Source organism: Alkanindiges hydrocarboniclasticus (genome assembly GCF_001982605.1).
Classification (GTDB): domain Bacteria; phylum Pseudomonadota; class Gammaproteobacteria; order Pseudomonadales; family Moraxellaceae; genus Alkanindiges; species Alkanindiges hydrocarboniclasticus.
In genome coordinates, this window is sequence record NZ_MLCN01000022.1 from 1 (window position 1) to 115343 (window position 115343).

Consider the following 115343-nt stretch of genomic DNA (forward strand, 5'->3'; position numbering starts at 1 on the left):
ACTTTCTAATGCCTCAACTATATCTTTAATAATAAAATACTCATCAAAAACCTTTTCTTTATAATTTTTAAAAACCTGATCTTGATCTTTCTCATCATTAATAATTACCACCACCTTACAATTTCTTTGGTTTTTTAAAAGATTTACTAAACCTAAAATATCTTTAATATCTAATTTATCAGATTTTCTCTCCAAATCATCAATGCAAATTAAGGCATTTGATATTTGGCTAAAACATATAGAAAATAATAAATTACCACCTATATTTAAACCTTTTAGATTTAGATTCTTTGATTCATTAAGTAAGCGTTTAGTAATTTTGAAAAAACCACTTATAGCATTTTCTTTATCAGGAATTTCACCCACTAATTGTTCAACAATTGCAGCTTTTAAATCCCCAAGGGTTTCTATTCCAAACACCGAAACATAGGCATACTCTTGTTTCTGTTTGGATTGCTGTTTGTGTTGTGCCCGATGATATTTTAAATATTCATTCCAGAAATAAGTTTTACCTACCCCCCATTGGCCTGTAATTGCAATGGCAATACCTTCAGGGCCTTCAAGCAGTTTCCACAAGCGCTCTATTCTTTTAGTAGTCATGTATTTATCCTTTAAAATTAAAGGATAAATATAGCATTCGCCTTATTAAAAACGAATGCTAAAAAGCTTAAGTCCTATTATTTTTCAATGACAACCAATCTAGCGTTTGCACCGGTATTCACTGGCAGGTTTGGATCCATAAATGTACCGTCACCCAGTTTTTCAGATGTCCCGCCGACGCTTTCTAACCAGTTACGGAATTGTTCAGCAGCCTTGTCCTGACCAAAGAACACACCTTCGCCCATAATGGCCACCAGACGGCCACCCGCCTTAAGCAAACCATAGGCATGCTGGACATGCTTGGCATCCTGACGGCTACTAAATGGCGGGTTCATGATAATCCGGTCGTAATCCCCATCAGTGACCGCCATGAAATCCTGCCCAACGACGTTGAAACCCTTAAGTTCAAGCAATTCACGGCGTGCCGCTGAAAACTCTACTACATCAGGCTCAATACCTTGCTGCTGAATGAGTTCTGCAATATGGCCCATGCCTGCTGATGGTTCCAGCACGCGCATGCTTTCCTTAAGGTCGGCAATCTGAATCATTTCACGCACAGTACTTTCCGGGGTCGGGAAAAAGTCCAAGCCATCTTTACCAATACCCACCATGGAACGCTCAAGCTGCTTGATCTGGTCTGGTTCCTCAGGCGTGGCCTGTAGTAAAACAAACTCGCGCAGCGCTGAACGTAATTCAGTAGCTGATATCAACTCCATCCCTTGCAGGCGCTTATGGGCCTCTGCAGTGGCTTCAAATGTCCAAGGCAGGGAAATACCGGCACCTTTACGGTTTTTAGCGCCAATCTTTTCCATCAGTTCATACCCTAGCCGGTTGGAAATGGTAATGCGTTCATCAGACCCCTGCCAGATACCTTGCTGGATGGCTTCGGATGGACTCAAAACAATGCGTACCTGTCCTTTACCGACCTGCAGCGGGATTGCCCGGTCATCCAGCTTCGATCTGCTAATTGCCTCAGTAGCCGTTTTCTTGCTGTTAAAGGTTGCATAATCTGCTGTATTGCCAGAGGTCACAAATTTACTGACTTTATCCAGGTTGGCCTTGGCAAATTTTTCATATTCAGCACTGGTGTCATCCACCAGCTTAAACAGTTTCTGGCCAAGTAGCTTTGTCCCTTCTGTGACCATCATTTTACGGGCAAGGGTGGCAAGGTCTGAACGATAGGCGGTGTAACTGGGGAAAGTCACATAATCCACAGTTTCCAGTGATGCCGAGGCTTTTCTCAAGGCTTCCCGCTCATTGTCAGGCAACCCCTGCTTGCTTTGTACCTCATTCCATTTTGCACTGGTGAGTAAACCCGCCAGATATTCCACCTGTACCTTTTGGCGCACCTGGTCTAAAAACTTGGCTTGGCCATTCTTTAAGGCATTGGCCAGATTTAGCATGGTTTGTGCCAGTGCCTTATCCTTATTGGCCTCTAGCTCGCTACTGGCAGCCATACGGGCACGCCGGGCGGTATTGGCCTTACGTGGCCTGTCCAGTGATTCCTGTGCGCGTTCCTGCAATCGTTCAGCCATTAGGGTCAACCGTTCGGCCGCAGATTGGGTTTTATCATCCAAAAATGCATCACGGCTTTCACTGGCTTGAGCTTGTGCATCTGCTGCATCACCGTCTGCCAGTTTTAAAAAGGCATCGGCAGCATCACGGGTTTTAAACTGGAAACCCATAATTGCCCCATTACCTCGGAATGAAGAGTAATAGCCACCCAGTTTTTTAGCACCGGCATTGAGGACGTTATAGCTGTCACGGTCAACCCGGTCAGCCAGTTGCACCACAAACAGGTCATGGCCATGCTTGGTATGGGTCGTTTCAATAATCTGGCCAGTGGTATTCTGGACGGCGGTTTTCACCTCGGCTTTACCGTTTTCCTTGCTGGCCAGTCGCTCATTCCGGCTTTTGGTTGCTGATAGCAAGTCATACTGCTGGCGTTGCTCCGGAGTAAGCTGCATCCTTGCCTCGTTAAGAGTAAGTTTGCCTGCTTCCATTTTGGAACGCAGGACATTTAAGTAATCATCCAGCGTTTGCGGATTTTCCTGCCCCTTTAATCCAGTTCATTGTCAAAATCTTCGTTATAGGCATAGCCCCAATCAATTTTGAGTAAGTCATTGACCATTTGGGCAGCGGCCTGCCGGATCATCATAGAGCGCCGCATCACCTGGCTTGAATAAGTTAGCGATGCTGCACCGTCACCCAAGCCACCTGACAGCATATCAGCCCAGCCCACCATGGATGGGTCCAGACCCACGCCACCCATTAACAGGCGGACACAAATCATGAAAGTTTCAATATTAATGGCGGTACTTCGCTGGCCCTTGATATCGCCAATCGGGTTTAAAATCTGCTTTTCATCCCAAGTCGGCAGAACATGATATTTTGTGGTGTACAGTGCTTCACCACTATCCAATGCATTTCTAACAAATTGTTCATGCTCTTGCAGCATGCCTTCAAGCCCTTGCTTATAGGCTTCGCGCTGTGCCGGTGGCATACCGGCCATATTCATGGTTAAAAACATCTGGTTGACAGCATCAGCAACTTGCTGTGTGGTCATGGCCGCTAAGGCACGAATAACGTAATCAAAGATTTCTTCAATGACAAATAAAAATGAGCCACCTACATGTGCTGGGAAAAGCGGCAAATTGTCTGGGTCATCCTCCTCCATCATTTTGGCAACAAGCACGCCTTCAATAATTTCATGTTGAGGGACGTGATTAATACGCGGCATCTTCATGCGGATCATCTGCCGCATGCTCAATTTTGAACTGGTATTTGTCCAGTTACGGGCGTCCAGCAAATGATAAACCAGCGTTTTATTACCCTGTTCAAAGGGTAAAACCAGCGGTGGATAGGTGTATTCATTACACGTCATATCCACGACACCAGTGCCTTTTTTTCCATATACCCGGGAAAATGAGTCGCCAAAGCCTACGGCATCAAAGCACAGTTTAAGAATGTGCTGATTAATCAGCCGTTCCATGGGCTTAATGCGTTTTTCAAGTTTGGCAAGTTGCGCTTTTAGGACAGGGCTATCGGCTTTTTGCAGGCGTTCTGATGGCTTGATAAACACCTGCTGGCTGGTGTGTTCATCACCACCCAGCGCGGCAGTGACATGGATTCCCATGCCTTCAGCCAAAGGGGCAAACTTGAGCATTTGCTCCCATTTGGTCATGATTTCTTTGCGGGTACGTTTCTTATTATTTTTGGTTTGATGGGTACCCAACGAAAATGGCGCGGCGCTGTCGTACATGTGCGCCATACTTTCCTGAGCAGCCCCAACGATAGGCGATGGTGCTGAAGCTCTAGAGCCTGTACCCAGCAAGATTGCTAAAACATCTGAAACTGCCATTCACGTAGCCAAAATTCACCAATTTAAGGGCTATTTTGGCGGATTGAATTTTGCTTTTTTCTGGCAGGTTCCAGTTATAGGGGAAAGTCAGGGATTGCAATAACAGGGATACCAATGGGTATGCTGATACAGATTTCAGGAAAGGTAATACCCAGCATGCTTAAGGCAGATTGCACAAAATCAGCCAGCTGCTGAATGATGGCTGCCATCATGTTGGCCATATAAATCTGTATGGCCTCGGCCAGTTCAATAGCGGTCGAGCTAAGCCCGGCAAACAGTGGATCAGGCAGGTGAAAACTTCCTAAGCCCGGAAAGTTGATCATGCTAAAAAGTTGATTGATAGATATGCCTTGCTGCAAAACCGCATTGATTGCATCCAGTTCATTGGCAAATTCATCAGCCAGTTTATCCACCAGTTGCCCGGCCATTTGTTTAAGCATTGCCTGTAGCTGGCTTAAATTTGGCAGTACTGATAATACCAGCGTGGCTGATAGTTTTAACTTATTGAGTACCTGGTTAATCAGGCTGGTGCACAGGGTAATCAGGCCATTAATGCAGTAGCTGTAGATTGCTTTAATAATTGCATTGATTTCAAACGAGGGAATATCAAGCCCGGGATACAACGGAATGGGCAGAAAGGCACTAAAGGCGGCCAGTAATGCATCACGGCCTTGCTGATACTGGGCTTTAATAATTGCTTTTAGCTCAGCTGGTGACATGGTCAGCAGGTCAAGCACATTGATATTCAGTACTGGAATTTTAGGCAACAGGCTTTCAAGCATCCCACCAATGACGCCAACCATAGGCTTGATCATGGCCATTAACGTCGTGGTTAGGCTCATGGTTTGCAGATATTGGGCAATTTGTGCCAGTTCCATACTGATATTGCGGATATCATCAAAAATAGGGTCAGCCAGCCCGATTATGCCTGGCACAGTTAAGCCGGTAACAAAAGATTTGATTGCGCTGATTTGGTCTTTAAAACCCTGAATCTGGGCTTTTATCGCTTGGTAAGTTTCAGTGCTCAGTTCATGAATTTTTGCTTCAAGCTGCTGCTCTTTTTGAATGATCAGGGTTTTAGCATTGGTAATCTGATTAGTGACATCGGCAACAATGGCTTGGTATTGTTCCCCCAACTGCTCAGCAATCTGGGTAAAGTCAGGGACCGGCAGTGATACGCAAATACTAAGTGCTGGCATCATGGACCATTGAGGCTAATTACTGGCGCACGTAGTGACACTTTTGTTTCACTTTGCACGTCAACCCCACCTGCTGAAACAATGTTTACCTTAGAAGCACCAGTAATCGTTACTTCCTGCCCAGCCTGAACCAGAACATTGGCGCGTGCAAGAATTTCAATATTTTTCTGCCGGATCCGGCGCACATCCTCAACCGCCCCTTCACCATGACTACTGTAGCTCCAGACAACCGGTAGCCCTTCATCACCATTTTGAAAGAAGATATATACGTCTGCACCGACCAATATTTCGCGCTCGGTATCCAGATCATCATCCCCAACTGGATAAGCAAATGTGGCTTCAAGCCCTTCACTGGCCCCATCAGTCATACCATAGATATGTATCTGGGCTGTCCGGGCTTTCTGGTTGTAGCTCAGGATTTTAGCGCGGGGAAAACCAAACATTTCTATGCACTCTTTTAATTTGAGAACCGCCCGGAGGCGGAATATTAAATAGTTAAGCCTTGTATTCTTGAGGAATACTGAGACCACGTCGGGGCTGTTTGATAAGCACTTAAAGCTGCTGCTGGTACATAAATAGGCACGGGTATTTGCGTGTTAGTGCCATTCACATAAGTTGTAAATGCATCAGTCCCTAACACTGGTGGGGTTGTGGCTAAAACAGTAATGGACTCTAGAGCATCCCAACTTCCAAAAGCATACTCACCGATGCTGGTAACATTTGCTGGAATTACCAAAGTAGTAGCAGTTTCGTTAACAGCAAAAGCATAACGATCAATAGTGGTTAAGCTATTGGGTAATTCCAGACTAACCAAGCTCAAGCGTGATGATATAGACCTGCAAAACAATACTTTCACGGTAAAACAGGGTAAAACGGCAAACTATAAAAAGCCTATTTTCATTCAGGTGGATATGCATCCTGAATTACGCCAAGCCGTTCTATTCTGCATGGAATCACGGTTTACTTTTATTTGCCCTTACCTGTTGCATGCCATGCCGAAAAAATTAACTCAACAAATCCGTGAAAGTAAAAGCCATCACATGGCCATGACCCCGCAATGGCTCACTAACGAGTTTGCAAAGTACCGCGACAAGTCCGGCATATTTGATCATCTAACCCCTGAAGAGAAACCGACACTACACGAAATACGTGCGCTGGGTGAATATCGGGTCATGCAAAGGTATGGCAAGGACTACGCAAAAGCACTGGCCGGCCATGCGACCGAAGCCATGTTTGAGCACTATGTTGGACGGCATAAACCGGATGAACCGGTTAAAATTTCTTATCGTTAAGCCCTTACAAGCCCCTTCCAAGGGGCTTTTTATTGGCCGAAGTGACAAAAAAAAAGAATTGGTTTGCCGGAATCTGGCCGTAAATTCAGGTGGAGTTTTCCTAAAGTTTTCCTAAAATATTCCTAATAAAAAAAGCCACCGAGCATTTTAGGTGCTAAGTGGCTGTATTTCTTACATAATTCTGGTAGACGTAAGCAGACTCGAACTGCTGACCCCCACCATGTCAAGGTGGTGCTCTAACCAACTGAGCTATACGTCTGAAGTGGCCAAATTATTACCGTAATCCAGCACCATAGCAAGATTTTTTTGAACTATTCCTTTCTATTCGGCCAACTGCTAACCAGTTTTTTCATTTGTAGAATGACTTTAGCTTGGGTTGCCTCATCAGTGATAGGTGCATAACGTGCTTTCTGGTAAAGCTGAATAAGCTCCTGCGCAGGTTTTTGATAGGTAGGATACGCAGATAAACGCTGTAGCCAGTTCACCATGCCCTCTGCTTCACCACGGCCCAAATTTTCTTTAGCCAGCTTTCTGGAAAGTCGCTGTAACGGCGCATCTACCGGATGCCATACCTTACGCCTGCGCCACCACATGACGCCGACAATAATAGCCAGCAAGCTGACAAAGATGCCAACCATCCATGCTACCTGCACATACATACTTTTAATGCCAAACAACCGTTGTAGCAGGCCTTGCTGCTGTGACTGGTCAAAACCTACCACATCACGCTGCCATAAGTAGCTGGCATAATCTGCCCAGATGCGGGCCTGTCCCAAAAACCTGAACTGGCTGGAGCGTAGCTGACTCATTACCCCTTCACCAAATACTTGCTGATTTTCCTGCATAAAGTTGTTCATGCCTTTTTCAACACGCTCAGGAGCAACAGCAGCGGTTGGGTCAACCCTTACCCAGCCACGTCCGGCCAGCCAGATTTCCACCCACGCATGCGCATCAAGCTGGCGTACTTCCCAGCTTTGCTGATCTGGGGAAAGCTGCCCCCCCTGATAACCCACTACCACGCGTGCCGGAATACCAGCAGCACGCATTAAAAAGGTATAGGCTGATGAATAATGCTCACAAAAGCCACGACGGCTCTCAAATAAAAACTGATCTATGCGCTGGCCTGAAAGCACTGGAGGCTCCAGCGTATAGACAAAATTTTCCCGTCTAATCCAGTTCAGCCAGTAGTCAGCGTAGCGCTCGGGGTTACGGCCCATCTGATTAAATACCTGTTGGGCCAGCTGACGGCTACGCGGATTGCTATTTGACGGCAAACGCAAATTCACCTGTGCCAGCCAGTCCGGTAATTGGGTATCCCGCTGAAGATTTTTTACCTGTACAGCCTCATAACTAAAGCGACGATACACTTCGCGGGCACTTTTTAAATTGTACTCACGGGTTAAACCAATACCCCGAGTGTTGCTATACGGTACATCCAGTGCAAATAGCCATTGCTGTTGAGTAGGCTCAAGCAATACCTGATACTCAAAACCTCTATTTAGTTTGCCTGCATAAGCCTGCCTAAACCATTCCGGCTGATATTGCATGCCTGACCAGACTGGGTTATCAGCCCGATAATCCTTAAGCTGACTCCAGGTTACTCCATCAAACTGGCTTAATGCCAATCCACGCCAGTACAGTTCTGAACGCGCTGGCAAATTCCGATTCAAATTGTTTTGCGTATCCAGCACCCGAAAAGCCAGTTCGGTGGATTGACTCAGACTGGCAATATTACCAGGTGACATCTGGTCAGACATTCCGGTTTTACCTTGTGATTGGTTAACCGGTACACTCCACAATGGCGGAAGTCTGGGAAAAAATATAAATAAAACTATCAGCAAAGGAATAGCTTGTAAAAAAAGGCGCAATAAAGGCTTCCATAGCCCTGCTGAAGGATTAATTGCTTCGGGTATATTGGTTTTTAGTTGGGCAGAATGGTGATATAGCAGGTCAGGATTAATGTTCTGCTGCAATAATGCATAAAACACAGCCAGAATAGCCAGCACTGCCATAAGGGCATTAAAAATGGACTGCTCAAACAGGAACAGGCTAGCAACAACAAATAACGATAAGGTTAAGGCAATATAACTATCACGGCGTTGCTTTAACTCAAGCAGTTTGCCTAATAGACATAATGCCAAAAAGGCTACGCCTGCATCCACACCGATAATAGTGCGATATGTAACCAATATGATCGCCAAACCCGCAGCTACAATAATATATTGATAATATTTTGGGGGTTGTGGATGAAAAACTTTCTGACGTCGTGCCATCAGCCACAGGCCAGCAAGTGTAATAAAAGTTAATACAGAAAACAAAACCGGCAAGTGAAAAACATGCGGAAAGAAAATAATAAATTGCGCAGCTATGATGCTAACGAACTGTTTATATCGAATCGGTTGCGGTGGAATCAGGGTACTCATCAGGGTTCCTCCGCCAGTAATCGCAAGGCCTGACCAGTATGCTTTTCTCCATGGCCCAGTGGTAGCTGGCCTGTCGGCAGATTCATGCTAAATGCAATATTTTGCTGGCTCAGTATCTGTACCCAGTACGCCATTTGCGATAATTTGGTTTCATGGTCAATGGCCGGCATTTGCTCATAGTCAAGGGCATCCTGCTCGGCACTAAAGTCAATAAACTGCTTGCTGAGCAAACCCTGGCCCTTAGCCAGATGTGACCACGATACGCGGGATAATGACTCCCCTTTCACATAATTTTTTAGTTCCTGAAATTCTTCCTGTCCACTTAAACCATGGGTTTCTTCACCTTCACCACCAATACGGTTTAGTACATTTCGTTCAGCTTCAATAGGTTTTGGCGCTACCCATACCTCCTGATCAAAATAAATATAAGTCCAGGCACGAATCAAACCCAGAGGATAAACACTTTGCAGCATTAAGCGTGGTGGCAAAAAACGACCACGTTGGGGTGTATCAATGTCAAAATGCAGGACCTGTTTGTCTTTAAGCACAGCAATACGCTGATATTGCTGCCATAGCAGTTCAAGCTGACAATAGCATTTGGCCGTGGTTGGGTTTATTTCTATCTGGAAGCGCGCCTGACCTTCAGCCTGACTGTCACTGGCATGCAGAACCTTAATCCTTAAACCGGATAACTGCGCATAGCTATGATGAATACCTATGACCAAAATACTACTGAGTAGAAAAAATACACCCAAAATCAGGTTGTTGGCATAGTTCACACCAGCCAGAAAAGTCACAGCCAGCAATACGGCAAATAAGCCGCCTTCCTTGGTTAAAAATACAAAAATCTGGCGTTGCGACAGGGTTACTTCACGGCAGCGTGGCAAACGTCGCTGCATCCAGCGCTTGATGGGCTGGCGGTTTTCAAACCAGTTGGTGAGGCGCATCAAAAGCTCCCCGGTTAGCTAATAACAGGAACTTGACGCAGGATCTGATGAGCGGGTGAATCTGCACCACCAATGCCTTTTACACCTAGCCGATGATCCGCAACCGCTACAAATACGGCTTGAATATCCTCAGGAATAACAAATGCCCGGCCTTCTACCAACGCATACGCCTGTGCTGCACGCTTTAGGGCCAGTAAACCACGGGTAGACAGTCCAGTGTGCTGGCCAGTACGGGTTTGTTCTACCAGATGCTGCAAATAATCCAGCACAGGCTCAGACAGATGAATGTCATTAACCAGACTGCGATAATCTTTTAAATACTGGGTATTGAGTAGTGATTCCACCGCTTTAAGCATGGTGCGGCGATCCTGCCCGAGCAAAATTTCCCGCTCAGCTTGCGCAGAAGGAAAACCCAAGGATAAGCACATCAAAAAGCGGTCAAGCTGCGATTCTGGCAAGGGATAAGTCCCGGACTGATTAATCGGGTTCTGGGTAGCTATTACAAAGAAAGGCTGTGGCAAGGTACGGGTGACACCATCCTGCGAAACCTGATTTTCTTCCATGGCTTCCAATAGCGCACTCTGGGTTTTAGGGCTGGTTCGATTGATTTCATCGGCCAGCAAAACCTGAGTAAAAATCGGCCCTTCACGAAACTCAAATTCCTGCTTTTCCGGATTAAAAATGGATAAACCCAGAATGTCACTGGGCAGCATGTCACTGGTAAACTGTACGCGGCGATAGCTTAACCCGGATAGTTTGGCAAGGCTTTCTGCCATGGTGGTTTTACCCATACCCGGCAAATCCTGTAGCAATAAATGCCCACCTGCCAGAATACAGCTTAGAGCCAGTTTAGTTTGTTGCGGCTTGTCCAGCACAATCTGGTTAAGCTGATTTAAAAACTGATCCAGTTTTACTTTGGTTTGGGTTACCAGTTGCTCTACTTCCTGCTGGGAACGCCTTATTTTCTCTAGGGCCGCTTGTTCTGGAACAGCTTGTTCTGGGGTAGCATCCTGGAGCATAAACTTCCTTCCTTTATCAAGCAGGCTCATCTGTGTCATCAACACATCTCTAAGTTCTGATTAAATCACACTATTTATAGAGGTGTTAAGTTAAATGACTGAGCAAGATGTGGGCTTATGACTATGTTATACAGGAATTTTATTTTAACTGACCAGACTGTTTTCTTAACAATGGGCAATGATTTTGTATGGTTTTTATAAGATCCAATATTTTATACACAATCTAGCAAGGACATTTCCCCACTTTTCCACCTTGGCTAGGATAACGTGCTTCCAGACAATGGCGATGAAACTGCTTTTCTGTCATGACCTGAAGCTGGGGATGATGCTGTTGCATGTGCTGTACATAGGACTGATAGTCATGTACGCCAACCATCAGGCGAAAACTTTGAGCAAGACGGGTTACCAGCAGCTTAAGCCTGTTTTGCCAGTACAACACTTTGCGATTGCGTAAAGATAGCAGCTTATGGTCAGCAGGCTTGGCATCAACTGGCAAAACCCGGTGAATAGACAAGCGATTCACCGTGCTGTTGGTTATGGCAGGGTTGGTAAAAGGCACCCGTTTAAACTGATGGCTTGACATCGGCACCTGCCTTTTCATTATTGGCTTGCTCATAGACAATTTCAGCTTCATGTACCGTGGGATAACTAGCCTGCAATGCCTTATAAATGACCCGGATTGAAGCCAGCAGCATGACAACAGCAACAATCATAAAAAAAGCACATAACACCGCATTAATCTGATTACTAAATACAATGGTATGCATATCTTCCAGCGTTTTAGCCGGCGCAATAATTGTACCGTGATCAATTGCTGTAGCGTATTTGTTGGACTGGGCTAAAAAACCAATTTTGGGATTTTCGTGAAATATTTTTTGCCAGCCTGCAGTGAGTGAGGTAATCAGTAACCAGACAGTAGGCACAATAGTGACCCACGCATAGCGCTGTTTTTTCATTTTAAATAAAATTACAGTTCCCAAGATCAGTGCCATGCTGGCCAGCATCTGATTGCCAATACCAAATAAAGGCCACAGGGTATTGATACCACCAAGCGGGTCAATTACTCCCTGATAGACAAAAAAGCCCCAGCCTGCCACTGCAACTGTCGTACCCAGAATATTACCAACCCATGAACGGTTATTGGCAATACTGGGAACCACCGTACCTGCCAGATCCTGCACCATAAATCGACAAGCACGCGTACCCGCATCGACAGCAGTTAAAATAAACAATGCTTCAAACAAAATGGCAAAGTGATACCAGAATGCCATCATGGCACGGCTATTAAAAATTTCAGAAATAATATGCGCCATGCCCACCGCAAAGGTTGGTGCGCCGCCTGCCCGTGACAAAATACTTTGCTCACCTACCTCCTTGGCAACAATGGTAAGCATTTCAGGCGTGACCACAAAGCCTAGCTGGTTAATGGCCTGTGATGCAGATTCTACTGTAGTGCCAATCACTGCGGCGGGTGCATTCATGGCAAAGTACACCCCCGGCTCGAGGACAGACGCACAAATGAGCGCCATAATTGCCACAAAGGACTCCATCAGCATAGCGCCATAGCCAATAAAACGGATGTGGCTTTCATTTTCAATCAGTTTGGGTGTGGTGCCACTGGAAACCAGCGCGTGAAAACCTGAAATGGCACCACAGGCAATAGTAATAAACAAAAACGGGAACAGGCTGCCAGCAAAAACTGGCCCGGTACCATCAATAAAGGTGGTTACAGCGGGCATCTTGAGTACTGGCATGGCAAATACAATTCCCACAGCCAAGCCAACAATGACTCCAATCTTTAAAAAAGTGGATAAATAGTCACGCGGTGCCAGCAACAGCCATACAGGTAAAACAGAAGCGACAAAACCATAAATTACCAGCACCCAGGTTAAAGTCGTGCCCGAGAGGGTGAAAAACGGCCCCCAGTAAGGATCAACTGCTACATTGCCACCATAAACTATGGCTAGCATCATCAGCACAAAACCAATAATTGAAACTTCAGCAATTTTTCCCGGCCGGATGTAACGCATATAAATGCCCATCAACAGGGCAATGGGAATAGTGGCTGCGATGGTAAACGTACCCCAGGGGCTATCAGCTAATGCCTTGACCACTACCAATGCCAATGCTGACAGAATAATAATCATCACTCCCAGCGCACCCAGCATCACCACCACACCTGCAAATGAACCCAGCTCCTGCTTGGCCATTTCTCCCAGTGAACGGCCATCACGCCGTGTGGAAATAAACAGCACCAAGAAATCCTGCACGGCACCCGCCACCATGACACCAACCAGAATCCATATCGTTCCGGGCAGGAAGCCCATTTGCGCAGCCAGAATTGGCCCAACCAGCGGCCCAGCGCCTGCAATGGCAGCAAAATGATGGCCAAAAAGCACCCATTTATTGGTAGGCACATAATCCAGCCCATCATTAAGGCGTATCGCTGGGGTGAGACGGCGGCTATCCAGTTCAAAAACCCGTTTGGCGATAAACAGGCTATAAAACCGATAGGCAATGCTATAGCAACTGATTGCTGCAACTACGAGCCATAAGGCATTTACATGCTCGCCCCGGCTTAATGCCAGCATTGCAAATGAGAATGCACCAGCCAGTGCAACGACAAACCAGATGAGTTTGGATTTAAGATTATTCATTCAAGCATCCCTGTTTTATTCTTAATGTTTTCACTGCCTTGCCCAAAGTGCAACCACTTAAAAGTTAAAATATTTTTAAAAATACCCTGTTTGGTTTTTACAGAACAGTAGACTTTGGATTAAATTGACAAATCCGCTACAACAAAGCAGCGTCTATTGGTTTTTTATATCTATTAATCTGAAAAACCCCTCAAGCATAAACCCCTGACAAATGTTGGTTAAAACTTATATTAAAATTCATTAGGTCTTTTAACTATTGAAAGAATCAGGCTTTAATTTCTGCCCACCAATAAGCCGCCCATAGCCTGTTATCTTTTCTTTGACGCAGCATTCGGCAAAATATAAAAATGAATACCTGTTTTTAATAACTTAAAATTAGAGACCGCAAAATGCGAATCATCAATTCCGATGGTATAAAAATAAACAAATACTTATGCGAAATCAAACTGTTCTTTTGCCAAGAATCAATGATAATATAGATACACTTGTTGCATTAAGCGAACAATTATTTGAAAGCCAAGTGCTACCCTATTATCCGAGTGTATGCTGCACGGTAAAGGGGCCGCTCATTTCGATATGAATGAACAAGATGTCATAGCCTTGTACAAGGTGCTAATGTATAAGCCACCGGGCTATTTATTGCCAAAGCTGGTACGTGAAATTGCAGGCAAATGCCACAAGATTCCGTTAAACCGAAATAAGCTTGGTTATATGGAGAATCTTGGTTTTAAGGGAAAATAACATCAATGAATCAGAACATTAGCAATTTGCTTATTAATGATCAGCCAGAAATGACAGTTGCACAGTTAAGTCTTGTGCAAGCCAACAAAAATAGTGTACGGGACTGGCTTGCCAATCTTTCCCTGCTAAACCTTGGTGATACAGCACGCCAGCTTTACACCACTCTGAAAGAATTGTCACAGTTACAGACTGATGAACAAACCCGCTATGAGTTGATTGAACTGCTTCGTCCCTCGGTTCATACCATTATTTCCTCCTTAAGCAAACATTACTTTAGCCAGAATTTCTCCCTGGATCAGCGTGCCCAGCGCATTGTCACTCTGGTTGAAGAAATCCGGGTTTACCTCATCGTGATTTATGACACGATTTCAATGAACTGCTACCAGAAACTACAGTCGCAAAACTTTGGCCTGTTTAACATTAAAAACAAAAAGAATCTGCTGGATCTGATTGCCCTGTCCAGCCATCGGGCCTTAACTGAGATGACTGGCCTACTGTATGAATTACAATCCCTGTATCTAACAGTTCCCAAGGGTTTATGGAAAAAAACCCATACCCTGTATCAGCGTTCTCTGGAATTGCACCTAACCAAAGTTGAAATTGAAGACAAGACCAACCCCATTATTGTGCTGTCCAATATTAAGCGCGCCTATAGCCGCATGATTATTATGGGGGTCAGCAATACCAATAAATTACGCCAGTCTGAAATCAGGGCCGTTTATCAGTCCAGTATCTTATGGGCTGACCTGATTTCACTAGATAGTAACGAAACTCCCTATCACTTATTCAGTATTGATCTGAGTCAGGATCAGCCACCCGTATATGTGACCAAAAAAGCTGGCTCACCTGCCTCTTTACTTTATGTGAATGCACAAAAGCTGCTTCAGCATTTTAAGAACCTGATGAATCAGTATCCGCAATATCTGCATGCCAGCGAGCAAAAGCAGTTTAGTACGTCATTAAAGGCTCATCTGGTCAATAATTTTTCAACCCCATCCGAGCGCATTCATACCCGTCACCCCTATTCTGGCCAAGTGGATATTGCCTTTGGTTTGCTGGGAATTCATTACCACCTGTCAAATGGCAAAACATTTGAAGATATTATCAATGTTCACCGTGACTACTTGCTCACCAGTGACACTGAGGTCAAAAGCCTGTTTGGTCAGGTGGAATATGATGTAGACATTGATTTCCCAGGACAGGGCGCTCATAAAAAAACCGAAGCTGTGGCTGAAATGTCAGAGCTTTATGCCTGCGAGATCGTTAACATTAGTCCCGGCGGTTATTGCCTGCGCTGGCAGGGTGAAAGCCCAACCACTTTGCGTACCGGTGAACTGGTGGTCATTTGTGAACCCTCCGATAAGGTATGGCATATTGGCCTGATTCGCTGGGTAAAACAGATTCCTATCAAAATTATTGAATTTGGTATAGAAATTATCTCTTCTCGCGCCAAGATTTGTGGCATTCGGGCAGCGCATCGCAATGACACTATCGACAGCTTTAAACGGGCTATATTACTGCCTGAAATTCAGAGCCTCAATCGTCCTGCTACCCTGATTACCCAAGCTTTTGCATTTCATAGTAACCAGCGCGTTATTATTCGCTACGGTAATGAAGAAATTCGTGCAGTTTTGAATAAAGAATATCTTATTACGCAAAGTTTTATACAGTTTGAGTATACAATTGAGGAAGATGACTTAAACTCGACGAAAAGCGAGAACCAGTCTACAATTGATACCCATGCACTGGTTAGTCCTGACGATGAAGTCTGGAAGATACTATAAGTTTTTTTAAGGGATTTAAATCTTTATGAATAGTCGTTCTCAACACCTCCAACTTTTGGTTATAGATGATGAGCAGACGACTGCAAATAATCTGGCGCAGCTGCTGGAAAAGCAGCACACCGTAACCCAGTTCCAGCTACTGGATGATCAGGAAGAATTTGAAAAAGCCCTTCGTTCCCCTTGGGATGTAATTTTATTTGGTCATGCCTATGATCTGGACTACCAAAAAGTCCTGAACTTATTAAAAGAAAATAATCTGGAAATTCCAGTTATTGCCATTCCTGATGAAATGGCCGCACCGGCTGACAATGAAGATACCTCAGCCGATCTTGTAGCAGGTTTTAAACTGGGCTTAACAGATGTAATTCCGCGCCATCGCCTAACCCATCTGGCATATGCCGTACAGCGTGAAGCCAAGCATGCCCGCTATGTGAGCCGCAATGCCAAGCTTGGCAATCAGTTTAAGGAAGCCGAACGACGCGCTCAGCTATTGGTTAAAAATTCTAAAAGCGCAGTAGCCTATATTCATGATGGCGTTCATATTTATACCAATGAAACCTATAATGAACTGTTTGGCTATCATTCCCTGGAAGATTTGGTGGGTATGCCGGTCATTGACCTGATTGAAGGCAAGGATGTTAATTCCTTTAAAGAGTTTCTACGCGCGTATAGCCGTGGTGCAACCCAGCAGTCAGAATTCAAGTTTAATGGCATTAAAGCTGATGGCAGTCAGTTTGAAGCATTATTACAACTTGCGCCTGCAAGCTATGATGGCGAAGACTGCATCCAGATTATTATTCAGCCACAATTGCAATCCAGCGCAGCACTGGCCGCACAGCTTGCTGTTATTGAACGTGTAGATAATCTGACCAAACTAAATAACCGGCTAGCTTTTGAAGAAGACCTGACCAAAACGCTGGCTCAACTGCGCATTACGCCTGCCGAGCATGCGGTACTGTACATTAATATTGGGAATATTGGTCATATTCATGCCATTGCTGGCCTGGCAGGTAGTGACACCGCTATTTTGAATATTGCCAAGCTGCTGAAAAAAGAGCTGGCACCCAATGAACTTTATCGCTTCCGTGAATCCAGCTTTACTGTCATTTTAAATGGCCAAGCTATTGAACAGGCTACTGCCACTGCCAAGAATCTGTGCCATCTAGTATCCGAACACATGATTATGGTGGACAAGCGAACTGTTCAGGCCACCATTAGTATCGGTGTGGTACCGATTAACCAAAGCTCACCCGGACAGGCCGAAGTTCTGGATCGTGCTTATCAGTCATCTGAGAAAGTCAGGTTACAAAATCAGGGCAGCGGTAATGGCGTATACGTTTATAACCCTGCTGAAAATGCCAGTAAATCTGATAGCGCCTTGCGTGAAATACTGGAAAATGCATTAAATCGTGGTCAGTTCCAACTGATGTTCCAGCATATTTATGACACCACCGAACAGGATCTGGAGCTGTTTGAAGTTTATGTTCGCCTGCCTTTAGGCGATGGTAAAGTCATGGGGCCGGATGAATTTCTAGCTGTTGCCCAGCAATATCATCTTGAAGGCCGTATTGATCGCTGGGTACTGCTCAATGCTTCAAAATTACTTAAAGCATTTATGGTTCAGCATCCTAAAGCAAGATTACTGATTAATCTGGGTGCAGAATCCATTCAGGATCCTAGCCTGCCTGATGTCATTACCAAATTGCTCGGTGCGCTCAATTCGCCACATAAACCGTTGGTTTTGCAATTCAACGAAGCCAATGTGTCTACCTATCTGCAACTGGCCAAGACTCAGCTGGAGTCTTTAAGAAAAATTGGCGCACAGGTTTCTATTAATGATTTTGGTTCTACGCTCAACAGTAAAAACCTGCTCAACTATTTAAAGCTGGATCTGGTTAAACTGGACAAGGCTTATATGACTAACCTGAACAATGATGATAACTACAATGCTACGCAGGCTTTAGTATCAGAAATACAGGGGTATGAAATTGATATTGTTGGTGGTTATATTGAAGCCCCGCAGGAAGTAGCCAAAGCATGGACATTAGGTGCACGCTACTTACAAGGTTATTACTTCCAGAAACCCATGGACAAACTGGTGTTAAATCAGGAAGAACAAATCTAAGGGGATTTGCCAGTTAATTTATGAATAAAGCACAACAAAAAACGGGCAATTGCCCGTTTTTTGATTTCTAGCACACTGCTATAAGCAATTAGCGCTTGATGCTGCGGCTCATGCCAAAACGCTGCTTGAACTTGTCAATACGACCACCAGTATCTACAGATTTTTGTTTACCAGTGTAGAACGGATGGCAAGCTGAACATACGTCCAGATAAAGTGTATCTTTACCCATTGCAGAACGGGTTTCAATCACGTTGCCACAAGAACAGGTAGCAGTTAAAGTTTCATATTTTGGGTGAATATCGGCACGCATGGCGATCTCCTAAACAAGATTGGCTTATGCTGTCATCGCAATTTACCTCTCCCGAACTATTTTTATTTAAAAAATCATTCGAGGCAGCTTTTAAAACTTATATGCTTTAAAAGCAGGTAAACACCATAACAGACCAGTCTTTTGGCTCACCGAGATTCGTAATCAGGGCCAAGCTCAACAAGGTGGAAGATTTTAGCATAATCCTAAAAGATTTTCATCTTTTGCACTGACTAATTAGCCTATGCTGCTATTGCTCTGTTGTTACCCCATTTTCTGGCCGCTTGGCATACCGTGCGGCCAGAATGCCGCAGACTACCAGCTGAATCTGGTGAAACAGAATCAGTGGCAGAATTAGCATGCCAATCGGATGGCCGACAAACAAAATCTTGGCCATCGGCAAGCCACTTGCCAGAGTTTTCTTGGAGCCACAAAAAACAATGGTAATCTCGTCTTCCTTATTAAATCCAAGCGCACGGCTGGCATAGGTTAAACCCACCATTACAATGGCCAGGATCACACCACAGATAATGGTCAATGCAAACAGTATTGAACCGGAAACCTGTTGCCAGAGTCCTTCATTAATGGCCTCACTAAAAGCAGCATACACTACCAATAAAATTGAACCCTGATCTACTACTTTAACCATGATCGGATAACGCTGGATTAGTGGAAAAACCTTGCTACGACATAGCTGGCCCAGCACAAATGGAACCAGCAGCATAAATACAATACTGAATGCCGCCTGAGTAGAATTGACATCCTGCTGGCTAGCCTGCGAATGAATGAATAGGCCTACCAAAACTGGTGTTAGGAACATACCCAAAATATTGGACAAAGAAGCACTACACATGGCTGCTGCGACATTGCCACGGGCCACCGAGGTAAACGCAATCGAAGACTGCACGGTAGAGGGCAAAACGCAAATATACAGAATGCCTAAATAGAGTGTGGGGGTAAGAAAAGGCTCAAATATAGGTCTGAACATTAGACCCAGTATAGGAAACAGCACAAAAGTTGAAGCAAAAATAAACAGATGAAGCCGCCAGTGGGTAATGCCTTGTATAATGGCTTCTCGTGACAGCTTGGCACCATGCAAAAAGAATAACAATGCAATTGCAATGTCAGTAAAATGGTTAAAGGCAGCTGCTGCTTGCCCCTGTACTGGCCATAAACTGGCCAGCAAAACCATCATAAACAGCAGAATAGTAAAGTTATCAAAAAATGTGCGCAGGGATTTGAAAATGTTCATCTTCACTCCTGCTGGATCAGTTCAACCTTGTAACCATCCGGGTCTTCCACAAAGGCAATCACCTTAGTGCCATGTTTCATTGGTCCTGCTTCACGCACTACCTTACCGCCCAGTGCTTTTATTTTTTCACAGGCTGCATAGGCATCCGCCACACCCAATGCAATATGACCATAGCCATTGCCCAGATCATAGGATGTAATATCCCAGTTATGCGTTAACTCCAGCACGGTATTGGTTTCTTCTGGCCCATAACCTACAAACGCCAGCGTAAAGCGGCCTTCAGGATAATCTTTCTGGCGCAAGAGCTGCATGCCCAGCACTTCGGTATAAAACTGCAATGATTTTTCCAGATTGCCAACACGCAACATGGTATGAAGCATACGCATTACAAACTCTCCTGTTGAGTTAACTTTAAGTGGATGTACTTGAATGTTGAGCAAGCTGACGCTGCACCAGCACAATCAGCAGCAAAACCGGTACGCCAATTAAGGCAGTAAATAAAAAGAAGTTTGGATAACCGGCACTGTCCACAATAGTACCGGAATAGCCCCCAATCACTTTTGGGATAAGCGTCATGAGCGAGCTAAAAATGGCATACTGCACTGCGGTAAATGATACGCTGGTAAGACTGGACAAAAAGGCAATAAATGCTGCACCGGCCAGACCCGAAGCCAGATTATCAGCCACAATGGCAAAATAAAGCCATGGCAGGCTATGCCCGGCATTTGAAAAACCAATAAAAATCAGGTTGGTTGCGCTAGATAAAATTGCGCCCAGCATCAGCACTTTCAACACAGAAAACCGCTGGGACATCAAGCCACCCAAAAATCCGCCAGCCAGACTAAATACCACGCCAAACACCTTGACTGCCGTGGCAATTTCATCTTTGCTAAAGCCCATATCCTGATAAAACACGTTGGAAATTACCCCAGCGACAATGTCAGAAATACGGTACAGCCCGATCAGCAATAACAACAATGTGGCCGTTTTCATGCCATAGCGACTAAAAAAATCCTTCACAGGTGCGACCCATGTTTCTATTGCCATTTGTGCATTGACCAGTCCGGCTTTAACCAGCAAATAACCAACAAGACCAGCAGCGCTAATTGAACATACAATTCTAAATGCTTCGTGACCAAATAATAAAAATGGGTTGGCTTCATCACCAATAACCCATAAACGACCCACAACAATAAAAGTAGCCACAAATACTGATACTGCAATTAAAAATACCACAACCAGCCGCACATAATCTGTGCCCTGATAAGGCCTTGGCGGGCGCTGACGGGCTGGTTCGCGAATGATCAAAGTAGTAAATACTCCAATCAGCATGACAGCAGCCATAATGAGATAGGTCGACTGCCATGCACTATACAAATAGTGCCCTTTTTCAGAACCAAATCCGCTGGCCAGAAACAGTGCCCCAGCACCGGCAACAATCATGGCGATCCGGTAACCTGCATTATAAGTTGCCGCCAGCGCCGACTGCATTTCAGCTTCTGCCAGTTCAATGCGGTAGGCATCAATTACAATATCCTGCGTTGCAGCCGCAAAGCCCAGCAATACAGCACCCATTGCCATTTGTACCAGACTATCCTGCCCTTGCGATGGGTCAGTCATGGCCATAATACCAATACCGGTCATAATCAATAACTGTGCAATTAATAGCCATGCCCGGCGACGGCCCAGCAACCGGGTTAAAAGCGGCAGCGGCAGTTCATCAATTAAGGGTGCCCAGACAAACTTGAATGAATAACCCAGCGCCGCCCAGCTAAAAAAAGTAACAGCCTTTTTTTCAATGCCAGCTTCACCCAGCCATAGTGACAGGCTGGAAAAAATCAGTAAAATCGGGATTCCGGCTGAAAAGCCTAAAAAAAACATAATCACGGCACGTCTGTCAGCAAATACAGACAGCGCCTGTCCCCATCCTGACAGCCATGATATTTTGGATGACTTCATTTTTTTATAAACCAGAAAAATTCTTAAAACAGCCAGATTACCCTGATGTGCCACACAAAGCTATGGTCTAAAAACAACTGTTCAAATAATCTGCAAACCCAGAAGAATGACTTTAAAAAAGCAGAAAAACTTGACGGATTTAACTAAGGAAACAGGCATTTTTCCTGCTACACTCATGCGGTAATACATCTTTTTTAGAGCAATGTTTTAAATAATGACTTCCAGACAAAGTATTCAATTGAATGAGCAAAACGCCATCTCCTCGTCAGCAGAAATTGCTGTAGCGAAGCCATCAAAAAGTCAGGACAAGTCCGTGGAAACCTCATCCGTGAAAAATACCTCAATCATTGCCCAGAGTGAAACCTGCCAAAAAACCAGGCTGCAACCTTTCCAGCTGTCGCGCTTGCCAAACCTGAATAATATTCCAGCGTCTACTCGTCGCATTAAACCTTTAAATGATTTTCTGGGCCAGCAGCGTGCCCGGGCCTCTGTCGAAGCTGCATTATCCCTTCCTTATGATGGCTACAATATTTTTGCTGTAGGCCCAAGTGGACTGGGTAAACGTACCATGCTCAAGCGCTTGCTACTTAAACAGGCGGCGCAAATGCCAACCCCAAGCGACTGGGTATATGTCAATAATTTTACCGATACCCGGCAGCCGATTGCGCTTGAATTACCCGCAGGTCAAGGCCCCAAACTCAAAAAAGCCATGCATCAGCTCTGGCAAACCATGCTGAATACGCTGGAACGCCGCTTTACGACCGATAGCTACCATGCGCGCATTGAAACCATCCGGCAGTCTACGGGCCAGCAGCAACAGGATGCCCTGATTGAACTGACGCAGGAAGGTGAAGCACTGGATTTGCGACTGATATCACGACATGAAGAACACCGCTTCGTCCCGGTGCATCATGTTGTGCCGCAAAGCAATACTGAACAGCCACAAAACAACCTGCCGCCAGAAATGACGGAAGAAGAAATGGCGGCACTGGCTCCCAGTGAGCGTGCCCGTATTGCCCAGAACGTGCGACAAATGGACAAAAAGCTGGAAAAACTCGGCTCCCAGTTAGGCCAGATGGAAGAACAGGCCCGTGCCAAGGTTTCCACCATTAATCGCGAACTGGCCAGTAGTGTGGTTGAACCCAAGATTTTGCAAATTGCCCAGCGCTTTGAGCATGTCGATGGTCTTGAGCAATATTTAAAAGTTTATGCCCAGGATATTATTACCCATGTTGAACATATTCTGGCGCAGGATGAAGAAGACTTTTTGCCCGGTATTTTTGACCGGGTGCCACCGCGCTATCAGGTCAATGTGGTGGTTACGCACAAGCCAAACAGTGGCGCGCCTGTTATTTTTGAAGACCTGCCTACCCACTACAACCTGTTAGGCCATGTTGAACAGCTCACCCAGATGGGTACGATCACAACGGACTTTACCCTAATCCGCTCTGGAGTGCTGCACCATGCCAATGGCGGTTTTTTGATTCTGGAAGCCGACCAATTACTGGAACAACCTTATGCATGGCAAGGTTTAAAACGTGCCTTGCGTTCAGGCCATATCAAATTATCGTCGCTTGAACACATGATCACGCTAACTGGTAGCATTTCCATTGAGCCAGCGCCAATTCCGCTACAGGTCAAGGTTGTACTGCTGGGCGAGCCTTATATTTATTATGAGTTGCTGGAATTTGAACCCGAACTTAATAGCCTGTTCAAGATCCGTGCAGATTTTACCGATACCCTGCCGCGCAATGATGAAAACGAACAGGCTTATATGCGCCTGATTGCCGATTACGTGCAAAAAGAAAAACTACTGCCTTTTGACCGTAGCGCGCTGGCTGCCCTGCTCACCGACTCCAGTCGTCAGGCCGAAGATCAGACTTCCCTGTCCTTGCATGCCGCAACGCTGGGTGATTTACTGCGTGAAGCTGCCCATCTGGCTGCAAGTCAGGAAGCGAGCATGGTTAGCGCCCAGCATATTGCAGATACCCTCGAACAACGCCGTTACCGCTTGGGCTACCTGAGGGAGCTGTACTGGCAGGACTTGTCACGCGGTACCCAACTGATTGAAACCAGTGGCTTGCGTTATGGACAAATCAACGCACTGACTGTGGTGCACTATGCAGACAGCGAGTTTGGCCTGCCTGCCCGTCTGACTGCATCAGTGTATCAGGGCGGTGGCGATATTCTGGATATTGAGCGCAATGTAGAGCTTGGTGGTTCGCTGCATGCTAAAGGCATCCTGATTATGTCGAGCTTCCTGCGGTCTCATTTTGGCCGTTCGCAGCCCCTGCATTTTTCGGCGGCTCTGGCCTTTGAACAAAGCTACGGCGAAATTGACGGTGATAGTGCTACGCTGGCCGAATTAAGTGCACTAATTTCTGCCATTAGCCACATTCCCATTGACCAGTCGTGGTCGATTACCGGCTCCATGAATCAGTTGGGTCAGGTACAGCCTATTGGTGGAATTAATGCAAAAATTGAAGGTTTTTATGATGCCTGCAAACTACAAGGCTTAACTGGAAAACAAGGGGTTATTTTCCCGGTACAAAACATGCAGCACCTTATGCTCCGTCAGGATGTTATTGATGCGGTAGCGCAAGGCACGTTTCATCTGCATGCCATTTATACCATTGAGCAGGCGCTTGAACTTTTAATGGATCGCCCGGCAGGCTATATTGATAGTAAAGGCAAATACACCAAAGGCAGTATTTATGCCGAGGTCATGCGCCAACTGAAGTCCTGGCAGGTGCTAGAAAGCGGTGAACCGGAAAAGGACAAAAAACGAAAGAAAAAGAAATCCAAGGATAAAAAAGTCGCCTTGCAAAAGCTACCTGAGCCTAATGTCGTAGATTCTGGTAGTACTCAATCCACCATAAATGCAGTGTCTGAAACCGACTTGCCTGAAGCTTGTGTAAATTCAGGCCAGACGGATATGCAAGGTAACTAATATGTTATGGCAAGCCATCATTTATCTGGCTTTGGCCATTGCCTGCGAGATTGCCGGAACCATTTTCCTGCGTCTTTCTGATGGCTTTAGCAAATGGCCTTATGTAATTGGTATTACGGTAGGCTACGGTCTGGCTTTCTGGTTTTTGTCATTAAGCCTAAAACTGGGTATGCCGCTTGGTATGGCCTATGCGATCTGGGCAGGACTAGGCACCGCCATTATTGCGCTGGTGGGTTTGATGCTATTTAAAGAGCCACTGGCTTTTATCCAGTGGCTGGGCATAGTCTGCATTATTCTTGGGGTTGTGCTTTTAAATCTGGGTGGAAAAATAAGTCATTAATCTTCATTTCACCTAACGTTATGACTGACTTTTTAATACTGTGTTTTAAGCTATTTTTCTAAAAACATATAAGGCAGCTAATACTGCCTTATATGTTTTTATTTAGGATGCCTTGGTATTGGATAAAGACTGTGGTGCCAGATGGGCAAATACATAACCATCACGCCCTCTGCTCTTGGCTTTATACAGGGCATGGTCAGCACAGTATAAAAAGTCATTCACATCTTCATTCATTTGCGGTACATACGATACCACGCCAATGCTTAAGGTCACATGTTGTGATATTTCACTGGCTGGATGTGGAATGGTTAAATTTTTGATAGATCGCAACAACCGTTCAGCCTGCCGGATTGCATGTTGCTGGGTGGTCATAGGCAGTAAAATCACAAACTCCTCACCCCCATAGCGGGCGACCAGTTCACCACTGCGGGTAGCAATATCAGTAATCGCATGTGCAATCTTGATCAGGCATTGATCCCCGGCCAGATGACCCAGCGAATCGTTATAGGCTTTAAAATAATCAATATCAATCATCATCAGTGATAATGGAGTCTGGTGACGCATTGCGCGATACCATTCTTCTTCCAGCATTTCATCCAGATAACGGCGGTTGGCAATACCTGTTAGCGCATCCTGACGTGACATTACTTCCAGTTGCTGGGTTTGTTGTACCATTTCAATGCGATGCAACTCCAGCAGACAGGATTGTAAATAATTTTCGCGGTGATGACGGTCTGTAACATAAGCCAGAGCCATGCCTAAAAAACTGCTAAAAGTATAAGTGCGATTAAGCAATGTCCATGCAATCTCATCGCTAAAAAACATGCTAACCAAAGTACCCAGCGCTCCACCCAGCCACCCAGCCAGAATAGCCACATAAAAGCGCAAGCCCACAAAACCATAGACAATGACTACGGCATACATAATTGCTGCATGTAGTAGCACACTGCCTTGTTCATCATAAACAAGGTTAACAATGGTAAAAGAAATGGCAATGGCAATGGTTGAACCTATGGTGGCATACCAGTCAAACCACTGGTGCATTTTTTCAAACCAGCTAAATCCCCACGCCACAAACACAATGATGCCAACGCAGCTATATAGCTTTAGCCATAAACCCACTTGCTCGGGTGGCAGTAACTGGTAAATGCCATAACTTAAAAAAAGATAAAGCAACAGGATAATAGGCCCACGATAACGAAACTCATGGGCTGCTTCATTCTGGTATTGGAAACGGTAATCTTTTTCTAGCGTTGCAGGAAACCAGACAAAGTTTAAATCTTTGCCTAATAATTTTTGGATTTCCTTACGTTCCAGCAGGTTGGAACCTTGTAATTTCATTACCGCCGCATCCTTGTGGAAGTGCTAAACATCTCCATGTCCTTATATCAGTCCCGCCGTCGTCCTAACATTGGGAAAAAGTATTTCTATTAGTTTTATATTGTGTAAACTTAGCAGAAGTTTTATCTTTTTTGATAGTTAAGATTACAAAATGTAATAAAAGGCTTACACGTTAGTTTACAAAATAACCATGTCATTATGTACTGGAAATTATTAAGTTAAATAAAGGATGAAAATATAAATTAAAGGTTAGGGAAAAACCATGAACACCTTAAATAGTCATATGGATAGTACAGCTACCGCACCTAAAGAGTCTCAGGATAAAAAAGCATACAGCCATGCGTTGGAAATCACGCCGCATACCGAATGGTCACAGGCATTTTGGGATCAGTTGGTGCCAGCCAAAAACCGGGTCAGCCAGCATCCCCTGTTTCAGGACCTGGCGGCCGGACGATTAAGTCTGGCCTGCTTTAAACATGCACTATTAAATTTTTATCCGCTTGTGGCGCATTTTCCGTCCTATATGGCCATGAGTCTTGCCAAGGCCACTACATTTCAGCTTCCCGGCGTGACCGAAGCACGTAACTGGCTCATCCAGAATATTAAGATAGAAGAACGTCACTTGTACTGGTATCGCGACTGGGCCATGGGTTTTGGCTTAACTGTGGACGAGCTTGATCATGTTTGCCCTCCTGCGGCCATGAATGCGGTTAATCATTATTTATGGAGCATGGCATATCGCGGTACTCTGGCTGAAACCATTGCAGCCACTAATCTGGCAATTGAATGGGCGACTGGCGACTGGACCATTCAGGTCTATAAGGGTATTGAATCCTACTCGCAGCATCCTGACATCCAGATTAGTAGCAGAACTGTGGCATGGTTGCGTGCGCATGCACACTATGATGATTTGCATCCTTATGAAGCAATGGAGCTGATCAAACGCCTGTGCAATCACGATGTCATTATGCAGCAAAAAGCCTTACAGGCTGCCCAGCAGGGACTGGCTTATTATGAGCTGGCGCTCGATGACTGCTACAAGATTCAGCAGCTATCGGCGGGCTAGCTTCGATCTTTTATCTAACCTTTTAAGGTCTGCTTGATTGGAGCTTCTTACTGTATTGATTCTATAAAAAAGAGCCTGATATCAGGCTCTTTTTGCAGGCATTATCATTGCACAGCTTATTGCGCTTCCGGGCTGTTTTGTTCAATCAGCGGCTTAAGCTCACCTTTCTGGAACATTTCCAGCACAATATCACTTCCGCCAATCAATTCGCCACCAACCCATAGCTGTGGAAAAGTTGGCCAGTTGGCAATACGTGGCAATGTGGCACGGATATCCGGGTTTTCCAGAATATTGACATACGCAAAAGGACGGCCAATCTGGCTTAACGCTTCTATGGCACGCGCCGAAAAGCCACACTGTGGAAACTGTGGTGTTCCTTTCATGTATAAAATGACAGGATGCTTGGCAATTTGCTCACGAATTAATGTTTCGGTACTGTTGTCAGCATGAGCTGGATTAGGGTTGGCTGCGTCAGTCATAAAACAAACCTCTTTAAATGTGGCGCTATTATAGCGGCGATTTGTCATAACAGCTATTGCCTTAGATTAGGCTAATAACAGCGAATTTCAATGCTGACCTTTGGTTAAAACTTGAAAAAGCGCCTCACCTCTAGCAAAAAGTTTTGTTAAGATGCTTATCTCCTGTTTTATCTCAACAAAGAGCGCTGAAAATGACCGTGCCCCCAGATTTTAATTCCGCAAATAACCAAGCTACTCAGCAAGCCAGCAGCTTAATGCCAACCTATGCACGTCAACCCATTGCTTTTGTTCGAGGTCAGGGAAGCTATTTATATACTGAAGATGGCACTGCCTACCTGGATGCCTTAACCGGGATTGCGGTATGCGGACTCGGCCATGCGCATCCGGTAGTGGCACAGGCTATTAGTGAGCAGGCTGGCCTATTGGTACACACCAGTAACCTGTTCGAGATTCCATGGCAGGAAGCCGCAGGCCAGTTACTGACAAAAGTTGCAGGCATGCAGCAGGTATTTTTTAGCAATAGTGGTGCGGAAGCCAACGAAGCCGCAATTAAGCTGGCCCGGATTAGTGGTCATAAAAAAGGGTTTGGCAGCCCAAAAATTATTGTCATGGATAAATCATTCCATGGCCGTACTCTGGCAACGTTGTCTGCTACTGGCAATGCCAAGGTACAGGCAGGTTTTGCGCCACTGGTAGAAGGCTTTTTACGCGTTCCCTTTGGTGATGTTGACGCCATCAAGCAACTGGCCAGCCAGCATGATGATATTGTGGCTATTCTGGTTGAACCCATTCAGGGTGAAGGTGGCATCAATACAGCGCCGCAGGGCTTTGAATACCTAAACCAGCTACGCGAGTTGTGTGACCAGCATGACTGGCTGCTCATGCTGGATGAAATCCAGACGGGTAACGGCCGTACCGGTAAATATTTTGCCTTCCAGCATACCCCTATTACCCCAGATGTCCTCACGACGGCCAAAGGATTGGGCAATGGTTTTCCAGTGGGTGCCTGTCTGGTACAAGGCAAGGCAGTTAACCTGTTTGCGGCTGGTAACCATGGTTCAACCTATGGGGGTACGCCATTGGCCTGCCGAACCGTCTATACCGTAATTGACTGTCTGGAAAAAGAAGGCGCTGTTGAAAACGCAGCCAAAATGGGTAATTATCTGGTTGAACAATTCCAGCAAAAACTCACTCAGTATCAGGTAACTGTACGTGGTTTTGGCTTGATGATTGGTATTGAGTTGCCAATTGCCTGTGGTGAACTGGTGGCACGTGCGCGTGATGAAAAACAACTGATTATCAATGTTACTGCCGACAAAGTCGTACGTTTGCTGCCAGCCCTGAATATTTCACAGGCCGATGCTGATGAAATTATCGCTCGACTGGTACCGCTCATTAGTGATTTTATTCAAAGCAAAACCTAAACTGGCTAATTGTTAATTTTTTAAAAAATAGTCGTATAAAAAAACCGCCTCAAATTCAGGCGGTTTTTTTTATCAGGAGAGTCAAGCATGCTATTGCTGTGTTGTCTCATCAGTTAAACGGCGCACTGAGCGACCACCCGGTAGCTGGCTAAAATACTGTGACAGTGCATCCAGACAACGATAAATCTTGGTTGGTTGCTGTTCACGCTTTAAAGTCACAGCATACAAAATATAATCCTGCATTTTCCATTGTGGCAGCACTTCTACAAGGTCACCCCGTGCCAGTTCCTTTTGCACATCCAGATATAAAATACGGCCAACCCCATGTCCGGCCAGACACAGTGATTTGGTCACAAAGACATTATTGCTATGAATACGCGCTGGCATAAACACATGTTTTTGCTCGCCTGATGCTGCATTGGTCAGGTAAATGTCCTGTGGATTTTGTACCAGATCAATGGGCAAAAGCTCAAGCTGGGCCAAGTCTTCTGGCGTTTGAACAGGTGCAAACTGCCGCAAATAACTGGGCGATGCACACAATATCTGATCTACCCGCGCCATGGGACGCGCAATTAATGATGAATCTGCCAGTGTGGGACTCATGCGAATGGCAATATCAATTCGTTCTTCAATCAGGTCGATATAGCGGTTATCTGCTTCAAAATACACTTTTAGGCTAGGATGCGCAGACAACCAGCATGATAAAGCAGGTACAACATGCATTGCGCCCAGCTCTGGCGTGGTGGCAATCCGTAAATCCCCTACCAGATCATCACGCAATTCACTAATACGGATACGCCCGCGCTCAGCAGCGGCTACCATTTCCTGACAACTGTGAAAAAATGCCTGACCCGCTTCTGTTAAGCTTAATTTACGAGTAGAACGATGTAACAGCAGCACATCCATTTCTTCTTCTAACGAACGGATCTGCTGGCTTACTGCACTGGTTGTGATGCCCAGATCCCTGGCTGCACCACTAAAAGACCCTCGCTCTACCACGCAGGCAAATACTGCCATACTTCGTAAATTATCAAGCATTGTTTGCGCTCACCTCAAAAAGGATGTTACTGATTTATTTATTTTATGGTTTTCGTTCAACTTATCATAAACCCTAACGGGCAGGCAGCAAGCTGGCTGGATTAATTGGTTTACCATTTAAACGAACCTGAAATTCTAGCATAGTTTGTGTCGTTCCACTGGAACCCATTTCGGCAATTTTCTGTCCTGCCTTTACACGGTCTGTCTCCTTCACGATTATTTTACTATTATGGGCATAGGCAGTGACATAGCCACTAATATGCCGGATTAGCACCAGATTGCCATATTCGGTTAGCCGGTCACTGGCATACACCACCTCACCCTCTGCTGCTGCCCTTACCGGATCACCAGTATTGCCCCCAATGCGGATACCCTTGATATCACGTGCCAGCTCAAACTGCTGCAAAACCGGGCCACTTGCTGGCCATTGCCAGGTCAGGCCAGATGGCAGCGTGGCTGGGGTATTAGGTAGAATGGGTGGTGGCGTAGTCACTGAAGGGACTGTACGTACCGGCGTGCTGGTCTGCGCAGTTGTCCGCACAGGCTGTGTAGGCAAACTTCTGGACTGAATGGCCACTGGCGCAGGTGTTGCAGAGGTTCTAACCTGAATTCGGGGTGCATCCTTACCACCACTGTGTAGTCGTAAGCTCTGGTTGGTATAGATGGTATAACTGGAATCAATATTATTAATGCGGGCAATTTCGCGGTAATCCAGATTATAACGTGCTGCAATCTGGCTTAAAGTGTCACCTGCCTTAACAGTATAATATTGAGGAATAACAATTAAACGGGACTGGCTTGGATTTACAACAGGCTTGGAAGCACAACCTGCCATCAGCAACACCGTAGCACTGCACATGATGACGTTACGGGTGGAAATACTGCATTTACCGGTTGCTATATCTGCCTGCTTTTGTGTAGAAAGCTGCATGGAAAGCCCTGATAAATAGCGAAACCACTTCATAAAACACCCCTGCCCTGAATAACTTTATCTCACTTGAAAATCTGTGTTTGTGCGGTTAGCCTTTTACAAACACCGCCAAAGCATAACAAGAAAAATAGTTTAGAAACGTTTTTTTCACGAACTGATAACGAAAACTCACATTATGCTTTAGAAAAAATCAATAATCGCTCAACGCTAATACTTTTGCTGCACTGCTATAAGTTTTTCTCATGAAAAATCAACAAAAAGCTTCATTAAGCTTGGCCAGATTGGCTTTATGCTAGCCCTGCTTACGATCTGGAATGATACACATGACTAAAACAAACCTGAATTTTACAAATTTTCCGTGGGTTAAAACGCTTGCTATTGCAGTACTGTGCACCACGAGCATTGCTACTGTTAATGCGGCACCAGCCAGCAGCGCAGCCAGCCAGACTGCCAGTAAAGGCGACAAGGTTGAGTTTAAAAGCTCACTACCCGTAACGCAGGAGGAAATTGCTGCTGTAGATATCCTGGGTGAAATTTGCCCCAAGCTCATTGGCAACAGCAAGAAATTTGATAACGGATATGAGCGCTTGCTGAAAGACCTGATGCCCAATATTGATCAGCCGGTCATGGCGTTAAAAGCACTGGCAGATGATGCTGAATATCAGGGTAAACTAAAGGAAGCCCGTGAAGATGCCAACAAGGCCAGCGTGCAGGATAACCGCGCCGTTTGCCAAGATATTGTGAATTATCCGGCAAATAGCAATAAAACTAAAAAATAATTTTTTTGTATTGTCTGGGCAATCATGCTTGGTTGCTCAGGCTGCATGGCTTAGAATCTCCCGCTTACTGTTTATTTTGCTAAAATGGAAATTCTAGCCATGTCTAGCCTACGCGCCTTAACTGTTGCTGCTGTATTTACTGGTTTTACAATTAATGCACATGCTGTGACAGCATTACCTCTTCCACCGACTCTCGACAATAAAGCATACGTACTCGTAGATTATGACACAGGCCAGGTTCTGGCTGGTTCTAATGAAAATGCAGAGTTGCCTCCTGCATCCATGACCAAGATGATGACCAGCTTCATTATTGAGAAGCGCCTGATGTCCGGTCAGCTTAAAGAAACCGACATGGTTCGCATGAATGAATCAGCGTGGTGTCGTGGCAGCAGTTCAGAATCCTGCATGTATGTGCCCTTAAATGGTTCAGCCAGTGTCATTGACATGTTGCGCGGTATTATTATCCAGTCTGGCAACGATGCATCCAAAGCTATGGCTGAGCATATTGCTGGCAATGAAGGCGCATTTGCCGAGATGATGAATCAGGAAGCCAAACATTTAGGCATGAACCATAGTCATTTTATGAATGCAACGGGTATGCCAATGGATGGACATTATTCATCTGCGCTGGACATGGCTATTCTGGCACGCCATATCATTAAGGATAGTTCCAAATATTATCCGATTTATTCTGAAAAAGAATTTACTTATAACGGCATTAAGCAAGGCAACCGTAATGCCTTGCTGTATACCGACCCTAGCGTCGATGGCTTAAAAACTGGTCATACCGAAGCGGCTGGCTATTGTCTGGTGGCCTCCAGCAAACGCGGTCCAATGCGCCTGATTGCAGTGGTGATGGGCACACCAAGTATGGATGAACGGGCCAGCCAGACCCGTGCTATTTTAAACTGGGGCTTTAGCAATTTTGAAAACACCACACTGCGTCCAGCGGGTCAGTCGCTGGCTACGACACCAGTATGGTTTGGCCAAACCGAGGCTGTATCGGTAGGTCTGGCAGAAAATATGGCCGTAACTCTACCACGGGGTCAGGCTGCCAATGTTAAAACCCAACTGGTTATTAATCCTGACCTGAAAGCACCGATTCAAAAAGGTCAGGTTATTGGTAAAGTGGTGGCTAATCTTGATGGTAAAATGCTAAGTGAAAAACCACTGGTGGCACTGGAAGCGGTTGAAGAATCTGGTTTCTTTGCCCGTATGATTGACCATGTGAAAATTTTCTTTAGCAAGTTTTTTGGCTAAATCGCAATTTGGCTTTTCGGCTTTGAAAATGCCCAACGCTGTTTGGGCATTTTTTATACTTGAGCCTTATGGTTGTCGTTTGTATTGGTTTAAGGGTTTGTATCTACAAAGGTATAAATTAAAGATATTAAATCAGGCTGATTATCGCTTTCCCTAACAGCTTTGATTGCCCAAAACTGGCAACTTTCGTATCATACTCACTTTATTGTCTTAGTGTGATTTCACCTATGTCCTGGATACCTCATGTGACGGTTGCCACCATTGTGCAGGATGATCAACAGCGCTTCCTGTTTGTCGAAGAACAAAGTTTGTCGGCAAGTCATTTGGTGATTAATCAGCCTGCCGGTCATGTTGAAGCCCATGAAACACTGATTGAAGCTGCTGTACGTGAAACACTGGAAGAAACCGGCTGGACTGTTGATGTAACTCATTTGCTGGGCATCTATACTTATACCCCGCCAGCTGATCCGGACTGTACTTATTATCGTTTTTGTTTTCTGGCCAAACCGCTATCACATGATGCAGCCCGTCCGCTGGACACCGGGATTGAACAGGCCCTCTGGATGACACTGGAAGCACTTGAGGAAACCGCGCGGGCGCGTAGCCCGCTGGTAATTCGCTGTGTACAGGATGCATTACAGGGCAAGCGCTATCCACTGGATATTATTTTTGAACAACCTTTATTTAATTCTTCACCCGACCTATTAAATGCCTGAACGTGAACACTGCCTACTGAATAAGTCCTGTTCAAATACAGGCTTTAAGTAAATGGGTAACAGATGGCAATGGCCAGACTCAAATTTTAGAAAGGTTTACTGATGAGTAACTATGTAATTGTGGGCATGTCAGGCGGTGTGGATTCGTCGGTATCTGCTGCATTATTGCTGGAACAGGGCTATCAGGTTGAAGGCCTGTTCATGAAAAACTGGGAAGATGACGACGGTACTGAGTACTGTACTGCCATGCGTGATCTGGCCGATGCGCAAAGTGTCTGTGACGGTCTGGGTATTCCCTTGCGTACCGCCAACTTTTCTATGGAATACTGGGATCGGGTATTTGAGCATTTTTTAAAGGAATATTCGGCGGGCCGTACACCAAATCCCGATATTCTGTGCAATAAGGAAATTAAGTTTCGGGCCTTTCTGGATCATGCCTTGACACTGGGCGCGGATTTTATTGCAACGGGTCATTATGCGCGGCGTGGCGCTGTACAAACCAATAGTCTGGGTGAGCCTTATGCACCGCTATTGCGCGGGCTGGATCAAAATAAGGACCAGAGCTATTTTCTGCATGCAGTACATGGCCGCGAGATTGCAAAAACCCTGTTTCCAGTAGGTGAACTTGAAAAACCACAGGTGCGCCAAAAAGCCATTGAACTGGGCTTGAGTACTGCCAGTAAAAAAGACTCCACCGGAATATGCTTTATTGGCGAACGCCGTTTTAAGGATTTTTTAAAGCAATACCTGCCTGCCCAGCCGGGTGAAATTATTACGGATGCTGGTGAAGTGGTTGGCAAGCATGATGGCCTGATGTACTACACCCTGGGCCAGCGGGGCGGTATTGGCATTGGTGGCCTGAAGAATCAGGCTGAAGGTGCATGGTTTGTATTGGCCAAGGACATGCAAAATAACCAGTTAATTATTGGACAAGGCCATGATCATCCGCTGATGCAAAGCAATGTGTTGTGGAGTGACAGCATTGACTGGGTTGCTGGGGTGGCCAATATTCCGGCTCAAGGTTTAATTTGTACTGCAAAAACCCGTTATCGTCAGGCGGATCAGCATTGTACAGTTTATGCCGACAATAGCCTGCAACCGGGCGGTGTACGGGTTGAGTTTCATGAGCCACAGCGTGCTGTGACGCCCGGGCAATCTGTGGTGTTTTATCAGGGTGAAACCTGTCTGGGTGGTGGCGTAATTCATCATACCAACGCAGGAGGAATGGATGCAGTAGGTATAGTAGACAAGGGTAATACGGTAAATGGGGGGTTACTTCATGGCTAAGCAGCACTTTACCCCGGAAATTCAGCAGCACCTTAATGATGCCCTGACCAATTCAGGTATTACCGAACGGCAAAACCGTTTGTTGGCACTGGTTGCCCTATTTCAGGCAGCCCAACTGACCTACTCACTGGCCACCCAAGGCAAGAATACCTTAACCGGTTTGTCGAACCAGAGCTTTTCTGCCTTACTGCAAGCCAGCCTTCAGATTCATGACCAGCAGCCAAACAGCCTGTTTAGTTTTGACCTGTATGGAAATGTTGAAAACCTGCACATTGGCCTGCGCAGTCTGGAAGGTGCCCTGATTCAGCCTTACCAGAATACCCGCTCACGTTTGCCACTGCCACGCCAGTATGGTGAAACCTTGCGCTATGCCATGGCACTCATGCAGCTTGAAAAAAAGGTGTACAAAAAACCTGCTTTTGCCCAGCGCATTACTGGAGAACAGGCCAACATAGAGCAGCGCCTGAACTTTTTTGACCATAATGTGCAGCATCCCGCAATTTTGGCCAGCCTTGCCAGTTTATATATTGATACGGCGGGCCAGCTAACTCCCCGACTGTCAGTACGTGGCAAACCGGAATACCTGAAAAACCAGCCCACTATCGATGCTATTCGGGCCTGCCTGTTTTCAGGTTTACAGGCAGCGCATTTCTGGCGGCAACTGGGCGGCAATCGCTGGCAACTGGTATTTGGCCGTAAAGCCATGCTGGAAGATTTGCGCCAGCTGGCCAAAGTTCGCTATCAGTCCTCACCGGTTTTTTACGAGCCTGAAGCCTGAGTTAGACGGCCTGATAATAGACTGACTGTTGGGTAATTCCTGTATTTAGCAGGCCTGTTGAATGCTAAATATTTAACTATGGTGGAATTAGCTGGGTTTTGACTGATGTTTTGGCATAAAATTTCCGCCAGCCTATAGCCCTGCTGTTTTACCCTTATTTTTTTGTGACACCTTTTATTTCTGGTGTTTAGTTTTTTAAAATTTTTGTTTGTCATTAGGAAGCAATCTCGCATGAACTCTTTAACCGCGCTTTCTCCACTTGATGGCCGTTACGCCAAAAAATGTGATGCACTTCGCCCGTATCTTTCCGAATTTGGCCTGATTGCAGCGCGTGTTACCGTCGAGGTTCGCTGGTTGCAATCTCTGGCCCGCCATGAAGGTATCAATGAAGTCGCACCTTTTTCTGATAGCACCAATGCTGCGCTAGATGCCATTGTGAGTGACTTTAGTGAAGATGACGCATTACGCATCAAGACAATTGAAGCCACCACCAACCACGACGTTAAAGCCGTTGAATATTTCCTCAAGGAAAAAATTGCCGGTATTGATGCTTTAAATAGTGTCGGTGAGTTTATTCACTTTGCCTGTACCTCAGAAGACATCAATAACCTGTCGCATGCCTTAATGCTAAAAAATGGCCGTGAAGTGTTGCTGGATTCTATGCGCCAGCTCTGTGATGCCATTACTGCACTGGCCCTTAAACATGCCGAACAGCCCATGCTATCGCGTACCCATGGCCAAACTGCCAGCCCGACCACACTGGGTAAGGAAATGGCTAATGTGGCCTATCGTCTGGCGCGCCAGATCAAGCAGTTTGAACAGGTAGAGTTGCTGGGCAAGATTAATGGCGCAGTAGGCAATTACAATGCCCATTTGTCTGCATATCCAGAAGTAGACTGGGCCGCGCATGCAGAAAGCTTTGTCAATTCACTGGGTCTGGACTTTAATCCGTACACCACCCAGATTGAGCCACATGATTACATGGCAGAACTATTTGATGCCTTGAAGCGCTTTAATACCATTCTGATTGATTTTAACCGTGATGTATGGGGTTATATTTCTCTGGGTTATTTCAAGCAAAAGCTGAAAGAAGGCGAAGTGGGTTCTTCAACCATGCCACACAAGGTTAACCCGATTGACTTTGAAAACTCTGAAGGCAACCTTGGTATTGCCAATGCCGTACTGGCTCACTTGGGTGAAAAATTGCCTGTATCGCGCTGGCAACGTGACCTGACTGACTCTACTGTATTGCGTAACATGGGTGTTGGTTTTGCGCAAAGCCTGATTGCTTTTGAAGCCTGCCTAAAAGGTATTGGCAAGCTGGAGCTTAATAGCGACCGCCTGCTGGCTGATCTGGATGCCTCACAGGAAGTACTGGCCGAGCCAATCCAAACTGTAATGCGCCGTTATAATGTTGAACAGCCTTACGAAAAACTGAAAAAACTCACCCGGGGACAAGCCATGACCCGCGATGTTATGGTGAGTTTTGTGCAAAGTGATGAACTGGCTGCCGTACCTGAAGCTGACCGCAATCGTCTGGCCGAGATGACCCCTGCCACCTATACAGGTAATGCTGCCGAGCAAGCCAAAAACCTGCCTCAACTTCTTGAAAAGTTGCTCAAAACCACTAACTGATTTGTTTAGGGTTTTTAGTGCTGTACTTGATGTAAGTTGCTAATATGGCAGTTGTAGGGCTAATAAAAAGGGTGAACTGCGTTTGCCCTTTTTATGTTTTACAATTTTAAAAATTACACTAGGATATTAAATTAGCTATTGAGTATGTTAACCGGATTTTATTGTTTCGGTTTATCATTACTTCTCATTTAAACTTAAGAATTTTAAAAACGGATAACCCCATATGAATAACAGAGCACAGGAAGCGTCTTAATGTCTTTTTTTAGTCCTTATCATCAATTTCCCAAAACTGGCCTGATTCACTGGTTATTGCTGGGAATTCTGCTTTTGGCCAGTATCATTGCATCCATTAATCCACTGGATCTTGATTCCTATCTGCTGCACCAGACAGGCACAATACTGGGGGCTGCCTTACTGTTATTTTTGCAATTGCAACGTAATGTCAGCATATCCGGTTTTGTTCAGGTTATTGTTTTTATACTGCTACATATTCTGGGCGCGCATTACCTGTACTCTTTTGTGCCTTATAATGAATGGATCAAAAACTGGTTTGACTTTGACCTGAACCAGCACTTTGGCTGGTCACGTAATATGTATGACCGGCTAATTCACTTTGCTTACGGATTATTGTTATTCAAAATTTGCTGCGATGTGTTTTCAGTATGGCTACCGCAGGTTAAGCCCTTTAAAATTGCTCTACTCGCTATCCAGTTTATTATGGCAACCAGCATGGTCTATGAACTGATTGAATGGTTAATTGCAATTGGCTTATCACCAGAAGCAGCTGAAAACTATAATGGTCAGCAAGGTGACATGTGGGATGCCCAAAAAGATATGGCACTGGCAACACTAGGCGCACTTTGTGCGGCGCTTATTCAACGTTTTTATTCATTGTTTAAATAGGAAGATGCAGTCACATGCAAAATTTACAGGTACTGGGTGGCATTAGTGCAGCCGAATTTTTTGCAGAATATTGGCAAAAAAAACCACTGCTGGTTAAAAATGCTTTACCGGAAGTTAAGGGCTTACTGGTACCTGATGATATTCTGGAGTTGGCTCAGGAAGAAGGCGTCACTGCACGGCTGCTTACCCAGCAGGGTGCACAAAATGAACAATGGCGGGTTAAAAACTCACCATTAACCGCCAAGGATTTTAAAAAACTACCACCATTATGGACGCTGCTGGTACAAGCTCTGGATCATTTTTCGCCAGATATTGCCCAGCTATGGCAGCATTTTGATTTTATTCCTCAATGGCGACGTGATGACATTATGGTGTCTTATGCGCCCAAAGGTGGTTCAGTTGGCCGGCATTTTGATCAATATGACGTATTTCTGGTTCAGGCTTATGGCAAGCGTCGCTGGCAACTGGGCCAATATTGCACACCGGATTGCGAATTAATTCCCAACCAGCCATTGCGCCTGCTGCCAGATATGAATGTGGATTTTGATGAAATCCTTGAACCGGGTGATTTGCTGTATGTGCCACCTACCCTGTCACACTATGGCGTAGCTGAAGACAACTGCCTAACCTTGTCGTTTGGGTTTCGCATGCCGGATCGCACGCAATTGCTGGATGATTTTACTGATCATCTGCTCAGCAAACCCGATACCCAGATTCCAGTACCCGACCTTGCCACTCGGTCTATTCAGGACGCTGGAGAAGTTAGCGCAACCGATCTGGCCATGTTGAAGCAGCAAGTGATGCAGCTACTGCAAAATACCAGTTATTTTGATGAAGCGGCGTTAAGCCTTTTGACTGAAAGCAAATATCCAGACAGCTTGCCAGAAAATGAAGCCCTCAGCACACAGGAGCTTGGCGAGCTACTACAGGAAGGCGCTATTATTCAGCGTGAACCTGCCACACGCCTATTGTATCGCTATGCCGATAATAAGCAGCTCGAATTCTGGGCGCAGGGTGAGAAACTGGAAGTTCCTGCCAAGCTTGCACCCGTGCTCAAACGCCTGACTGATGGCGAAGTTCTTGATTTGCAGTCACTAAATTTACCATCCCCTGAACTGGAAAATACGAGCACAGCAGACGACCACCAGGACCTGCTGGCCATGTTCTGTGATTTGTATGAAGACGCTATTGTACTTATTCAGATTCCGGAATAAGGTTTTAGTACAATTGAGAGCAATAAATCTGGTCCCTTATTGCTACAGTTCATACAGTCGAATTGTACAAACCAGTTGAAATAGCTATCGGGAGACCTGCAATGGATGATGCCAGTTCTACACCGCCTGATCAGATTACTGATGCTGGCGAGCATGATGAAGGAATCGAATATATTCCAGTTCATGTAAAAATTGGGACTGCTTCAGCCAGTGCAGAAAGTCGCCATACACCGGTACAGTCAGTGCCTATGGCTGACGTTCATCCAGATGGTTTTTATAATAAAATTTCTGATGAGGCCATGCCTGATAATGAAGCAGCCACTGCTAGCCAGCAGGCAAATCAGCAGGTAGCTATTTCCGGTAAGGATGTGATTCAGCAAGCGCTGGTTAAACTACTGGGGCTAGCCCGGCGGGAAGTGCTGATTATTATGCCTTATATGCATGAGCTATTTGATGACAAGCGCATTAGTCAGGGTTTGCTGGATTTTATCCGGCACTCTCCCAAACGGGATGTACTGATGTTGCTTAATAGTCTGGCCGACCAGCAGGCCAGCACGCATCAACTGGTTAAACTGGCCCAGCGTATTTCCAGCCGGGTACAGCTTAAACAGGTTAATAGTCTGCTTGAGCCGCCAGTTATGGAATCAGATTATCTGGTGGTTATAGATCGGATGCATATCCTGCGTATTGATGACATTGACACGTATTCCGCATGGTTTGATGTCAACTTTGCCAGTCGTGCACAAAAATATGCGGCCAGCCTGCTACAGCAATGGCCCAAAGCTAAAGAAATTGCCGAGTTTCGCCAGTTTAAACTGTAATGTTAAGCATTGAATTAAGTTAAACATACAGAGAAAAAAGGATATGGCTATTCATGCCCTATCCTTTTTTAGCTTTAAATAATAAGAATTAGCCAGTTAATCAAATTAATCAAAGCGCTAAAAGTTGCTATTGTCATCGGTATTAAAAATCTTGCGTAAATTACCAACTGCAAAATCCACGGCATCTTTGGCTTTGCCTACTGCGCCAGCCAGACCAAAAAATTCATGGGTAACGCCTTCATAACGTCGGGTACTCACCTGCACACCCGCATCTGCCAGCCGCTGTGCATAGGCTTCACCCTCATCACGCAATGGGTCAAGTTCGGCTGTTACCACTGTAGTGGGCGGTAAGCCAGTCAGGTCAGGTGCACGCAGTGGAGAAGCATACGCATGCTCGCCTTCGCTCATGTGATTTAGGTAATGCCCCCAGAACCATTGCATCATGGCTGCATTCAATGGCTTGGCATTGGCTTGCTCGGTATAGGATGGTGAGTTCATCTGGCTGTCTGTAACCGGATAAACCAGCAACTGTGCCACTGGCATCAAGCCGCCTTCATCCTTGGCACGCAAGCAGGATACAGTAGCCAGATTACCCCCGGCACTTTCGCCAGCAACCGCCACTCTTAGCGGATCGCCATTCAAGCTCGAAGCATTTTCCAGCACCCATTGCAGCGCTGCATAAGCATCATCAACTGCGGCAGGAAACTTGTGTTCGGGTGCCTGACGGTAGGCCACTGAAACCACGATACTGTCGGCGGCATTACATAAGCGACGGCAGGAAGGCTCATAGACATCCAGATTGGCAATCACCCAGCCCCCACCATGAAAGTATATAATCACCGGAAATGGCCCATCACCTTCTGGTGTAAACACACTGGCCAGCACTTCACCGTAATCGGTTGGGATTAAAATATGCTCAATACGCGCTACCGGTTCTGGCATGCTGGGCATTACCAGATTCTTGGAACGAATTACTGCACTTTCAGCAGCCATTTCTTCAACTGCATTTTTCAAGGTTGGATTATTGCGTGCATTTTCCGCGGATAATTTTTCCAGGGATGGCGCATTAAATCTGGAAAGTTGATCAAGTATAGCCTGCATCTGTGGATCAGTTTTCAGCATGAGTCAGGTCCGGTTTTGATAAGAATATTGATCCTAAAAGTTTTCTTAGCTGTTCATGTATGAAAAAATTAAGTGATGTGAAAGGGCTATGAAGCCCTGCTTTGGCCCAAATGTCTCGAAGGCCCAATTAAGCTGCTGAAAAAATTAAAAATTAGCTCATCAGAAAACATTCATGCTCTATAGGTATGTAAATATCCTTACCTGATTTAGCTTAACTTTACATCCTGTTGCTTTAGCAGGTCTTTAACATTGCTTTATCAATTATTAAGGACGCTAAATAAAACCAGCCCCAAGGCCTAATATTACTCAAAGCATCCGGTTAAACATTCAAAAGACTCAGCTTGTGACTTCTTCCACATGTCATGATAAAAATTACTGTCTGTTGTATCTTTAAGCAAATCACCCGGCTTTAAAAAGAAATGGATTTGCTCGTAGTTTTTGATTTCAGTGGCCGAATAGCGACGCACCAAATGATGCGCCTTGATATCACAAGGATGACGCAAGCCAGCGGCAGCAATCATTTCTGCCAGTGCATGCAAGGTATTGCGATGATAGCGGTAGACTCGCTCGCCTTTATCCGTCACCACCAGTGCTTTTTGCCGTGACTCACTCTGGGTGGCAACGCCTGTCGGACATTTATTGGTATTGCAGCTTAAAGACTGAATGCAGCCCAGTGCAAACATAAAGCCGCGCCCGGCATTGACCCAGTCGGCGCCCAATGCAAATACCCTTGCAATATCAAAGGCACTCACAATTTTGCCTGCAGCGCCCACCTTGATTTTGTCGCGCAGGTTAACGCCAACCAGCGTGTTATGCACAAACAGCAATCCTTCACGCAAGGGCGCGCCTATATGATTGGTAAATTCCAGTGGGGCCGCGCCAGTCCCACCTTCCGCTCCATCCACCACAATAAAATCTGGCACCACACCAGTTTGCAGCATGGCTTTGACAATCCCCATAAACTCCCATGGCTGGCCAATACAGAGCTTAAAGCCAACGGGCTTGCCATTGCTAAGCTCACGCAAACGCTGAATAAAGGCCATCAGTTCCAGCGGGTTAGAAAAGGTAGAATGTCCGGCTGGAGAAATACAATCTTCAGTCATGGGAATACCGCGCACTGCTGCAATTTGCGGGGTAATTTTTTGCCGTGGCAAAATGCCGCCGTGGCCCGGTTTTGCACCCTGACTGATTTTAATTTCAATCATTTTTACAGATGGCAAGGCGGCCTGTCTGGCAAATTTTTCCGGGTCAAACTGGCCAAAACTGTTACGGCAGCCAAAATAGGCACTGCCTAGCTCCCAAACCAGATCACCCTCATATTCCAGATGGTACGGGCTAATACTGCCCTCACCGGTATCATGTGAAAAATTACCCTTTTTAGCCCCTTTATTTAAGGCACGAATGGCATTGGCACTTAAGCTGCCAAAACTCATGGCCGAGATATTAAAAATTGAGGAAGAATAAGGTTGTTGGCACTGCTCATTGCCAATAACAACCCGAAAGGTATCCGGATCAGCCTGTGGTACTGGCCGAATGGAATGGCTGATAAACTCATAGTTCGTGGCGTATACGTCCAGCAAGGTACCAAACGGTTTTTCTGAGCTTAAATTTTTGGAGCGCTGGTAAATCAGGCTTCGCTGCGCCCGCGAAAAAGGTAAATAATCCTCTTCACCTTCAAACAGGTATTGCCTTAGCTCTGGCCGTAACATCTCAAAAATATAGCGAAAATGACCTATAACAGGATAGGTACGCATTAAGGTATGTTTCTTCTGAAGTACATCATATAGCCCAAGCAAGCTTAACAGGGCACAAATTAGGGTTAGGATATGCTGGCTGCTGGATGAAAAAAACAGCCCAAGGATGTCTCTGCCGTATGGCCAGGTGATCAGGCTTATCAGCGTATACAGAATAACAATGAACCAGACCAGATAGCGCATCAGGAAGGAACCAATAATTATGCTGCTGATTTGCGCCAACAGGCTTCTTCCCAGTCTGCTTCCGGATTTGCTACTCATCAATAACCTCAATTCACTGTTACAAGGGGATTGCCCTTGGAAGAAACTATGGGTTAGTTGCAGGCTGTTTTTAAATTATTGAATTGTAAGAGTAAGCAATAAAACGTTATTGACCTGCCTGTTTGCCATCTAAAATGACAGGCAAACAGGTAGGTTTTTTTAACAAGGAACAAAACAAAATATTTTAACTGATACGGCGTTTTAGGCCAGTGGTTTGCAGGATGCGGGTTGAGATTTCTTCAATCGACATCTCTGACACATTCAGGTAAGGAATGCCTTCAGAAATATAAATCCCCTGAATAGCACGCAGTTCCATCTGGCATTGCTGAAAACTGGCATAGCGGCTATTGGCCTTGCGCTCACTGCGAATAGCTACCAGACGCTCAGGTTCAATCATCAGGCCAAACAGTTTCTTCTTGTGTTCTTTGAGTACCTTGGGCAGGCGGTTATCATCAAGGTCTTCTTCGGTAATGGGATAATTGGCCACCCGGATACCAAATTGCAACGCAAGATAAATGGAGGTTGGCGTCTTGCCAGAGCGTGACACGCCAATCAAAATAAGGTCTGCCATGTCGTAATGACGGGTTTTGGCTCCATCATCGTTATCCAGTGCATAATGCACTGCATCAATACGCGACTTATAATTTTCAGAGTCTACGCTGCTATGCGCATTGCCCACCTGAGGTGAAGCCTTTACATTCAGTTCGGTTTCAATCTTGCTGATCAGGCCTTCAAATACATCCAGATTAATGGCACTGGCGGTATTAATAATATCCCGTACCAACGGGTCGACCAAAGTATCAAAGACTAAAGGAGGGGCACCGTCCCGGATTGCACATTTGTTAATCTCCTGCACCACATCCATCGCCCGCTCTTCACTATCGACATAGGGAATAATATGTATTTCAAAATCAACGGTTGGAAATTGTGCCAAAAGTGAATGACCGAGGGTTTCGGCAGTAATCGCTGTACCATCTGAAACAAAAAATACACTGCGACGCACTGCTGTTTTATCGACCATTTTAACCTCTTTAATATTTGTCTAAAGTAAACATTATCTTTATAGTAACCTGATATTTAGTAGCTGTCGCCTGTCACTATCCTGTAGGCGGTGCATTCTTGTATCATTGCTGCGATCCAGTAATGTTTTTTAAATGGAGTGTCAATTTTGGAAGCGCGCGTAATTGGTTTAGAAAAACTGGGCAAACATGACGTAGAACAAGTTGGCGGCAAAAATGCCTCACTTGGTGAAATGATCAGTCATTTGTCCAATGCGGGTGTAAGTGTGCCGGGTGGCTTTGCAACAACAGCACAGGCCTACCGTGACTTCCTTGAACAAAGTGGCTTAAATGCAAAAATTCAGGCCGAACTTGATTCCCTAAATGTTGATGACGTTCAGGCCCTCACTGAAACCGGTGCAAAAATCCGTCAGTGGGTCATTGACACTCCGCTTATTCCGGAACTTGAAAGTGAAATCCGTGAAGCCTTTGCAGCGCTTGCCGGTGATAATCCGGATATTGCAGTTGCAGTGCGCTCCTCTGCCACCGCTGAAGACTTGCCGGATGCATCATTTGCCGGCCAGCAGGAAACCTTCCTGAATATCCGTAGTATTGACAACGTGCTGGTTGCAGTCAAGGAAGTGTTTGCCTCGCTGTTTAATGACCGCGCGATTGCCTACCGTGTCCATCAGGGTTATGCACATTCCAACGTGGCACTATCCGCCGGTATCCAGCGTATGGTGCGCAGTGAAACTGGTGCGGCAGGCGTAATGTTTACCCTGGATACCGAATCCGGTTTCCGTGATGTGGTATTTATTACTGCATCGTATGGTCTGGGTGAAATGGTTGTGCAAGGCGCAGTCAATCCGGATGAATTCTATATTTCCAAGCCTTTGCTGGAAAACGGCAAACTGGCTGTGGTACGCCGCAATCTGGGCAGCAAGCACCAGAAAATGATTTATGGCGAAAGTGGTGTTACGGGCAAATCTACCGTTATTGTGGATGTTGAAAAACAGGAACGTCACCAGTTTGCCCTAAATGACCATGAGCTAACCGAACTGGCCAAGCAAGCGCTGATTATTGAAAAACACTACGGCGCGCCAATGGATATTGAGTGGGCCAAAGACGGCGATGACGGCAAGCTGTACATTGTTCAGGCACGTCCTGAAACGGTAAAAAGCCGCCAGAATGTTGGCACCATGGAGCGCTACCTGCTTAAGCAAAAAGGCAATGTTCTGTGTGAAGGCCGCTCTATTGGCCAGCGCATTGGTTCCGGTAAGGTACGTATTGTCACTTCCATCAAGGAAATGGACAAGGTTCAACCGGGAGACGTGCTGGTATCTGACATGACTGACCCGGACTGGGAACCTGTCATGAAGCGGGCTTCTGCCATTGTAACCAACCGTGGTGGCCGTACCTGTCATGCCGCTATTATTGCGCGTGAACTGGGTGTACCAGCCATTGTGGGTTGCGGCAATGCCACTGAAGTATTGACCGAAGATCAGGCCGTAACTGTTTCCTGCGCTGAAGGTGATACTGGCTATATTTATGAAGGCGCACTGGACTTTGAAATCCAGCGCAACTCCATAGAGTCCATGCCACCACTACCGTTCAAGATTATGATGAACGTAGGTAACCCTGACCGCGCCTTTGACTTTGCCCAGATTCCCAATCAGGGGATTGGTCTGGCACGTCTTGAGTTCATCATCAACCGCATGATTGGTGTGCATCCCAAGGCCCTGCTAAATATTGAAAGCCTGCCACGTGAAACCCGTGCTGCGGTAATGGCCCGTACTGCTGGCTATGCCTCACCCATTGATTTTTATGTTGAAAAACTGGTGGAAGGTATTTCAACACTGGCTGCCGCATTTGCCGACAAGCCCGTCATTGTGCGCATGTCTGACTTTAAGTCCAATGAATATGCCAACCTGATTGGCGGCAAGCTGTACGAGCCGGAAGAAGAAAATCCAATGCTGGGTTTCCGTGGTGCCAGCCGTTACGTCTCAGACAACTTCCGTGACTGCTTTGAGCTGGAATGCCGTGCGCTGAAAAAAGTACGTGATGAAATGGGCCTGACCAACGTCAAGATCATGATTCCGTTTGTGCGCACTGTGAGTGAAGCTGCCCGTGTCATTGAGCTGTTGGCTGCCAATGGCCTGCGTCGTGGCGAAAATGGTCTGGAAATTGTCATGATGTGCGAATTGCCAACCAATGCGCTATTGGCTGATAAATTCCTTGAGCATTTTGATGGCTTCTCAATTGGTTCCAACGATTTAACCCAGTTAACCTTGGGTCTGGATCGTGATTCCGGTATTGTATCGCACCTGTTTGATGAGCGTGATGAAGCCGTAAAAACATTACTGTCCATGGCCATTGCTGCCTGCAATAAAGCGGGCAAATATATTGGAATCTGTGGTCAGGGCCCATCCGACCATCCGGATCTGGCACTGTGGCTGATGGAACAGGGCATTGATTCTGTGTCGCTGAACCCCGATTCCGTGCTGGAAACATGGTTCTTTCTGGCTGAAGATCAGGCTAAAAAAGGTGCTTAAGCTACCCTGTACCCTGTCGATTCAGCATAAATCTTATATAGAGCTTAATCTGAACTGAGTAAGCGCTATAAATCCCGACAATAGACCCATGCAAATGGGTCTTTTTCATTAAAATAACGCCAAGCAATTTATTAGATTTAAGGTTTAACACAATGCAAATTTATCTGGCACGTAACAATGAACAGGCTGGCCCGTATAGTCTGGAACAGGTCAACCAGATGCTCGCAAGTGGACAAGTGGTTTTGACTGATCTGGCCTGGCATGAAGGCATGAGCGAATGGCAACCCCTGGGTAATCTGACCAATGGCCAGCTGGTTTATCAGCCCAGTGGTTCGCCTTTTCAGAGTCAGCCTGTTCCAACCCAGTCATCTCAAAGCCAGCCAGCGGCTGCAACCACTTCGGTGAACAAGCACAATAAAAATGCATGGGCTAGTCATAACCAGAGTGCACGCAGCACAGTGGCGTTTAAGCTGGCCTCTGTGAACAAGCGCGTTCTGGCCAAAATTATTGATATTCTGCTGTTGTGGCTGCCCAGTTCATTTATTTTCGGACAATTTGTTAGCCCTGAATTTGTGCGCCAGTATCAGACTATTGCTGGCCAATCAGTGATGCCAACCCCTGAGCAACAGGAACAATTGCTAAACCTACTGGGAACTTTGCCCTCCGGTCTATTTTGGGCTGTTGGTATTTATACGTTGCTTTACTTTGTGGTACAGGCTTTTTTCCTGTATAAGAGTGGGCAATCCATTGGCAAAAAAGCCTTGAAAATTAAAATTGTTGATGAGCAAAACGGCCAGATTCCTCCCCTTACCCGCAGCTTTTTGATTCGCTCTATTGTTTTTATCATCATTAATTATTTTGCCTTCTTTTTTATCATCATTGATTTTGCTTTTATTTTTTCAGAGCGTCGCCGTACCCTGCACGACCGTATGGCAAAAACGCTGGTTGTGGATGTCGATTAATTATTCTTAAAAACGGTGCTGCCAACTTTAACGGCATAGTTATTGCTTTTTAAAACATAACGAATAGGGATAAATTCTGCTGCTTTTTATGAGATAGCAAAATTTATCCCTTTTTTACCAGACTGTGTAAACCGAAAGTCTATTGCAGGCAATGCCGCCTTAAAATAAATGATGAATTTGAGCCTGTTTGATTCACCAATGACGCTGAATCGTGCATTTTTAAGCGCTAGCCACCACTTTGGTGCAGCCAGTTGGAGAAATCATGCCGTTACGCATCATCCTGATTGATGACGATACTAGTCGTGCAGCCTTTTTAACCGAAACTCTGGCCGCTGCCAGCTATACCGTGGTGGCGCAGCTGTCTGCACAGGATAATCTGGTAGAGGCGGTTGAGCAGCTGGATGCTGATATTGTGCTGGTGGACATGGATAATCCGGCACGCGACATGCTGGAAAACTGTGCTCACATGACAGCTCGTGCGCCGCGGCCTATCGTGCTGTTTACCAAACAATCTGACCCGCAAACCATTAGTAATGCAGTTCGTGCCGGAGTTACGGCTTACATTGTGGATGGTATTGATGCCCAGCGCCTAAAACCAATTCTGGACGTGGCCATTGCCCAGTTTAAGGAACATCAGAAACTGCTGGCAGATCTGGATGATACCCGCACCCGTCTGGCTGACCGCCGTGATATAGACCGGGCCAAGGCGATTTTAATGCGCCTAAAACAGTTGGATGAAAATGCAGCTTATGCCTTGTTACGCAAAAATGCCATGGCCAAGCGTATTACGCTGGGTGAGGCAGCGCGTACTGTACTGGCGGCAGCCGAGCTGCTGGATCATCAGGGGGAAAAATAATGCAACCAAGCATGCAAGCACTGGAAAAAACCCAAATTACCATTGGCTTTATGCCACTGCTGGATTCTGCCCCGATTATCTGGGCGTGGCACCGCGGCTTTTTTAAACAGTTTGGCCTGGATGTGACGCTAGCCAAGGAAGTGTCGTGGGCCAGCTTGCGCGACCGTCTGGCCTATGGGGCACTGGATGCAGCACAATGCCTTGCCCCGATGATTCTGGCGGCCAATTTAGGCGCTGATCAGGTCGGTGTGCCTTTTGTCAGCGCCCTCACCCTGTCTGAAAACTGGGCAGCGATTAGTATTTCATCGCAGCTAGCCCAGCAGCTTAACATGGACTATCAGCACAATACCCCGCGTGAAAATGCACAGGCGTTGCAACAGGTGGTTCAGCAGGGTAAAACACTGAGGCTGGCCCATGTGTTCCAGTTTTCACTGCATCATTACCTGTTACGTGAATGGTTGTCGCTGGCTGATCTGGATGAAAAATCCATTGAGTTTTATACCGTGCCGCCGTCACAAATGGTCGATCACCTGCAAACAGGCCGTATTGACGGTTTTTGTGTGGGTGAACCCTGGAATACCGCAGCCGTATCTTCAGGTATCGGACAGGTAGTGACCAATGCGCAAGCTATCTGGCCACATGGTGCCGACAAGGTATTAGGCGTGACGCAGGCTTGGGCACAGCGCAATCCCAATACGCATCGGGCGCTGGTGGCGGCACTATTAAAGGCACAATATGAACTGGCCACCCAGACCCACTATGCCGAACTGATTAAAATACTCGAACAATTAAATATACTGGAACTACCGGAAAGCTGGCTGAATGCTGCGCTGGATGGATTTAGTGCCGGTAATCCGGCGCGTTTCCTGACGGGTTTAAACGCACGGCCCAAACCAGCAGATTATGCCTGGGTCAGTTTGCAAATTATTCGCTGGCAACAATGGCAGCAGCCCATTGATCTGGCCAGCCTGTCGCAGCAATCCTGTGATATGGCCTGCTTTGATGCAGCCTATCAGTTTTTGAGCCAGCATGAAAATTTGCCGGAACAGCTAAGCCTGTCCAGCTTGCAAAAACACACCATTGATACGCGGCAGGCAGTGAATTATTTAGTGAGTAAAGGCTGGACTCATCAGGCCGCTGAAAAAATATTGAAGTGATAACATTGAAGTAACAACAAAGAAAGTATTGCCTACTTTCAACTTCACTTGTTTAATTTACTAACATTTAATCTATAAACAGAGTCAATAAATGAAATTATTAAAAACATCACTTGCTCTAATGATGATTGGTATAAGTACATGGGGACAAGCGCTAACCCCCTTAACGCCACAAAACACCAATAATCCGCCTTTGGCCACTAAACAGGTGGCTGGTTTTTATCATATTCCACTGGGTAGTTTCCAGGTTACTGCACTGTATGATGGCTATGTCAACCTGCCAACCACTATTTTTAAAGGGGAAAAACCGGCCACACTGGAAAAGCTGTTACAGTCTGGTTATGTTGACTATAAGAACGGCATTCAGACCTCAGTTAATGCATATCTGGTTAATACAGGTTCGCATCTGGTGCTTATTGATAGTGGGGCTGCCAAGTGTTTTGGCGATGCCTTAGGCTCCATTGAAGAGAATATTCAGGCTGCCGGCTATCGCCCTGACCAGATTGATACCGTATTGCTGACGCACCTACACCCTGATCATGCCTGTGGCATTAGTCCTGTCGAGGGCGAAAAAGCGTTTAAAAATGCCACCATCTATGTCAATAAACTTGAGGCTGACTTTTGGTTAAATCCAGCTAACCTGCAAAAATATCCTGAAGCAAAACAGGCTACGTTTAAGGAAGCCTTTGCAGCAACTGCTCGCGTGCTCAAGCCTTATCAGGACAGCCAGCAATATAAAACCTATCAGGCTGGTGATTTAATTATCGATGGGATTAAAATTATCCCGACCTATGGACATACAGTAGGACATACCAGCTATCTTGTAGAATCTGGGCAGCAACAGTTACTGGTGCTTGGAGATGTGGTACATAATCACAGCTTGCAGTTTCAGCGGCCCGATATTAACCTGGATTTTGACTTCGATGCCAAACAGGCCATTCAAATTCGCCAGCAACAATTCACTGAAGCTGCTAAAACAGGCCGACTGGTTGCGGGTGCACACCTGCCATTTCCGGGTATTGGCCACATTCGCCAGCTGGGCAAAAACCGCTTTGAATGGCTCCCGGTTGACTATAATCCGGTGCTAAAACCTGCCCAGCCTTAACTGTATGACACCACTTAAGGTATATGAATTAGTTTACCTTGAGCCATGTGCAGAATATCTGCCTGTAAAAACTCCAGTTCCTGTGGCTGATGGGTAACGTAAATCATGGGGATCTGGATTTCATCACGGATCCGGGCAAAAAACGGCAGGATTTGCTGTTTCAAACGTGTATCGAGTGCTGACAGCGGTTCGTCCAGTAATAGCAAACGGGGGGAATACAGCAAGGCACGACCCAGCGCTACCCGTTGCGCCTCCCCGCCCGACAACTGGGTTACCCGACGCTCAATTAAGGAACCTATTTCCAGCAGCTCAACAATTTGTGCCAATTCGAAACGGCGCTGGGCTGGCTTTAAATGCCGATAGCCATATAACAGGTTTTGTTGCACGCTTAAATGCGGAAATAACTGGCCATCCTGAAACACCAGTCCAACATGGCGCTGATAACTGGGCATGAATGTACGGGTCTGATTGTCGAAAAAAACCTGTCCGTCAAAATTAATCCGGCCCTGCTGTGGTTTTAGCAAACCGGCCAGCACTTTTAACAGTGTACTTTTTCCTGCTCCTGAGGCCCCCAGAATACCGGTAACCTGATTTTGGCTTTTGGCTTGATCTAACCGCTGATGATGAGGCAGGTTGTGTGTATCCAGCTGAATATTTAACTCAAACTCACCACGGCGATAGCTAAAATTACAACTGAGCACGTGACAGGTATCCTATTTTTTGCTGGTAACGCTGGGTAATCCAGTAGTTGGCCAATAAGGCAGCAAATGCCAGTAACATGGATAGCACCACAAGTCGCGCCGCAGCAGTTTCGCCACCGGGCTGCTGGATAAATGAATAAATAGCTAATGGCATGGTGCGGGTTTCATTGGGAATATTACCGACAAAGGTCATGGTTGCACCAAACTCTCCCAGACTGCGGCTAAAACATAAAATGCTGCCAATCAACACGCCTGAACTGGCTAACGGTAAGCTAATGGTTAAAAATACCTGCCATGGTTTTGCACCTAATGTTGCCGCAGCCTGTTCCAGCCGGTGATCCACCATTTGAAATGCCAGCTTGATGGGCTGCACCATGAGTGGAAAAGCCATAATGATTGATGCCAGCACCGCCCCTTTCCAGTTGAATGCCAGTTGAATGCCAAACCATTGCTGCAAATATTGCCCAATAAAGCCCTGTGTGCCAAACGCCACCAGCAGTAAATACCCCAGCACTACTGGTGGTAATACCATGGGCAGTTGCAGCATCGCCTCAACAATAAACTTGCCACGAAACTGGTAACGCGCCAAAACCCACGCCAGCAACAGGGCAAAAGGCAGGCTCATGAGTGTGGCAACCAGCGCAATTTTGGCAGACAGGTACAGCGCGCTCAATTCCTCAGGCGTTAGCAGGTCAAGACTTGGCATGGCTGATCACAAACATTGCAAGGGTCTTTAGACTATGGCTAACGTAGCTCATGGTTTTACCGAAAACCCGTAGTGTTTAAAGGTGGCCCGTGCTGTTGGGCTGCTTTTTAGATATTGCAGGAATTTCTGCGCATCACGACTGGATTGCCCCTGATTGGTTAACGCCACAGGGTAAACTATTGGTTGGTGCGCATTTTCTGGAAAAACCCCCACAACACTTACTTTTTTACTGATTTTGGCATCGGTGGCATACACAATGCCTGCCGCACACTCGCCTCGCTCGACAAAAGCCAAAGCACCACGTACATCATCCGTTTCTACAATACGGCCTTGCAGGCTATCCAGCCAGTTCAGTTTAATCAGGCTTTGCTTGGCATAAATTCCGGCAGGGACAGATTCTAGCTGTCCGGTACATAAATGCCCCTTAAATGCCCGAGCAAATTTAAATGAAGACTGCGCTTTGAAAGAAAATGTGCGCCCTTTTGGTGCAATTACCACAAGCTGGTTGCTCAATAGACTAACTGGTTGACTAGCAGCCACTTTGTTTTTATCCACCAGATAATTCATCCATTTTTCATCGGCAGAAAAAAACAGATCGGCAGGCGCACCAGCTTCTACCTGTTTGGCCAGCATGGATGATGCACCAAATACTGGCGTCACCGTAATTTTAGGATTGGCTTTTTCAAACTGTTTTGCAATATCCCCAAGCGCATTGGTCAGGCTGGCTGCAGCATAAATCTTGATATTTTCTGCCTGAGCCATACTGGAAAAACTACTGCTCACCATGAGAGTAGCTATAATTAACTGGTTGAACTTATTCATCATTTAGCTCGGAATATAGACTATTGTTTAAAGCTGTGTTTATGGTTTATTTGCAAACAGGACAGATTTCGTCATATCCCCAAAAACATAACGATTTTTTAAAATAGAGATATCCAACTGATTTCACAACTGTTATTTTGCAAAAAATTGATTAGGGTTTTAATAAATCATCCCATTGCTGTTGATAAACCGAGCTTTGTTGCAACAGTTCCTGCTCCATTTTCCTAAATAAATTCAATACCTGTACCCCGGTTGGGGTAAGAACTGCCCCTCCACCCTGACTACCGCCCGTTTGGGTTTCTACCAAGGATGCTGCAAAACAGCTATTCATGGTATCCACCAGTTGCCATGCGCGCCGATAGCTCATGCCCATTTGTTTGGCAGCTTGTGTAATGGAACCAGTTTGGGCAATCGCTTCCAGCAGATCAGCCTTACCCGGCCCCATGGCAATTTTGTCCTGATGCATGAGGCGCAGGCGCAGTGCAATAGGGGAAAATGCCTCAACAGCGCTTGTAGACAGCATAGAATCGGTTGGCATACTGATGTTTTGCTCCTGATTTTCCCGAATACGAATACGTACTGTTCCAGATTGATGCACCAATGTAGTGATTTATAGTCATGCATGCCATTTATAATATCTGAATAATATGATCATTCCTATTCAAGCCAATAGTAAACAATTAAATATTATTTAAATTTCAATAGCTTGAATTGTTGGCACACCCTTTGCTTAGATACTCTCAACATGATCAGCGTTGAGCATGTTAAAGAATTTTTTGCGGTCAACGACGCCCGCACTTCTGTCTGGCTATTTTCAATTTGTATTGAAAGACCATTAAGGTTTTCAGGAGTTGCTATGTCGTCCAAAGCTACCTCAATAAATTTGTTCAATTTCAAAACTCCAGCCATGCGTGCATTTCATTTAAGCTGGCTGGCCTTTTTTGTCTGCTTTTTTGCCTGGTTTGCCTGTGCACCGCTGATGCCGGTAATTAAAGGCGAGTTTGGCTTAACCAAAGACCAGATCGCCAACATCAATATTGCGGCTGTTGCCATTACCATCGTGGTGCGCATTATTGTGGGCCCGCTGTGTGATCGCTATGGCCCGCGTATCACCTACTCTACGCTTTTGATTCTGGGCAGTATTCCGGTTTTTGGTGTGGCGGCTTAGCAAAGCTATGAAAGCTTCCTGTTCTTTCGCCTGTTAATTGGTGCCATTGGTGCCAGCTTTGTGATTACCCAGTATCACACTTCAGTCATGTTTGCTCCAAATGTAGTGGGCACTGCCAACGCAGCCACTGCGGGCTGGGGTAATGCGGGCGGTGGGGCAACACAGGCGCTTATGCCGCTTATTCTGGCCGCCATTGTGATGTTTGGTGTTGAACAGGCCATGGGCTGGCGCATTGCCCTACTGGTTCCCGGTGTGCTGATGCTGATTGTTGGAATCATGTACTGGAAACTCACTCAGGACTGTCCGCAAGGCAACTATAAAGAACTGCGCGAACAAGGTGTTGAAGTGGGTAGCGGTAAAAAAAGTGGCATGGCCGTGCTGTTGACTGCAGCCAAGAACTACCGCGTGTGGATGCTGTTTATTACTTACGGGGCCTGCTTTGGTGTAGAAATCTTCATTCATACCATTGCTGCCAGCTACTACGTTGATCAGTTTGGTTTTAGCCTGAAAGAAGCCGGTATGGCCGCAGGCATCTTTGGTTTGCTGGCACTGTTTGCCCGTGCGCTGGGTGGCTATGTGTCCGACAAGATTGCAGTTAAAAAAGGGCTGGATGGCCGCACACTAATCCTGTTCATCCTGATTCTGCTGGAAGGTTTTGGCCTGCTGCTGTTTTCCAACATGCAAACGCCGATGCTTGCCATTTTGGCCATGACTTTTTTTGGCCTGTTTACCCACATGTCTTGCGGTGCAACTTATGCCCTGGTGCCTTTCATCGACCGCAACTCGCTAGGCGGTGTGGCAGGCATTATTGGTGCGGGTGGCAACGTGGGTGCGGTGGCCGCAGGGTTTTTGCTCAAAGGCATGCTGGACATGCAGTCTACCCTGCACCTGATTGGCATCTTTGTCATGGTGGCTTCGGTATGTGCCATTGCCGTGCGCTTTAGTGTTGCCCACAAACAAAAAGAACAAGCGCTGTTTGATGAAGCCATGCTGGCCAATCAGACAAACAGTGATTTTAACAAACAGCAAGTTGCTTAACTCAAGCCATACATAGAGGAAAATGACATGAAAATCGTTGTAATTGGTCATGGTATGGTGGGTCATAAACTCATTGAAAGTCTGGTTGATCAGGCTGATGTAGAACTTACCGTCATTGCTGAAGAACCCCGCCCTGCTTACGACCGGGTACACCTGACCGAGTATTTTTCCGGTAAGAGTGCCGATGACCTGCTGCTGGCGCGCCATGATTTTGCGGATGCATACGGCATTGCCCTGCACCTTAACACCAAAGCCACCAGTATTGACATTGCCAATAAAACAGTCACTACCGCAGATGGTCGCCAGATTGACTATGATAAGCTGGTACTGGCCACGGGTTCTTATCCATTTGTGCCACCATTACCGGGCAAGGATCGTGACAACTGCTTTGTGTACCGTACCATTGAAGACATGGATGCCATGCGCAATGCCAGTTTGTCGGCCAAAACCGGTGTAGTGATTGGTGGTGGCCTGCTGGGACTGGAAGCTGCCAAGGCGTTAAAAGACCTGGGGCTACAAACCCATGTGGTGGAATTTGCTCCACGCCTGATGGCTGTGCAAATTGATGATGGCGGCGGCAAGGTACTGCGCAAGAAAATCGAACAACTGGGTGTTGGCGTACACACCCAGAAAGCCACTACCGAAATTGTGGATGGCGACAATGCCTTCCACAAAATGAACTTCGCTGATGGCTCATGTTTAGAGACCGACATGATCGTGTTTTCTGCCGGGATTCGCCCGCGTGATGAGCTGGCACGTCAGGCTGGACTTGCCTTGGGTGAGCGTGGCGGTATTGTGATTAATGATTACTGCCAGACCTCTGACCACGACGTGTATGCCATTGGTGAGTGTGCGCTATGGCAAAACAAGATCTTTGGTCTGGTTGCACCAGGCTATGACATGGCACGTGTGGCGGCTGACCATATTCTGGAACAGCCCAGCAAGACGTTTGCCGGTGCCGACATGAGCACCAAACTAAAACTAATGGGTGTTGACGTTGCTTCCATTGGTGATGCACACGCCATGACACCGGATAGTTTGTCCTATCAGTTTTGTGATGAAACCAGACAGGTTTATAAAAAGCTGGTAGTCAACAAGGATAAAACCCGCCTGCTGGGTGCGGTGCTGGTGGGTGATGCGGCTGAATACGGCGACCTGCTGCAAATGATGCTCAACGGCATGGATTTGCCAGAACAGCCCGAAGCGCTGATTTTGCCTGCAACCGGTAATGCACCCAAAGCAAGTGGTGGCGCGGGCGTGGACTTGCTGCCAGATTCAGCGGTAATGTGCTCGTGTAACAATGTAACCAAGGCTGATTTATGCAGTGCGATTGGTGCGGGTAACACCACGCTGGCCAGTTTGAAAAAATGTACCAAAGCAGCCAGCTCGTGTGGCGGCTGTGCGCCTTTAGTCACTCAGGTTTTAAAATCCGAGCTGAAACGTCAGGGCGTGACCGTTAACAATCATCTTTGCGAGCACTTCCCCTATTCACGTCAGGAAATTTACCATCTGGTGCGTGTGGGCAAAATCCAAACCTTTGAAGAATTGCTGCACAAGCATGGCAGCGGTCTGGGCTGTGACATTTGCAAGCCAACCGCCTCCAATATTCTGGCCTCTTGCTGGAATGATTTTATCCTCAAGCCGCAGCATGCTGGCCTGCAAGACAGTAATGACTACTTTATGGGCAACATCCAGAAAGATGGCAGTTACTCTATTGTACCGCGCATTGCTGGTGGCGAGATTACCCCTGAAGGCCTGATTGTGATTGGCCAGATTGCCAAGGATTATGGCCTGTATACCAAAATCACCGGTGGCCAGCGCATTGACCTGTTTGGTGCCCAAGTGCATCAATTGCCTGAAATCTGGGAAAGACTGATTGATGCTGGCTTTGAATCCGGCCATGCCTATGGCAAGTCGCTACGTACCGTGAAGTCCTGTGTGGGCAGTACTTGGTGCCGTTATGGTGTGGGTGATTCGGTCAAGCTGGCAATTGACCTAGAAAACCGCTACAAGGGCCTGCGCTCTCCACACAAACTGAAAATGGCAGTATCCGGCTGTACCCGTGAATGTGCCGAAGCGCAAGGCAAGGATGTGGGCGTGATTGCCACTGAAAATGGCTGGAACCTGTACGTGTGTGGTAATGGCGGCATGAAACCACGCCATGCCGAACTGCTGGCTGGCGACCTCAGTACCGAAGATCTGATCAAATATATTGACCGCTTCTTTATGTTCTATATCCGCACTGCCGATCGCCTGCAACGTACCAGCGTCTGGCGCGACAATCTGGAAGGTGGCCTTGATTACCTAAAAGACGTGATTATTCATGATTCCTTAAATCTGGGTGCCGAGCTTGAAGCGGAAATGGCCATCATTATTGCCACTTATGAAGATGAATGGAAAAACGCCGTAACCAATCCGGAAGTTCGCCAGCGTTTCCGTACTTTTGTAAATAGTGCAAAAGCGGATGAGCATATTGAATTTGTTGCTGAGCGCGGACAGATTCGCCCGATTAACAACGACGAGCGTAATGCACGTAAGCGCATTCCTGTGGTTGCAGAAGTTTAACAGTTTAATAAACCTCGCCTAACTTCCTGAAAAAGCAGTAAGGGAGATTTTCTTCCTTTATTAAGGCAAGGTTAGGTGAGGTTAAACAAGAGATACTAAAATGAATCAAATGGTTAACACATGGATTGAGGTTTGCGCCTTAACAGAAATTGCCCCGGATACTGGTGCCTGTGCCCTGATCAATGGCCAGCAGGTTGCGGTTTTCCGCATGCGTGAAGATAACCGGATTTATGCCATTGGCAACCATGACCCAGCAAGCGGTGCCAATGTGTTGTCTCGTGGCATTGTAGGCGACTTGCAGGGCGAGCGTGTGGTGGCCTCACCCATTTACAAGCAGCATTATAGTCTGGCCACTGGCCGCTGTATTGAAGATGCACAATATCAGGTGCCGGCCTATCCGGTTCAGGTGGTGGATGGCACTATCTTTGTGGGCAGTGTGCCGCAAAAAACCTACATCACCACACCACAGGCACGTGAAGAAAAAATGCGGCTGGTGATGGTGGGCAATGGTCTGGCTGGCATGCGCATGCTGGAAGAACTGCTGGAAATTGCTCCCGACCTGTATGAGATTGAAGTTTTTGGTGCCGAGCCACATGGCAACTACAACCGCATCATGCTATCGCCTGTATTGTCTGGTGAAAAAAAACTCGATGACATCATGCTGCATCCGCATAGCTGGTATGCCGAGCGCGGGATTACTTTTAATGCCGGTGATGAAGTGGTGAAAATTGACCGCAAGCGCCGTTTAGTGGTTGGCAAATCCGGTTATACCACTTCGTATGACCGGCTGGTCATTGCCACTGGTTCCTCGCCTGTGGTGCTACCACTGCCCGGCCGTGAGCTGGATGGGGTTACCACATTCCGTGACATTTATGACATCAACAAAATGATTGATGCTTCAGAAAATTACCAGCATGCCGTGGTCATTGGCGGTGGTCTGCTCGGTCTTGAAGCCGCGCATGGCTTAAACAAGCGCGGCATGAAAGTGACTGTCATTCACCTGATGGATCGCTTGATGGAACGCCAGCTGGATCATGTGGCCGCTGACATGCTGAAAACCACACTGGAACAACGTGGCATGCGCATTGAACTCAGTGCGCAAACTGACAAAATTCTGGGCAACGAACGCGTTACTGGCATTTTGCTGAAAGATGGCCGTGAAATTCCGGCTGATCTGGTGGTGATGGCAGTTGGCATTCGTCCCAATATCGAACTGGCCAAATCTGCTGGTCTGCACTGTGAACGTGGCGTGGTGGTGAATGACATCATGCAAACCTTTGACCCGCGTGTGTATGCTGTGGGTGAGTGTGTGCAGCATCGCGGTATTGCTTATGGTCTGGTTGAACCGCTGTGGGGACAGGCATTTGTCTGTGCTACCCAGTTGGCCGAACGCGGCAGTATTCAGTATCGTGGCACGCAGCTTGCTACCCAATTAAAGGTAAGCGGTGTTGAAGTGTTTTCTGCCGGCAATCTGGAAAGCGATGAAAGCTGTGAAGACCTGGTAATTCGTGATCCCAAGCGTGGCATTTATAAGCGCCTGATTCTAAATAATAATCATGTGCAGGGTGCGGTGCTGTATGGCGATGCGCGTGATGGTTCATGGTATGCCGAACTCATTAGTGAACAAACCGACATCAGCTCTATCCGAAACCGCCTGTTGTTTGGCCGCGACTTTGCCATGAAACAGGCCAGTTGAAACCGTTATCCAGTTAAGCAATAGATAATGAAAGACAGGGATGTAGTTATTGGTATTAATGTAGCCATGGATGGCGAGTTTGCCACTAACAAAGAGTTTTGGTTACTTTTGCTCTCAAAAGTAACGCTTGGCGCAGTGTCATCGCGTCTAAATTGTTTTGCTGCCAAGACAACTCAACTGAGAGAGTTAAGGAATATCCATGAATAGCATCGTATCCAAACCAATTACAGTATATCAAACATTGGATACTGCTCAAAGCACGCATACCACCTGCCCGTATTGCGGTGTTGGCTGCGGCGTGGAAGTCAGAAAAACCAAAAATAGCCTGACCCACGACCATCAGGTCAATGGCATTGACACCCATCCAGCCAATCAGGGACGTTTGTGTGTCAAAGGCAGCAGTCTGGCTGAAACCATTGGCACACAAAGCCGTTTGCTGTTTCCACAGTGTCAGGCCAATGGACAAACTGAGCAGGTATTATGGTCGCAAGCACTGGATAAAATTGCCAACACCTTTAAAGCCACCATTGAGCAGCATGGTGCAGATAGCGTGGCCTTTTACGTATCGGGCCAGTTGCTAACTGAAGACTATTATGTGGCCAACAAGTTTGTAAAAGGCTTTCTGGGCACCGCCAATATTGATACCAACTCGCGTCTGTGCATGTCCTCAGCCGTTGCTGGCCACAAGCGGGCTTTTGGTGAAGATATTGTGCCCGGCTGCTACGAGGACTTTGAACTGGCCGACCTGATCGTGCTGGTTGGTTCCAACACGGCATGGTGTCATCCGGTGCTATTCCAGCGCATCACCAAAGCCAAAGAAAGCAACCCGAATTTATGCGTGGTGGTCATTGACCCGCGCCATACTGCCACCTGCGATATTGCGGATATTCACTTGCCGCTTCTTTCCGGTACCGACGTTGCCCTATTTAATGGATTATTGCACTGGCTTCATCAACATGAAGCACAGGATCACCAGTTTGTAACTGCACATACACAAGGCCTGTCCGACGCTCTTAAGCAAGCTGGCGAGCATCGCGATACCAAAGCGCTGGCAGAGCTTTGTGGTGTGCAATTACAAAGCCTTGAGGCTTTTTTTGACAAATTTGCTAAAACTGAAAAAGTCATTACCCTGTTTTCCATGGGGGTTAACCAATCCAGTCAGGGTACTGACAAAGTCAACAGTATTATCAACTGTCACCTTTATACCGGACGCATTGGCAAACCCGGCATGGGGCCTTTTTCCATGACTGGCCAGCCCAATGCCATGGGCGGCCGTGAAGTGGGCGGTTTGGCCAACATGCTGGCAGCCCATATGGAACTTAGTAACCCTGTCCAGCGTGACCGGGTGCAGCGTTTCTGGCAAAGTCCCCTAATTGCCTCTGAAAATGGCCTTAAAGCCGTTGAGCTGTTTGAAGCCGTTGAAGCAGGCCGCATTAAAGCCATCTGGATTATGGCCACTAATCCGGTGGTCAGCCTGCCCAATGCTGACCAGGTAAAGCGTGCCCTGTCCAACTGTGATTTTGTGGTGGTGTCCGATATTACCGCCAAAACTGACACCACGGCGTATGCAGATGTGCTATTACCCGCACTGGGTTGGGGCGAAAAAGATGGCACTGTCACCAATTCAGAGCGCTGCATTTCACGCCAGCGCGCATTTTTAAATTCTCCCGGCGAAGCCATGCCCGACTGGTGGGCCATTAGTCAGGTTGCCAAACGTATGGGATTTGGGGCCGCATTTGATTATCATCATCCCTCAGAAATTTTTGATGAACATGCCCGGCTTTCAGCATTTGAAAATGCCAGTAGTGAGAATAGTGTGTCTGCACCCGAAGCAGCCTCATATGACTGGCGCTACTTTAATCTCAAGGGCTTATGTGGCTTAAGCAAGCCCGCTTATGATGCCCTGCCACCGTTACAATGGCCCGTATTGACGCCTTATCAGGGCACTAGCCGGGTATTGACCAACAATCGTTTTTCCCATCCGGATGGCAAGGCGCGCTTTATTAGCGTTAAATATGAACCACCGCGCAATAAGGCCAGCCGTGATTACCCGCTGGCACTCAATTCCGGGCGTATCCGTGACCAGTGGCATACCATGACGCGCACGGGTCTGGCACCAACGCTGGGCTCACATATTCCAGAACCTTTTATTGACATGCACCCCAACGATGCCCTGCTGTTTGGCATCAAGCAAAATGAACTGGCACGCCTGCACTCGCAATGGGGAACACTGGTGGCACGGGTGCAATGCTCTGGCAATATGCGACGTGGGCAGGTGTTTGTGCCTATTCACTGGACGGCGCAAACAGCCTCGGATGCGCGAGTCGGTGCACTGGTTAATCCGGTAGTTGATCCTGTGTCTGGTGAACCGGAATTCAAGCATACACCAGTCCGCATTGAGCCGTTTTATGTGCAATGGCAAGGTGTGGCTTATAGCCGTTATGCGCTGAATCTGGAACAGGCCGCATGGTGGACACAGATTCAAACACAGGCCGCATCGCGTTATGAACTGGCTGGCCGGCAAAAAATCAATATGGTATCCGAACATGGCAAAGCACTACTGCTGAGCCATCCCGCACTGGCTGAGATGCTGGACAACAATCAGGCCGACTGGCTGGAATATAGCGATCACAGCAGTGGCATTTATCATGCAGCCATTATGGTAGACAGCCAGATTCAGGCCTGCATTTACATTGCACCGCGTGAGCTGTTGCCTAACCGCGAATGGATTGCCAGCCTGTTTGTCAAATCACGCCTCAGCAGCCGTGACCGCATGGCAATTCTGGCCGGTGCACCGTTAGGCAGTGCCAATGATGCCGGGCCGCTGGTTTGCTCCTGCTTTAAAGTGGGCAAAAACACCATTTTAAATGCGATACGGGAAAAGGGCCTAACCACGCCCAAAGAAGTAACCGCCTGTGTTAAAGCGGGCGGTAATTGTGGCTCCTGTGTGCCTGAGATTCGCACCCTGATTGCCACCTGTCTGGTAGAATCCTGAGTGATAATTTAGCAATATATGGTCAATTCATCCATGGCACCTACATGGTAAATCAGTACATTACAGGCAGCAAAAGTGACACTACACATTGTTGGTGATGGATTTATTAAACCCGACTTTAAAGTTAGTATTGTCATACTGGCTGGTGGTCGTGCCACACGGATGAACGGACAGGATAAAGGCTTGGTACTATTAAAGGATCAGCCGCTGGCAATGCATCTTTACCGGCAAATTGAGTCCTTAAGTGATGATATTTTAATCAATGCCAACCGTAATCATGCGATCTACCAGCAATTGCTGCCAGCTTGCCAAATCATTAGTGACCAATGGCCGGACTTTAAAGGCCCGCTGGCTGGTATACACAGTGCGTTACTGCATGCCAAACATGACTATGTGCTGATCATACCCTGTGATTTACTGATATTGCCCAAAGACTGCATTAGCCAGTTGTGGCAAGCCATGCAGAAACAACATAGCAAAGTTGCTTACGCCAGCTTTAACCGGCAGGCACTCTATCCCCTTTGCCTGCTCCATTGCAGTTTGCGTGATAGTCTGGAACAGGTACTTGCCAGTGGTCGCCATGCGGTGCGGCACTGGCTGTTTGAGCAACAGGCAGCAGTGGCCGAATTTGCAGTTGATAACATTTTGCCGCTGAATTTAAACACGCCAGATGATGTGGCACTGGCCGAGCAGTGCTATGCTAGCGAAATATCTAATTTTTCAAACCATTTTGATTCAGGAGTAAAACAATGACTGCTTTAGTCACCACTGTTCACCCTGAATCCTTAAAAGAACTTTTACCCCATAACTCAGCGTCATCACTTGTAGACCAGTTTGGTCGGCATAAGCACAAGCTACGTATTTCCCTCACCGATCGTTGCAATTTTCGCTGTAGCTATTGCATGCCGGATCAGCCCGAATGGCTGGCTAAAAAAGACATCCTAAATTTTGAAGAACTATTAAAATTTGCCACTGTGATGGTGAGTATGGGTATTCGTCATATTCGTTTGACTGGCGGCGAACCCTTGATGCGTCAGGGCGTTGTCCATTTCATCCAGAGCCTGAGTGCTTTGAAAAAAAGCGGCCTGCAACGCATTTCTATGACAACCAATGCCTATTATCTCAAAAAATATGCACATGACCTTAAGCTGGCTGGACTTGATGACCTCAATATCAGTATGGACAGTATCAATCCGGCGACTTTCCTAAAAATGACTCAGCGGCCACTTAAACCGGTGCTGGATGGCATTCAAGCCGCTGTTGACGCAAGCATTCCGGTTAAGCTCAACTGCGTGATTGTGGCAGGCCAAAACGAGCATGAAATTGTAGAGCTTACGCAATGGGCGTATCAAAAAAACCTTCCCCTGCGCTTTATTGAATATATGCCACTGGATGCACCCACTCACTGGCAGGCTAGCAAGGTCATTACTGAAGACCAGATTATTGCCACACTTGCCTCGCATTTTCATATTGAAAAGCAGCATCGCCTCAATGATCCGGCCACAATTTATCAGCTTAGTCCTGTTTCCGATCATCCATTAAATTCTGTAAATCGCCCATTTGAACTGGGCATTATTTCTACCATCAGCAAGCCGTTTTGCCAGACCTGCGACCGCTTACGTATTACCGCTACTGGTGAGCTATTTACCTGCCTGTTTGCCAATAGCGGCACAGTCATTCGGCCACTGCTGCAACAGGATAATACGCCCCTACTGCAACAGATGATCCTACAAGCGGTGTGGCATAAAAAAGCCGGGTTTATCGCGCAACAGCAGGCACCTGTACGAAAAATCAGCATGCACGCGATGGGTGGTTAGCTTTGTGATTAATTCAAAAGATCATCCAGTTGAATGGGCTTTATTGATCTACAAACTGGAAGATGCCAAAGAGCATTTAAAAAACTTAATTAAGCAACTTACTGCTAAAACCGGTATGGATGAGATAGCGTTTAAAACTCAGCTTTTTCATGTTTATGAACACTTAAATCGTGCATGGCATAGCAGAAATACCATTGGTGGAATTTCTAGCACTCAATGGCATGCTAATAGTCAACTTCCAGTCAGCCTTAAATTTTTTGAAGATTAAAAAGCAGGTAAATACTTTATGTCCCAAATTATTTTTGAATTTTATGGTCGTCTTGGCAAACTGGCCAATGAATCAGAACTAAGCCTGCCCATTGAAACGCCCATTGTACTGGAGCAGGCGCTTCAGCAACTGGCTGAGCTTAAGCCGGACTTAAGCGAAAACCTTGAGCGTTGTGCCTGTGCCATTGGTGATGAACTGGTATCCCGCTCCATGTTAGTTGAAGCCAATACTCGGGTGGCATTATTACCCCCTGTTGCTGGAGGTTAAAGCATGAATAACCTCGCACATACGCCAACAGTAAATGAAAGACTTGAACGCATTCAGGATCATGATATTGACCTGAACAATCTGCTGGCAATGCAATATTTTCCTGAATGTGGTGGGTTAGCCCTGTTTGCCGGAACGGTACGCAACCATCAACATGGTAAAGATGTACAAAGCCTCAAATACACGGCTTACAAACCACTGGCCGAAAAAATGATCCGCCAGATCGAGCAGGAAATTGAACAAAAACATGGTGTGTCCTATGTACGCGTGGTGCATCGCATCGGACATTTAAATATTGGCGAAGTAGCTATTTATGCCGTGGCCCGTAGCGACCATCGCCGTGAAGCGTTTGCAGCCTGCGAAGAAGCGGTTGAGCGCGTTAAGCATGAAGTGCCAGTATGGAAAGAAGAATTTTATACCGATGGCAGCAGTGTGTTTGTTGAGGGCTGCTGCATTCGCACTGACTTTGCTGCGGTCTCCGGGAAACAGTCTGGGCAGCAGGCTATACAGGCTAATACTCAACAAGCGATTCAGCAAACATCTGAGCAACCGCCAGCTCAGTTGCATAGCCACTCGTCAGAGTGTCAGCACGAGCACCACCATCAGGGCCACTCACATTAATAACGATAAACGCCTTAACTCAAACCAGCAGTAACCATAACCTAAATGCAGCTTCAGGCACGTTATGATAAAACCGGTTCTATTCAACAGTGAGGCTTAACAGGTATGACCGCGCATACTTCTGCTGATAACACGCTAAGTTCACAGACCAAAGTTTATATCATTCACGGTTATGGTGCCGGGCCGCAATCACACTGGTTTCCATGGCTGAAACAGCAAATGGAATCACGAGGGATGAGCGTTTTTGTGCCTGCCTTGCCTGATCCTGAACACCCTATTAAAGAACAGTGGGATGAATGCTTAAAGCAGACTATTGGTGTGCCGGATGAATACAGCTACTTTGTAGCGCACAGTTTAGGCTGTATTGCCCTACTGGATTATTTTCGCCAGCTTGAGCCGCGTCCGGCAATTGGCGGTATGATTCTGGTGTCGGGTTTTTCTACGCCTATCTCAGGGTACTCCCTGATTAATCCGTTTGTAGGCAATGCGTTCCATCCAGAGCATTTCATTGCCATGACAAGCCAGCGCGTGGTTATTGCAGCCAAGGATGATCCCATTGTCCCCTTCGGGCAAACTGAACAACTGGCCCATGATCTTGAAGCCCGCTTTATTGCGGTTGAGCATGGGGGGCATTTCCTCGATACTGAAGGGTTTACCCAGTTACCCTTAGTGCATGAACACCTTATTGCCATGATGAATCATTAACATACCTTATGCTGGGTATATGCAGGGCTTAAGGATAGTATTTTGCTAATACATTCAACATGTTTACTTAATTCGTCATTGAACTGACTATTTTAATTTTTGCAAAACCTGAGAACCCACAATGAAAAACGTTGGCATGAAACCCGACAGTTACCGCAAAGCCACCGCTACTGCCGAGCTTTTAGCCCCTGCCCATTGCATTGACCTGCTGCGTACCGGTCAAACCGAAAAAGGTGATGCCCTCAAAACGGCCCGCATTGCTGGCATTCTGGCCGCCAAGCGTACCGATGAGCTCATTCCGTTGTGCCATCCATTGCCTATTTATCGTGCCGATGTGGACTTTGAACTGCTCGAAGACCGGGTAATTGCCAGTGCCGAGGTAGAAACCATAGGCCCAACCGGGGTAGAAATGGAAGCACTAACTGCGGCCAGTCTTGCAGTACTTACCATTTATGACATGCTTAAACCACACTGCGAACCGCATGAGCTGATTATTCGTGAATGCAAGCTGCAAGAGAAAAAAGGGGGCAAGTCGCATTATAGGCGTGAGTTACGTCAGGCCGTTTCAGCCGCAGTCATTGTCCTGTCCGATACAGTTGCCGCAGGCCGCAAACCGGATACCGCTGGTAAAGCCGTCGTAAACACACTGGAACAGGCCGGTTTTAGCCCGATTCATTATCAGGTTTTGCCCGATGAATCTGATCAGCTACACGATCTAGTTGTTAAGCTGGTGGCGGAGTATGCGTGTGTCATTACTGTCGGTGGCACAGGCATTGGCAAACGTGACATTACTGTAGATACCCTTAAGCCACTCATTGAGCGTGAACTGCCAGGCCTGATGGAAGCAGCACGCGCTTTTGGTCAGCAGCGTACGCCCTATGCTGCGATGTCGCGTGGAGTTGCCGGATTTATAGACCGTTCACTTTTAATTACCTTGCCGGGCAGTCGTGGCGGTGCAACCGAATCCATGGCCGCAATTTTGCCCGCACTGGTGCATATATTTGATGTCTGCCGCGACTTGCCACATCCCGGGGGCTATGAATGAGTGACTCCCATCCATTAGACACTTTAGTGCCCGCCACCGTTTCCAGCCCTGCCTGCAACCATGAGGGCCTGATTAGCCTCGATGAAGCACTCGCCAGCTACAGTACCGTAGTGCCACTGCCCGTGATTAGCCTGCCACTCATTAAGGCACATCAGCATATACTGGCTGAAGATGTATTATCTCCTGTAGAACTACCCCTGTTCACGCAAAGTGCCGTTGATGGCTATGCCATTCAATCTACCGATAGCCAGCTAGCCGATGCAACCTTAAGGCTTGCTGGAGAAATTCGGGCTGGTATTGAACAGCAACTGGTCCTTGAGCCGGGTCAGGCTATCCGGATATTTACTGGTGGCAAAATTCCAGCCGGTGCTGATGCTGTTGCCCGTCAGGAAATTGTCAGACGCGGGCAGGATACAGTTCAACTTATGCAGCGTGTGAGTGCCGGCACTGATATTCGCTATCAGGGTGAAGAACTTGCCAAGGGCACTAAACTGGCAAATCAGGGACAGTATCTCAACAGTGGCGTGATTGCTGCATTAAGTATGGCAGGCATGCAACAGGTTAAAGTCCACCGCCAGTCTAAAATTGCCGTACTCATTACCGGCGATGAAGTCAAAAACAGTAAAACGGGTTCACAATTCAGTGGTTCACCAGATATAAATGAAACTGCGTTCCCTAATGGACAACTGGATCATGACGCTCAGGTATTTGATGCCAATGGCCCATTAATCGCAAGCTGGCTAAAACAACAGGGTTATCATTCATTTGAGCTAAAATATGTCAGTGATGACCAAAGTGAATTACAGCAAGCCCTGCATCAGGCCCTGAACCATTTTGATCTGGTGGTTACCACAGGTGGCGTTTCGGTAGGCGATTATGACCTGATCCGTCCGGTTTCCATGCAACTGGGTGCGCACCAAATCTTCTGGCAAGTGGCACAAAAGCCCGGCAAGCCGCTTTATTTTGCCAGCTTTCAAAACCTGCAATCAGGGCATCAAAGCTACTTACTTGGTTTGCCCGGTAATCCGGCAGCAGTAGTCATTGGCCTGCAACTGCATCTGCAAACCCTGCTTTTTTATTTGCAAGGCAAAGACAAACCGCAACCACAATGGCACACCGGGTTATTTAATGGCCATTTAAAGCCGGATAGCCGTGAGCGCTTGTTGCGTATGCAAATGAATATAGACAATCTGGGGCAGGTGGTTTTATCACCATTGCCTAAACAACAGTCACATATGCTTAGTAATCTGGCAAATGCCAATGTACTGGTGCGTATTCCAGCCAATCAGCACTTTGAGAAGCAGACCTTTTTAAGCTTTATAGCCATAAACTAAATATTGAAATATTATGCAATCCTTTTGTCATTACAATAGCATTGCATAATGCAAATTTATTTCAATTAAATATTTTAATTCATTGTCTTTAAATTTTTCTAAAATAAATTTTTAAAATAGTTTAAAACTTAAATCAAACTTAAATTTCCATAAAACTGCCGGGTTTAAATTAAAAAATAAGGGCTTAGCGGACATGTTCTTTTCAATTCCCTATAATTTATAGGGATTTACAACATCGTACTAAATTACAGGTACTTAAAATTCATCATTAAGCATGCAAGGTCATTAATTGTTATAGCTTCGTGTCATTAGTTAGGGCTATAATGCGCCGCAAAGTAGCAGTGCTGTGCCTTTTGGTGCAACGCATGTCAGTTTGATTTTTACCTGTTTTTTGACCTGTACAATGGCAAGCTGGATTCACGCAAGCACTCTAATAGCAAACCCATTTTTCGCTGTAATGGGACTCTTAACCGAGGTTGTAAAATGAGACAAACCTTTTTAGCCGTATTGTCTTTATGCGCTATGGCGGTCTTACTGACCGGCTGTGGCGGAGACATCGTCATCTTTAACTCAAAGGGACAAATCGGAATTGAGCAGCGCGACCTAATCATCATTTCTTTTGTTTTGATGCTTCTGGTTGTGATTCCTGCCATTTTCATGACTTTTTATTTTGGCTGGAAATATCGCCAGGGTAATGGTTCTGCTGAGTATTTACCGCAATGGGCACACTCGACCAAAATTGAAATTGTGGTCTGGGGTGTACCTATTTTAATTATTTGTGCGCTTGCCTATTTAGCAGGTACCACATCATACAGTCTTGATCCGTACAGACCAATCAGTGCTGAAAAAATTGCCCAGTCGGTTGAAAACAACCCTGATCAGGCAGTGGCAAATCAGGCCAAAAAAGAGCCTGTTACCATTCAGGTGGTTGCTGAGCAATGGAAATGGGTATTTATTTATCCAGAGCAGAACATTGCAACGGTCAATGAGATTGTTTTACCGGTAAATACCCCCATTAATTTCCGTATAACCTCCAATTCTGTTATGAACTCGTTCTTTATCCCTCAACTGGGTGGACAGGTTTATGCCATGGCAGGTATGCAGACCCAGCTTCACCTGATTGCTGACGAACTGAGTGATCGTGACGGGAAGCCTGGTATCGGCCCGGATGATGGTTACCGTGGTATTTCAGCCAACTATAGTGGCTACGGTTTCTCCAATATGCGCTTTAGAGCTCATTCTGTAACTGATGCAGAGTTTGATGCCTGGGTTAATCAGGTTAAGACTTCACCTCAAGCACTGGATATGGCCAAGCTTCGTGCTTTAAGAGACGACCCAAAAAATCGTCCTCACCACCCACATCCGGTGACATACTTCTCTTCTGTAGAGCCTAACCTATTCAAAGTCGTTATTGATCAGTATATGGCCGCACAGCACAATCATACAGCATCTCAAGCAAGCCATGCGAATGGCCATGCTGCTGGTGAAGGCAGTCATACTGCTGTTGTAGAGGAATAAAATATGTTGTTAGGAAGGTTAAATATAGAGGCAATACCTTACGATCCAATCGTGCAGGTTACTATTGCCGGTATGATACTTGGCGGGCTATTGCTGCTCGCGGCCATTACCTACTTTAAAAAGTGGAAGTATCTGTGGACTGAATGGTTTACCACAGTAGACCATAAAAAGATCGGTATCATGTACGTCATCGTATCCATGGTGATGTTACTGCGCGGTTTCTCCGATGCGATCATGATGCGCTTACAGCAGGTACTCGCCACCAACGGTTCCGAAGGCTATCTGCATCCAGAACATTACGACCAGATTTTTACTGCCCACGGCGTGATCATGATTTTCTTCGTGGCCATGGGTCTGGTAGTTGGCCTGATGAACATCGTGGTGCCTTTGCAGATTGGCGCACGTGACGTTGCATTCCCGCTCTTGAACTCAGTCAGCTTCTGGCTGTTTGCCGTGAGTGCTGGTCTGGTGATGATGTCACTGGTACTGGGTGAATTTGCGGCAACTGGCTGGCTGGCCTATCCGCCACTTTCCGGCATTGAGTATAGTCCGGGTGTCGGGGTAGATTACTATATCTGGTCATTGCAGATTTCAGGTCTGGGTACCTTGCTGACCGGTGTGAACTTCTTCGTTACCATCATTAAAATGCGTGCACCTGGCATGACTTTAATGAAAATGCCGATTTTCACCTGGACTGCACTGATTACTGTAATTCTGATTATTGCCGTGTTCCCGATTTTAACCGGTACGCTGGCGATGCTGACTGCTGACCGCCTGTTTGGTATGCACTTCTTTACCAATGAGGCTGGCGGTAGCCCAATGCTGTATGTCAACCTGATCTGGACCTGGGGCCATCCTGAAGTATACATTCTGGTATTGCCTGCGTTTGGTGCCTTCTCAGAAATCGTTGCAACATTCAGCCGCAAATACCTGTTTGGCTATGCAACCATGGTCTACGCAACTGTAGCCATTGGCTTGTTATCCTATGTTGTCTGGGTTCACCACTTCTTTACCATGGGTGCCGGTGCAAACGTTAACGCGTTCTTCGGTATCATGACCATGGTGATTGCAATTCCAACTGGCGTGAAAATTTTCAGCTGGTTGTTCACCATGTACAAAGGCCGTATTCGTTTTACCACGCCAATGCTGTGGACCATGGGCTTTCTGGTGACCTTCTCTATTGGTGGTATGACTGGTGTTCTGCTTGCAATTCCACCAGCAGACTTTGTGGTTCACAACTCCCTGTTCCTGATTGCTCACTTCCATAACGTTATTATTGGTGGTGTGGTATTCGGTATGTTTGCTGGCCTGACCTACTGGTTCCCAAAAATGTTTGGTTTTACACTAAACGAATACTGGGGCCGTCTGTCATTCTGGTTCTGGGTAATTGGTTTCTATCTGGCCTTTATGCCATTGTACGTACTGGGCTTCATGGGCATGACCCGTCGCCTGAATACTTATGACAATCCAGACTGGGAACCGTACCTGTACGTGGCTTTCGTTGGTGCAGTCTTCATTCTGATTGGTATTATCTGTCAGTTAATCCAGATTGCTGTCAGCTTCCGTGACCGCAAGCAAAATGTTGACCTGACTGGCGACGTTTGGGATGGCCGTACACTGGAATGGAGTACAACCTCTCCTGCACCATTTTATAACTTTGCTCATATTCCACATGCTAATGAAATTGATTCATTCTGGGTGGCCAAAGAAAAAGGTGTTGCTTACCAGCGTCCTGCCAAGTACGAAGATATCCATATGCCAACCAACCGGGCTGCTGGTGTTCTAATCGGTGGACTACTGTTTGTATTTGGCTTTGCCATGACATGGTATATCTGGTGGCTTGCAATTGCTTCACTGGTTGGTTCAATCATCGTGTTCATTGCAAGTTCATTTACCAAGAAAGTGGACTACTATGTACCCGCTGCTGAAGTTGAGCGTATCGAAAATGAACGCTTCCATAAACTTGAGCAGTTTCAAAAGCAGGGCTAAGACATGTCTGAAGTAATTCATCATCAAGACGAGCACGGTCACGATCATCACCATCATGATGATACCGATATGACGGTGTTCGGTTTCTGGACCTATATCATGAGTGACTTGATTTTATTCTCAAGTCTATTCGTGGCATATGCTGTATTACATAATAACTTTGCAGATGGGCCTACCTCACAGCAAGTTTTTGGTGAAACCTTAAGCTTTGTACTGGTTGAAACTTTTTTGCTGTTGATCAGTAGCTTTACCTTTGGTATGGCTGTTCTGGCTCGTTACAAGGAAAAAGTCAGTCAGGTTTTAGGCTGGTTGGCGGTTACCTTCGTTTTTGGTGCTGGCTTTATTGGCATGGAAATCTATGAGTTTTATCATTTGATTTCCATTGGCCATGGCCCTGATGTAAGTGCATTCCTGAGCTCCTACTTTAGTCTGGTAGCTACTCACGGGATTCACGTTACCTGTGGCTTGATCTGGATGATTGTATTAATGATCCAGATTGCTAAAGAAGGTCTTACCCTGCCAAATACCCGCCGTCTGGCTTGCTTAAGCCTGTTCTGGCACTTTCTGGACATTGTCTGGATTTGCGTATTTAGTGTGGTTTACTTGTTAGGAGCCATATAATGGGTCATCACGCACATACCGATGCAACTGGCGCAAGCCATGGCAGTACCAAGCAGTATGTCATTGGTCTGATTATTTCAATTGTTCTCACTATCATTCCATTCTGGATGGTAATGCAGAATGTTGAGCAGCCTGGCAGTTTTGAACGTGGCCCTCTGGTTTGGACCATTGTTGTGACGGCCATTGCACAGGTTCTGGTACAGTTGGTGTTCTTCCTGCACTTGAACTCATCTTCAGAGCAGCGCTGGAACCTGATTGCATTTGTTTATACAGTTCTGACTATTGCAATTTTGATCATTGGCTCAATTTGGGTCATGGATTATCTGCACTACTTTATGATGTCCTGATTGGCTTGATTAATGATTAAGAAGTTTATTTACTTAACCAAGCCCGGAATTATTTTTGGTAATTTCATTTCGGTCATGGGAGGCTTTTTTCTGGCCTCCCAAGGCAACATTGATTTGTGGCTTCTACTGGTTACCTTGCTTGGAACCTCACTCGTTGTTGCCTCAGGTTGTGTAGTAAACAATATCATTGATCAGGATATTGACGTCAAAATGGAGCGAACCCGAAACCGGGCACTTGTAAAAAAGTCGGTTTCAAATACAGCGGCATTTATTTATGCCGCCGTATTGGGAGTTTTCGGGTTTGCTCTGCTTTATTTCTTTACTAACTTGCTAGCGGTTGCATTTGCTGCCTTTGGCTTTTTTGTCTATGTTGTTTTATACAGCCTGTATCTCAAGCGCCATTCTATTCATCAAACCCTTGTAGGTAGCCTGTCAGGTGCCTGTCCACCCGTAATTGGCTATTGTGCTGTTGCCAATCAGTTTGATGTTGGTGCCCTTATTCTGTTTATCCTGTTTTGCATCTGGCAAATGCCGCACTCCTTTGCTATCGCCATTTTCCGCTTAAATGACTATGTGTCTGCCCGAATTCCGGTATTACCAGCCAAAAAAGGCATTTATATTACCAAGCTGCAATCTGCAGTTTATGTCCTGCTGTTCATGCTGACTGGAAGCTTACTGTATGTATTTCATTATGTTGGCCTAATTTACCTGATTATATTTGCTGGGCTATGTGCCTATTGGCTCTATTTAGCTGTTAGTGGTTTTAAAGCGATTGATGATCGCGTCTGGGCACGCCGCTTCTTTTTATTTTCAGTGATTTTGATTACTGTGTTCAGTATCGTGATTTCTATTGATTATCAGCTACAACCCAGTTATGGTTTCATTTTTAAATTATAAAATAATGCCTTAATTTTTCTCACCCTGATTCTATTAATTTCAGCAGCTTCGTATTACCAGAGATAAATTTTTCATTATTTTATAAAACAATAAGAGATAATGAAATGACAAGATTTTTTACAGCCTGCCTGCGCTTTAGCCATGCAGTGTTACTCAGTATATTTATTTTGCTCCCTATTTATAGTCATGCCAGTTTTGATACCTACTGTACCCCAACATGGTCTGTTGAACTGCAATCCTATAACCGGTGCAGCAATTTACCCATTTTAAGCCCTGCCAATGACAACCAGACCAATATGCGCTTATTACTGGCTGATAGACATTTGGTAAAAATTACCAGCCCCAAACAACCTGCTGTTAACTGGGCAGATAACTATGGCGCTGTCCCATTTGCTGCTGAAGATTTTAAAGAAACAATAAGCAATGCGACCCCTTCCAAAAGAAAATTATTATCTTCCGGACAAACAATAAATGTCACCTATAGTGCTGAAGAACGCTGCCAGAGTAATAGCTCCGGCATGCAAGCCTTTATACAGCAGGTCAGTGCTGATCACAGGTTAAAGCCAGCCGAAAAACAATTACTGATACAACAGCGGCAATCTATTTCCCCCTCCTGTGATAAAGCACTTGAATACATCAAGGTACGTCCAGAATGGAGTTCTCTGGTACGCCAGCATATTTCCTACATCAATGGCTCAATTGCCTTTTATAATGGTGATTACCCTATTGCACAAAAAATCTATACTGCGCTCAGTACCATTTCCTCACCCTGGCTTAGCGAAACCGCTTCTTATATGCTGGTCAGAACCGCTGTCAATCAGGCTTATCGAAGTGGCCTCGATGAATACAGTGTTTTATCCATAAATAAAATAGATCAGCAACTAATTGCAACGGCATTTACCACAATTGGCCAATATTTTAAAACTTATCCTGCGGGTCAATATGCAGCCTCAGCACGTGGTTTGTTACGTCGCTTGTACTGGATGAGTGGCCAGCAAGCCAAATTAATTGATGAGTTTAACTGGCAGTTTAGTCATCTGGACAGCTTACAATTTAATCTGGAAATGCAGCAGGTGCCTGAAGAAATTGACAATAAAATCTTTAAAAGTAATGAATTTAATCCGGCCAACCTTAAAGACCCATTTTTTTTAGCCACTTATGATCTGATGCACATGCGTGCAAGCAGCGCACAAAAATACACGCCTTTGAGCTGGAGTACTTTGCAGGCGCAACAGGACTATTTTAAGACCACGCCGGCGTTATATCAGTATTTACAGGCAGTGCATCTGTTTTTACTCCAGAAAAAACCGCAGCAGGCACTGGACTATTTACCCAAAGGTAATCCGCCTGCTCATTTAAGCTATTTGCAACTTAGCCAGTTTGTATTAAAAGGCCAGATTCTTGAGCAAACCCATAAACTTGATGATGCAAATACTCTCTGGACAGTATTGCTGGATTCTACAAAAGCACCGTATCAGCGCCAGATGGTAGAGCTGGCGCTGGCCTTAAACCTGCAAAACCGCAAAGATTTCGTGGCCTTTTTTAAAACGGATGGTTTAATAAAATCCCCTGCTATTCGTGCCGTGATTATTAAACAGGCTGCTAACGCCGAGTTACTTGATTCAATTATTAACGCTCCAGCTACTTCTGCACAGGAAAAACTTAACGCCCGTTTTACCCTACTGCATAAAAGTTTGAATCACCAACAATATACTCTCTTTATTGATGCGCTAAAATATTTGCCCAAAGATGCAAACAGCTATCAAGGCTATGAAAGTAGCAACAAGACCTTAACGGATCAGCCAGCGTTCAATGTATTTTTATGGAAAGGCCATAAAATTAATGATGCTTTAAGTTGCCCCTCTTTAATTGATATTGGCAAAACCTTGGCAACACAGCCGCAGGATGAAATGGCCCTGCTTTGTTTCGGTGAATTTATACGTTTAAGCAATTTTAAACATCATGAATATACCCTTGAGCCTGAAATGCCTGCCCAGAATAGATCAAGTCGATTTAACTGGTCTTTAGGTAACGGACAAATCCCTTTTACTACGGCGACTTTTTCGCGCGGCGAAGTGTATAAAAATATTATTCAGACCAGTTCAAATGACGAGTTAAAAGCATATGCCCTATATCGGGCCATCAATTGTTATGCACCGGGCGGCCTTAATGATTGTCAGGGAAAGAATGTGGAAAAATCTGTACGGAAAAGCTGGTTTGATCAGTTAAAACAGAACTATCCAGACAGCCAATGGACTAAGGCATTAACCTATTATTGGTAAGCATATGCAAAGACTAAAGCAATGGGTTGCTGGCCAGATAGTGCTACTGTTGAGCTTGGCTATTACAGCCTGTCAGCCAGAAACAGGAAGGCCCGAAGCAGCACAACCGCAAGTGGTAAATGCCCATCATTATAATCGCTTCTGGTTATGGGGGAATATCAGTCCAGCGCCCTATTTGCGTAATAACATCCATAAACCTAACAGCACAGACTGGCATAGCACTACAGAATTATATGTATTACAAGGAGAAATAGGATTTTCCAGAATACTGCAAAAACCGGGCCTTACACCACAAGGCATGGGGCTTACCACCATTAAACCGGCAAAAATATGGCTGGTCTACCGCACCACGACTTTACAGTGGACACCGGCGTTCATGCAGCAGATTGTGGGACGCCTTCAAAGCTGGAAAAATTATAATAATCAGGTGGTGGGCCTGCAAATTGATTTTGACTCAGCAACTGGCCAGTTAAAGCCATATACCGAATTTTTGCAGCGTATCCGGCAGCAACTGCCAACTGACTATCAACTAAGCGCTACCGGCCTGCTGGACTGGATTAATGCAGATAAAACCAGTCTGGCCTCACTGCATAATACTGTAGATGAAGTGGTTATCCAGACTTATCAGGGCCGGCATACCATTACTAATTATCAGGCCTATCTGCCTGCCCTTAGCCATCTTAAAATGCCATTTAAAATCGGGCTGGTTCAGCATGGCCAGTGGCTTGCGAATTCCGCCATCGAAAAAAACCCGTACTTTAAAGGCTATGTAGTTTTTTTACTAAGGCAATAAAGCAATATTTCCTTGTATTTTTTTAGGTTTTCTATACAATAGCGGGCTGCTTTATAGCACGCGAAAATACTCTTTTTTCGTGTTACTCCTTGCCATTGATGTTGGAATCAGTGGCTGTCTAAACCGTAAGGAGCTTAATATGCGTCATTACGAAATTGTGCTTTTGGTTCATCCAGACCAAAGCGACCAGGTTGTTGGGATGGTTGAACGCTATCTCACTCAAATTAAAGAAGCTGGCGGCCAGATTCACCGTCTTGAAGATTGGGGCCGTCGTCAACTGGCTTACCCAATCAACAAAATCCATAAAGCGCACTACATTCTGATGAACGTTGAATGTGGCCAAGCGACTCTGGATGAGCTGGAAGAATTGTTCCGTTATAACGATGCGATCATCCGTAACCTGATCATCCGTCGTGAAAAGGCAATTACTGAAGAATCATTGCTGGCCAAAAGCGCTGAAGAAAAACGCGCTCGTAAAGCTCAGCGTAATGATGATGGTCAGTCTAACGACCAAGATCACAACCAAGCTGCTGAAGCATAAGGAGAACCAACATGGCACGTTTCTATCGTCGTCGCAAGTTCTGCCGCTTCACTGCTGAGAACGTTGCATATATCGACTACAAAGATATCGATACTTTAAAACAGTACGTGACTGAAAACGGCAAGATTGTTCCTAGCCGTATCACAGGTACTAAGGCTCGTTATCAACGTCAGCTGGCGCTTGCAATTAAGCAGTCTCGCTATCTGGCCTTGATCCCTTACACTGACAATCATAAGTGAGGTGATCTGTGGACGTTATTCTGTTACAACGCATTAAAAACCTGGGCAAGCTAGGCGACAAAGTATCTGTAAAAGCAGGTTATGGTCGTAACTTCTTAATCCCTCAAGGTAAAGCTGTTTCTGCTACCGAAGCCAACACCTCTGCGTTTGAAGCGCGTCGTGCTGAGCTGGAGAAGCAGGAAGCTGAAGTATTAAACTCTGCACAAAGCCGTGCTGACAAACTGAACGAAGTCAATGTTGTCATTACCGCTAAAGCGGGTGATGAAGGCAAACTGTTCGGTTCTATCGGTACTCGCGATATTGCTGATGCTTTGACTGCTTCTGGCATTGAAGTTGACCGCGCTGAAGTACGCCTGCCTAACGGTGCGCTGCGTCACACTGGTGAGTTCAATGTTGCAGTACAACTGCACCATGATGTAACTGCTGAAGTTCTGGTAACGATTGTTTCTGAATAATCGTTTCTGAATTTTTAGCATACTGAATAATTCTGCATAGAATCATTTGGTTAAGAGCATGCTTTCGGGCATGCTTTTTTTATATTAAAAAAAATGTCTTTATTTTTCAGCACCTCGTTCTGATATTCAATCAACTGTCTTTTAAAACAGCACACCACCTGCCCAATTTTTGCTTTAATAAGCACACGGATTTGGGTTTAACTATTTGGGATATTCACTATGACTTTGTCCTCTGCTCTTGACGCTACGGCGACGAACAAACCAAGCGACGGCAACATTGTGCATATGCTTCCCAATGGCCGCGAAGTACGTGTTCCCCCGCATAACCTGTCAATGGAGCAAGCTGTTCTTGCAGCGTTGATGACCATTTCCGAATCCTGGGACAGTATTAGTGATTTACTGCATGAAAACGATTTTTACGCAGTACGTCATCGCCTGATCTTCCGGGCAATTAGCCATCTCGCAGGCACCAACATGCCTTACGATGCTGTACTGGTGAATGACTGGCTGAGCAAAAACCACCAGCTTGAAGAAAGCGGCGGTGAAGCCTACCTGATGCAACTACTGGCAGAAAGCCCGGCCAGTTTGTATAACCTAACGGCCTATGCTGAAAAAGTTAAAGAATTATCTGCCTTGCGTGAGCTGATTAAAGCCGGTAATGACCTGCTGCAAACTGCCTATGACTCCAAGGGCAAATCCGTTACCGATATTCTGGACAGTACCGAAAGCCGCATTTTTGCCATTAGTGAGCAACACAATAACCGTAACCGCGAAACCGGGCCGCAACCGCTGGTGGGCGTACTTAAAAATGTACTGCACAAGGTTGAGGAGTTGCAAAAAAATGACAGCCCGATTACGGGTGTATCCACTGGATTCATTGAGCTTGATAACAAGACTTTTGGCATGCAACCCGGTGACCTGATTATTGTGGCCGCGCGTCCCAGTATGGGTAAAACCACCTTTGCCATGAACCTGATTGAAAGCGTCCTGTTTAATGCTGATTTGCCCGCACTGGTGTTTTCCATGGAGATGCCAGCAGATTCTATTGCAACGCGTTTGATTTCATCATTTGGCCGTATTCATCAGGGCCGTTTGCGTTCAGGTCGGCTTGAAGAAGGCGATTGGGTTAAGTTTTCCAGCACACTCATGCAGTTGCAAAGCAAGTACTTATATATTGATGATTCCTCTGCACTGCCACCCAATGAACTGCGTTCACGTGCGCGCCGGGTTGCCAAAAACCATGGCGGTAAACTGGGCGCGATTATGGTGGATTATTTGCAGTTGATGAAAGTTCCCGGCATGGGCGACAACCGTGTGGGTGAAATTTCGGAAATTTCCCGCAGCTTGAAGGCCTTGGCCAAGGAAATGAACTGTCCTGTCATTGCCTTGTCGCAGCTTAACCGAAGCCTTGAGAACCGGCCAAATAAACGCCCGATTATGTCTGACTTGCGGGAATCTGGAGCAATTGAGCAGGATGCTGACCTGATCATGTTTATTTATCGGGATGATGTCTATAATAAGGAATCCAAGGAAGCCGGAACAGCCGAAATTATTATTGGCAAACAGCGTAATGGCCCGATTGGTACTGTGCGCTTGGCTTTTGAAGGTCAATTCACCAAGTTTGAAAACTTAAGCCCTGAATATTACCGCAACGCTGATGACGACGAATAATCGCTTTTCTGACATTACGATGACTGCTGTGACAAAACGCCAACCAAGGATAGAACTTAGCACTTCTGCCCTGCAACACAACTTCAAGCGTGTGCGTAAGGTTGCACCGCACAGCAAAGTGGTATGCATGGTCAAGGCAGATGCTTATGGTCATGGCATTGAATTTGCCCTAAATGCGTTACAAGATACGGATGCCTTTGGTGTGGCATGCATTTCCGAGGCACGGCAAATCCGGCAACTGGGTTATAAGCAGCCTGTTACCTTAATTGAAGGGGTTTTTAGCCCTGCCGAGTGGATTGAAGCCAGTCAACAGCAATTTGAATGTGTGGTGCATCAGCAGCAGCAGGTTCAATGGGCATTGGCGCATCCTCATACTTATCAAAAAAATAACCTCAAAATCTGGCTTAAATTAAATAGTGGGATGAACCGCTTGGGGTTACAACCGGATGAACTCCTGACAGCAGCATTAAAACTGCGTGCGGCAGGATTTGAATTAGTGTTGACCATGCATTTTGCCAATGCCGATGTACCAGATCATCCCTTAAACCAGCAGCAAATCCAGACTTTTTTACATTTAAAACAGCAACTGGAACCTATTGAAGCGTCGTGCTGTAACTCGGCTGCTATTTTTAACTGGCCAGAACTGCATTTTAATTATGTCCGGCCCGGCATTATGCTATATGGTGCCTCACCCTACGATAATATCATTGCAAACAAGCTGGATTTACGGCCAGTGATGCATCTTAAAAGCAACCTGATTGCCATCCAGCATGTGAATGTTGAACAAGTAATTGGCTATGGCTCACGCTTTACCACAACGCGTCCTACCCGCTTAGGAATTGTTGCCATAGGTTATGGTGACGGTTATCCAAGGGCTTTAACGCATGGCGCTTACGTGAGCATTCAAGGCCATGAAGCGCCGCTGCTGGGCCGCGTGAGTATGGACTTGCTGGCTGTGGATTTAACCGATTTGCCAACAAGTATTCATATTGGCGATGAAGTCACATTGTGGGGCGATAACCCATCTGTTGACCTGATTGCAAAGCATAACAATACCATTGGCTATGAGTTGTTATGTCGTTTGACACAACGAGTTAAGCGTATTTCATTAAATGCTGAAGGCAATATATTAATAAAGTCTAATTAATTTAATAATTAATATAGCAGTGTTCAACCAATAGTGTTGTGGGATGAATCATGGTTTTCCCCTCAAATTTAAATGAAAAACTTTTATAAAAATTAATTGCCTCTGTGTTTTTTTCTAATACCCAAAGCATCTGCATGCCGTATCCGTGTGATTGCAAATATTCAATTGCTTTTGTCAACAACAAAGTCCCGATGCCCTTTCGTAAGTAGCAAGGCTTTAAATATATTGCAGTAATTTCACCGACTTTTGCAGAAAGAAGCAGTTCACGGCTTGGACAACAATGGACAAATCCAGCAATTACATTATGCTCAATTGCGATAAATACCCATGAATTTGACTCAGCTATAATGTTTTCCCATGATTTTGTACGTGCTTCGATATCAAGCCGATTCAAGATATCCTGATGCATTAAATTTTTATAGGCAAATTGCCAGGATTCAATGTGAACACTGGCAATATTTCTGGCATCCTGCAACGTTGCTTGTCGAATCAACAATTTTTAACGCCAATAATCATCCGGTGGCTGCGGCAAATTGGTCATGGTACTACGCAAGCCATCTGACCATTGCTGACGAATCATGGAAAAATACGGGTCGGTATCATATAGGCGACGGCCTTCGGGTAAATTAAACTGGTTTGCCCGATAGACAATAAGATCCAGCGGCGTGCCAACCGATACGTTGGAGCGAATGGTAGAGTCAAAAGAAATCAGGGCACAACGCAAGGCTTTGTCCAGGGGGGTGTGATAATTGAGTGCACGATCCAGAATCGGCTTGCCATATTTGCTTTCACCAATCTGGAAATATGGGGTATCAATAGTTGCTGCAATAAAATTACCTTGCGGATAAATGCTGTAAAGCTCTGGAGGTTCACCCTTGATTTGACCACCAATTAAAATTGAACTGGAAAAATCATATTCATTGCTTTGGGCAAGCCCAGTCACATGCTGAATCTCATGCGCCATGCACTCTCCAACAATTTCAGCGGCTTCAAATAGCGTCGCGACATTATGCAGGTTGCGTTCGGCATTGGACTGAATTTGATGCTGTAACCGTGTAATTACGGCTTGCGAGGTAGCAAGATTACCAGCCGTTTGCAACACAATGATTCGTTCACCCCTGACCCCAAAACGGTGCAGCTTGCGAAATATTGCAATATGGTCTACCCCGGCATTAGTACGTGAATCACTGACAAATACCAGCCCTTCCTCAAGTCGCATCGCTACACAATAGGTCATAACTCTTCCTGTATACATTTGAGGAGTAAACTAACAAATTACTCCCTACTTTTCCAGTTGAACAGAAATCCCTCCTTAACTGGCCAGAACTTGTACCAGTGCCCGCATGGATTCCTGTCCGCCTCCCTGTCGTGTGCCCCGCACTGGTGCAGCATCAAAATAATCACGGCCTACAGCTAAATATACATGATGATCCAGTGAGAAAAGTTGGTTAGACGTATCAAAACAGTACCACAAGCCATTAAGGTAAACCTCAGCCCACGCATGGGTAGATAAATGCGTGCTGTCGCTGCTGTGCAAATAACCTGATACATAGCGTGCAGGTAGCTTTAAGTAGCGTGCACAGGCCAGAAATACATGGGTATGATCCTGACAGACACCCTGCTCCAGATCAAATGCTTCGGCAGCGGTGGTCATTACATTGGTGGACATGGGTGTATAAGGCATGCGTTCCAGAATAGCCGCTGATAAATCAATGAGCGCAGAACGATCAGTCCCTTTGCCATATTTCGCCACAAAGTCCAGCAATGGTTCATGACAGGACGTTGTTTCAGTAGCGTGGGTAAAAAACATCGGTGACAAATGGTTATCTTCAATCCCTTCAGTTGGATTAATTTCAACCTCGCCCTGCGCCATGATCAGTAGTTCCTGATGAGGCTGGTTAACGGTCAGGCTGGTCCAGATATTGCCAAAACCATCCTGCTGGGTGCATTTGATACCCGGTGCCGCCAGTTGCCATGCATGTACAATCTGATGTCCAAAAGTCTGTGGTGTTAATCGAATATATTGATTGCTTCTTTTTACTGCACTTTCATATTCGTAGTGCGTTTGATGATTAATCACCAGCTTCATGGGCCCTCCTCAAATAGTGCCTGCATTTGATCGCAGAAACTATAGAGTGCAGTAATGTCCTTTTTTTGCTGTAGTTCTACCCAGGGTGCTTCCAGTGCTGTCCAGCCAATCGGAGACAGCATTTCTACCACAGTGCGCAAGTCCTGAATCGCCATCTCAGGTGAGCGTTTAAGCCGCAAGGCATTGTCAATTTGCTCAATACATTGACCCAGCTGCCAGAACAGGCGCACATTTTCATCTTCATCCAGTACCGCTTCGCAGCAACCAGAAATCAGCTCACACACCTTGTTTTTAAATTTTTGCTTGGGATTGGTTAAAATATTCAGGGACTCAAACACCTCCTGACTGATTACGCCGCGCACACACTGCATGTTTTCACGCACAGCACTCAGGTTGGCAATAATGGAAGCAGGCTGGTTAGGGTCTTGCAACAGGGCATTTAAGGTTTTGGCATCCCATGCGGATAGGGAAAACGCATGGGAGAACTGCAAGGCTTCCTGATCATCAGTAAATGGCAACAAACGGCACAAGCCATCAATACGAATCATATAACGACCCAGCCAGTACAGGTTTGAAGCCGTTGATAGCAATAAAATCATGCGATGCCTCCTGCCGCATCATGGGTCATAACCGACAGGGTTGTCTCCTGCTCAAGTTCAATAATCCAGGTGTCTTTAGTACCGCCGCCCTGAGAGGAATTCACTACCAGTGAACCTTCCGTTAAGGCAACACGGGTTAGCCCACCGGGGGTAATTTTTACCTGTCCGGGACTACTCAGTACAAAGGGACGCAAGTCAATATGGCGTGGTGCAATGCCTTGTTCTACCAGCGTTGGGCAAACCGACAAGGCCAGTGTTGGCTGCGCAATATACGCACTGGGGTCATTGGTTAAACGGCGGCGAAATTCATCGAGTTCACTTTGTGATGCAGTAGGGCCAATCAACATGCCATAACCGCCAGAGCCTTGTGCTTCTTTAACCACCAGTTCAGGCAAGTGAGCCAGTACATAACTCAAGTCTTCTTTTTTGCGGCACTGCCATGTAGGGACATTGTGCAAGATGGGTTTCTCGCCCAGATAAAACTCAATCATGTCGCCAACATACGGATAGATGGATTTATCATCGGCCACGCCAGTACCGGGTGCATTGGCAATCATGACTTTTCCAGCCCGGTAAGCAGCCATCAGGCCGGGAACTCCCAGCATGCTGTCAGGTCTAAACGCTAAGGGGTCAAGAAACGGGTCATCCAGACGGCGATAGATCATATCTACCCTGACCTTGCCACGGACTGACTTCAAAAATACTTCATTGCCTTCTACAAACAAATCATAGCCATTGACTAGTGGTACGCCCATTTCACGGGCCAAAAACGCATGCTCATAATAGGCACTATTAAAACGTCCCGGTGTCAGCACAACTATTGTCGGATTTTCAACCAGTGAATTGGCGATTAAAGTTTGTTTGAGTAAAGCGGGATAATCATGAACAGGTGCAATTTTATGGCTGGTAAAGATTTCTGGCATTAATTTCTGGCTGATGGAACGCCCTTCAAGCATATAGGACACCCCGGACGGCGTTCGCAGGTTATCCTCCAGCACATAATACTGGCCGTCACCATGGCGGATCAGGTCAATGCCACTGATTTGTGCATAGACCTTGCCCGGCAAGTCAACATTCAGCATCCAGGGCTGAAAGCTGTCATGGGCGATTACCTGTTCAGCCGGTACAATACCTGCCCGGATAATATCCTGATGGTGATAAACATCATGCAAAAAGGCATTTAAGGCACGGATGCGCTGGTCACAGCCCGCCTCAAGAATTTTCCATTCTTTTTGTTCAATAATGCGCGGAATAATGTCAAATGGAATGACCCGCTCGGTGCCATCTGCATCACTATACACAGTAAAGGTAATGCCTTTTTTATAGAAGTGCGAGGTAGCCTGTCCGTTGAGCTTGTTGAGTTGCTCAATGCTTTGCTGGTTTAACCAGTGATAAAAATTCTGGTAATTTTGTCTAATATCACCGGTATCAAGCGACATTTCATTAAAGAAAAGCGGTAACAAGCTTTGGGCAATATTGCAGGCTAAAGCACTACCAGATAATGTATCGCTAGACAAATTGATTGATGTTTCAGAAATCTCACGGGAGATTGCAGTCATGATCGAGCCCTTCTCAAACTTGTAAATCATGTTATGCAAGGCGAATACCAAGTCTGTAAGAAAGCATTTGAAAAATACAAACCACAGTGGATTGCACAAAAAACATGCAGCGCCTAAAGCTTATAAATAAACACGATTCCCTTGTGCTGCTATCATGCCCAAAGCGTTTAACCACAGTCATTAGCGTTATTTAGAGCGAATTGTTTTTAGTGTAACAGCGCGTAGTTTTTGCAACAAATTTAGCGATTTGCTGTAAGTGCTTTTACTGAATAATTACATGCCATTTGCGGATTGCACTAAAAATGAACAAGCCTGCCTGATTAAATAGCAAGCCCATTCAAAAAGTCTGCTGCTCAGTGTCATTGTTCAGATAAAAAAATAATTTCGTGCGACTGGCTAATAAATCCTGCTATTTTTTGCTATGGTTTAGCTGGTTTAATGAATCGGGTTAGAACAATGAAAACGCAGGATGGAGATACCGGGGAATGAGTCTGCCAAAAAAAGCCCAAGCGACAAAAAAAGCTTCCAAGTCGGCTGGGCCAGCTTCCAATGAAAAGGAAACGGTAAACAGTTTATATCGCCAATGGCAGATTTTATCCAAGCTTCCAACCGGCAAATGGATTGGCACACGCCAGCTACAGGAACAGTTGCAGCGTGAAGGTATTGATATCAGCATTCGTACCATTCAGCGTGACCTGAACCAGATTGCCAGCCGTTTTCCAATTGAAAGCAACAAGGAAACCCCGCAAGGCTGGCGCTGGCAGGAAGACGCCCCGATTCAGAGCTTGCCGCACATGAATAGCTCACAGGCAGTAACTTTTATGATGGTGGAAGACCACCTCAAACATTTGCTGCCGCCCAGCCTGCTGGATGAAATGCGTCCGTGGTTTGACTTGGCCCGGCGTAGTTTATCGTCCGAACACAATAATGTGCGCCAGTGGATTAACCGTGTGCGCATTGTACCGGCCACCCAGCCGCTGATTCCTCCGGCGGTGGATGCCAAGGCGCAGCAAAGTATTTATGAAGCGCTATTGCAGGATCGCCAGTTACGGGTGACCTACAAGGCACGTGCCCATCAAGGCGAGGATACGGTTTATACCTTAAATCCGCTGGCGCTGGTGCAGCGTGGTGCCATTATTTACCTGATTTGCACGCGGCATGATAAACCGGACGTACGCCAGTTTGCCCTGCACCGCTTTAGTCATGCCACGGTACTGGAAAGCCGCTCAATGCATCCGGTAAATTTTAATATTGATGAGTATCTGGCGGCAGGTGCACTGGGCTTTACCTCGTACAACCAGCAAAGTGTAGAACCGATTTTTATTGATTTAATGTTTCACGCCAAAGCCGGACAAACCTTTTTTGAGTCACGCTTAAGTGAAGACCAGACTGTTGAAAAACTGGAAAGCGGCGAAGTGCGGGTAACGGCTACTGTGCCTTTTACTGCGCAACTGGTGTGGTGGTTACGGGCTTATGGCCGAATGCTGATTGATATCAAACCGGAGTTTCTGGCAGAACAGGTACATGAAACTGCTTTTTTGCCCAAGGCCGAACCGGTAACTGATGTTTAAACTTAAAATGGATTAGCCCCTGAATTTACGGGCTTCCTGCATGTCGCTAAGACGGTTTTCTATTTTTGCCTGCATGCTATAGTTGTTTTGCGCCAATTTGCTGGCACGCATCAGTGAACGGATGGCGTTATCGACATTGCCATGCCAAAACTGGATTTCTGCCCGAAAGCGCAATACTTGCAGGGTTTTTAACTGGCCTTCCGGCAAACGGCTGGCAGCGGCTTCCATGGCTTGCCATGCCACTAAATCACGCGGATTTTTATTGACCAGTGGCTGTAATAGTTCCAGCGCAGCCTGCCCTTGACCAAGCGCGCTATAAGCTCGTGCGGTATAAATTGCCAACGCACGGTTTTCTGGCATAATCCGATTTTTGGCTAAAATAATATTCAATGCCTGCCGGGGCTGGTTTGCCATCAGTTCAATTTCGGTCTGGGTAATGGCGGCAATTACAGCGTCTGGCTGCTGCTGGGCAAACTGGCTGGCCAGCGCCCGGGCCTGTTGATACTTGCCAGCCTTGGCATAAAACAGGGCCAATGCCGGTATAGCAGCCGGATCGCGCTCGGCAGCAATTACCAGACGATTTTCATTCACCTGATTACTTAAAACCGCCATACGATATTGCATCACATGCAGATTGCTTTCTTCATTCAAGTCCAGCCTTGCAGTATGAACTGGATACTGGGCGGCTCGAAGGCGCGCTTCACTCATGCGCTCGGTAGATAAGGGATGAGTTAGCCAGAAGTCCGGCATAAAGCTGACCGTGCCGGTTTTACGGTTCATGGTTTCAAAAAAGTCAGCCATGGCAAGGGGACTGTAACCCGCAGCGTACATCAATCGCATGCCTACCCGGTCTGCCTCACGCTCCTGATTACGGCTATAGGAGAGTTGACGGTCTATCATGGCTGCCTGTGCCCCAATGGCTACTGCACCTGCTGCATCGGACGACTGCGAAGCCAGCAGAATACTGGCCAGCATACTACCCAGCGTGATGAGTGTCTGGTTTTTAAAGGCTTCCTTACTGCGGCTATAGTGGCGTTGTGATACGTGAGCCACCTCATGCCCCATTACCCCAGCCAGTTCATCAATCGTTTTAACAGACAATACCAGACCGGTATTAAGTGCAAACAAACCACCCGGTACTGCAAAGGCATTAATGGAATTCTCTTCAATAATGACCAGTCCAATAGGTGCTGCTGTAGTGGTAGCATTAACTGAAGCTGAAGCGCTATAAATACGGCTAAAAACCCGGGTCAGTTCATCCTGAGTCCATGGGTCTTCATACAGTGGCATTTCCTTGCCAATCTGGCGTAGCACCATTTCTCCCAGTTGGGCTTCCTGTTGCTGGTCCAGTAAACCTGTTCCAGCACCCAGATCTGGTATTTCCAGACCAAACGCGGCGTCAGTCTGCCGATAACTGGCTTGCGGCCCGTGAAACAGGGTTGTAGCATTTTTTACAGGCTTGGATATTCCATTTTCAGGCGTGCTCTGGGCAATGGCTGCATTGAGATTTATAGCATCGGTTGCCGGAATAGCCGGATTTGATACAAGGCCAAATACTGCCAAAAAGCCATAAACCTTTTTTTTCATGGTTAAGCAAAACCTGTGTTCTACAGCATTGATTTTTAATTATTGTGCAAGGCTTTTGCGGGTTACTCTACATGAATTTTGCAATGCAATCTTCATTGTTCCTACATCCTATACAGGATAAATTTTTATCGTCTTAGTATGCTTTAACAGCCAGAAAACAGGCTGCAAAATAACAAAAAATGCTGTATAAAGCCAAAGTATGCGTCCAGCAATTTATTGCCAGCTTAACCGTTTTTTGTTAAGCAATGGCCTAGCTTCACTGAAGACCAGTCTGAAAAAAATGCTGGTCAGTTTTTTATGTCTATTGCTTACTAATGCAGCAATTGGCTGCTGGCAACATGTCGTTGCACAGCCGCAAGGACAATTTGCGGGCATACAGTCAATCTCCTGCCATCAGGCTGACAATGCAGGTTCTTTGAAGCATGGCTCAGCACCGGACCATGCATTACAAAACAGTCCGTCATTAGCCCCTGATAACAGCCTTGATTCCACTAATCATCACTCCTCTAATGTGAAACACCAGTGTGCCTTAAACTGTTCGCTGTATACGTCACCAGCTAACGTTTCACCACAGGTTGCGCTGACTGGAAATGCATTACTGGCCAGCAAACCGTTTTACCTTATCGCCAATCCGTTACAGGCATGGCTGCGTGATCTGGAGCGTCCCCCGCAATTTCTCAGTTGATGCTGTTTTTAACCATAAGCACGTCAATTTGAGGAATTATCATGTCTTTGTTTCAACCTCGTTTTTCTAAATTTTTGCCTTCACAGCATTCTGTTCCCTCGCGCCGCCAGTTTATTCAGGGTCTGGGTTTAGGCAGCGTATTGGCCAGCAATATCAGTCTTGGTAAAAGCCTGACCGCACCAGACAGTCTATCCTTATCAGCGCAAACCCATGAACTGACAGGCCATATCTTTGACCTGCATGTGGGTTATCAGTCCGTCAATTTTTCTGGTAAAGCCTGTATTGCCACCACCATTAATCAATCCTTGCCCGGTCCATTATTGCGGATGCGCGAAGGCGATACTGTCAATATTCGGGTGCATAACCATTTGCAACAGGACACTTCCATACACTGGCATGGTTTGCTACTGCCCTATCAAATGGATGGCGTACCCGGTATCAGTTTTGAAGGTATCAGGCCGGGTCAGGTATTTACCTACCAATTCAAGCTGCAACAGAGCGGCACTTACTGGTATCACGCGCACTCGACCTTTCAGGAACAAACCGGGCTGCTTGGGGCCATTATTATTGAGCCAAAAGCGGGCGAGCGTCATGCGGCTGACCGTGAGCATGTCTTGCTGCTATCCGACTGGACTGATCTTGATCCGCTTTATTTATTGTCCAAACTGAAAAAACACAGTCATTTTGATAACCGGCATAAGCCCAGCCTGATGAAGCTCATGCAGGATATCAAGCAGCAGGGTTTTGGACAGGCGGTTCAATTGCGCCAAATGTGGAACCAGATGCGCATGAGTCCCACTGATTTTGCCGATTTATCAGCAGGGACTTATACCTTTTTGATGAATGGTCAGGCACCGAATCAGAACTGGACAGGATTATTTAAAAAAGGTGAAAAACTGCGCCTGCGCATTATTAATGGCAGTGCCAATACCTTTTTTGACCTGCGGATTCCCGGCCTGAAAATGACCGTAATTGCCGCCGATGGCCAGGATGTAGAACCTGTGACTGTGGATGAGATGCGGCTAGGTGTGGCAGAAACTTATGACGTGCTGGTACAGCCCGTAGATGATGCTTATACCATTTTTGCACAAAGTATGGATCGTAGCGGTTTTGCCTGCGGCACACTGGCAGTACAGGCGGGACTAAAGGCTAGTTTACCAGCACTTGATCCGGTGGAATGGCTCAGTATGCAGGATATAGGACACGCTATGGCAAGCACTATGCCCATGGCGCATGATAGTCATTCTGGCCATGACCCAAGCCTAAACAACAAAATCCAAGTGCAGCATGCCAGTACCGAAATCAATAATCCAAATGTAGATATGCAGGTGGACCAGCCCCGCAGTAACCTTGATGATCCCGGCGTCAACCTGCGGCAAAGTGCCAAAACCAGACGCGTACTCACTTATGCCGACCTGCATACCATTGGCGGCAGTCTGGACCGCCGGATGCCCACACGGGAAATTGAACTGCACCTGACTGGCAATATGGAACGCTACGTGTGGGGCCTCGATGGACAAACTTTCCATGAGGCTAACCCTGTCCACTTAAAGCCCAATGAACGGGTGCGCATTACGCTGGTCAATGACACCATGATGACCCACCCCATGCATTTACATGGCATGTGGAGTGAGCTGTGTAATCCGGATGCTGTTTCTCAAACGACAAACTCTCAGACAGATTGCTTTCAGGTTCGCAAGCACACCATCAACGTGCAACCTGCGCAGAAAATCAGCTTTGATGTTACCGCGATTGAAGGTCGCTGGGCCTGGCATTGCCATTTGCTGTACCACATGGAAGCAGGCATGTTCCGCGAAGTTGTGGTGGCTTAGGAGCAATACATCATGAATTTTCAAAAATTAAATGGGTTTAATTTACTACCGAATACTGCCTTGCTCACAGTCGCTGCCTTGTTAACAACGGTTGCCAGCTTTTCATCATCCGTGCTTGCCGCCCCGCTTGAAGATAAACAGCCCGTCAGCCAGCATAATCACCATAATATGCATGGGACAACAATGCCCATGTCGATGACAAATAGGGTAATGGATGCAGTATCAATGCAAAACGTGCCCAAGGTAGACAGCTTAGAACACGTGGAGCATCCTGAAGCAGTCGCTCACTTGGCGTTGCCCGATAAAAGTCAGATAACTGCCGGATTACGTAGTCCGGATTATTCTAATGGCTATCGCAACACCGCTTCTCACCACATGATGAGTAGTCCAAATTTCTGGAGTCTTGATGCTGAAAAGCTGGAACTGGCTCGGAACGCTGATGGGCAAAATACAAGTGGCCAGTACGAATTAACACTCTGGTACGGCAATGATTACAACCGGCTTTACCTCAACACCAGTGGTGAGTTTGAACAGGACAACCTAGAACAGGCCAGCACCAGCATAATGTGGTGGCGGCCTTTTTCAACCTACTGGAACACCACGTTTGGCTTAAAGCAGGACTATCAGCAAAATGATGCAGCGCAGGATACTGATCCTAAAGCAGAACAAACCTGGCTAGGTGGTGGCATTCGTGGCCTTGCGCCCTACTGGTTTGAGCTGGAGTCCAGTATTTATGCATCTTTAGGGGGCCATAGCCAACTGGAGCTTAATGCCAGCTATGATCTGAACATCAGCCAGAAGTTGGTATTACAGCCAGAAGTTGAGCTAATGGCCTATGGTAAAACTGATGTGCAGCATGGTTACGGCGCAGGTCTGGCAGAAATCAAAACCGGTCTGCGCCTACGTTATGAACTAACGCCACAGTTTGCACCGTACATTGGTTTTGAACGTGAACGGTTGATGGGTAAAACTGCAAAGCTTTATAAAGACCTTGAAGCTAACAGTAGCAGTCGCAAAATCCTGCTAGGAATCCGCTTCTGGTATTAGCACGCATACTTGCTGATGTTGCTACTACGATCAGCATCTGTGTTTTCAAAGTGCCCACGGCTGGCTTATGGCTGTGGGCATTGTTTTATCCGCTCAACAATGACAATAAATACTTACTAAAACTCAATAGTTTAAGAAAATTTTTAAATTACATTAGAAGCAGACATAAATTCTGGAGAACAACATGTCCATTGTGGTGACTGGGGCAACTGGCAAACTGGGTCAGCTGGTCATTCAGGCCTTACTCAAGCGCACATCGGCCAGCAACATTGTTGCTATTATCCGTAATGCAGACAAGGCAGCACAACTGGCAGCCCTGGGTATTGAAGTACGGCTAGCCAATTATGATGATATCGAAAGCCTATATACCGCACTGGTTGGTGCTGAAAAACTGCTGCTGATTTCATCAAGTGAAGTTGGCAAACGCGCAGTACAGCATTTTAATGTCATTGAAGCAGCCAGACAGGCTGATGTTAAGCATTTTGTGTATACCAGTTTGCTGCATGCAGACCGCTCGCCACTGGCACTGGCTGAAGAACATTGGCTCACTGAACAAGCGTTGTTTAAGTCTGGCCTCACTTACACCATTTTGCGCAATGGCTGGTATACCGAAAATTATACCAGTGGCTTAAAAAGTGCGCTGAGCCAGAATGTGATTATTGGGGCAACCGATGAAGGCCAGATTTCCTCAGCCAGCCGTCAGGACTATGCCGAAGCGGCAGCGATTGTATTAACCACTTTTGCGCATGAAAATAAAGTCTATGAACTGGCTGGCGATAAAGCCTACACCCTGACCGAGCTAGCCTGCGAGGCCAGTCGGCAAACTGGGCAAAATATTGTTTATTTTAATATGACTGAACATGACTACCGTGAAAAGCTGATTAACATGGGCACTGAGCCTGCGGTTGCCAACCTGCTGTCTAATAGTGATGCCGGTGCAGCATCCGGCGCATTATTTGATGACAGTGGTTGCTTGCGTCAATTACTGGGACGTGACACCACACCCTTAAGTGATTGTGTGAGGCAAGGCCTGCTTTAGTTCCTGAACACATCTTTGAGCTTACCGAACCAGTAACAGCCAATTCGGTAAGCTCAGAAACACAACCAAACTTATTAAAAATAGATTTTGCAATCAATTAATTAAATCTAATAAATTGTTTTTGCCAAAATTTTATGACCCCGCCTTCTTCGGATATAACTTATCATCAAACTGATCCAGTGTTGGAAATTCAAGCGGCTGTAACTGATCCAGATTTTGCAAATACTGCTTATAATCTTCCAGAACCTGCTGGCGCGCCTCTGGGCTAATATACGGCACGTGGTAGCCAATAAATGGCGGCAACACGTCCATGCCGGTATAATACAATGTGCCACGCAGCAACGGACGCAGCATGGTTTCTATTTCACCATGAATGGCATCCGCACCAAACATATGCTCGCGCCCACCCAATGTAAAGCTCAGTAGGGCTTTCTTGCCTTTTAGGCCACCTTGGTCATAAAAACGCTTGCCACCATAAGTCAGGCCGGAAACCAGTACCCGGTCAATCCAGCCTTTTAATATCGCAGGCACTGAAAACCAGTATAGCGGAAAGCTAAAGATCACCAGATCAGCAGCCACCAGCTTTTCAATTTCAGCAGCAATATCGGGTGCAATGGTCTGGTTTTCATAATTAATGCGTTGCTCCAGCGCATAAACCAGATAATCGGGGTTCTTGCGACTGCCAAAATCAGCACTCGATGCAACCGGATTAAAATTCATGGCATACAAATCAGACACTTCTACCTGATGACCCGCATTGCTAAGCTCCTGAACCGCCAAGTCCTTCATGGCTGTGGTAAATGATTGTGGTTCTGGATGTGCATGGACAATAAGTACATTCATGGTAAAAGCCCTGTTCCTAAAAAAATCAGTGATGAAAGTTAATAATAAAAGACTAGCGATTTAAAACTTGCTACGCCAATAAAACTGACTAAAACATAGCATTTGCCTGAACAAGATACAATTTTTGCCAAGCCTTGGTGAAGAATTTATAGGCAAGGTTAGCGGTATTAAATACTGGTTTTGTTGCAAAACTGGAACACAGCATCTTAAGCAGCTTGCTGTTTTGGCTGGCAAATTTAGGCTAATCTGATGTTCAGCGACTCAGCCTGCCAGCATATAAATCTGTAAAAGGAATGAATGATGAATAACCCGAGTTCAGGCGATGCTAACATCGAATTTGATAGCGGTTCCGCAATTCCCTTACGTGCGCCCTCACCTGCCGACATTATGCCTGAATTGGAAGATACGGGCATAGTACACATCCCTACCCGGGTTGCCATTGTAGGAGATAACCTTAAAATCCATCGCGCGCTACCCTCAAAGCAAAAACGCTTAATCGGTGCATGGTGCTTTCTGGATCACGCTGGCCCGACCACTTTTAAGGAAGGTGAAGGCTTTAGTGTGGGGCCACATCCACATATTGGCCTGCAAACCTTTACCTGGATGATTGAAGGTGAAATTTATCATCAGGACAGTTTAGGCTATCAGCAAATCATCCGGCCCAATGAAATCAACCTGATGACTGCCGGCCATGGCATTTCGCATATTGAACGCTCGCCGGAAGGCCATTCACCACATTTGCATCTGGCGCAGCTATGGATTGCCCTGCCCAAAGCCCAGTGTGATATGCCACCGTCATTTGAGCATTATGAAAGCCTGCCTGTGATAGAACAGAATAACTGCCGCTTTACCCTGCTGGCGGGCGAGTTTCTGGGCCAGACTTCACCTGTAAAAGTTTACTCTGACATGATGGGCGTTGATATTCATGCCTTGGTCAATACCAGCACTGTTCTGCCGCTCAATCCAAACTACGAATATGGCATTTTATTGCTGCAAGGAGAGTTAAGCGTTGAACAGGACACGCTGGACACCGGCACCTTATTGTATTTTCAGCCCGGCCAGCATCAGCTTCATCTGGAGCTTAAGGCCAACACCCGCCTACTGCTGATTGGTGGCAAGCCGTTTGAAGAAGACATTATTATCTGGTGGAATTTTGTAGGCCGTAGTACCGAAGAAATCCAGCAGGCTGCCCATGACTGGATCAACCAGAGCCGTTTTGGGCAGGTTGCAGGCTTTGAACACGAACGCTTAACCATTCCTGCCATTCCTGACAACCTCAAAGCATCCCGATAGAACACTCTACAGAGCATCCCCATGAAAACCATAGCCACAGCAACCACCCAAACCAGTGATGTACGCTACAAAACTGCAATTAAGACAAGCGATTTTGCTCTGGTTGCCGATGAACCTGTGCATGCTGGCGGGCAAAATGCTGGCCCGGCACCTTATGATTATCTTCTGGCAGGTCTGGGTGCCTGCACGTCTATTACCCTGCAAATGTATGCTGAACACAAGGGCTGGAACCTTGGTGAATTGAGCATTGCACTTCATTTGCAAAAAGATAAGGAAGGTAACACCCACATTGAACGGGTGTTAACGACAACTGAATTGCTGAGCGATGAGCAGCGAGAAAAATTACTGGATATTGCAAGCAAAACGCCAGTGACCAAGACATTGCTACAGGGCGCGACAATTAACACCCAGTACTCAAACCAATAATTGATAAAAGCCGAATAACCCCGAGTAAAAAACCATGACCTTACAAAATATTGTGCCTGTACTTCGCATTTTTAATGTGGACAAAGCCACTAAGTTTTATATTGATTTTTTGGGCTTCAAGCTAGACTGGCAACATCGCTTTGGTGATAACTTTCCGCTGTACCTGCAAGTTGCCAAAGACCAGTGCATCCTGCATCTATCAGAACATCATGGTGATGCCAGCCCCGGCAGCAGTAACCGGATTCACTGTACTGATATACAGCAGTATCACCAGATGCTACACGCCAAAGATTATCAGTTTGCCAAACCTGAGCTTAGTCAAACCCCATGGGATACACAGGAATTTCAGGTTACTGATCCATTTTTTAACCGGCTAATTTTTTGGCAGGATATTAAAAAGTAATATTGAACAATATATAGGGTAGCTAAAATAGCCTTAAAGACAAAAAATAAGCTATTAAAGCCAAGCTATTTTTACATCATGCTAGGTAATCACGGGTAACGGGTAGCTATCGCTTGGTCCGGTATCGCCAGTTGATGATTCAACATTAACTGGCGATACCCATGTGGCTTAAAACCATAAAGCCCATTACCAGTCCAGCAGCCAGAAAAAACCACAGGTAACCTGCTTCCAGATTATTGTCATGGCCGCTACTGGCCACATATAAATGTCGGTCAATCATCCGGTGTACACGTCTGTTTTTCATAGCCTCTCCAGCCTTTAACAACCCAAACATCCTGCCTGGCTTTACATCATCAGTCACAAATAGCCTTCATACACACAATCCGAATTTTATGGCTAAAACTACATTATTTGTGCATTAATTCACATTCTATCAGCTTATTGTGAAATGTAAATTATCAGTTTGACCAAACTGATGGATTAACCATATAGGCTGGCTGTTTTCCATTCAGTGCACTATACAGGTTGTCAAAAGCCAGATCATTCATGGCCTGCCGGGTTTCAATGGTTGCCGAACCAATATGCGGTAGCGTTACCACGTTGGGCATGGCAAATAACGCTGAATCTGGCAGAGGTTCTCTGGTATAAACATCCAGCCCCGCACCCAGAATTTGCTGCTGGCTAAGCGCGTCTATCAGGGCCTGCTCATCAATCACCTGCCCGCGCGCCACATTAATTAAAATAGCCGACTTTTTCATCCGGGTCAGTTGCTCACGGCCAATCAGGTGATGGGTATGTTCATTTAACGCCACATGCACCGATACAAAATCCGACTGCTGCAACAGCGCATCCAGACTGCATCGCTGTGCGCCCAGTTGCTGCTCCAGCTCTGGCTTGGCATGCTGGCTGTAATACAGCACATTCATGTTAAAACCAAAACGGCCGCGCCGCGCCATAGCAGCGCCAATATTGCCAAGGCCCACAATGCCCAGGGTTTTACCGTAAACATCCACGCCATACTGGGTGGGTTGCACGGTTTTGCGCCAATTGCCCTGCTTGGTCCACTGGTCAAGCTCAGCAACCCGCCGTGCTGCCGTCATGAGTAAGGCAAAACTCAAGTCTGCGGTGGTTTCGGTTAATACATCTGGCGTATTGGTCAGTAAAATGCCACGCTGATTCAGATAATCCACATCATAATTATCAAAGCCCACTGAAATACTGGAAATCACTTTAAGCCTGTATGCATATTGCAGGATTGATTCATTCAGTACCCGACCCGAACCAATCATGCCATCAGCCTGCGGCAACAGGTCCTGAAACTGTGCTTCCAGATTGCCTGCCTTGGGATTAATCATCAGCAGGTTAAAGGCCTCTTTGAGTTTTTGCTGAAGCGGATTTGATAAATTACTAAAGCCCACCACTGTTTTTTTCATTTTAAAACCGTCCTGAAAATTAGCGCTAACCTAGCAGTTTTTACAGGATCATTCAGTGTCATTGTTTTAAGAGTTCGTGATAAGTATAAATCAATTGATAACTTTTAATATTTCAACTATTATTGAAATATGGAAACCAAATTGATTATTGCTGCCTTAAGTGCACTCGCGCAGGAATCCCGCCTGGCTATCTTTCGTCTATTGGTACAGGCAGGACCTGCTGGCATGCCTGCCGGCCGTATTAGTGAAGCAGCAGGGATTGCCCCGTCATCGCTGTCTTTTCACTTAAAGGAAATGAGCCATGCCAACATGGTGACTTCACGGCAAGAGGGACGCTATGTTATTTACAGCGCCAACTTTGACACCATGAACAGCCTGCTGGCTTACTTGACTGAAAACTGCTGTAACGGTGTTCCCTGCACGTCAGATAGGGCGTGCAATACACCCACGTCAGTTAACCCATAAATCCAGAATATGATTAATTCTAAAGCTGAGGTGGTACTGGATATTTTGCTACGTCCAAGGTTAAACGAATTGACCAAGGACGATGGTAAACGGGTATTTAATAGGGAGAGCAACCGTGTCAACCAAGCCGCATGAGTTACCCAGTCTGGATATTGGCCTGTTGCCGATACCGACCAAGCTACAAGTTGAAATGGATCACGCACTGAGCCATGCACCGCGTATCCTGATTTTATATGGTTCACTACGCACGCGTTCCTATAGCCGTTTTCTGGCACTTGAAGCCCAGCGCATACTGGAATATATGGGCTGCGAGGTCAGGGTATTCCATGCCGATGGCTTACCGCTGCCAGACAGTGAGGATGACAGCCACACCAAGGTGCAGGAGCTGCGCAGTTTAGCCTTGTGGTCAGAGGGCATGGTGTGGTGTACCCCGGAGCGGCATGGGGCCATGACCGGCATCATGAAAAGCCAGATTGACTGGATTCCTTTATCTCAGGGTGCAGTGCGGCCAACCCAGGGCAAAACCCTTGCACTCATGCAGGTTAGTGGTGGCTCTCAGTCGTTTAATGCAGTGAACCAGCTACGCATTTTAGGCCGCTGGATGCGCATGTTTACCATTCCCAATCAGTCCTCGGTTCCCAAGGCATTTTTAGAGTTTGATGAAGCAGGACGGATGAAGCCGTCAGCGCTGTATGAGCGGGTAGTCGATGTGATGGAAGAGCTAGTCAAATTTACCCTGCTGCTGTGTGGTCGTCAGGATTATCTGGTAGATCGCTATTCGGAACGTAAGGAATCGGCAGAAGCACTATCACAACGGGTTAATCAAAGAAGTCTTTAATTTTTTATTAAATCAATTTTTTTTTAGGGAATACCATGGGTCAAAAAGTCTGGAATGTTTTAGTGCTGTGTACTGGCAACTCGGCCCGCAGCATTATGGGGGAAGCACTCATCAATGTGCTGGGACAAGGACGTTTTAAGGCCTATAGCGCGGGTAGCCAGCCCATGGGCCGGGTTAATCCATTTGCGGTTGAACAAGCGCAAACCATTGGCTATGACACCTCAACGGTACGCAGCAAAAGCTGGGATGAGTTCTCACAGCCGGATGCTATTCCCATGGATATTGTGATTACCGTGTGTGATAGCGCAGCGGGTGAAAGCTGTCCATTATGGCGCGGTAGGCCCATCAAGGTACACTGGGGTTTTGCTGATCCCTCGCATATTGATGGGTCTGACGATGATAAGCGCGCTGCCTTTGCGATTACTTTTGCACAAATCCGCAAAAAAGTAGAAGCCCTCATGCAGTTGCCGATTGATAGCCTGACCACCGAGCAGCTTAAAGCCGGGTTACAGGCCATTGGCGATGCTGAGGTTTAAAAAGGATATAAGCCATGAGCATTTTTGAACGCTACCTGACAGTCTGGGTTTTCCTGTGCATTATCGTTGGCATTGCTTTAGGCCAGTTTTTTCCGAGTTTGTTTCAAGCCATTGGACATATGGAAATTGCCAAGGTGAACCTGCCCGTGGGCCTGCTGATCTGGGTAATGATTATTCCCATGCTGCTTAAAGTGGACTTTTCAGCGCTTATGGATGTGCGCCATCATGTCAAAGGCATCGGGGTGACGCTGTTTATTAACTGGCTGGTGAAGCCATTTTCCATGGCATTTCTGGCTTGGCTTTTTATTCGTCATATCTTTGCACCGTGGCTACCAGCCGAACAGCTTGATAGTTATATTGCCGGACTCATTTTACTGGCAGCGGCGCCCTGTACCGCGATGGTGTTTGTCTGGAGTCGGCTGACCAATGGCGATCCGCTGTTTACACTGTCCCAAGTGGCATTGAATGATGCCATTATGGTGGTGGCCTTTGCGCCTATTGTGGCTTTACTGCTGGGCTTGTCGGCCATTATTGTGCCTTGGGATACGTTGATTACCTCCGTTGTGCTTTACATTATCGTACCCGTCATCATTGCCCAGCTCTTACGCAAGGTATTATTAAAAAAAGGCCAAGCCAGTTTTGATCGTGCGATGGAAATGATTAGTCCGTGGTCGATTACTGCTTTACTGGCAACGCTGGTTTTACTGTTTGCCTTTCAGGGTCAGGCGATTATTGAGCAACCGCTGGTCATTGCCTTGCTGGCAGTGCCGATTCTCATTCAGGTGATTTTTAATTCATCACTGGCTTACTGGCTCAACCGCGCTGTGGGTGAAAAGCACAATATCGCCTGCCCTTCAGCCTTAATTGGTGCATCCAATTTCTTTGAGCTGGCAGTTGCCGCGGCGATTAGCCTGTTTGGTTTTCATTCCGGTGCAGCATTGGCCACCGTAGTTGGTGTCTTAATTGAAGTTCCAATCATGCTGCTGGTTGTACGGGTGGTTAATCAAAGCAAACACTGGTACGAAAAAGCCTAACGCCTGCGCATCAGGCAGGCTATTTGACCATTGAATGACTTTTTACTGATTTTTCAGTAGTTGCCACAGTAGCCGTTTTTTGAGCGGCTGCTCAATCAGCTCAGATAAATGTGGCAGGCGCTCAATCCGGTCAGGACAAACCTCATCAGCCAGTTCACTCATTAGGCCAACCCGCTTATCCAGGCCCAGCCGAAACAGGAAACCATTCAAGGCGGCCCTGGAGCCTGTCATTCGCTGCCAGCGCTGTCCTTCAGACAAAGGCCATGAAAAATGGCTAAGCTCCGGTTGCCGGAATGCCAGCAGGATATTTTTCCACAATGTATGTAACTGCGGGTTTTGCAGGTCTGCTTCATTCACCAGCACAATCCACTGGTTAATTTCACAAGCCTGCAAGCGAAAACTATGCAGGTTTGCAGTGGCAGCAGGTTCCACTTCAAAATGATCAACAGCCTGTATTGCATCACTTTCAGATAGCAGACTCACCTGATCAACCCTGTGCTTAACCAGTTCAGGCTGCAATACTACCGGTTGAATTGCTGGGGATGGATGATCCAGATTTGCTGCTGCCTGACCCAGTTCCGGTACTGTGCTGGCGTGAACAAGGGCTTCAGGCTGAACAATTTTGCGGGCAGGCTCATTGATAAAAGAGTCAGCCATAGCTACAGTGACAGGGTGATGCGCGACTTTCTCAGTGCTATTATTTGTTTCTAATTCATCCGTTGCTTGGCGCCACAATTGTACGCTTGGCGCAGATGCAGATTTGGTTACAACAGCCCGGGGCACCCATTGACGGATGCCAAGCGCAGTTAGTAGAGCTCGCTGCCGGGCGTCGTGCATTTACATTACTTCTTCGGTTTGCGGGTTGGCCTTGCCTTCTGTGGTTAGCCAGTTCAGCGCATCCAGATAGGCCTTGGCGCTGGCAATCACAATGTCCGTGTCAGCCCCCTGACCCGTCACAATGCGTCCATTCTGGTTGAGGCGCACAGCCACTTCACCCTGACTGTCCGTACCGCTGGTAATGGCATTGACCTGATACAGCTCAAGGTTGGAACCGGATTTTGCCAGCACTTCAATGGCCTTGAACGTTGCATCAACCGGGCCGGAACCACTCTGGCTAACTGGCATGTCCTTGCCATCAATTTTAAGTACCAGATGCGCACGCGGTGTTTGGCCGGTTTTACTGGTCACTTCCAGCTCTACCAGTTCAAAGCGCTTGATCACATCAGAACCCTGATGGCCGGCAACCAGTGCATGCAAGTCTTCATCAAAAATTTCGCTCTTGCGGTCAGCCAGATCCTTAAACCGGACAAACAGTTCATTGAGCTGCTCATCGGATTCAATGCCAATACCCAGTTCATCCAGACGGGCACGAAATGCCGCACGACCAGATAGCTTGCCCAGCGTCAGCTTATTGGTTTTCCAGCCCACATCTTCGGCGCGCATGATTTCATAGGTTTCACGGTGTTTTAAAATACCATCCTGATGAATGCCGGATTCGTGGGCAAATGCATTGGCACCCACAATCGCCTTGTTGGGCTGTACCACATAACCGGTAATGGTCGACACCAGCCGTGAACTGGGCACAATTTCTTCAGTGCGGATATTGGTCGTAACGTCATAAATATCACGACGCACGCGCGTGGCCATTACAATTTCTTCCAAGGCGGCATTACCTGCCCGCTCACCCAGACCATTAATGGTACATTCCACCTGACGCGCACCACCACGCACCGCTGCCAGTGAATTGGCCACTGCCATACCCAGATCATTATGGCAATGCGCTGACCAGATTACCTGATCTGAATTGGGCACTTGCTCCAGCAAGGTTTTAAAGCGCTCATAAATCAGCTCGGGCGTAGAATACCCGACGGTATCCGGCACATTAATGGTTTTAGCACCTGCCTTGATCACCTCGTCAAAAATTCGCACCAGAAACGGTACTTCCGAGCGAATCGCATCTTCGGCAGAAAATTCCACATCATCGGTGTATTCACGCGCAATCTTGATGGCTTTAACAGCCGCCTCAATTACCTGCTCTTCATTCATGCGCAGTTTGTATTGCATGTGAATGGGACTGGTGGCAATAAAGGTATGCACCCGACCACGATTGGCTGCCTTAATGGCTTCACCAGCACGACGAATATCTTTCTCGTTAGCACGCGCCAGTGAACAAATAGTGGAATCCTTGATAATGCTGGCAATACTTGAAATGGCCTCAAAATCACCGGGACTCGCCGCTGCAAAACCAGCTTCAATCACATCAACACCCAGACGCTCCAGTTGCCGCGCCACCCGGAGTTTTTCTTCCTTGGTCATGGCAGCACCGGGACTTTGTTCCCCATCACGCAAAGTGGTGTCAAATATGATTAAACGGTTGCTAGTCATGGCTACCTGTCCTTACTGATCAAAAACGCATGGGATGTGGCTAAAACAGCAACATCGCAACTGAAAAAGAGGCTTATTGTATCTTGATTTGAAGGGTTAAGCTTAAAAATTCAAGTCCTATCTTGCTATGCTGGTGGTGTTGATCAGGAGCTGATCTCAAGCGCAATTTTTCTGGCCGTGTAATCAGCCAGCGTTTTAGCCTCAAAACCCATACGCCAGTAAAGCAGATCCAGCACGTCCTGCTCCTCCTGACTAATAATCGTATCTGACCACAAACAGGTTTCCGCAGCTGCCAGAATATTCATGCGCTCACGCTTGAGCAACCCTGCCAGTTGATGTAAAACCTGACCCAGATTAACGGGATCATCGGTTACACGTTTCTTTTGTGCCACATCAAACTGTCGTGCTGATAAAATTGTCCGTAATACCCGCAGGCGTGCCTGTGCGATTTGTTCAGGTTTTAGTTTTTGCACATGCAACAGGGATTCCACCAAAAAAGTTATGGCCGGGCCACAGTTCTCTATGGCAACAGGCACCACAGGCGGTAACTGCTTAAGCTTGGCCTTGACGCGCTCCAGCAATAGCACATCCAGCAAACCAATATGTCCATCCAATTGGATAATATCAGCCAGACGGGTCAGTAACTGGCGCGCTGCACTGGCAGGCAGTTCTCCCAAGGCATCAATCGCCTGCAAAAAAATACTGATGTATAGACGCGGGTCAAGTTTTGCCAGTGCCTCTACAATGGCTCGGCTGACCTGCTGCTTTTCGGGTTCACAGGCAATCTGCTGGCGCAGGGCTAAAATGGCCGCCAGCAGTTCGCGGCAACCTGCCGACGTACTAAGCGCGCGCTTGATCACATCAGGACGTGCTGCGTTCTGGCGCATTTGTGGGCTTAATGGCTTGACCGCATCCTTGATTTTTACTGTTACGGGATGCAGCCGAACGGTAGGTAATGGCACGGGCGGCTGCCATTCAATCGGGGCAACTTGCTGCTCAGGGGAAACAATTTCATCGTGCACCACTATCTCTGCCTGAGACTGGTCAAACTGCTTGCGCACCAGAATCCGCTCCTGCACCTTGGCACGCCGCAATGCAGCCGGACTGATTTCGCCAATTCGGTGATCAAGGTCAGGGTGCGTTGCAAACAGGCTATTGCTATGGAGTGCCTGCCCAAAACAAAAATGGCTGATGGATTCGGTATACACGCCATGTAACTGGGTGCCGATATGATGGGTGCGGATTCTGAGTAAGGCCTGTAGTACGCCATTGGTGCGGGTAAACTGCATGCTGGATGCATCCGCCAGAAACTCGCGCTGCCTTAAAATGGCAAACTTGAGCAAACGGGCCATCAACACGCCAAGGCTTCCCACCAGCCAGACCAGCCCGCCAATGGCAATAAACAGGGCGTCGGCATGCCGGTTACGCTGCACATGACGTTGCAGGGAAAAACCAGTTTGGGCAATCCAGCTACCCAACTGGCTCACTGCAAGCAAGCCCGCAACCCACGCCACCAGACGCAAATTAAGCTGGGTATCCCCATGACGGATATGACTATATTCATGGGCAATCACGCCCTGTAACTCATGACGATCCAGCGTCTGCAACATGCCCCATGTTACTACCAAGGCCATGTCCATAGCGCGGTAACCTGCCACAAAGGCATTGACGCCCAGCTCATCATCCAGCACATACAGCGCCGGCATGGGCACACTGGATGCCACTGACATTTCCTCAACCACATTTTTCAGCATGCGTTCTTCAGGAACCGTCGTTTCAAACTGGATACGCCGCGCCCCCAGACGATTGGCCAGTGCCCGCCCGCCCTCGCGTAAGCGGTAAGCTTCCCAGAACGATCCGCCCAGAATTATCACCAGCATACTGACAATAATCATAGGGGTTAATGAATGATGAATAAAGGAACCGGATTGCTCAAAGGGATACAGCACCATGCCAACCAGCAGGTTCATGACAAAAATGGTAAAGCCCACTGCCAGCACAAACAAAGTGACCAGTATTAGGGTATAGCGCTTTGCCTGTTCCTGCCTGCCCCAGAAGTCCACATTCATGATTCCTGTCAATGTGTTTTAAATAGTTAAGCCTAAAGAATTCATACGGCTTTAAAGGCTAATGCGCAAGGATGAACGCACGGTTTTTGGATCATCCAGCACCAGCAGTTTCATGGGCTTAAAGCTAAAAGCACCGGCAATAAAATTACTGGGGAACATCTCACAGGCATTATTGTAAAACATCACCTGATCATTATAGGCCTGCCGGGCAAAGCCCACCCGGTTTTCAGTACTGCCCAGTTCTTCCATCAATTCCTTGACCACACTATCTGCCTTTAGCTCAGGATACTGCTCCATGACAGCGGTAAACTGGGCAAGGCTATTGCTTAAGCGCTGCTCGGCCAGCCCGAGTTTTTCCACCAGCTCAGGTGATTGATACGTGCCACTGGCAGCCAGATTACGCTGCGCCTGTACCGCAGCATCGCGTGCAGCAATCACCCGCTCCAGCGTGTCTTTTTCATGGCTCATGTAAGCACGGGTTGCCTCAACCAGATTGGGAATCAGGTCATGGCGGCGCTGCAACTGCACATCAATCTGCGAAAAACCATTACGGGCCGCATTGCGTCTGGCAACCAGTCCATTAAATAATCCGATAATATAAAGCAGGCCACCTAAAATAATGGCCAGAAAAATAATTAATCCCCACATTGCTACTTATCTCCCTGTCTTATTGTTCAGGCAACTTGAACTATAATGCCATAAAAAATAGACCGATAACGCAATTTTACGCCAGTCCATAGATAACGGGCTATCACCCGAAGTAATAGCCCGTTATTTAAACTGATCAGGAAAAATTGTAGTCATAAAGCCTGATTTATTTTACCGCTTAATCAGCCTTATCGTATTTCCGGTGACGCAGACTCACCCGGCCACGGCAGATATCGCTGAGCATGCGCCAGTCGGACACAAAGCTGTATAACGGTTGCTTAAAGGATGCAGGCTTGTTTTTTTCAAAGAAAAAATGCCCAACCCATGCGCAGGCATAACCGGTCACAATGCCTTTTAGCAAATAGCTTTTACGACCTGTTCGAATGGTCTTATAAATCCCGTATAAACCGGCAATACTGCCTAGCGCGTGTAGTCTGCGGCTCATCACATTACTGTGTTCAGTCAGGTAAAACCGGTAAAACTCGCCATAGTTGCGGATCGGCATGGCAAGTGGCTGATTTGTCGATTCCCGGGTTGAGACGGCTTGATTCATTGATATACTCCCTCACTATTGTGGCCGGCTGTCTTTTATCAGACAGTAATTACAGATCATCTGTTGCAGATCGGTTTAACCGGGCCAAATGTCATTTGCTTAAGCTGGCGATAAGTTAAAGCTGGCTTTTAACCAGCCATTTTATAAACTATGAATCAGGATGTCTGTTTAAACGGTGTACTGGCCAGTGCTGCCCGATAATAATCATCAATATAGTCTTTTTCCTGCACACAAAATTCCTGTACGGCCTGCATAAATTCAGGTCGCGTCAGCCAGTGTACTGAATGGGTATATACCGGTGCAAAACCACGAATCAGCTTATGCTCGCCCTGCGTACCCGGATCAAAAAACTTTAATTGCTGATGAATGGCATATTCAATGCCCTGATAATAACAGACCTCAAAATGCAGGCAATCCACAGCTTCCACAGCGCCCCAGTAGCGTCCGTACAGGGTCTGGTCATCCTTGAAAAACAGCGCCGCAGCAATCCCTTGCTCATCACGGCTGGCTTTGATCAGCAGTATCTGCTGGGGCATTTTCTGTAGCAGTTGGCAGAAAAACTCATAGGTCAGGTAAGGACGCTGGCCACGCACATAATAGGTATTGGCATAGCACTGGTAAAAAAATGCAATATCCTCAATAGTGAGTTCTGCCCCTTCTATCCATTGCACCTGAATGCCCTGCTGAACAATTTTCTGCCGCTCCACCTTAATGCTCTTGCGTTTTTTTGCAGTCAATGCTGCCAGAAAATCATCAAACTGCGTATAAGCCTGATTACGCCATAAAAACTGGCAATGGTAGCGAATGGCCACGTCAGATTGTGTTTGCAAAAAATCCAGCAGGGGCTGATCTATAAACAAACCATGCCATGATGACGCTTGCTGTTGCGTTGCGAGTGCCTGTATGGCCTGAAAAATGAACGGCCATATTTCTGCAAATTGATAACCTTGTGCCAGTAGTAAGCGCTGACCAGTCACGGGTGTAAAAGGCACACTGCTGACCAGCCGGGGATAATAGTTTAAGCCATGTCGTGCATAGGCATCAGCCCAGGCATGGTCAAATACATATTCACCCCGATGATGGGTTTTAATAAATAATGGCAAAAAAGCCACGGGACGTCCTGCATCTTCCAGCAGGATATGCGAAATCTGCCAGCCAGTGTGCAAACCAATGGCATGCTGCTGTTCAAGGGCCTGCCAAAAGCCAAGCTGCAAAAATGGCTGGGCTGGTGTCAGGGCTTCAAATAGCGACGCAGCCTCATTAACCGATTCAATATAGCGTACCTGATAACTACTGGCCTGATGACCCGTGTGTTGATTAGAACTGTTGTGCTGCACCCTGAATATCCATCACGCTTAATGGCTCAAGTATTGAAGCGCGCCTGCAAAATGTAAAGATGCAATTGTTAAGGAAGGTGATGGAATTTAGGCAAACATTGGCTCAAAATAAGACATCTATGTTTAGTAAATTATGCCTGCAATGACTGATATGAAAAACCCGGAAGCTCAACACGACACCAAGCCCAATGAATTTTATGACCGTGTGGATGCATTCATTCACGCGGCCAACCAGCAATGCAGTCAGGATGATAAAGGCAAAGTCAGTGCCTCGTTTTTATTTGCGGCGGCCCGCTTTAATAGCTGGGTGAGTGCTTCTGGCTTTGAGAATAGCGAACTGATGCAAGCCAACCGGCAGGAACTGGTACAGTATTTTGTGCAGCAGTATCAATCCATGCTGGAAGATAATCTGGATGAATTTATTACAAACTTTTCCAGTTACCAAAAAGGTCAATAGTCTTTTATGTCTAGCAGCTTTGTCGTGTAGGTTTAACCCAAAGCCATAAAAAAACCCCCAGTTAACTGAGGGTTTTTCTATTAATAAACTGGAATCTAGTCTTCCATGTTATTAATTATCGCATCACCGAACTCGGAACAACGCAGCAAGGTTGCATCGGGCATTAAGCGCTCAAAGTCATAAGTGACGGTCTTGGCTTCAATGGCACCAGCAATACCCTTAATAATCAGGTCAGCCGCTTCGGTCCAGCCCATATCACGCAGCATCATTTCCGCTGACAGGATAATGGAACCCGGGTTTACCTTGTCCTGACCGGCATACTTGGGTGCTGTACCATGCGTTGCTTCATACACAGCAATCGCACCGCCAATGTTAGCACCCGGTGCAATACCAATACCGCCAACTTCAGCGGCCAGCGCATCAGAAATATAGTCACCGTTCAGGTTCAGGGTTGCAATTACCGAATAATCTGCTGGACGCATCAGGATCTGTTGCAGGAACGCATCCGCAATGACATCCTTGATGATAATGTCCTTGCCGGTTTTCGGGTTCTTGATTTTAACCCATGGGCCGCCGTCAAGCAGTTCACCACCAAAGCGCTCCATGGCCAGCTCGTAGCCCCACTCCTTGAACGCGCCTTCGGTATATTTCATGATGTTGCCCTTGTGAACCAGAGTCACAGATGGCTTGTCATTATCAATGGCAAACTGGATGGCTTTACGCACCAGACGCTGGGTACCTTCTTTGGACACCGGCTTCACACCAATACCGCAATTTTCATCAAAGCGGATTTTGGTTACACCCATTTCCTCTTTCAGGAACTTGATGACCTTAATGGCTTCTGGTGAACCTGCTTTCCACTCAATACCGGCATAAATATCTTCCGAGTTTTCACGGAAAATAACCATGTCAGTCAGCTCAGGATGATGAACCGGACTGGGCACACCCTTGAACCAGCGTACTGGACGCACGCAGACGTATAAATCCAGTTCTTGGCGCAGTGCCACATTTAGGGAACGGATGCCACCACCAACCGGTGTAGTCAGCGGGCCTTTGATGGAAACTACAAATTCGCGCAAGGCTTCAAAGGTTTCTTCCGGCATGTAGCTGCCATAAATACGGTCGGCTTTCTCGCCGCAATAAACTTCCATCCATACGATAGATCGTTTTCCGCTGTATGCCTTCTGAACTGCGGCATCTACAACCTTAATCATCACAGGTGTAATATCAACACCAATACCATCGCCTTCAATAAACGGAATGATCGGATGATTGGGGACGTTCAGTGACAGGTCTGCATTTACGGTGATTTTGTCGCCATCTGCAGGAACCACGATCTTCTGATAACCCATTGTACAGGTGCTCCCTTTTTCTAGTGATTAAACTCTTTCAAATGTAAAAACTAACATGTTTTGTTGCGCATCTACATGTACTATATGTTAAACATTTCTACATGTTTTTGTGATTTAAAAAACAAATGACTATATTTTCCTGCGTGATAAAACATGAGTAAACACATTGTTTTTGCACCAGAACTTCACTAACCGGATCAAAATGGCCCAGATTGTCCTGTTTAACAAACCCTTCAATGTGCTTACCCAGTTTCGTAGTGATGATGAGCGCATTACCCTTGCCCGGTTTATCCATGATAAAAACCTGCGCGTGGCTGGGCGGCTGGATTATGACTCCGAAGGATTATTGTTACTGACTGATAATGGCCACATTAACCAGCAACTGGTGCATCCACGGGCGCGACAATATAAAACCTATCTGGTGCAGGTTGAAGGCACACCAACTGACACAGCCTTACAGCAACTGCAACAGGGTGTAATGCTTAAAGATGGGCTAACCCTGCCTGCTAAAGCAAAAGTCATTAATGAACCGGATTTTTTGTGGCCACGTTATCCGCCCATCCGTTTTCGGGCCAGTATTCCTACCACATGGCTGGAAATCAAAATTTGTGAGGGTAAAAACCGGCAGATCAGACGAATGACCGCAGCAGTGGGCCTGCCAACCCTGCGCCTGATTCGCACCCAGATTGGGCCATTTTTATTAGAAGATTTGCAACCGGGTGAGATTAAAACTTTTAACACCCTACAGGATGCCAGTGTGTTGGCTCAATTAGGCTGGTCGGTGCGTCCTGACTCTTTTACAGAATCTGCTGTTGAGCCTGTAAACGGATTAGCCCGCCCGGCAACATCACGCAGGCGCAGCAACCGACGGAATACTTTCCCCATGGGGCCACGTGGCAAGTGATCAACAAACTCAATACTGCATGGTAAAAAACCATAATGCAGGCGGCTTGCAATAAAATCCTTAAGCCGCTCAGGCGTTAGGCCTTTTTTGGCTACTACCATCAAGCGTACTGGTGCGGCTGGGTCATTGAGTTCCTGTACAATGACACACTCTACGACATCTTCATGCTGGTAAATCTGCTGTTCAATTTCCTGTGGAAACATTAGCTGATCCTGCCACCAGAACGTGTCGGTCTGGCGCTCCAGCATGGTAATAAAGCCATCTTCAGAAATTGAGACCAGATCGCCGGTTTTAAACCATTCATCGTAGGTCATGGCCTGCTGGGTTACGGCGGGCTGGTGCCAGTAGCCACGCATCACCTGTGGGCCCCTGACCCATAGCTCTCCTGGCTGGTTAAATCCCAGCGGCTTTTGGTTGTTGCTAACCACGCATACTTCAGTATTGGGCAAAATAACCCCCACTGTTCCGGGCCGGATGCGCTGTGGGGGATTAATACTAATCAAGGGGGCGGTTTCACTTAGACCATAGGCTTCACATAAATAGCGGCCCGTCAGGTCACACCATTGCTGTTGCAGCGTGCGGCTGGCAAAGCTGCCCCCACACATAAACAGTTCCATCTTTTTAACCAGATGACGGGTGGCATCCTGCTTTAGAATTTGTTCATACAAATAAGGAATACCTGCCATCAGGTCAAACTGGTGATTTTGCAGGTACTTGGCCTTGTGCAGGAGTTCTGAAGGCCGGGTGAGCACCACATGGGCACCATCTGCCAGCATCATCAGGCAAAAGCTGATCCCCACAATATGCTGTAGTGCAACAGGGCACAAGCCGCATTTTTCCGGGGTGACGATGCCGTTTAAAATCTGCTTGACCTGCTGGTAATTACACGACAGATTGCGGTGCGATAACGCGGCACCCATGGGAATATCCGTTGTACCGCTGGTGTATTGAATAATGGCCAGATCATCCAGATTCAGGCGTGGCCATTCATGGTGTTTTTTAACGGTTTTCTTGAAAATCTGCCGCAAGCGTACATAGCGAATAATAGTAGTGTCTTCACGCCATTGTGAAATCCACTTGCGCGGCGAAAGCCATGTTTTAATCCGTCCCAGAATATCTACATAATCATCGCTATGCGTGGTGATGATATGGCGAATGCTGGTTTCCAGCAGCATTTTTTCAACTTGCGGCAAGAAACCGGGAATTGTCACCAGAATTTTGGCACCGGAGTCCTGCAACTGATGCAGCGTATAATCCACTTCCGGCAAAAAACTTAAGTTGGCTACTACCAATTGCGCACGCCATGCAGCCATGACTGCAATCATGTAAGACAAACTATTGGGCAGATATAGCGCTACCCGGTCACCAGCCTTGATCGTACTGTCTTCTAAAAACCATGTTGCCAGTGCATCTACACTAAAGGACAGTTCGGCATAGTTCAGCGTACAGCCATCCATGCTAATGGCCGGTGAGGTAGGAAACTGGTTGACCATATCGTCAAAATAATCAAGGAAACTACAGTCCTGCATGGGCATTTTTCGGCCCTGATACAAACTGTCAAAACTGTTCCACGACTCATGTTCCTGCAACTTTAATTGTTTTAGGTCTTCGGGCTTACAGAACTTGAAATGATTCAAGACATGAACTTGCTTAGGCATTTAACTGTCATCCCGTTATGATCAAGCTATTGTTTTAATTATTTCTCTAATTTACGTGATTTATGCTTGCCCTGCCATTCACTTTTGCGGCAGGGCAAAAATAATTACAATTTAACTGGATGATCAGTCCATTGTGCAAGGTGGTTTTTATCTTCAATCAGCAGTTTTGCAGCTGAAGTCATAAACCCCTGACCCTGTATTTCAAGCACTTTTAGTTCATCACGCCGAAATGCATGACACGTGATGTGTGGTGTAACAGTGGTATGACTACCCAACTGCTGCAACAGGCCGCTATTCGCCTTTAACCCGTTTAAGGCAATAATCGTGTCCTGACAGGAAAGCCCGGCATGCGCCGCTGCTGAATCACGCAACACCTGCTGTACCAGTAAGCCCTGTGGTGTTTCCTGTACCTTTAAACCAAGGGGCCAGACTTTATGTTCCATATGCAGGCTAACGCCAAATTCAGCGAGCAGTTGCTGCAAAGGCAACTCGGTGGTGCCTTCCACATAATGCTCAAAAAATTCAGTTAGCGAATGACCTGTTAATTGCTGGCAGAGTTGTGGCAGGGTTTGCTCGTCTACATGCTGGCCATTTTTGGCACGCTGATACAAAGCCTGCATGAGCATATCCAGATTACTGCCATGCTGCCTTAAGGTTAAATCCAGACACAATGCCACCAGAGCGCCTTTGTTGTAATAGCTGGTGCCTGCATTGTTGGTGTTTTCATCGGGACGGTAATACTTGATCCATGCATCAAAACTGGACTCCGCAACACTTTGAATCTGGCGGCCCGGATTGCTTAAGTAACGGCTAATCTGATCCTTTACCAGATCAATATAGGCATTCTGGTCTATTACCCCACTGCGATACAGCATCAGGTCATCATAATAGGAGGTAATACCCTCAAAAACCCACAGCAGCGTGGTGTAGTCTTCCTGATGCAAGTTGGGCTTCACATAATTGTGCGGGCGAATAAACTTGACCAGCCACGCATGAAAATACTCATGGCTACACAATCCCAAAAAGCGCTGGTAATTTGCCGATGGCTTGGCAGGGTCGCTGGACTTGGGCAAGTCATCCCGTGGTGTGATAAGGCTGGTAGAACTTTGATGTTCAAGACCGCCATAGCTATTGGCGGTTGCCATCACCATAAACAGGTAATTTTTAAAAGGCGCCTCACCAAACATTTGAATCTGGGCCGAACAGATTTTTTCCAGATCAGTAGCAAGACGTTGCAGGTCAGTTTGATGACGCCCAGAAATGGCAATCCGGTGATTAATATTTTCTGCGTCAAACTGAATGCAATCCTGCTCTGCCAGCTCAAAAGGCTGATCAATCAGTTCATGGTAATTTTTGGCAGTTAAGGTATACGCCGTGTTGCTGGCCTGAACGATCTGCATGCTGGTGGCCAGTTCAAACCTGCTTAAAGCCTCAGGAATATCCAGTTGCAATTGCACAGCACTGTCTTCCTGTCCTTCAACACCAATACAGACAGCAGCGGGATTTACATACAGGCGGTCATCATCGGTGTAGGCTCCGCGCACAGATAAATCATAGGCATATACCTGATAAGTAATTTCAACCTCATCAGCCTGCATGTTTTGCAATTGCCACTGGTTTTTAGTCAGCTTTTGCAGGTTGATGGCAGCACCGGTGGTTGCATGCTGGGCCTTTACCGATTCAATATGCTTGGCAAATTCACGAATCAGATAGCTGCCGGGAATCCATGTGGGCAGCCAGATTTTTTGCTGGGCCTGTGCGTTAAACCTGACCTTTACTTTAATCAAATGCTGATAATACTGCGCAAAAGATAAAGTGTAATCAATCATGGCAACCTGCATATTATTAAGAGAAATTAAATAAGAGAAATTAAAACCATCTGGCTTGACGGTGTAGAAAAGCATCTCGCCCAAACCGCAATGAAAAAGCCAGCGAGCCTGTAACTACCTTACTCCGCCTTATCGAAAAAGGCAAAAATATGCCCATGCAATGCTCAAAAAACCGTCGTCTTGTTTCAGTTGCTAAACAATTGGTTTTTACATGCGGATTGACTGGCCTGAATGACTGAGAAAATTGTCAGACAAATCATGCAGGCTGCTTTAAGGCTTATGGCATACTTAAGCCAGACCATCCTGTCACGCTATTAAGTTGTGCTCGCTGTTTTGAAGACTTCTAAAACATATTAAACCAGAAGCAAACTAGTTCTGAATGTAGGCAACCCGAATTTAAAGCACGTGAACTTAAACCAAACAAATGCCATGTAGCACGAGTTTCAAAGAATTTTAAGTCTTAACACATTCCAAGTTTTATTTTAAGCAGCCTTGAGAGCATATCAATGAAACAGTTAAACCCAAGCGTACAACCCCACCTACACCGGATTGTAATTGTAGGCGGTGGTGCGGGCGGCCTTGAGCTGGCAACCCGTCTAGGCCAGTCACTCGGCAAACGCGGGCAGGCACAGGTCATCCTGATTGACGCCGCGCTAACCCATATCTGGAAGCCCCTACTGCATGAAGTTGCTGCCGGAACCATTAACTCCTATGAGGATGAGCTGAACTATTTTGCCCATGCCAGCAAGCATCATTTTGAGTTTCATCTGGGTCGTATGTGCGATATTGACCGTGAACAAAAGCAGGTGGTTCTCGAGCCGTTAAGTAATGGTGAAAGCGTGGTGATTGCACCAGAGCGCCGGGTTCGCTATGACACGCTGGTGGTTGCAGTGGGTTCAACCTCAAATGACTTTGGCACCGCAGGCGCACGTGAAAACTGCATTTTTCTGGATGCACGCCCGCAGGCAGATCGCTTCCAGCGTGAATTCTTGAGCCTGTATTTGCAGGCACAGGCCCGCTCCCTATCTGACCAGAACCCGCAATTTCTTAATATTGCCATTATTGGTGCCGGGGCAACCGGGGTTGAGCTTGCCGCCGAACTGCATCACGCTGCGCATGAACTGCCCCGTTATGGCCTGACCAGTATTGATCCACGTAATGTCAATATCACCCTGATTGAAGCCGCCGAGCGTATTTTGCCGGGCCTGCCACCACAAACCTCACATACT

Annotated in this window: 102 protein-coding genes, 1 tRNA gene and 3 pseudogenes (1 of these 106 running past the window's edge); 61 read left to right on the forward strand and 45 right to left on the reverse strand. The window is 46.5% G+C overall.

What is annotated here, in order from left to right; all coding sequences use genetic code 11:
* From BKE30_RS08155 to BKE30_RS16595, 6 genes and pseudogenes are all read right to left on the reverse strand, one after another.
* Nucleotides 1-600, reverse strand: a 600-nt coding sequence (locus BKE30_RS08155; RefSeq protein WP_227518377.1) for a P-loop NTPase fold protein, incomplete at its 3' end; no start/stop codon positions are given.
* 77 nt (nt 601-677) lie between these two features.
* A complete protein-coding gene (locus BKE30_RS08160; RefSeq protein WP_076878114.1) occupies nt 678-2567 on the reverse strand; it encodes a DNA methyltransferase family protein in 1890 nt (629 codons plus the stop codon).
* Nucleotides 2568-2659: 92 nt separating this feature from the next.
* Nucleotides 2660-3961, reverse strand: a complete 1302-nt coding sequence (locus BKE30_RS08165) for a hypothetical protein (protein WP_143253689.1) — start codon at nt 3959-3961, stop codon at nt 2660-2662.
* 74 nt (nt 3962-4035) lie between these two features.
* Complete coding sequence (locus BKE30_RS08170) at nt 4036-5163, reverse strand: hypothetical protein (RefSeq protein WP_076878116.1); 1128 nt, start codon at nt 5161-5163, stop codon at nt 4036-4038.
* Nucleotides 5164-5264: 101 nt separating this feature from the next.
* Nucleotides 5265-5603 (reverse strand): annotated as a pseudogene (locus BKE30_RS08175) (hypothetical protein); the annotation flags it as partial.
* 44 nt (nt 5604-5647) lie between these two features.
* Nucleotides 5648-6016, reverse strand: a complete 369-nt coding sequence (locus tag BKE30_RS16595; protein ID WP_083698500.1) for a leucine-rich repeat protein — start codon at nt 6014-6016, stop codon at nt 5648-5650.
* On the opposite strand from BKE30_RS16595, the gene BKE30_RS08185 reads away from it, so the two are divergent.
* On the forward strand, nt 5952-6452 hold the full coding sequence (locus BKE30_RS08185; RefSeq protein WP_158073174.1) for a site-specific integrase: 501 nt from the start codon (nt 5952-5954) through the stop codon (nt 6450-6452). The two genes, BKE30_RS16595 and BKE30_RS08185, sit on opposite strands and share 65 nt — an antisense overlap.
* Before the next feature lie 182 nt (nt 6453-6634).
* Here BKE30_RS08185 and BKE30_RS08190 read toward each other — a convergent pair.
* The 6 genes from BKE30_RS08190 to BKE30_RS08215 all read right to left on the reverse strand — a co-directional run bounded on the left by BKE30_RS08190 (nt 6635) and on the right by BKE30_RS08215 (nt 13498).
* A tRNA-Val gene (locus BKE30_RS08190) sits at nt 6635-6711 on the reverse strand.
* A 52-nt stretch (nt 6712-6763) separates the two neighbouring features.
* A complete protein-coding gene (locus BKE30_RS08195) occupies nt 6764-8875 on the reverse strand; it encodes a transglutaminase family protein (RefSeq protein ID WP_076878119.1) in 2112 nt (703 codons plus the stop codon).
* A complete protein-coding gene (locus BKE30_RS08200; protein WP_076878120.1) occupies nt 8875-9822 on the reverse strand; it encodes a DUF58 domain-containing protein in 948 nt (315 codons plus the stop codon). The genes BKE30_RS08195 and BKE30_RS08200 overlap by 1 nt, the downstream gene beginning before the upstream one ends.
* 14 nt (nt 9823-9836) lie before the next feature.
* The gene (locus BKE30_RS08205; protein ID WP_076878121.1) at nt 9837-10841 is read right to left on the reverse strand and encodes an AAA family ATPase; all 1005 of its coding nucleotides are present in this window, start codon (nt 10839-10841) and stop codon (nt 9837-9839) included.
* 223 nt (nt 10842-11064) lie between these two features.
* Complete coding sequence (locus BKE30_RS16540) at nt 11065-11424, reverse strand: YbdD/YjiX family protein (RefSeq protein WP_083698501.1); 360 nt, start codon at nt 11422-11424, stop codon at nt 11065-11067.
* Complete coding sequence (locus tag BKE30_RS08215; protein ID WP_076878122.1) at nt 11405-13498, reverse strand: carbon starvation CstA family protein; 2094 nt, start codon at nt 13496-13498, stop codon at nt 11405-11407. The genes BKE30_RS16540 and BKE30_RS08215 overlap by 20 nt, the downstream gene beginning before the upstream one ends.
* A 576-nt stretch (nt 13499-14074) precedes the next feature.
* Here BKE30_RS08215 and BKE30_RS16000 point away from each other — a divergent pair.
* From BKE30_RS16000 to BKE30_RS08230, 3 genes are read left to right on the forward strand one after another with little or no spacing between them, the layout of a single operon-like run.
* On the forward strand, nt 14075-14239 hold the full coding sequence (locus BKE30_RS16000) for a hypothetical protein (protein WP_158073175.1): 165 nt from the start codon (nt 14075-14077) through the stop codon (nt 14237-14239).
* A 5-nt stretch (nt 14240-14244) separates the two neighbouring features.
* Nucleotides 14245-16023 (forward strand): hypothetical protein, encoded by a 1779-nt coding sequence (locus tag BKE30_RS08225; protein WP_076878124.1) that lies wholly within the window; start codon nt 14245-14247, stop codon nt 16021-16023.
* A gap of 25 nt (nt 16024-16048) precedes the next feature.
* Complete coding sequence (locus tag BKE30_RS08230; protein WP_076878125.1) at nt 16049-18148, forward strand: GGDEF/EAL domain-containing response regulator; 2100 nt, start codon at nt 16049-16051, stop codon at nt 18146-18148.
* A gap of 88 nt (nt 18149-18236) precedes the next feature.
* On the opposite strand, the gene rpmE is transcribed toward BKE30_RS08230, so the two are convergent.
* The 4 genes from rpmE to BKE30_RS08250 form a co-directional block, all read right to left on the reverse strand.
* Nucleotides 18237-18458, reverse strand: a complete 222-nt coding sequence (gene rpmE, locus BKE30_RS08235; protein ID WP_076878126.1) for a 50S ribosomal protein L31 — start codon at nt 18456-18458, stop codon at nt 18237-18239.
* Nucleotides 18459-18705: 247 nt separating this feature from the next.
* The gene (locus tag BKE30_RS08240; protein ID WP_076878127.1) at nt 18706-19707 is read right to left on the reverse strand and encodes a bile acid:sodium symporter family protein; all 1002 of its coding nucleotides are present in this window, start codon (nt 19705-19707) and stop codon (nt 18706-18708) included.
* Between the two features lie 2 nt (nt 19708-19709).
* Nucleotides 19710-20093 carry a lactoylglutathione lyase gene (gene gloA, locus BKE30_RS08245; RefSeq protein WP_076878128.1) on the reverse strand — a complete coding sequence of 128 codons (384 nt, stop codon included), beginning with the start codon at nt 20091-20093 and terminating at the stop codon, nt 19710-19712.
* A gap of 25 nt (nt 20094-20118) precedes the next feature.
* On the reverse strand, nt 20119-21666 hold the full coding sequence (locus tag BKE30_RS08250) for an AmpG family muropeptide MFS transporter (RefSeq protein ID WP_076878232.1): 1548 nt from the start codon (nt 21664-21666) through the stop codon (nt 20119-20121).
* Between the two features lie 214 nt (nt 21667-21880).
* Between BKE30_RS08250 and BKE30_RS08255 the strand changes: the two genes are divergently transcribed.
* Nucleotides 21881-24616, forward strand: coding sequence for a Lon protease family protein (locus tag BKE30_RS08255; RefSeq protein WP_076878129.1), 2736 nt, complete (start codon nt 21881-21883; stop codon nt 24614-24616).
* A 1-nt stretch (nt 24617) separates the two neighbouring features.
* Nucleotides 24618-24956, forward strand: a complete 339-nt coding sequence (locus BKE30_RS08260; protein ID WP_076878130.1) for a DMT family transporter — start codon at nt 24618-24620, stop codon at nt 24954-24956.
* Between the two features lie 102 nt (nt 24957-25058).
* On the opposite strand, the gene BKE30_RS08265 is transcribed toward BKE30_RS08260, so the two are convergent.
* A complete protein-coding gene (locus tag BKE30_RS08265) occupies nt 25059-26297 on the reverse strand; it encodes a diguanylate cyclase (RefSeq protein WP_076878131.1) in 1239 nt (412 codons plus the stop codon).
* 283 nt (nt 26298-26580) lie between these two features.
* Between BKE30_RS08265 and BKE30_RS08270 the strand changes: the two genes are divergently transcribed.
* Nucleotides 26581-27363 carry a TenA family transcriptional regulator gene (locus BKE30_RS08270; protein ID WP_076878233.1) on the forward strand — a complete coding sequence of 261 codons (783 nt, stop codon included), beginning with the start codon at nt 26581-26583 and terminating at the stop codon, nt 27361-27363.
* 116 nt (nt 27364-27479) lie between these two features.
* Here the strand turns inward: BKE30_RS08270 and grxD are convergent, their stop codons facing one another.
* Nucleotides 27480-27842 carry a Grx4 family monothiol glutaredoxin gene (gene grxD, locus BKE30_RS08275; protein WP_076878234.1) on the reverse strand — a complete coding sequence of 121 codons (363 nt, stop codon included), beginning with the start codon at nt 27840-27842 and terminating at the stop codon, nt 27480-27482.
* Nucleotides 27843-28033: 191 nt separating this feature from the next.
* On the opposite strand from grxD, the gene BKE30_RS08280 reads away from it, so the two are divergent.
* The gene (locus BKE30_RS08280) at nt 28034-29266 is read left to right on the forward strand and encodes an aspartate aminotransferase family protein (RefSeq protein WP_076878132.1); all 1233 of its coding nucleotides are present in this window, start codon (nt 28034-28036) and stop codon (nt 29264-29266) included.
* Between the two features lie 90 nt (nt 29267-29356).
* Here BKE30_RS08280 and BKE30_RS08285 read toward each other — a convergent pair whose 3' ends face one another.
* Nucleotides 29357-30304 (reverse strand): LysR family transcriptional regulator, encoded by a 948-nt coding sequence (locus BKE30_RS08285; RefSeq protein ID WP_076878133.1) that lies wholly within the window; start codon nt 30302-30304, stop codon nt 29357-29359.
* A gap of 73 nt (nt 30305-30377) precedes the next feature.
* Nucleotides 30378-31163, reverse strand: a complete 786-nt coding sequence (locus BKE30_RS08290; protein WP_319822927.1) for a peptidoglycan DD-metalloendopeptidase family protein — start codon at nt 31161-31163, stop codon at nt 30378-30380.
* A 395-nt stretch (nt 31164-31558) separates the two neighbouring features.
* Here BKE30_RS08290 and BKE30_RS08295 point away from each other — a divergent pair, with 395 nt between their 5' ends.
* From BKE30_RS08295 to BKE30_RS08335, 9 genes are all read left to right on the forward strand, one after another.
* On the forward strand, nt 31559-32014 hold the full coding sequence (locus tag BKE30_RS08295) for an MCR_0457 family protein (protein ID WP_076878135.1): 456 nt from the start codon (nt 31559-31561) through the stop codon (nt 32012-32014).
* Between the two features lie 99 nt (nt 32015-32113).
* Nucleotides 32114-33274 (forward strand): D-alanyl-D-alanine carboxypeptidase family protein, encoded by a 1161-nt coding sequence (locus tag BKE30_RS08300; RefSeq protein ID WP_076878235.1) that lies wholly within the window; start codon nt 32114-32116, stop codon nt 33272-33274.
* A 227-nt stretch (nt 33275-33501) separates the two neighbouring features.
* A complete protein-coding gene (locus tag BKE30_RS08305; protein ID WP_076878236.1) occupies nt 33502-33990 on the forward strand; it encodes an NUDIX hydrolase in 489 nt (162 codons plus the stop codon).
* Nucleotides 33991-34092: 102 nt separating this feature from the next.
* Nucleotides 34093-35277: a tRNA 2-thiouridine(34) synthase MnmA gene (gene mnmA, locus BKE30_RS08310; protein WP_083698502.1), complete on the forward strand. Its 1185-nt coding sequence runs from the start codon at nt 34093-34095 to the stop codon at nt 35275-35277.
* The gene (locus tag BKE30_RS08315) at nt 35270-36055 is read left to right on the forward strand and encodes a lysogenization protein HflD (RefSeq protein ID WP_158073176.1); all 786 of its coding nucleotides are present in this window, start codon (nt 35270-35272) and stop codon (nt 36053-36055) included. Before mnmA ends, BKE30_RS08315 begins: the two co-directional genes overlap by 8 nt.
* 231 nt (nt 36056-36286) lie before the next feature.
* Nucleotides 36287-37690: an adenylosuccinate lyase gene (purB, locus tag BKE30_RS08320; protein ID WP_076878136.1), complete on the forward strand. Its 1404-nt coding sequence runs from the start codon at nt 36287-36289 to the stop codon at nt 37688-37690.
* A gap of 252 nt (nt 37691-37942) precedes the next feature.
* On the forward strand, nt 37943-38593 hold the full coding sequence (locus BKE30_RS08325) for a DUF2238 domain-containing protein (protein WP_076878137.1): 651 nt from the start codon (nt 37943-37945) through the stop codon (nt 38591-38593).
* A 14-nt stretch (nt 38594-38607) separates the two neighbouring features.
* Nucleotides 38608-39807: a cupin domain-containing protein gene (locus BKE30_RS08330; protein WP_076878138.1), complete on the forward strand. Its 1200-nt coding sequence runs from the start codon at nt 38608-38610 to the stop codon at nt 39805-39807.
* 101 nt (nt 39808-39908) lie between these two features.
* Nucleotides 39909-40628: a DUF7931 domain-containing protein gene (locus BKE30_RS08335; RefSeq protein WP_076878139.1), complete on the forward strand. Its 720-nt coding sequence runs from the start codon at nt 39909-39911 to the stop codon at nt 40626-40628.
* A 117-nt stretch (nt 40629-40745) separates the two neighbouring features.
* Here BKE30_RS08335 and BKE30_RS08340 read toward each other — a convergent pair whose 3' ends face one another.
* From BKE30_RS08340 to ppsR, 3 genes are all read right to left on the reverse strand, one after another.
* On the reverse strand, nt 40746-41750 hold the full coding sequence (locus tag BKE30_RS08340) for an alpha/beta hydrolase (RefSeq protein WP_198938060.1): 1005 nt from the start codon (nt 41748-41750) through the stop codon (nt 40746-40748).
* 302 nt (nt 41751-42052) lie between these two features.
* Nucleotides 42053-43765 carry an FMN-binding glutamate synthase family protein gene (locus BKE30_RS08345; RefSeq protein WP_083698504.1) on the reverse strand — a complete coding sequence of 571 codons (1713 nt, stop codon included), beginning with the start codon at nt 43763-43765 and terminating at the stop codon, nt 42053-42055.
* Nucleotides 43766-43949: 184 nt separating this feature from the next.
* Nucleotides 43950-44786: a posphoenolpyruvate synthetase regulatory kinase/phosphorylase PpsR gene (gene ppsR, locus BKE30_RS08350; protein WP_076878140.1), complete on the reverse strand. Its 837-nt coding sequence runs from the start codon at nt 44784-44786 to the stop codon at nt 43950-43952.
* A 147-nt stretch (nt 44787-44933) separates the two neighbouring features.
* Between ppsR and ppsA the strand changes: the two genes are divergently transcribed.
* The 5 genes from ppsA to BKE30_RS08375 all read left to right on the forward strand — a co-directional run bounded on the left by ppsA (nt 44934) and on the right by BKE30_RS08375 (nt 51395).
* Entirely contained in the window at nt 44934-47315 is a 2382-nt protein-coding gene (gene ppsA / locus BKE30_RS08355) for a phosphoenolpyruvate synthase (protein ID WP_076878141.1), read from the forward strand.
* 152 nt (nt 47316-47467) lie between these two features.
* Entirely contained in the window at nt 47468-48277 is an 810-nt protein-coding gene (locus tag BKE30_RS08360) for an RDD family protein (RefSeq protein ID WP_076878142.1), read from the forward strand.
* Nucleotides 48278-48539: 262 nt separating this feature from the next.
* Nucleotides 48540-49133, forward strand: coding sequence for an ANTAR domain-containing response regulator (locus tag BKE30_RS08365; RefSeq protein WP_076878143.1), 594 nt, complete (start codon nt 48540-48542; stop codon nt 49131-49133).
* Nucleotides 49133-50290, forward strand: a complete 1158-nt coding sequence (locus tag BKE30_RS08370) for a CmpA/NrtA family ABC transporter substrate-binding protein (protein ID WP_076878144.1) — start codon at nt 49133-49135, stop codon at nt 50288-50290. Before BKE30_RS08365 ends, BKE30_RS08370 begins: the two co-directional genes overlap by 1 nt.
* A 91-nt stretch (nt 50291-50381) precedes the next feature.
* Nucleotides 50382-51395, forward strand: a complete 1014-nt coding sequence (locus BKE30_RS08375; RefSeq protein WP_076878145.1) for an MBL fold metallo-hydrolase — start codon at nt 50382-50384, stop codon at nt 51393-51395.
* Nucleotides 51396-51409: 14 nt separating this feature from the next.
* Here the strand turns inward: BKE30_RS08375 and BKE30_RS08380 are convergent, their stop codons facing one another.
* The 4 genes from BKE30_RS08380 to BKE30_RS08395 form a co-directional block, all read right to left on the reverse strand.
* The gene (locus BKE30_RS08380) at nt 51410-52096 is read right to left on the reverse strand and encodes an ATP-binding cassette domain-containing protein (RefSeq protein WP_076878146.1); all 687 of its coding nucleotides are present in this window, start codon (nt 52094-52096) and stop codon (nt 51410-51412) included.
* A complete protein-coding gene (modB, locus tag BKE30_RS08385) occupies nt 52083-52787 on the reverse strand; it encodes a molybdate ABC transporter permease subunit (protein ID WP_076878240.1) in 705 nt (234 codons plus the stop codon). Before modB ends, BKE30_RS08380 begins: the two co-directional genes overlap by 14 nt.
* Before the next feature lie 63 nt (nt 52788-52850).
* Complete coding sequence (gene modA, locus BKE30_RS08390) at nt 52851-53627, reverse strand: molybdate ABC transporter substrate-binding protein (RefSeq protein WP_083698505.1); 777 nt, start codon at nt 53625-53627, stop codon at nt 52851-52853.
* A gap of 148 nt (nt 53628-53775) precedes the next feature.
* The gene (locus BKE30_RS08395; RefSeq protein WP_406564676.1) at nt 53776-54162 is read right to left on the reverse strand and encodes a winged helix-turn-helix domain-containing protein; all 387 of its coding nucleotides are present in this window, start codon (nt 54160-54162) and stop codon (nt 53776-53778) included.
* 318 nt (nt 54163-54480) lie between these two features.
* Between BKE30_RS08395 and BKE30_RS08400 the strand changes: the two are divergent.
* The 24 genes and pseudogenes from BKE30_RS08400 to alr all read left to right on the forward strand — a co-directional run bounded on the left by BKE30_RS08400 (nt 54481) and on the right by alr (nt 81643).
* Nucleotides 54481-55830: pseudogene (locus tag BKE30_RS08400) on the forward strand (MFS transporter).
* Nucleotides 55831-55857: 27 nt separating this feature from the next.
* A complete protein-coding gene (gene nirB / locus BKE30_RS08405; protein WP_076878148.1) occupies nt 55858-58395 on the forward strand; it encodes a nitrite reductase large subunit NirB in 2538 nt (845 codons plus the stop codon).
* Nucleotides 58396-58495: 100 nt separating this feature from the next.
* Nucleotides 58496-60091 (forward strand): nitrite reductase small subunit NirD, encoded by a 1596-nt coding sequence (gene nirD / locus BKE30_RS08410; protein ID WP_076878149.1) that lies wholly within the window; start codon nt 58496-58498, stop codon nt 60089-60091.
* A 199-nt stretch (nt 60092-60290) separates the two neighbouring features.
* Complete coding sequence (locus BKE30_RS08420) at nt 60291-63086, forward strand: nitrate reductase (protein ID WP_076878151.1); 2796 nt, start codon at nt 60291-60293, stop codon at nt 63084-63086.
* A 75-nt stretch (nt 63087-63161) separates the two neighbouring features.
* Nucleotides 63162-63839 carry a molybdenum cofactor guanylyltransferase MobA gene (mobA, locus tag BKE30_RS08425; RefSeq protein WP_083698506.1) on the forward strand — a complete coding sequence of 226 codons (678 nt, stop codon included), beginning with the start codon at nt 63162-63164 and terminating at the stop codon, nt 63837-63839.
* The gene (moaA, locus tag BKE30_RS08430; protein WP_076878152.1) at nt 63836-64903 is read left to right on the forward strand and encodes a GTP 3',8-cyclase MoaA; all 1068 of its coding nucleotides are present in this window, start codon (nt 63836-63838) and stop codon (nt 64901-64903) included. The genes mobA and moaA overlap by 4 nt, the downstream gene beginning before the upstream one ends.
* Before the next feature lie 4 nt (nt 64904-64907).
* Entirely contained in the window at nt 64908-65171 is a 264-nt protein-coding gene (locus BKE30_RS08435; protein ID WP_076878243.1) for a hypothetical protein, read from the forward strand.
* Nucleotides 65172-65189: 18 nt separating this feature from the next.
* On the forward strand, nt 65190-65438 hold the full coding sequence (locus BKE30_RS08440) for a MoaD/ThiS family protein (RefSeq protein WP_076878153.1): 249 nt from the start codon (nt 65190-65192) through the stop codon (nt 65436-65438).
* A gap of 90 nt (nt 65439-65528) precedes the next feature.
* Nucleotides 65529-66059: a molybdenum cofactor biosynthesis protein MoaE gene (locus BKE30_RS08445; RefSeq protein ID WP_406564678.1), complete on the forward strand. Its 531-nt coding sequence runs from the start codon at nt 65529-65531 to the stop codon at nt 66057-66059.
* A 105-nt stretch (nt 66060-66164) separates the two neighbouring features.
* Nucleotides 66165-66764, forward strand: a complete 600-nt coding sequence (locus BKE30_RS08450; protein ID WP_076878155.1) for an RBBP9/YdeN family alpha/beta hydrolase — start codon at nt 66165-66167, stop codon at nt 66762-66764.
* Nucleotides 66765-66885: 121 nt separating this feature from the next.
* Nucleotides 66886-67809: a bifunctional molybdenum cofactor biosynthesis protein MoaC/MoaB gene (gene moaCB, locus BKE30_RS08455; protein WP_076878156.1), complete on the forward strand. Its 924-nt coding sequence runs from the start codon at nt 66886-66888 to the stop codon at nt 67807-67809.
* Nucleotides 67806-69143, forward strand: coding sequence for a molybdopterin molybdotransferase MoeA (locus BKE30_RS08460; protein WP_076878157.1), 1338 nt, complete (start codon nt 67806-67808; stop codon nt 69141-69143). The genes moaCB and BKE30_RS08460 overlap by 4 nt, the downstream gene beginning before the upstream one ends.
* A 483-nt stretch (nt 69144-69626) precedes the next feature.
* Complete coding sequence (gene cyoA, locus BKE30_RS08465) at nt 69627-70661, forward strand: ubiquinol oxidase subunit II (protein WP_076878158.1); 1035 nt, start codon at nt 69627-69629, stop codon at nt 70659-70661.
* 3 nt (nt 70662-70664) lie between these two features.
* Nucleotides 70665-72650 (forward strand): cytochrome o ubiquinol oxidase subunit I, encoded by a 1986-nt coding sequence (gene cyoB / locus BKE30_RS08470; RefSeq protein ID WP_076878159.1) that lies wholly within the window; start codon nt 70665-70667, stop codon nt 72648-72650.
* A gap of 3 nt (nt 72651-72653) precedes the next feature.
* Nucleotides 72654-73271, forward strand: coding sequence for a cytochrome o ubiquinol oxidase subunit III (cyoC, locus tag BKE30_RS08475; protein ID WP_076878160.1), 618 nt, complete (start codon nt 72654-72656; stop codon nt 73269-73271).
* Entirely contained in the window at nt 73271-73618 is a 348-nt protein-coding gene (gene cyoD / locus BKE30_RS08480) for a cytochrome o ubiquinol oxidase subunit IV (protein WP_076878161.1), read from the forward strand. The genes cyoC and cyoD overlap by 1 nt, the downstream gene beginning before the upstream one ends.
* 12 nt (nt 73619-73630) lie before the next feature.
* Complete coding sequence (gene cyoE / locus BKE30_RS08485; protein WP_076878162.1) at nt 73631-74515, forward strand: heme o synthase; 885 nt, start codon at nt 73631-73633, stop codon at nt 74513-74515.
* A 104-nt stretch (nt 74516-74619) separates the two neighbouring features.
* Nucleotides 74620-76797: a hypothetical protein gene (locus tag BKE30_RS08490; protein ID WP_076878163.1), complete on the forward strand. Its 2178-nt coding sequence runs from the start codon at nt 74620-74622 to the stop codon at nt 76795-76797.
* A 4-nt stretch (nt 76798-76801) separates the two neighbouring features.
* Nucleotides 76802-77590, forward strand: coding sequence for a DUF3142 domain-containing protein (locus BKE30_RS08495; RefSeq protein ID WP_076878164.1), 789 nt, complete (start codon nt 76802-76804; stop codon nt 77588-77590).
* A 139-nt stretch (nt 77591-77729) separates the two neighbouring features.
* Nucleotides 77730-78131, forward strand: a complete 402-nt coding sequence (gene rpsF, locus BKE30_RS08500) for a 30S ribosomal protein S6 (protein ID WP_076878165.1) — start codon at nt 77730-77732, stop codon at nt 78129-78131.
* An 11-nt stretch (nt 78132-78142) separates the two neighbouring features.
* Nucleotides 78143-78370 carry a 30S ribosomal protein S18 gene (gene rpsR / locus BKE30_RS08505; RefSeq protein ID WP_076878166.1) on the forward strand — a complete coding sequence of 76 codons (228 nt, stop codon included), beginning with the start codon at nt 78143-78145 and terminating at the stop codon, nt 78368-78370.
* Between the two features lie 8 nt (nt 78371-78378).
* Nucleotides 78379-78825: a 50S ribosomal protein L9 gene (gene rplI, locus BKE30_RS08510; protein WP_076878167.1), complete on the forward strand. Its 447-nt coding sequence runs from the start codon at nt 78379-78381 to the stop codon at nt 78823-78825.
* A 219-nt stretch (nt 78826-79044) separates the two neighbouring features.
* A complete protein-coding gene (gene dnaB / locus BKE30_RS08515) occupies nt 79045-80496 on the forward strand; it encodes a replicative DNA helicase (protein WP_076878168.1) in 1452 nt (483 codons plus the stop codon).
* A gap of 19 nt (nt 80497-80515) precedes the next feature.
* On the forward strand, nt 80516-81643 hold the full coding sequence (alr, locus tag BKE30_RS08520; protein WP_076878169.1) for an alanine racemase: 1128 nt from the start codon (nt 80516-80518) through the stop codon (nt 81641-81643).
* Nucleotide 81644: 1 nt separating this feature from the next.
* Here the strand turns inward: alr and BKE30_RS08525 are convergent, their stop codons facing one another.
* The 5 genes from BKE30_RS08525 to BKE30_RS08545 form a co-directional block, all read right to left on the reverse strand.
* On the reverse strand, nt 81645-82139 hold the full coding sequence (locus BKE30_RS08525) for a GNAT family N-acetyltransferase (RefSeq protein WP_076878170.1): 495 nt from the start codon (nt 82137-82139) through the stop codon (nt 81645-81647).
* Nucleotides 82140-82142: 3 nt separating this feature from the next.
* The gene (locus tag BKE30_RS08530; protein ID WP_076878171.1) at nt 82143-82880 is read right to left on the reverse strand and encodes a proteasome-type protease; all 738 of its coding nucleotides are present in this window, start codon (nt 82878-82880) and stop codon (nt 82143-82145) included.
* Nucleotides 82881-82955: 75 nt separating this feature from the next.
* On the reverse strand, nt 82956-83732 hold the full coding sequence (locus BKE30_RS08535; protein WP_076878172.1) for a transglutaminase family protein: 777 nt from the start codon (nt 83730-83732) through the stop codon (nt 82956-82958).
* Complete coding sequence (locus tag BKE30_RS08540; RefSeq protein WP_076878173.1) at nt 83729-84331, reverse strand: alpha-E domain-containing protein; 603 nt, start codon at nt 84329-84331, stop codon at nt 83729-83731. The genes BKE30_RS08535 and BKE30_RS08540 overlap by 4 nt, the downstream gene beginning before the upstream one ends.
* Nucleotides 84328-85890: a circularly permuted type 2 ATP-grasp protein gene (locus tag BKE30_RS08545; RefSeq protein WP_406564677.1), complete on the reverse strand. Its 1563-nt coding sequence runs from the start codon at nt 85888-85890 to the stop codon at nt 84328-84330. The genes BKE30_RS08540 and BKE30_RS08545 overlap by 4 nt, the downstream gene beginning before the upstream one ends.
* A gap of 485 nt (nt 85891-86375) precedes the next feature.
* On the opposite strand from BKE30_RS08545, the gene BKE30_RS08550 reads away from it, so the two are divergent.
* Nucleotides 86376-87461 carry a helix-turn-helix transcriptional regulator gene (locus BKE30_RS08550; protein WP_083698507.1) on the forward strand — a complete coding sequence of 362 codons (1086 nt, stop codon included), beginning with the start codon at nt 86376-86378 and terminating at the stop codon, nt 87459-87461.
* Between the two features lie 12 nt (nt 87462-87473).
* Here the strand turns inward: BKE30_RS08550 and BKE30_RS08555 are convergent, their stop codons facing one another.
* Complete coding sequence (locus BKE30_RS08555; protein WP_083698508.1) at nt 87474-89048, reverse strand: M48 family metalloprotease; 1575 nt, start codon at nt 89046-89048, stop codon at nt 87474-87476.
* A 199-nt stretch (nt 89049-89247) separates the two neighbouring features.
* Here BKE30_RS08555 and BKE30_RS08560 point away from each other — a divergent pair, with 199 nt between their 5' ends.
* From BKE30_RS08560 to BKE30_RS08575, 4 genes are all read left to right on the forward strand, one after another.
* Nucleotides 89248-89733 (forward strand): hypothetical protein, encoded by a 486-nt coding sequence (locus BKE30_RS08560; RefSeq protein WP_076878175.1) that lies wholly within the window; start codon nt 89248-89250, stop codon nt 89731-89733.
* 41 nt (nt 89734-89774) lie between these two features.
* A complete protein-coding gene (locus BKE30_RS08565) occupies nt 89775-91565 on the forward strand; it encodes a copper resistance system multicopper oxidase (RefSeq protein WP_076878176.1) in 1791 nt (596 codons plus the stop codon).
* Between the two features lie 12 nt (nt 91566-91577).
* Nucleotides 91578-92612 (forward strand): copper resistance protein B, encoded by a 1035-nt coding sequence (locus tag BKE30_RS15745; RefSeq protein ID WP_083698509.1) that lies wholly within the window; start codon nt 91578-91580, stop codon nt 92610-92612.
* A gap of 184 nt (nt 92613-92796) precedes the next feature.
* Nucleotides 92797-93651, forward strand: a complete 855-nt coding sequence (locus BKE30_RS08575; protein WP_076878177.1) for an SDR family oxidoreductase — start codon at nt 92797-92799, stop codon at nt 93649-93651.
* Nucleotides 93652-93783: 132 nt separating this feature from the next.
* Here BKE30_RS08575 and BKE30_RS08580 read toward each other — a convergent pair whose 3' ends face one another.
* A complete protein-coding gene (locus BKE30_RS08580) occupies nt 93784-94494 on the reverse strand; it encodes an NAD(P)H-dependent oxidoreductase (RefSeq protein WP_076878178.1) in 711 nt (236 codons plus the stop codon).
* A gap of 297 nt (nt 94495-94791) precedes the next feature.
* Here BKE30_RS08580 and BKE30_RS08585 point away from each other — a divergent pair, with 297 nt between their 5' ends.
* The 3 genes from BKE30_RS08585 to BKE30_RS08595 are packed head-to-tail and all read left to right on the forward strand — an operon-like array spanning nt 94792 to nt 96616.
* Complete coding sequence (locus BKE30_RS08585; protein ID WP_143253690.1) at nt 94792-95787, forward strand: pirin family protein; 996 nt, start codon at nt 94792-94794, stop codon at nt 95785-95787.
* A gap of 21 nt (nt 95788-95808) precedes the next feature.
* A complete protein-coding gene (locus BKE30_RS08590) occupies nt 95809-96213 on the forward strand; it encodes an OsmC family protein (RefSeq protein ID WP_076878179.1) in 405 nt (134 codons plus the stop codon).
* A gap of 34 nt (nt 96214-96247) precedes the next feature.
* The gene (locus tag BKE30_RS08595; RefSeq protein WP_076878180.1) at nt 96248-96616 is read left to right on the forward strand and encodes a glyoxalase superfamily protein; all 369 of its coding nucleotides are present in this window, start codon (nt 96248-96250) and stop codon (nt 96614-96616) included.
* Between the two features lie 145 nt (nt 96617-96761).
* Here BKE30_RS08595 and BKE30_RS16005 read toward each other — a convergent pair whose 3' ends face one another.
* Both BKE30_RS16005 and BKE30_RS08600 read right to left on the reverse strand, forming a co-directional pair.
* Complete coding sequence (locus BKE30_RS16005; protein ID WP_158073177.1) at nt 96762-96920, reverse strand: hypothetical protein; 159 nt, start codon at nt 96918-96920, stop codon at nt 96762-96764.
* A 154-nt stretch (nt 96921-97074) separates the two neighbouring features.
* On the reverse strand, nt 97075-98049 hold the full coding sequence (locus tag BKE30_RS08600; RefSeq protein ID WP_076878181.1) for a 2-hydroxyacid dehydrogenase: 975 nt from the start codon (nt 98047-98049) through the stop codon (nt 97075-97077).
* Nucleotides 98050-98178: 129 nt separating this feature from the next.
* Here BKE30_RS08600 and BKE30_RS08605 point away from each other — a divergent pair, with 129 nt between their 5' ends.
* From BKE30_RS08605 to arsB, 4 genes are all read left to right on the forward strand, one after another.
* Nucleotides 98179-98514, forward strand: coding sequence for an ArsR/SmtB family transcription factor (locus tag BKE30_RS08605; protein WP_076878182.1), 336 nt, complete (start codon nt 98179-98181; stop codon nt 98512-98514).
* 115 nt (nt 98515-98629) lie between these two features.
* Complete coding sequence (arsH, locus tag BKE30_RS08610; protein ID WP_264754297.1) at nt 98630-99352, forward strand: arsenical resistance protein ArsH; 723 nt, start codon at nt 98630-98632, stop codon at nt 99350-99352.
* Between the two features lie 35 nt (nt 99353-99387).
* Entirely contained in the window at nt 99388-99888 is a 501-nt protein-coding gene (locus BKE30_RS08615) for an arsenate reductase ArsC (RefSeq protein WP_076878184.1), read from the forward strand.
* Nucleotides 99889-99902: 14 nt separating this feature from the next.
* Nucleotides 99903-100922 carry an ACR3 family arsenite efflux transporter gene (gene arsB / locus BKE30_RS08620; protein WP_076878185.1) on the forward strand — a complete coding sequence of 340 codons (1020 nt, stop codon included), beginning with the start codon at nt 99903-99905 and terminating at the stop codon, nt 100920-100922.
* 42 nt (nt 100923-100964) lie between these two features.
* Here arsB and BKE30_RS08625 read toward each other — a convergent pair whose 3' ends face one another.
* The 6 genes from BKE30_RS08625 to BKE30_RS08650 all read right to left on the reverse strand — a co-directional run bounded on the left by BKE30_RS08625 (nt 100965) and on the right by BKE30_RS08650 (nt 107914).
* Nucleotides 100965-101759 (reverse strand): hypothetical protein, encoded by a 795-nt coding sequence (locus tag BKE30_RS08625; protein ID WP_076878186.1) that lies wholly within the window; start codon nt 101757-101759, stop codon nt 100965-100967.
* Nucleotides 101760-103307: a 2-isopropylmalate synthase gene (locus BKE30_RS08630; RefSeq protein WP_076878187.1), complete on the reverse strand. Its 1548-nt coding sequence runs from the start codon at nt 103305-103307 to the stop codon at nt 101760-101762.
* 143 nt (nt 103308-103450) lie between these two features.
* Complete coding sequence (locus BKE30_RS08635; RefSeq protein WP_076878188.1) at nt 103451-105376, reverse strand: M48 family metalloprotease; 1926 nt, start codon at nt 105374-105376, stop codon at nt 103451-103453.
* A 51-nt stretch (nt 105377-105427) separates the two neighbouring features.
* Nucleotides 105428-106024, reverse strand: a complete 597-nt coding sequence (locus BKE30_RS08640; RefSeq protein ID WP_076878189.1) for a LemA family protein — start codon at nt 106022-106024, stop codon at nt 105428-105430.
* 178 nt (nt 106025-106202) lie between these two features.
* The gene (locus BKE30_RS08645) at nt 106203-106577 is read right to left on the reverse strand and encodes a DUF962 domain-containing protein (protein ID WP_076878190.1); all 375 of its coding nucleotides are present in this window, start codon (nt 106575-106577) and stop codon (nt 106203-106205) included.
* A gap of 155 nt (nt 106578-106732) precedes the next feature.
* On the reverse strand, nt 106733-107914 hold the full coding sequence (locus BKE30_RS08650; RefSeq protein ID WP_158073178.1) for a GNAT family N-acetyltransferase: 1182 nt from the start codon (nt 107912-107914) through the stop codon (nt 106733-106735).
* 151 nt (nt 107915-108065) lie between these two features.
* On the opposite strand from BKE30_RS08650, the gene BKE30_RS08655 reads away from it, so the two are divergent.
* Nucleotides 108066-108371: a DUF3144 domain-containing protein gene (locus BKE30_RS08655; RefSeq protein ID WP_076878249.1), complete on the forward strand. Its 306-nt coding sequence runs from the start codon at nt 108066-108068 to the stop codon at nt 108369-108371.
* 95 nt (nt 108372-108466) lie between these two features.
* Here the strand turns inward: BKE30_RS08655 and icd are convergent, their stop codons facing one another.
* On the reverse strand, nt 108467-109723 hold the full coding sequence (icd, locus tag BKE30_RS08660) for an NADP-dependent isocitrate dehydrogenase (RefSeq protein WP_076878191.1): 1257 nt from the start codon (nt 109721-109723) through the stop codon (nt 108467-108469).
* Nucleotides 109724-109925: 202 nt separating this feature from the next.
* Between icd and BKE30_RS08665 the strand changes: the two genes are divergently transcribed.
* On the forward strand, nt 109926-110627 hold the full coding sequence (locus tag BKE30_RS08665; protein ID WP_076878192.1) for a pseudouridine synthase: 702 nt from the start codon (nt 109926-109928) through the stop codon (nt 110625-110627).
* 353 nt (nt 110628-110980) lie between these two features.
* Here BKE30_RS08665 and BKE30_RS16375 read toward each other — a convergent pair.
* Together BKE30_RS16375 and BKE30_RS08675 are read right to left on the reverse strand one after the other, a co-directional pair.
* Nucleotides 110981-112285: pseudogene (locus BKE30_RS16375) on the reverse strand (AMP-binding protein); the annotation flags it as partial.
* 104 nt (nt 112286-112389) lie between these two features.
* Nucleotides 112390-114114 carry a M61 family metallopeptidase gene (locus tag BKE30_RS08675; RefSeq protein ID WP_076878250.1) on the reverse strand — a complete coding sequence of 575 codons (1725 nt, stop codon included), beginning with the start codon at nt 114112-114114 and terminating at the stop codon, nt 112390-112392.
* Between the two features lie 506 nt (nt 114115-114620).
* Here BKE30_RS08675 and BKE30_RS08680 point away from each other — a divergent pair.
* Nucleotides 114621-115343 carry the 5' portion of an NAD(P)/FAD-dependent oxidoreductase gene (locus BKE30_RS08680; protein WP_076878194.1) on the forward strand. The gene runs 600 nt beyond the window's last position, so only the first 723 of its 1323 coding nucleotides appear in the window; it begins with the start codon at nt 114621-114623; its stop codon lies off the right edge, out of view.

Bases quoted from the DNA above. Each gene is read 5' to 3' on its own strand.
- BKE30_RS08265 (WP_076878131.1), bottom strand. From the start codon at position 26,297: ATGAAATTACAAGGTTCCAACCTGCTGGAACGTAAGGAAATCCAAAAA.
- BKE30_RS08615 (WP_076878184.1), top strand. From the start codon at position 99,388: ATGGGTCAAAAAGTCTGGAATGTTTTAGTGCTGTGTACTGGCAACTCG.
- BKE30_RS08565 (WP_076878176.1), top strand. From the start codon at position 89,775: ATGTCTTTGTTTCAACCTCGTTTTTCTAAATTTTTGCCTTCACAGCAT.
- dnaB (WP_076878168.1), top strand. From the start codon at position 79,045: ATGACTTTGTCCTCTGCTCTTGACGCTACGGCGACGAACAAACCAAGC.
- BKE30_RS08540 (WP_076878173.1), bottom strand. From the start codon at position 84,331: ATGATTTTATTGCTATCAACGGCTTCAAACCTGTACTGGCTGGGTCGT.
- BKE30_RS08230 (WP_076878125.1), top strand. From the start codon at position 16,049: ATGAATAGTCGTTCTCAACACCTCCAACTTTTGGTTATAGATGATGAG.
- BKE30_RS08300 (WP_076878235.1), top strand. From the start codon at position 32,114: ATGTCTAGCCTACGCGCCTTAACTGTTGCTGCTGTATTTACTGGTTTT.
- BKE30_RS16540 (WP_083698501.1), bottom strand. From the start codon at position 11,424: ATGTCAAGCCATCAGTTTAAACGGGTGCCTTTTACCAACCCTGCCATA.
- moaCB (WP_076878156.1), top strand. From the start codon at position 66,886: ATGAAAAACGTTGGCATGAAACCCGACAGTTACCGCAAAGCCACCGCT.
- BKE30_RS08460 (WP_076878157.1), top strand. From the start codon at position 67,806: ATGAGTGACTCCCATCCATTAGACACTTTAGTGCCCGCCACCGTTTCC.
- BKE30_RS08165 (WP_143253689.1), bottom strand. From the start codon at position 3,961: ATGGCAGTTTCAGATGTTTTAGCAATCTTGCTGGGTACAGGCTCTAGA.
- gloA (WP_076878128.1), bottom strand. From the start codon at position 20,093: ATGCGTATGCTTCATACCATGTTGCGTGTTGGCAATCTGGAAAAATCA.
- nirB (WP_076878148.1), top strand. From the start codon at position 55,858: ATGAAAATCGTTGTAATTGGTCATGGTATGGTGGGTCATAAACTCATT.
- BKE30_RS08550 (WP_083698507.1), top strand. From the start codon at position 86,376: ATGAGTCTGCCAAAAAAAGCCCAAGCGACAAAAAAAGCTTCCAAGTCG.
- BKE30_RS08675 (WP_076878250.1), bottom strand. From the start codon at position 114,114: ATGATTGATTACACTTTATCTTTTGCGCAGTATTATCAGCATTTGATT.
- cyoC (WP_076878160.1), top strand. From the start codon at position 72,654: ATGTCTGAAGTAATTCATCATCAAGACGAGCACGGTCACGATCATCAC.
- BKE30_RS08345 (WP_083698504.1), bottom strand. From the start codon at position 43,765: ATGAGTAGCAAATCCGGAAGCAGACTGGGAAGAAGCCTGTTGGCGCAA.
- BKE30_RS08285 (WP_076878133.1), bottom strand. From the start codon at position 30,304: ATGCTTGATAATTTACGAAGTATGGCAGTATTTGCCTGCGTGGTAGAG.
- BKE30_RS08205 (WP_076878121.1), bottom strand. From the start codon at position 10,841: ATGCTCCAGGATGCTACCCCAGAACAAGCTGTTCCAGAACAAGCGGCC.
- BKE30_RS08240 (WP_076878127.1), bottom strand. From the start codon at position 19,707: ATGAACATTTTCAAATCCCTGCGCACATTTTTTGATAACTTTACTATT.
- BKE30_RS08365 (WP_076878143.1), top strand. From the start codon at position 48,540: ATGCCGTTACGCATCATCCTGATTGATGACGATACTAGTCGTGCAGCC.
- BKE30_RS08445 (WP_406564678.1), top strand. From the start codon at position 65,529: ATGCAATATTTTCCTGAATGTGGTGGGTTAGCCCTGTTTGCCGGAACG.
- BKE30_RS08195 (WP_076878119.1), bottom strand. From the start codon at position 8,875: ATGAGTACCCTGATTCCACCGCAACCGATTCGATATAAACAGTTCGTT.
- BKE30_RS08255 (WP_076878129.1), top strand. From the start codon at position 21,881: ATGACTTCCAGACAAAGTATTCAATTGAATGAGCAAAACGCCATCTCC.
- BKE30_RS08340 (WP_198938060.1), bottom strand. From the start codon at position 41,750: ATGCTGAAAACTGATCCACAGATGCAGGCTATACTTGATCAACTTTCC.
- BKE30_RS08440 (WP_076878153.1), top strand. From the start codon at position 65,190: ATGTCCCAAATTATTTTTGAATTTTATGGTCGTCTTGGCAAACTGGCC.
- mnmA (WP_083698502.1), top strand. From the start codon at position 34,093: ATGAGTAACTATGTAATTGTGGGCATGTCAGGCGGTGTGGATTCGTCG.
- BKE30_RS08595 (WP_076878180.1), top strand. From the start codon at position 96,248: ATGACCTTACAAAATATTGTGCCTGTACTTCGCATTTTTAATGTGGAC.
- BKE30_RS16000 (WP_158073175.1), top strand. From the start codon at position 14,075: ATGAATGAACAAGATGTCATAGCCTTGTACAAGGTGCTAATGTATAAG.
- ppsR (WP_076878140.1), bottom strand. From the start codon at position 44,786: ATGGTCGATAAAACAGCAGTGCGTCGCAGTGTATTTTTTGTTTCAGAT.
- BKE30_RS08215 (WP_076878122.1), bottom strand. From the start codon at position 13,498: ATGAATAATCTTAAATCCAAACTCATCTGGTTTGTCGTTGCACTGGCT.
- BKE30_RS08450 (WP_076878155.1), top strand. From the start codon at position 66,165: ATGACCGCGCATACTTCTGCTGATAACACGCTAAGTTCACAGACCAAA.
- cyoA (WP_076878158.1), top strand. From the start codon at position 69,627: ATGAGACAAACCTTTTTAGCCGTATTGTCTTTATGCGCTATGGCGGTC.
- icd (WP_076878191.1), bottom strand. From the start codon at position 109,723: ATGGGTTATCAGAAGATCGTGGTTCCTGCAGATGGCGACAAAATCACC.
- BKE30_RS08630 (WP_076878187.1), bottom strand. From the start codon at position 103,307: ATGACTAGCAACCGTTTAATCATATTTGACACCACTTTGCGTGATGGG.
- BKE30_RS08635 (WP_076878188.1), bottom strand. From the start codon at position 105,376: ATGAATGTGGACTTCTGGGGCAGGCAGGAACAGGCAAAGCGCTATACC.
- BKE30_RS08335 (WP_076878139.1), top strand. From the start codon at position 39,909: ATGGATGATGCCAGTTCTACACCGCCTGATCAGATTACTGATGCTGGC.
- BKE30_RS08605 (WP_076878182.1), top strand. From the start codon at position 98,179: ATGGAAACCAAATTGATTATTGCTGCCTTAAGTGCACTCGCGCAGGAA.
- BKE30_RS08270 (WP_076878233.1), top strand. From the start codon at position 26,581: ATGGATAGTACAGCTACCGCACCTAAAGAGTCTCAGGATAAAAAAGCA.
- rpsF (WP_076878165.1), top strand. From the start codon at position 77,730: ATGCGTCATTACGAAATTGTGCTTTTGGTTCATCCAGACCAAAGCGAC.
- BKE30_RS08545 (WP_406564677.1), bottom strand. From the start codon at position 85,890: ATGACTGCAATCTCCCGTGAGATTTCTGAAACATCAATCAATTTGTCT.
- BKE30_RS08600 (WP_076878181.1), bottom strand. From the start codon at position 98,049: ATGAAAAAAACAGTGGTGGGCTTTAGTAATTTATCAAATCCGCTTCAG.
- purB (WP_076878136.1), top strand. From the start codon at position 36,287: ATGAACTCTTTAACCGCGCTTTCTCCACTTGATGGCCGTTACGCCAAA.
- BKE30_RS08495 (WP_076878164.1), top strand. From the start codon at position 76,802: ATGCAAAGACTAAAGCAATGGGTTGCTGGCCAGATAGTGCTACTGTTG.
- BKE30_RS08490 (WP_076878163.1), top strand. From the start codon at position 74,620: ATGACAAGATTTTTTACAGCCTGCCTGCGCTTTAGCCATGCAGTGTTA.
- BKE30_RS08590 (WP_076878179.1), top strand. From the start codon at position 95,809: ATGAAAACCATAGCCACAGCAACCACCCAAACCAGTGATGTACGCTAC.
- BKE30_RS08395 (WP_406564676.1), bottom strand. From the start codon at position 54,162: ATGCCAACCGATTCTATGCTGTCTACAAGCGCTGTTGAGGCATTTTCC.
- BKE30_RS08225 (WP_076878124.1), top strand. From the start codon at position 14,245: ATGAATCAGAACATTAGCAATTTGCTTATTAATGATCAGCCAGAAATG.
- moaA (WP_076878152.1), top strand. From the start codon at position 63,836: ATGACTGCTTTAGTCACCACTGTTCACCCTGAATCCTTAAAAGAACTT.
- cyoB (WP_076878159.1), top strand. From the start codon at position 70,665: ATGTTGTTAGGAAGGTTAAATATAGAGGCAATACCTTACGATCCAATC.
- BKE30_RS08315 (WP_158073176.1), top strand. From the start codon at position 35,270: ATGGCTAAGCAGCACTTTACCCCGGAAATTCAGCAGCACCTTAATGAT.
- BKE30_RS08360 (WP_076878142.1), top strand. From the start codon at position 47,468: ATGCAAATTTATCTGGCACGTAACAATGAACAGGCTGGCCCGTATAGT.
- BKE30_RS08280 (WP_076878132.1), top strand. From the start codon at position 28,034: ATGACCGTGCCCCCAGATTTTAATTCCGCAAATAACCAAGCTACTCAG.
- BKE30_RS08200 (WP_076878120.1), bottom strand. From the start codon at position 9,822: ATGCGCCTCACCAACTGGTTTGAAAACCGCCAGCCCATCAAGCGCTGG.
- BKE30_RS08655 (WP_076878249.1), top strand. From the start codon at position 108,066: ATGAAAAACCCGGAAGCTCAACACGACACCAAGCCCAATGAATTTTAT.
- BKE30_RS08330 (WP_076878138.1), top strand. From the start codon at position 38,608: ATGCAAAATTTACAGGTACTGGGTGGCATTAGTGCAGCCGAATTTTTT.
- BKE30_RS08325 (WP_076878137.1), top strand. From the start codon at position 37,943: ATGTCTTTTTTTAGTCCTTATCATCAATTTCCCAAAACTGGCCTGATT.
- cyoD (WP_076878161.1), top strand. From the start codon at position 73,271: ATGGGTCATCACGCACATACCGATGCAACTGGCGCAAGCCATGGCAGT.
- BKE30_RS16005 (WP_158073177.1), bottom strand. From the start codon at position 96,920: ATGAAAAACAGACGTGTACACCGGATGATTGACCGACATTTATATGTG.
- BKE30_RS08290 (WP_319822927.1), bottom strand. From the start codon at position 31,163: ATGTGCAGTGCTACGGTGTTGCTGATGGCAGGTTGTGCTTCCAAGCCT.
- BKE30_RS08370 (WP_076878144.1), top strand. From the start codon at position 49,133: ATGCAACCAAGCATGCAAGCACTGGAAAAAACCCAAATTACCATTGGC.
- BKE30_RS08170 (WP_076878116.1), bottom strand. From the start codon at position 5,163: ATGATGCCAGCACTTAGTATTTGCGTATCACTGCCGGTCCCTGACTTT.
- BKE30_RS08535 (WP_076878172.1), bottom strand. From the start codon at position 83,732: ATGAAGCTGGTGATTAATCATCAAACGCACTACGAATATGAAAGTGCA.
- BKE30_RS08160 (WP_076878114.1), bottom strand. From the start codon at position 2,567: ATGCAGCTTACTCCGGAGCAACGCCAGCAGTATGACTTGCTATCAGCA.
- rpsR (WP_076878166.1), top strand. From the start codon at position 78,143: ATGGCACGTTTCTATCGTCGTCGCAAGTTCTGCCGCTTCACTGCTGAG.
- alr (WP_076878169.1), top strand. From the start codon at position 80,516: ATGACTGCTGTGACAAAACGCCAACCAAGGATAGAACTTAGCACTTCT.
- rpmE (WP_076878126.1), bottom strand. From the start codon at position 18,458: ATGCGTGCCGATATTCACCCAAAATATGAAACTTTAACTGCTACCTGT.
- nirD (WP_076878149.1), top strand. From the start codon at position 58,496: ATGAATCAAATGGTTAACACATGGATTGAGGTTTGCGCCTTAACAGAA.
- BKE30_RS08560 (WP_076878175.1), top strand. From the start codon at position 89,248: ATGCGTCCAGCAATTTATTGCCAGCTTAACCGTTTTTTGTTAAGCAAT.
- BKE30_RS08375 (WP_076878145.1), top strand. From the start codon at position 50,382: ATGAAATTATTAAAAACATCACTTGCTCTAATGATGATTGGTATAAGT.
- BKE30_RS08640 (WP_076878189.1), bottom strand. From the start codon at position 106,024: ATGTGGGGATTAATTATTTTTCTGGCCATTATTTTAGGTGGCCTGCTT.
- BKE30_RS08305 (WP_076878236.1), top strand. From the start codon at position 33,502: ATGTCCTGGATACCTCATGTGACGGTTGCCACCATTGTGCAGGATGAT.
- BKE30_RS08295 (WP_076878135.1), top strand. From the start codon at position 31,559: ATGACTAAAACAAACCTGAATTTTACAAATTTTCCGTGGGTTAAAACG.
- modA (WP_083698505.1), bottom strand. From the start codon at position 53,627: ATGATGAATAAGTTCAACCAGTTAATTATAGCTACTCTCATGGTGAGC.
- BKE30_RS08250 (WP_076878232.1), bottom strand. From the start codon at position 21,666: ATGAAGTCATCCAAAATATCATGGCTGTCAGGATGGGGACAGGCGCTG.
- BKE30_RS08555 (WP_083698508.1), bottom strand. From the start codon at position 89,048: ATGAAAAAAAAGGTTTATGGCTTTTTGGCAGTATTTGGCCTTGTATCA.
- BKE30_RS08625 (WP_076878186.1), bottom strand. From the start codon at position 101,759: ATGCACGACGCCCGGCAGCGAGCTCTACTAACTGCGCTTGGCATCCGT.
- cyoE (WP_076878162.1), top strand. From the start codon at position 73,631: ATGATTAAGAAGTTTATTTACTTAACCAAGCCCGGAATTATTTTTGGT.
- BKE30_RS08575 (WP_076878177.1), top strand. From the start codon at position 92,797: ATGTCCATTGTGGTGACTGGGGCAACTGGCAAACTGGGTCAGCTGGTC.
- BKE30_RS08260 (WP_076878130.1), top strand. From the start codon at position 24,618: ATGTTATGGCAAGCCATCATTTATCTGGCTTTGGCCATTGCCTGCGAG.
- grxD (WP_076878234.1), bottom strand. From the start codon at position 27,842: ATGACTGACGCAGCCAACCCTAATCCAGCTCATGCTGACAACAGTACC.
- BKE30_RS08645 (WP_076878190.1), bottom strand. From the start codon at position 106,577: ATGAATCAAGCCGTCTCAACCCGGGAATCGACAAATCAGCCACTTGCC.
- BKE30_RS08530 (WP_076878171.1), bottom strand. From the start codon at position 82,880: ATGACCTATTGTGTAGCGATGCGACTTGAGGAAGGGCTGGTATTTGTC.
- BKE30_RS08665 (WP_076878192.1), top strand. From the start codon at position 109,926: ATGGCCCAGATTGTCCTGTTTAACAAACCCTTCAATGTGCTTACCCAG.
- arsB (WP_076878185.1), top strand. From the start codon at position 99,903: ATGAGCATTTTTGAACGCTACCTGACAGTCTGGGTTTTCCTGTGCATT.
- BKE30_RS08580 (WP_076878178.1), bottom strand. From the start codon at position 94,494: ATGAATGTACTTATTGTCCATGCACATCCAGAACCACAATCATTTACC.
- BKE30_RS08585 (WP_143253690.1), top strand. From the start codon at position 94,792: ATGATGAATAACCCGAGTTCAGGCGATGCTAACATCGAATTTGATAGC.
- BKE30_RS15745 (WP_083698509.1), top strand. From the start codon at position 91,578: ATGAATTTTCAAAAATTAAATGGGTTTAATTTACTACCGAATACTGCC.
- BKE30_RS08420 (WP_076878151.1), top strand. From the start codon at position 60,291: ATGAATAGCATCGTATCCAAACCAATTACAGTATATCAAACATTGGAT.